Origin of the sequence: Mariniphaga anaerophila, from assembly GCF_900129025.1 — a bacterium.
Classification (GTDB): Bacteria; Bacteroidota; Bacteroidia; order Bacteroidales; family Prolixibacteraceae; genus Mariniphaga; species Mariniphaga anaerophila.
This window is the reverse complement of record NZ_FQUM01000003.1, coordinates 1-115,343: the sequence shown is the minus strand read 5'-3', so window position 1 is coordinate 115,343 and position 115,343 is coordinate 1. Positions and strand designations below refer to the sequence as shown.

Genomic DNA, 115,343 nt, shown 5'->3' with positions numbered 1-115,343 from the left:
TTCGGCTGCTTCGTACCAACCCATGTATTCGAGCATCATTACCCCGGAAAGGATAAGAGAACTCGGATTGGCTTTTCCTGAGCCGGCAATGTCGGGGGCAGTTCCGTGTGTGGCTTCAAAAATGGCATAACCACTCAGGTAATTGATGTTCGCTCCGGGAGAGATTCCAATGCCGCCAACCATTGCGGCAAGCTGATCTGAAATGTAATCCCCATTCAAATTCATTGTTGCAATTACCGAATGGTTATAAGGTTTTAATAACGATTCCTGCAAAAATGCGTCGGTGATTACATCTTTAATAATCACTTTCCCTGACTTTTTAGCTTCTTCCAGAGCAGCTTCAGCATCAAGACGACCTTTTTCGTTTTTGATTTTTTCGAATTGCCGCCAGGTAAATGTATTGTTGCCAAATTCATTTTCAGCTAAATCGTAGCCCCAAATTTTGAAAGCGCCTTCGGTAAATTTCATGATGTTCCCTTTGTGGACAAGAGTTACAGAAGGCAGCCCGCGTTGAATGGCGTACCGGATTGCTGCACGGATTAACCGTTCCGAACCTTCTTTTGAAACAGGTTTAATTCCGAATGAGGAAGACTCAGGGAACCGGATTTTGTCCACTCCCATTTCTTTGAGAAGAAAATCGCGCAGTTTGTGTGCGTCAACGCCACCGGCCATGTATTCGATACCTGCATAAATGTCTTCGGTGTTTTCACGAAAAATGTGCATGTCGACCAGCGACGGGTATCTGATTGGTGACGGAACACCTTTGAACCAACGTATAGGCCTGAGACAAACGAATAAGTCGAGCGACTGGCGCAACGCTACATTTAGCGAACGGATTCCTTCTCCAACCGGCGTTTGCAAAGGCCCTTTAATGCCAACCAGGTAATTTCTGAACGCCTCCAGCGTTTCTTCGGGCAGGTAATTGCCGGTTTCGCGAAAGGCCTTTTCTCCTGCCAGTACTTCTTTCCAAACTATTTTACGCGCACCGTTGTATGCTTTTTCAACTGCCGCGTCAATTACTCTTTGCGAAGGGCCGGAGATGTCTTTCCCGATTCCGTCTCCTTCAATGTAAGGGATAACAGGCTCGTTGGGGACTACCAGCTTCCCGTTTTTAATTTCAATTTTATTCATTTTTTATAGCTGCCAACTTTCAAAAAAAACAGTCTGTTTACTCCTTAAAATCGTATAATATCAAATTGCCTGCTGCATTAAATCGTTCGTTTACCCGTTTGTGCCGATTCGTTTTAGGCGCTGAGTTTTTTCTGCAGGTTTTCGTCAAGTGCTTCAAGAAATCCCTGGGTAGTTAAATAATGTTCTTCTTTCAGGTCTTTCCCGTGGATAATCAGAGCAAGGTCTTTCGTCATTTTCCCGGATTCTACGGTTTCAACGCACACTTGTTCCAATGCATTGGCGAAGTTTATCAACTCCTTGTTGTCGTCCAGTTTTCCTCTGAATGCCAGTCCTCTGGTCCATGCAAAAATTGAGGCAATGGGGTTGGTTGACGTCGGATTTCCTTTTTGGTGTTGCCTGAAATGGCGGGTTACTGTTCCGTGTGCGGCTTCAGCTTCCATGGTTTTTCCGTCGGGAGTAACCAGAGTAGAGGTCATGAGTCCGAGTGATCCGAATCCTTGTGCCACGGTGTCGCTTTGTACATCGCCATCGTAATTTTTGCAGGCCCAAACAAAACCGCCTTCCCATTTCATGGCAGCGGCCACCATGTCGTCAATTAACCGATGTTCGTAAGTTATTCCTGCTTCCTCGAATTTCTCTTTGTATTCAGTTTCGAAAACTTCCTGGAAGATGTCTTTAAAACGACCGTCGTATTTTTTAAGGATCGTATTTTTTGTGGACATGTAGAGCGGCCATTTTTTCATAACAGCCTGGTTCATACACGAGCGTGCAAATCCGCGGATGGATTCGTCGACGTTGTACATGGCCATTGCTACGCCGTCGCCGTCGTAATGATAAACTTCATGTGAAATGGGAGCACTTCCATCGTCGGGAGTAAAAGTAATGGTGAGTTTCCCTTTCCCTTTGGTAACAAAGTCGGTTGCTTTGTATTGGTCGCCAAATGCATGACGTCCGATGCAAATCGGTTTTTTCCATCCCGGTACCAGTCGTGGAATATTTCTGATGAGAATCGGTTCGCGAAAGACCGTGCCTCCAAGAATATTACGAATGGTGCCGTTGGGCGATTTCCACATTTGTTTCAGCCCAAATTCTTCAACCCGTGCCTCATCGGGAGTGATGGTAGCACATTTTACGCCTACTCCGTATTTCTGAATGGCGTGAGCTGCGTCAATTGTAATTTGATCGTCAGTTGCATCGCGGCTTTCCATTCCCAAATCGTAATATTTCAAATCAATATCCAGGTAGGGCAAAATCAGTTTTTCTTTGATGAAATTCCAGATTACCCGGGTCATTTCATCGCCATCGAGCTCTACAACAGGATTTTGAACTTTTATCTTTTGCATGTGTAACTATTTTGTTTTTTATTTTTTTGTGTTTATGCGCAACTATTTTTGCCGAAAAAGAGCAAGGAAATTACCGGCTGAAAGAAGAAATCAGCCGGTTATTATCGCAATACTAATTTTTCTTTTTAATGAGGTTCAACGCCGAACCTGCTTTAAACCATTCAGTTTGTTGCTCGTTGTAAGTATGGTTTAATTTGATGGAGTCTTTTGTGCCGTCTGCATGAACGATTTCTACAGTGAGGTGTTTGCCGGGAGCAAACACATCCAAATCAACAAAGTTGAAAACATCGTCTTCACGAATGAGATCGTAATCGTTTTCATTTGCAAAAGTTAGCCCGAGCATCCCCTGTTTTTTCAGGTTGGTTTCGTGAATACGTGCAAATGATTTTACAATAACTGCTCTGACTCCCAAGTGGCGTGGTTCCATTGCCGCATGCTCGCGCGATGAACCTTCGCCGTAATTATGATCCCCGATTATAACAGTGGGGATGCCGGCGGCTTTGTATGCACGCTGCACGTTCGGAACTTCTCCGTATTCTCCGGTAAGTTGGTTTTTTACTTTGTTTGACTCGTTGTTGAATGCGTTAATTGCGCCAATCAACAGGTTGTTCGAAATATTATCGAGGTGCCCGCGGAAGCGCAGCCACGGACCAGCCATTGAAATGTGGTCGGTGGTGCATTTGCCCAATGCTTTTATGAGCAGTTTAGCTCCTGTAATGTTTTTCCCGTCCCATGGTTTAAAAGGCTCCAATAATTGAAGTCTGTTTGAATCTGGCGCCACGCTAACCGTAATGTTTGAACCATCTTTAGCCGGAGCCTGGTATCCCGAATCTTTTACATCGAATCCTTTTGTGGGAAGTTCGTATCCGGTTGGCGGGTCAAGTTTTACTTTTTCTCCTTTTTCGTTAATAAGGGTATCGGTTACAGGATTAAAATCGAGCCTGCCCGAAATAGCCAGTGCTGTTACTAGTTCTGGAGAAGTAACAAAAGCGTGTGTGTTCGGATTTCCGTCGTTTCTTTTGGAAAAGTTCCGGTTGAACGAATGCACAATTGTATTTTTTTCATTTTTGTCAGCACCCGGTCTTGCCCATTGTCCGATGCACGGGCCACATGCATTTGCAAACACTTTTCCGCCCATTTGTTCGAACGTGTTGATGTAGCCGTCCCTTTCGATGGTGAAACGTACCTGTTCCGAACCCGGAGTAATGGTGAAATCAGCTTTGGAATTCAGCCCTTTTTCTACCGCTTGTTTTGCAATTGACGCAGCGCGTGAAATGTCTTCGTACGAAGAGTTGGTGCAACTTCCGATTAACCCGACAGAAACTTCCAGCGGCCAGCCATTTTTTTCTGCGGTTTCTTTCATTTTTGAAACCGGCGTTGCCAAATCCGGAGTAAAAGGCCCGTTGATGTAGGGTTCAAGTTCCGAAAGGTTAATTTCAATTACCTGGTCGTAATATTTTTCAGGGTTTTCATAAACTTCGGGGTCAGGAGAAAGAACATCTTTTATCCCACTGGCCATTTCAGCAACTTCTGATCTTCCGGTTGCTTTCAGGTAGCGCTCCATGCTTTCGTCGTATGCAAACAAGCTGGTTGTTGCGCCAATTTCTGCTCCCATATTACAAATGGTGCCTTTCCCGGTTGCCGATAACGACTCGGCTCCTTCGCCAAAATATTCTACAATAGCACCTGTTCCGCCTTTAACAGTCAGGAGCCCTGCTACTTTCAATATGATATCTTTAGGGGCACTCCAGCCATTTAATTTTCCTGTAAGTTTTATCCCTATGAGTTTTGGCATTTTTAATTCCCATGCCATGCCGGCCATTACGTCTACGGCATCTGCTCCACCAACACCAATGGCAACCATTCCAAGGCCACCTGCATTTGGCGTGTGGGAATCAGTACCAATCATCATTCCGCCCGGGAAGGCATAATTTTCTAATACAACCTGGTGAATGATGCCGGCTCCGGGTTTCCAAAATCCAATTCCATATTTGTTGGAAACCGATTCGAGAAAATCGAATACTTCTTTGTTGGCATTAAAAGACACTCCCAAATCTGTTTTCCCATCAACCTGCGCCTGTATAAGGTGATCGCAATGAACTGTAGATGGCACTGCCGTAGTGGTTTTCCCGGAGTTCATAAATTGCAGAAGTGCCATTTGTGCAGTGGCATCCTGCATGGCTACCCGGTCCGGAGCAAAATCAACGTAGTCTTTACCTCGTTCAAATACTTCCAGCGGCTGGGTGTCAAAAAGGTGTGCGTAAAGAATTTTTTCGGCATAAGTAAGCGGGCGGTTCAGCTTATTTTTTGCTTTATTCACCCTATTGGGCAAATGCTCATAAACTTTTTTGATCAAGTCTGCGTCAAACATGCTTATATTTTTTAATTGATGTTAAATTTTTTTCAGAAATGTCACAAAGACTAACAATAAAAACAGGCAAAAGTTTTCACATTTTATTTGGTTGTTTTTTTACTGGTATCCAAATATAGGAAAAAATGGTTCATCTCGGTTTTCGAATCCCGGGGAACTAAGTAATTGTAGCAAATGAATGGGTTTTGCCTGTGTTTGCAAGAGAATGAAGGAGTTAAACTTTTGCTTTTGAGTTGTATGCGTTTTGAAATATCATTTCGTTAATTCAGATATACAGTTTCATTAAAAACAAATGCTGGATCAGAAAAAAGAAATGGTATTGGGTTCGAACAATCAGGGGTGTTGGTAAAGATAATTTGGAATAATGAAAATGTTAATTTGTGCTGTTTGAATAAAGTCGGAAAATGAAATTTGAGAGGACTATTGGTGTGTGATTTTACAAAGGTTTATAAAAAGAAGAAGGATGGGCTCAACAACCCATCCTTTTCTCATTAAACTAACTAACCTAACTAAACCTAAACTTATGAAAATAAACGTACCACAAAGATAAGGGCAGAATTGGGTTTTTGCAACCCAAGAACTGTTAAATCATGTTAAATGGTTGGTGTTATTGGTGCTTGAAGCAGTTATTGGGCAACAAAAGTGTAGTGAATTGTTCCTTTTTGAGGGTTGGGAGCACTGGCGTCGGCATTGAAGATGGTACGCGACGCTGCGGCTTTTGCATAAAGGAAAATCTGATCGTCGCGAATGGAAGCGTTTTTCCGAGGGGTGGCCTCAATGACTTTTCCGTCGCGGGTTACTGCAATGTCTACTACCACTGTGCCTCCACTTTGAGCAAGGTAAACCGGAATGGGTAAACTTACATGATATCGGTTTTCGAGATAATATACAATATTGCTTTCTCCGGTGTACACAACGTTGTCGATAGAGTCAGGATTCATTCCTTCTGTTGTTTTTACCGGCATTTTTATGTCTTCGAGATTAACCGCTTCTTTCGAAAGCTGATTGTTAACGTCAGAAACCAGCTGTTTGGCTGCTTCTACTTCGCGCATATAATCTTCATCGAAAAACTCGTCGGTTTTGGCCAGTTTGTTTGAGGCGATGTTGGTTCGGTTGCTTCGTGTTTCCGACAGGGGAGAGGATGCTTCGTTGGCAGTCGGTTCAGATTCCTGCGTTTCTTTGGTTTCCTCAACGGCCTCAGGTTCGGGTATCAACTCAGGAAACTCTATCAATAATTCTTCTTCGTAGGCCGTGCCTTTCATATCGACATCAGCCAAAAGAAAAACGGAAACGAGGAGAATGTGAAATATGAGGGTTCCCATTACTCCGTAAACGTTTCGTTTGTATATTTTATAAAGTTTTCCCACAAGGCAAAAGTATAAATTAACTCTTAAATTTTTGGTGAGTAAAACAACGAAAGAATCAGAGGTGTTATTTTGTGTGGAGCGAATGATTCGATTTTATGTTTTGCCTTTAACGAAAATTAACAGCTGTTATTCCTGTTTTAAGTTTTTTATTTCATTATTTTTCTGGTTGAATTTCAACTGGTCTTCAAATATGCCAAAAATAGAAAGCGGGCGGAATGTGGATTCGTTTATATAAATATAAAATCCAGCTATTTTTTGTATTGATTATCTCTGTTTCAGCCTTTAAAACAGCAGCACAGTCCAATGAACCAAATGAACTTGTTCCGGGGAAAAGCAATGCTAAAAAGTATGAGCAGTTTTATGACAGCTTGGAATATAAAGCCAAACAAAAAAAACTGACACGGATTATTTACGATTTTTTGGTATCGCCACCCAGAGCTTTTGTTGATAAAGAAGCCGTATCTCTCGAGTACTACAGCCAGTTGGAAGGCAAAATTATTTCGGAAATATCAATTAAACCGTTGGATGTGTTTGGCCCGACTTTCGAGGATACAACGCGAACGGCAAAGTCGTGGCTCGAACGAACCGCCAATAAAGTTCATACCAAATCAAATCTGAATACGATTGAAAAAATGCTTCTGTTTAAGGTCGGAGATTTTGTAGATGCGGATTTGATGTATGAAAATGAGCGAATTATCAGGTCCTTGCCATACATTCAGGATGTGAAGATTGTTTTGGAACAGGACTCCGTTTATAAGGGGTTGGTGAAAGTGTCAGTTCTCACGAAAGATCGTTTTTCTGTTGGTGTGTCAGGAGGTGTGGATGGAGGCCAGTCGGCAGCGCTGGAGGTATATAACCAGAATATTTTTGGGATTGGCCATGAAATTTCTTTTCGTTTTGTTGGGCATTTAAATAAGCAGCCTTACACGGGGCTCGAAACGTTTTATAAAATCAAAAACTTCAAGGGGAAATTTGTAGATATTTCTGCGGGGTACACGAATACTTACCTGAGAGAAGGTTTTAGTTTTAATCTGGATAAACCATTTATTATTCCTTCCATTAAGTGGGGTTTTGGAGGGTCTGCTCAGCGCATGTTCAGAACCGACCGGGTTTTGGATAATGACCCGATAAAAACGCAGGAGTCTATGGATTTGGCGTTTTTGAGCGCCTGGGGAGGCAGAAGCTTTCAGTTGAAACCCGGGCATTTTCAGAATTCTCAGATGGTGTTGTCGGCCGGCATTTATAACCGAACGTATTTTCACAGGCCTTCGCCGGCAACAGATGGGTTGCAATATTTTTCGAACAGCACTTTTTATCTGGCGGGACTCACCTTCTCGCAACGAAGATACATGCAAGACCAATTGGTGTATAGTTATGGCATAACCGAAGATATTCCCGAGGGGTTTAAAAACGAGCTGGTTTTTGGTTACGATGCCAATGAGTTTGGCGACCGGTATTATGCTCATCTCTATTTTTCAAACGGCAATCTGCTGGTAAAAAGGCAGGGGTATCTTTTTTTATCGGGAGGAGTTGGGGGCTATTTTAAAGACAATCGGTATGAGCAGGGGCAGGTGCAGGCTGGGCTGAATTTTATTTCGCGGCAAATACCGGCTGGTAGAAAACGCTTCCGGCTTTTTGCACGCGCTAATTATATGCTGGGTATTCGTCGTTTTGAAATTGAAAACCTCACGTTAAACAGGAATGACCATATTCGTGGTTTTTCGAGCAGAGAGGCGGCCGGGAAACAGCGTTTGAGTCTCGATTTGGAATATGTACTGTTCCTTCGTAAGCAGTTTTATAAGTTTAATATGGCGGCTTATGGTTTTGCCGATGTTGGTATAATCGGGTCAAATAAAAACCTCATTTTTACGGAACACTATTACAGCGGCCTCGGACTGGGTATTCGTATTCATAACGAAAACCTTGTTTTTAAAACGTTTCATCTGCGACTTGGATTTTACCCGTTCCCTCCATCTGATATGAGTTTTGTGGGGGTTATTTTGGAAGAGCAGCTCAAAAAGGACTTTTACAGTTTTACTCCCACCGCCCCGCAACCATTGAGGTTTGAATAATATTTCAGGATCTGTATAAAAGCACAAATGGGAACTACTCTGTTACGAATAGCTCCCATTCACTGGGTTTACCGAAGTAGACCCGAGCGCCAGGCTACAGTTATTATGGCCGGCTTTTGTTCAGTTTTTCAACTGAATTTTTTGCCCTGTACTTTCCGGTTTTGCTTTCTACGGCAAAACGTTTAAGTAGTCCGTTCGGCTTTCCGGATTGCCTTCCCGGACGAAGTGTCTTTCAGTGCTTTCATCTGTTCTCCGAAGAAAACAGTTTTCGGCAATTTGCATTTTGCGGGAAACCCGCTTTGTGCTATGCAGTATGGCTTTTTCAAGAAACCGGAGTTTTTTGTTGCCTTCCTTTCGGTTGGCGGCCTCCTGCCTGAAGACTCAATCTTTGAAAGAACGTCTGGTTCTCTTCCTGATGATTGAATGAACCGTTGGTTTCCAGACAACCCGGTTCAAACTTCGGCTCTTCTGATGTGCCTTCCCGGAGGAAGGAGAGAATCGGTTCCAGTTTCAGCTAAGAAGCTTTTGCCTTTTCCACATTTTCGGAGCTGCCTTTTATCGCTCACCTGGTATTATCAAAATTAGGATAAAAGACTACTACAAAGCAACTTTTTTGGGCTGATTGTATTCACCATGTTTCAACCTGTGTTATTAACAATTGTTGAAAACTCATGAATGCATTGTGTCGATTGGCTATTTTATCCAGATCCATTGGAACTGAACTTTTTCTTTCCCCGGCGTTGCTTCAAGTTCAATTTCATAGAAGCCTTTTTTTGGGAAAAGTATTTCGCCTATCCTGAATGATTTAAAGTTGTCGATTATCCAGTCGGATTTTGGTTCGCCAACTGTTTTTCCTGTCGGCTCAACTTTATGGGTTAAAGTGGTTCCGGCTCCTTTTATTGTTATTCCTGCTTCGCTTCCCTTTCCTTGGAAACTATAGGAAACATCAATGCTTTTCTTTCCCGGTACGTCGATGTAGATTTTCCATTTGAGTTTTTCGGGCGCACTGATACCCGCATGTTCCGGAATGGTGCCGCGCCTGTTTTTTTGTATTATTTGCAACGTATCTCCCGTTACAAGCCTGTTTCTGGGTGTAAGAGAAAAACCATTGTCTGTTGTTTTTGCTACAAGTTGTTGCACCGTTTCGGGTTGCTGGTTGTATTCGACAACTACTACCGAAACAAATGGATCAGGTTCGAGAACCGGCAGTTCTATTTGCGTAAAAATGCCTGTGTGTTTGTGTTGTAGCGGCTTTTGTTGTTTGTCGGCCAACAGATAAATTTTGTCAGGCTTTGTTGAAACTCCGGTGAAATTCAGTTGCCGGCTTATTGGCCAGTTGAACACATTCAGGTAAAGTTTCGTTTTGTTTCCTTCTTTTTTACAGGTAATTCTTCCCCAGTCGTGCAGGTCTTTATCCAGATCAAAAGCCTCGGCATCATATATGGCTTCTCCGTTTACATTGAGCCAACGGCCCATTTCAAGCATTCGTTGCGTTATTTCAAAAGGTACGCTCCCGTCTGCCCGCGGGCCAATATTTAACATGAAATTGCCGTTGAGACTGACATTGTTAATTAGCGATTTCAGTAATGTTGAGGTGGATTTCCATTCTGTGTCGAGTGCATGAAATCCCCAGGAGTGGGCAACGGTTGCCGGAGATTGCCATGGGAAGTTCTCTTTTTTGCTGCCCAGCTGATTGTCTCCGAGTGTTTTGAAATCAACGTCCGGATCTTCCTCAACTGAAAGTCCGAGTCTGGAATTTACAATGCAATCGGGCTGTAATTCCCTGATGAGGCTTTTTAATTGCAAAAGCTGTTCTTTGGTAACAACAGTGTGAGCATGGTGAATCCACATGTCGAACCAAAACATGCCAATTTCACCGTAATTGGTAAGTAATTCGCGCACTTGCGGAATGACTTTCTCCTGCCAGTACTGGTCGTATTTTTCAGCCGAAATTCCTGTGACTTCTTTGGTGTGGTCCCAGCCGTACTGATGTTCCCAATCAACCCAGTGCGAATAATAAAGGCCGAGTTTTAGTCCGTGTTTTTTGCACGCTTCGGCCAGCTCTTTTACAATATCGCGTTTCGGATTGGTGTAATTGCCCAAGTCGTAATCGCCTACCTTGCTGTCCCAAAGGGCGAATCCGTCGTGGTGCTTAGCGGTGAAAGTCACATATTTCATTCCCGATTTTTTGGCCAGAATCACCCACTCCTCCGGATTAATTTCATTCCAGTTAAAACGATCGAGTAGCGTAAGATACTCTTCTCTGTCGATGCGGTTGCGGTACATGAGCCATTCTGCATAATCGTTGTCGTTACGCAGTTTTTCGCCTTTCCAGATTCCTTCGGCGCCGCTGTAAACTCCCCAGTGGATAAACATGCCAAAACGTGCATTGGTAAACCAACGGGCTCGTTCGTTGGTTTGGCTTTGGGAAAAAGCGGACAGTGAAAATACGATAAAAGTGAAGCAGACAACTAGTTTTTTCATTGGTAGGTTCATGTTGATGATTTTGTTTTTTTTAATGATGCTTTCTGAAATAAACAGAAAATAGTCGAAGAAAACAAAAGCTAAGTAAGTAAGACTGCTTTCTGTGCCACTGTCCTTATTTTTTTACGAAAGCCTCCCTTTAAAATCGTTGTAATGAAATTTTCGTACAATTTTTAGTTCGTTGTCTTCGGTCCAGATGGCAATGGCAGGGTGATTTACTCCGTTAAACATGGTTGTTTTTACCATGGTGTAATGAATCATGTCTTTAAAGATAATTTGATCGCCGGGTTTTAACTCCTTCCCAAAATCGTAGGCTTCCATAAAATCGCCGGCCAGGCAACTAACTCCGCCAAGCCGGTAAAGGTGCTTGCTGTTTGTTGTTGGTTCTGCCGCCCCTGCAATTTTAGGACGATAGGGCATCTCCAGCGTATCGGGCATGTGAGCCGTAAATGATACATCGAGAATTGCTGTTTTGATGCCGCGGTGCTCTACCACGTCCTGCACTGTTGAAACCAGCACGCCGGTATCCCAGGCAATGGCGCTGCCCGGCTCCAGAATTACCTGCACGTTATATTTTTGTTTGAATTTTTGGAGAAGCTGAATCAGATGATTATGGTCGTAGCCTTCCCGTGTCATCAGGTGGCCGCCGCCCATGTTTATCCACTTCACCTGGTGCAGGTGCTTGCCAAACTTCTCTTCCAGATTTTGCAAAACTTTTTCCAGACTGTAGGAATCTGATTCGCAAAGAACATGGAAATGGAGGCCTTCAACACCTTCGGGTAATGTTTCCGGGAATTCCCTGCTGCCTATTCCCAGTCGCGAACCTGCTGCGCTGGGGTTGTACAAATCGGTTTCCACATCCGAAAACTCAGGGTTAACCCGCAGCCCGCAGCTGATTTTATGATCCGCCTTTTGTGTCCGTTCAAAATATTTTTCAAACTGATTAACCGAATTGAAAACGATGTGGTTTGTGTATTGCAACAGTTCGTCAAATTCATTTTCGAAATAAACGGGGGAATAAACGTGCGCCCGGGTTTTCATTTCTTCGAAACAGAGGCGGGCTTCGTAGAGTGAGCTGGCCGTGGCTCCGCGCAGGTACTTGCGCACCAACGGAAAAGTGCTCCACATGGCAAATCCTTTAAATGCCAGAATAATTTCAATGCCTGCTTCTGTCTGAACCCTGTTAATTAGTTCCAGATTTTTGCGAAGTAACTTTTCATCGAGTACAAATGCCGGGGAGGGAATTTTTGAGTAATCCAAAACAAGAAGAATTAAAGTGGGTCTTTAAAAATAGACGCCGGCAGTTTATTGGCGCTGCCAGCGTCCGTAATTTAATTTTTGAATAGCGCTGCAGCAACAAAATGCTGCAATGCTTTTATTGAAACAGCTTTCAAATAACCTTTCCGGTTAATGAAAATTACAGCTCCAAATCAACGTTTGCAGCTTCCTGCCACGGTAAACCGAATTCGCCAATTTTTTCCATAAACGGATCAGGGTCGAATTCTTCTACATTAAACACTCCTTTTCCGTTCCATTTTTTTGTGAGCACCATCATTGCGCCCAGCATTGCCGGAACCCCGGTTGTGTATGAAACGGCCTGTGTGCCGGTTTCTTTGTACGCCTTTTGGTGGCTGCAGTTGTTCCAAACGTAGTAGGTTTTTTCTTTCCCGTCTTTAATGCCTTTAATTCGGCATCCGATGGATGTTTCGCCAACGTAGTGTTCTCCCAGTTTTCCCGGGTCAGGCAATACGTATTTCAGAAATTCCAGCGGAATAACGTCCACGCCTTTGTATTTGACAGGGTCGATACGGGCCATGCCAATGTTTTGAATAACCCGCAAATGGGTAAGGTATTCCTGCCCAAAAGTCATCCAGAACCGAGCCCGTTTCAGCGTCGGGTAATTTTTTACCAGCGATTCCAGTTCTTCGTGGAAAATCAGGTAAGAATCCCGTGTTCCGATTTCGGGGTAATTCAATTCTTTTTTTATTTCGTGCGGTTCGGTTTCAATCCATTTTCCGTTTTCCCAGTATTTCCCTTTTTGGGTAATTTCGCGGATGTTGATTTCCGGGTTGAAATTGGTGGCAAAAGCTTTTCCGTGGTCGCCGCCATTGCAATCAACAATGTCGAGGTAATGCAACTCATCGAAATGGTGTTTTGCTGCATAAGCAGTGTAAATGCTGGTCACCCCCGGGTCGAATCCGCATCCTAAAACCGCCATAATTCCTTTTTCCTTGAATTTATCGTGATAAGCCCATTGCCATTTGTATTCAAATTTAGCTTCGTCTTTGGGTTCATAATTGGCAGTGTCGAGGTAATTCACCCCGGTTTCGAGGCATGCATCCATAATAGGAAGATCCTGATAGGGGAGGGCAACGTTAATCACCAGTTCTGGTTTGAACCGGTTAATGAGTTCCACCACTTCTGGCACATTGTCGGCGTTTACTTGCGCGGTTTGTATCCGTCCTTTGCCTACTTCCCGGGCAATGGTTTGGCATTTCGACAAAGTGCGGCTTGCCAGCATTATTTCAGAAAAAACTTCGGGGTTGTCGGCACATTTACTGGCCACTACGCGGCCAACACCACCCGCTCCGATAATTAATACTTTACTCATTTCTTTGTTTGTTTAAATTAACTTGCAAAAATTCACTGTTCTTTAAATGAATGGTGATATTTTAGCACGCAAGACCATTTGTTTTTGGTGAGACAAAATAAACAATTTTTCATGAACAGTGTAGAACAAAAAAATGAATTTAATCCCAGCGGAGTAGGACTAAAAAATGGGAATTTTATAGGGCTTCCGTTTACCTTAAATTCTGCCCGGCTGGTTCTTTTGCCGGTTCCCTGGGATGTTACGGTTTCTTACGGTGAAGGCACTGCTTTGGGGCCGCAGGCCATTCTCGATGCTTCGGCACAACTCGACTTGTTAGACCCCGACGTGGAGGACGCGTGGAAACTGGGGATTTTTATGCAGCCGTTTGCAAAGGAAATTCTGAACAAAAGGAACGTATTGCGCAGTAAGGCAACTTCGTATATCGATTTTTTGGAGCAGGGAGGCAACGCCGGCGAAGATGAAGAGATGGAGAAAACGCTGAGTGAGATTAATTTTGAATGCAACAATATGGTCGATTACGTGTTTAAGCATTCGAAAATGTTGATGGATGCCGGGAAACTGGTCGGAGTTGTTGGAGGAGATCACAGTGTGCCGTTGGGGTATTTAAGAGCGCTTTCCGAAAAATACAATTCTTTTGGTATTCTGCAATTTGATGCACACCTCGACCTGCGAAAAGGTTACGAGGGGTTCGATTTTTCGCATGCTTCAATTTTTAACAATGCATTGCAGGAAAAATCGGTTTCGAAACTTGTGCAGGTGGGAATACGCGACTACTGTGATGAGGAGATGGAGCTGGTGAAAATCAACGAGGAACGCATTGTCGTATTTTTTGATCAGAAACTGAAGGAGAACAAATTTGACGGGAAAGCATGGAATGCGCAGTGCGAAGAAATTGTTAATCAGTTGCCTGAGCTGGTTTACATCAGTTTTGATATTGACGGGCTTGACCCGAAACTTTGTCCGAATACCGGAACGCCGGTTCCGGGTGGCCTCGAATTTTCAGAAGCGATTTTTTTGCTGAAAAAGGTAGTGGAAAGCGGCAGGAAAATTATCGGGTTTGATGTGTGTGAAACCGGAAATAACGAATGGGACGCCAACGTGGCTGCCCGTATTATTTATAAACTTTGTAATTTGACCGGAAGGTCAAACGGATTAATTTAAAAATATGAATATCGACGAAATTATAAAAAACAGGCGGGCAACGCCTCCCCGCTTTCTTGCAAAAAAAGAGGTGGATAAAGCATTTATTTTAAAACTTCTGGAAAACGCAAACTGGGCGCCTAATCATAAGAGTACGGAGCCGTGGCGGTTTCAGATTTTTCAGGGCGAAAGCAAAGCAAACCTTGCTGCATCTGTTTTTTCTACGTTGGAAGAAATCCACAGCCGGGGGAAAGAAATTAATATGCAAAAGGCCTCCAAATTCAGAGATAACCTGTTGCATGTTCCTGTGGCAATTGCAGTGGTTATGGAGCGCGATGCAGCAGAGCGAATTCCCGAATGGGAAGAGGTAGCTGCCGTTTCAATGGCAGTGCAAAATATGTGGTTAACCGCTACTGCTATGGATTTTGGTGCGTTTTGGGCAACTCCGCCGTTTTTGCCGTTTTTGCATCAAACTCTCGGATTAACGCCGGGGCAAAAATTGTTGGGATTCTTTTTTGTCGGGCACATTGCCATGGACTATCCCTCGCCCGGAAGAGGAGATGTTGCTGCAAAGGTTGAGTGGAAATAACTTAATTCGTTTTTAAACTAAAAATTGGGATGCATTTTTTTGCAGGCAGAAGAGTGAAAAAACTACCTGTAAATAGCCGCAGATTTTAAAAGTATGATGGTACAAAAAGAGAAGAAGTCACAGGGAATATTTGAACGATTGTTGAACTGGACCGAGCGGGCGGGAAATGCATTGCCACACCCGGCTACACTATTTGCGCTGTTTGCGTTGGGGGCACTGGTGTTTTCCCTGGTTGGCCATCTGCTGGGCTGGGAGGTTATTCATCCCGGAACGAAGGAAATTGTGCGGCCGGTAAATCTGTTGTCAAAAGAAGGTATTCACCGTATTTTGCTGGAGATGGTGGATAACTATACCGGGTTTGCGCCACTTGGTATTGTGATGGTGGCTATGCTGGGAATCGGTATTGCCGAGAAGAGCGGGCTGGTGCACACCGTAATTCGGTTGCTGGTTTTAAACTCGCCGCGTCATTTACTCACATTTGTAATTGTATTTACCGGAATCCTCTCCAATGTAGCTTCTGATATCGGATATGTTTTGCTGATTCCGATGGCGGGCGTTATTTTTCTGGCTGTGGGACGACATCCCATTGCCGGAATGGCAGCTGCCTTTGCCGGTGTGTCGGGCGGTTTTAGTGCCAACCTGGTGTTGGGAACCATAGACCCACTGCTGGCCGGGTTGTCGGAAGAGGCAGCCCGGATTCTCGATCCGTCGTACCATGTAAATCCTACTGCCAACTACTATTTTATGGTGGTTTCAACGGTTGTGATTGCCTTTGCCGGAACATTTGTCACCGAAAAACTGGTGGAACCCCGACTGGGAAAATATACCGGTGAGACCGAAGAAGCCGAAATGTCTTTTAACCGATTATCAAAAAACGAGAAGAAGGGATTGCTGATGGCAGGCCTGGCGTTTCTGGTTATTCTGGCGGTTACATTAATCGGTATAATTCCTGAAAACGGTTTTTTTAGAGGCGTTGACGGCGGACTGATGAGCTCGCCGCTTATTAAAGGCGTGGTTGCCATGTTGTTTATTACAGCCGGAGCCATGGGACTTGCCTACGGTTTTGCTACCGGAGAGTTTAAAAACGATGTCGATGTAATGAAAGGGTTGGCCGGTTCCATGAAAACACTGGCCACATATCTTGTTTTGGTGTTTTTTGCTGCCCAGTTTGTGGCCTATTTTAAGTGGAGTAACTTGGGGATAATAATGGCCGTAAAGGGAGCTGATTTTCTGATGTCGGCAAATATCGGTCTTATTCCGCTAATGATTTTGTTTATTCTGCTTTCTGCGTCCATTAATATGCTCATGGGAAGCGCTTCGGCAAAATGGGCAATTCTGGCGCCTATTTTCATCCCGATGTTTATGATTATGGGCTACTCGCCGGAGTTGTCGCAGGTGGTTTTCCGCATTGGCGATAGTGTTACGAACGTAATTTCGCCGATGATGAGTTTTTTCGCGCTAATTATTGCATTCTTTCAAAAGTATGAGCCCAAAACCGGAATTGGTACTATTGTAGCAGCGATGTTGCCCTACTCAATAGTTTTTCTGGTTATTTGGATTGTTCTGCTGATTGTGTGGTTGCTGCTTGGAATTCCTCTCGGGCCGGGCGCCGGAATTCATTATAACATTCCTGCCTGAATCGGGATTTTTGCGCACCGTTTCAGTTGGTTTTTTTAGTCTTTATCTCTGAACAGGTGGAAAAATCCGCGAGCCCTTCTGGTTTCGTCGTCGCGGCCCGTGCCAACTGCTACATAATAATAAACTCCCGGACTGGCATAGCGTCCTCCCAGTTTTCCATCCCAAACAGTGGCTGTGTAGGTGTTTCCAAAACCACGCACATCGCCGCTTTCGTAGAAATGGACGCGTTTGCCCCATCGGTTGAATATGGATATTTTAATGCTTTTCATTGATTGGAATTTCACCGCGTAAACGTCGTTTACCCCGTCGCCATTGGGCGTAAAAACATTGGGCGCTTCAATAAACGATGGTTGAATGGTTATGTAGTTTTCCAAATAAAATGTATCTACACATGTATGAAACTCCGATGCTTTTTTCGATACCAGCTTAACCATGTAGGTTCCGGTTTCTTCGTATGTATAAGTCGGGTTTACATCGTAGGCAACAATCATAATACTGTCGATTGGTTGTTGCGTATTTTCCGATTCTCTTTTGATGTCGTCCAAATCTTTAAAAAAGAACCATTCGTACAACCCTGGATCTCCGTTTTCAGACTCATTGGTAAAGTTTACGGTTAAAGGCGCTTCCAATTCGTTTTCATCTTTGCCTTGCTGGTCGCCAAAATCAATGCTGAATTGCGCTTTTGTAACAATGGATTCGTAGGTGACACTAGCTTTGGTTTCACAGCCGAAACGGTCGTAAACCCTCAGTGTATAATCTGTGTTTTTTGCCGGCGGATCAAATACCTGCGGGCTAATTACCGCGGCAACTTTTGCTTCTCCTGCTTTCCATTCAACGTGGATGTCTTTTAAAACTTCCAACTCGGAGTTGTCTGCCAAATCGAAATAAACCATTGGCGACGAATTGAACGAACCGTTCAGCCTGAATGACTCGCAATTTGATTCAATAACCTCGGCAGTTGCTGAAATGGAATTATTGAATACCCAGCCCCGGCGGATGATTGTTGTTCCTCCCTGTGTAACAGTTGCACGGAAACATCCGTTTTCGAGCGAAGAAATTTGGGATTCCTGCGCTTCAGTGCTTTCCGAAAAATAGAAATCGAATGCTGCCGTGGCCGGATTGTATTTTTCCCACAGAAAAGTTTTTGTCCCTTCCAGTTCGGTTTGCATTAGCAACGAACCGTTATTCATTCCTTCTGATTCGGCACAAAAAACAAAAATATCGTCCGTTTCCGGAAACACCGGATACTCGGTTGTTGCTGTACCTGTTGCTCCCGGCGCCGTCAATTGCGTTTGCGCCATAGCAAGGTTGAAAACGAAAAAAAATAGTACAAATAAGGTGATATGGCCTTTGTTTCTCATAAAATTGAACGATTCTTATAAGCTACAATATTAACGTATAATTTTTATTTAATTGCCCTGCCTGCTCCAAAAATCGGAGCTTTTGGTAGCAAAAAACCTTTCCTTATAATTGGTTGTTGAAAAATGTATGGCGAAAAAACGGGTATTCCTTTTAACAACGCCTATTTTTGTGTTTTCATTTTGAAATTGATTCTGAATGGTTTTAGATTACCTTAAAGATTTAAATAAAGCCCAGCACGAGGCGGTTGTTTCAACAGAAGGCCCGGCACTTATTATTGCAGGGGCAGGGTCGGGAAAAACGCGGGTGTTGACCTATCGCATTGCCCATTTGCTTAATCAGGGGGCACGCCCGTCAACAATTCTTGCTTTAACATTTACCAACAAAGCCGCGCGCGAAATGAAAGAGCGGATTGCTTCGGTGGTGGGAGAAAAAACAGCCAGGTACTTGTGGATGGGGACTTTCCACTCCATTTTTTCACGTATCCTGCGGGCAGAGCACGAAGTGATTGGCTTCCCGTCCAGTTTCACCATTTTTGATGCAGCCGACAGTAAAAGCCTTATAAAAACTATTATTAAGGGCTTTCAGCTCGACGATAAAGTGTACAAGCCCGGAACAGTTGCTGCGCGTATTTCAATGGCGAAAAGTAACCTGATTACACCGGAAGCATATTCTCAAAATGCGGAATTCAGGTTAACCGACAAAGGCATGAGAATGCCTGCCATTTCTGAAATATACAAAGAGTACGTTAAGCGTTGCAAGCTTTCGGGTTCCATGGATTTTGACGATTTGCTGCTGAAAACCAATTTGCTTTTTCGCGATCATCCTGACACACTGGAAAAGTACCAGCAGCGGTTCGATTATGTATTGGTGGACGAGTACCAGGATACCAACTTTGCCCAGTATCTGATTGTGAAAAAGCTTGCCGCATTGCATAAAAATATTTGCGTGGTAGGCGACGATGCCCAGAGTATTTATTCGTTCAGAGGGGCACGTATCGAAAATATTCTCAGCTTTCAGTCTGATTACCCTAACCATAAAATTTTTAAGCTGGAACAGAATTACCGGTCCACACAAACCATTGTAAATGCTGCCAACAGTATTATTTCGAAAAATAAAAGGCAGATTCCGAAAAACGTTTTTTCTGAAAACGATTCAGGGAAGAGCATTAAAGTAATTTCTGCATTAACCGATAACGAAGAAGGATTTTTGGTGGCTCAGGAAATTGCCGAAACACAGTTGCGCGACCATTATAAAAATTCTGATTATGCCATTTTGTACCGTACAAATGCCCAGTCGCGAATTTTTGAAGAGGCGCTTCGTAAACGCAATATCCCCTACAAAATTTACGGCGGACTCAGTTTTTATCAGCGGAAGGAAATTAAAGATTTGCTCTCCTATTTCAGGCTGGTGATTAACCCGTGGGACAACGAAGCGCTGAAAAGAATTATAAATTATCCGGCGCGGGGAATCGGGCAAACCACCTTGTCGAGGATTGAAGCTGCAGCCGTTTCTCACGAAACTTCAATCTGGAAAATACTAACCGGGCTCCCCGATAATAACCCGGGCAATTTGAACAAGGGAACCATTGCGAAACTGCTGAAATTTGTTGTGCTGATTCAGGAATTTTCCAAAGCTGTGGCAGAAAACGACGCTTGGGAAGCGGCTCGACTTATTGCCGAGAAAACAGGTATTCTGAAAGATCTGCACAGCGATAAATCGACCGAAGGGCTGAGCCGCCACGAAAATATTCAGGAATTGTTGAATGGTATTCAGGAATTTAGTATAAGTGCGCTGGAAGAAGGCCGTCCCTCAAAACTGGAAAATTACCTGGAAGATGTGGCATTGCTAACCGATCAGGACTCGGATAAAGAAGAAGATCGCGATAAAGTAACTTTGATGACGGTGCATTCAGCAAAAGGGCTGGAATTTAAAAATGTGTTTGTGGTTGGAATGGAAGAGAACCTTTTCCCTTCGTCCCGCGCCGAAGAGAAGAAATCGCCGGAAGCGCTGGAAGAAGAACGCCGCCTGTTTTATGTTGCTCTGACCCGCGCCGAAGAAAATGCCTGGTTTAGTTATGCCAACCAGCGTTACAAGTGGGGAAATCTTGAGTTTTGTTCGGTGAGCCGTTTCCTTCTGGAAATGGATGAAAAGTACCTCGACAGCCCGGTTGAAAACGCCCGCATGAGACCGGCAACGCGGTCTGCTTCTCCGGAGGAAAGTGTGTCTGTAGGATACCGTGCCCGCAACAAAGCAAAACAACAACCCGAAAAAACGGTGCAGAAACCCTGGCGGCAGGATGCGTTTAGACGAAAAATAGAAAGTCAGATACCGGGAGCAACCCGCGATAATCAGTTTGTAGGAGACGACCCCGAGAAAATTTTGCAGGGGATGATGGTAGAACATCAGCGTTTTGGAATTGGGAAAGTGATACAAATTGAAGGGACACCTCCCAATAAAAAAGCTACCGTGTTTTTTCAGAATGCAGGCCGCAAACAGTTACTGCTGAAATTTGCCAAGCTGAAAATCAAAGGTTAAGAGGCAGATATCAAACTGCCAATAATTGTGTATTGCAAAGAAATCATTAGTTTTGCATCTGGAAAATAGTAAAACCCTCAATTTTTCTGGTAGTAAAATAGTTGTAAATAATTTAATCAATTCATGGATTACAATACGAAAAGACAAAAACTCCCCATGCCAGAGTATGGCAGGAACATTCAAAATATGGTAAACCACCTGTTAACCATCGAAGACCGGGACAAGCGCAACAAATCTGCGCAGGCGGTAATTGATGTAATGGGAAATCTTTATCCCTATTTGCGCGACGTTGCAGAATACAAACATAAATTGTGGGATCATCTGGCCATTATGACCGATTTTAAACTTGATATTGATTATCCTTATCAACCGCCGTCACCAGACATTCTTACCGAAAGGCCAAACAGAGTTCCGTATTGCCAGAATGATATAAAATTGAAACACTACGGGTTAATCATTCAGAAAATGATTGACGTTGCAATCGGCATGGAAGGAGAAGAACAGCGGATACTAACTATTCAGATTGCCAACCAAATGAAGAAGTTGTATCTGTCGTGGAATAAAGATTCGGTTGAAGATGATAAGATATTTCTTGATCTGGAAGAGCTTTCTGCCAATAAACTGAAAGCACCCCGGGATGTTCAACTTGCTGACATAAAAATTCCGACTCCGCAGCCGCAGCCAAAAAAGAAGAAAAAGAAAAACAGATAATCAAATAACCTCAAATGGCAACTTTTTTAGTTGAAGGTGGAAATTCGCTGAAAGGCTCACTTACACCACAGGGAGCTAAAAACGAAGCGCTTCAGGTAATTTGTGCAGTGCTGCTGACGCAGGAGGATGTAACAATTGAAAACATTCCCGAAATCAGCGACGTACTTCAGCTTATCGAAATTCTGAAAGGGCTGGGCGTGCAGGCCGAACGAATTCAAAAAGGCACTTACCGGTTTAATGCTGCAAATGTCAATATCGATTTTCTTAAAACCGAAACGTATGCGAAACAGGCAGCCAGCCTGCGTGGTTCAGTAATGATTATAGGGCCGCTGCTTGCCCGTTTTGGCCGGGGATTTATTCCTCAGCCCGGCGGAGATAAAATCGGCCGCAGAAGAGTGGATACTCATTTTACCGGATTGCAAAAGTTAGGTGCAAAATTTACGTTTGATGCCCAGCACAAATGGTATTCTATTGAAGCTAAAAAACTGAAAGGAGCATACATGCTGCTCGATGAGGCTTCGGTAACCGGTACCGCAAATATTGTGATGGCTGCCGTTTTGGCCGACGGAACCACTACCGTTTACAATGCCGCCTGCGAACCATATGTTCAGCAGCTTTGTAAAATGCTGGTTTCAATGGGTGCGCAAATTTCCGGCATCGGTTCCAATCTTCTTACCGTAACCGGAGTGGGTGCGCTGAAAGGATGTTCCCATCGTATTTTGCCGGATATGATTGAAGTTGGCAGTTTTATCGGGCTTGCTGCAATGACTGCGTCTGATATTACAATCAAAAATGTTGGGGCAGAGCATTTGGGAATTATTCCGGCTTCGTTTCGCCGGTTGGGAATTAAAGTTGAACAACATAACGACGACCTTGTCGTAAAAGATACGCAGCACTATGAAATCGAAAATTATATAGATGGTTCTATTATGTCGATTTCTGATGCTCCCTGGCCTGGATTGACTCCTGACCTGTTGAGCGTTTTTCTTGTGGTAGCTACCCAGGCCAAAGGAAGTGTGCTCATTCACCAGAAAATGTTTGAAAGCCGTCTTTTCTTTGTGGACAAGCTGATTGATATGGGGGCACAGATTATTCTTTGTGACCCGCACCGGGCAACGGTTATCGGACTGAATCGCGAGAACAGTCTGCGCGGTACAAAAATGACTTCCCCGGATATCAGGGCCGGAATTGCCTTGCTTATTGCCGCCTTGTCAGCAAAAGGGAAAAGTTCTATCGATAACATCGAACAAATCGATCGTGGTTACGAGAACATCGAAGGCCGGCTTCAGCAAATCGGAGCAAAAATTACCCGTAAATAGAACCTTGGGAGCACGCAAATGTTATTGTTTTGAAAAGAGTTTAATTTTACGCATTCAATAAAACAATTAGTTTATGAAGAAATTGGTTTTTATATCAGCCATATTGTGCCTGGCGGCAGTAACTGCATTTTCCCAACAAAAGTTGGGAATTAATATTGGCAACAAAGCACCTGAATTAATAGGAAAGTCAGTCGATGGCAAAACAATAAAATTGTCAGACACCGCCGGAAAGCTGGTGTTGCTTGACTTCTGGGCTTCGTGGTGTGGGCCGTGCCGGCGCGAAAATCCAACCGTGGTAAGAGCGTATCAAAAATACAAAGACAAAAATTTTGAGGGAGCAAAAGGGTTCACCGTATTCAGCGTATCGCTGGATCGTACCGACGCTGCCTGGAAAAAAGGAATTGCCGACGATAAACTTGAATGGCCCTATCATATCAGCGATTTAAAAGGATGGTATTCGAAACACGCAGCAATTTATGGCGTGCGCAGTATCCCGTCCAATTTTCTGATCGACGGAAATGGCGTAATTGTGGCGCGGCAACTTAAAGGCCCGGCGCTGGAAGCTACTTTGGAAAAACTGGCCAAATAGTTTCTGAAAAACATAAAAAGAACGAATTGTCATAAATTGGCATCCTACGTGAGTTTGGGGTGTCAATTTGTCTTTTGTAGGGGCATGGCAGATTTTTTGATTAATAGTGTTGCATTTAACAAGGAAGAATTATGTCAGACAATAAAATGAACAAGAATAACGAAACCCAAAAGGAAAAAGACGCAGCCGGAGCACAAACCCCGGATAATAACGAAGAAACGAAAATGAGCGAAAAGGCAGCTTCGAAAGAAAAAGAAGAGAAAAAGAAAAAATCCAAAATGGATAAAAAGGAAGTCAAAATTGCAGAACTGGAAGAAAAACTGAAAGACCTTTCGGATAAGCATCTGCGGTTGCAGGCTGAGTTTGATAATTTCAGAAAGCGTACATTGCGCGAAAAAACCGATTTAATAAAATCAGGAGGTGAATCTGTTTTAACAGGGATTCTGCCTGTAGTAGATGACTTTGAAAGGGCAATTCAGGCTCTTAGTAATCTACCGGAAGAAGATGCAGGAAAACAGGGAACTATGCTTATTTACAGTAAGTTTAAAGACTTTTTGAAACAAAATAATGTAAATGAAATAGCCGCCCTGCATCAGGATTTTGATGTAGATCATCACGAAGCAATCACCAAAATACCTGCACCAGAGGAAAAGCTTAAAGGCAAAGTGGTGGACGTTATTCAAAAAGGATATACACTTAACGACAAAGTTATTCGCTATGCCAAAGTTGTAGTTGGAGAATAAAATTTGAAGGAAACATGGCAAAAAGAGATTATTACGAAGTACTTGAAATTAGCAAAAACGCCTCGGCTGAAGAGATAAAAAAAGCCTACCGTAAAAAGGCTATTCAGTACCACCCCGATAAAAACCCGGGGAATAAAGAAGCAGAGGAAAAATTTAAAGAAGCAGCCGAGGCTTACGAAGTGCTTCAGGATCCAAATAAAAAACAGCGTTACGACCAGTTTGGCCATGCAGGAGTAGGTGGTGCTGCCGGAGGAGGATCCGGATTTGGCGGTTTCTCTGATATCGAAGATATATTTTCGTCTTTCGGCGATATTTTTGGAGGACATTTCGGCGGGTTTGGCGGATTTGGCGGAGGTCGTTCGCACAGTGGCGGACGCCACGTTTCCCGCGGGTCAGACCTTCGGGTTAAGGTGAAACTCAACCTGAGCGAAGTGTTGAATGGCGCAGAGAAAAAAATAAAAGTAAAAAAATACGTTCAGTGTCAGCATTGTAACGGTACCGGAGCAAAAAATGCTTCGGCATTTACAAATTGTTCCACTTGCCACGGCTCCGGGAGGGTAACGCGGGTAACCAACACGTTACTCGGGCAAATGCAGACAACCTCGGCTTGCCCAACCTGCCATGGAGAAGGTAAAATTATTACTGACAAATGCAGCCACTGTGCAGGAGAAGGCGTTATTCGCGATGAGGAAGTAATCACCATTAAAATTCCGGCTGGAGTTGGTGAAGGAATGCAAATGACTGTTACCGGGAAAGGCAACGCAGCCCGGAGGGGAGGAGTAAATGGCGATTTGCTTGTGGTAATTACCGAAGAAGAGCATCCTGAATTGGTTCGCGACGGCAACAATCTTATTTACAACCTGTTTTTGTCGTTCCCGGAAATTACGTTGGGAACCACTGCCGAAATTCCTACGGTTGACAGCAAGGTAAAAGTAAAAATCGACGCGGGTACTCAACCCGAAAAAATATTGCGGCTTCGTGGTAAGGGGCTGCCCGATGTAAACGGATACGGTCGTGGTGACCTGCTGGTGCGCATTCATGTCTGGATTCCTAAAAAACTGAATTCAGATGAACGTAAAATGCTCGAAAAATTGATGGGTTCCCCGGGATTTAATGAAGGGCCGTCCTCTTCGGAAAAAAGCTTTTTTCAGCGAATGAAGCACATGTTTTAATCTGAAACCCCCTGGACCATGGACGATGTAATAAAACTATACAATTTTCTTGAAAAGGATCTTCTTGATGAAATAGTCAGCAAGGGCGTTCGGAAAAAGTTTGCAGCCAATAAACCTCTAATGCGTGAAGGACAGTTCATTTCTAGTTTTCCTTTAATTATAAGGGGAATGATTCGGATTACCCGAACCAGCAACGATGGAAATGAACTGTTGCTTTATTATTTGCAGGAGAATGAAGTTTGTGCCATGTCGTTAACATGCTGCATGGCACACCAGAAAAGCAATGTAATGGCCGTGGCCGAAGAGGAAACCGAAGCGTTGATGCTTCCTGTTTCGTTGCTCGACAAATGGATGTGCGAGTACCCGTCGTGGCGGCAATTTGTGATGCAGACTTTTCAGTCCCGTTTTAGGGAGTTGATCGAAACTATTGATTCCATTGCCTTTTTAAGGCTCGATGAGCGTTTGGTGAAATTCTTTACCGATCGTTATCAGAAGTTGGGAAATCCTACGTTCTTTGGTACTCACCAGGAACTTGCCATTCAGTTAAATACTTCGCGCGAGGTTGTTTCAAGGTTATTGAAAAAGCTCGAAAAAGATGGTAAAATTGAACTATCGAGGAATTTTATCGATTTTTCCGGTCTTGTGTGACTTTTGTTACAGACCGGCTGCATTCTTTCCTCTTTATTTGTTGTGCATAACAAAGTTAAAGAGTTCATAACTATTGCTTCATAATTTTTTGGGTTATAAAATCGGTTAGTAGTTGAAGGTTGATAAACCGGGTTCAAGGGAATCCGGTTTTTTTGTGCCTTGTTGTTTTTTTTCGCTAAATTGGTAAAGTGTTTTGCTTGTTTTTTTAGTTGTTTAACTAATTGTAAATAAATGAGTATTGACCTGAGAAGCCTTGAGCGGCAGTTTCATTCCGACGGCTATCGGCTGGGGATGGAAGTTGTTGATGCAGCAGACAAAGAAGAAGCACTTTTGGCAGGAGTTAAAGTTCTGCTCGGGACGGTTGATGAATTGGTGGATTCCTTTTCGGAATTTGCAGCGCGTGAGAACCAAAAGCCTGAATGTAAAAAGGGCTGTTTCTGGTGTTGCCACCAACCTGTTTTTGCGCTAAACTACGAATTGGTTTATTTGAAGGATTTTATTTCCCGCAGTTTTGATGCTGAAACACAGAAACGCATTGCTGTCCGTGCTGGAGAAAAGAAAAGGAAGCTGGAACGTTTATCGGGCGAGTCGCTTCTTAACTCAAAATTTCCCTGTCCGTTGCTTGAGGATGGTTCTTGCATTGCTTATGCAGCCCGGCCGGTTGCATGCAGAATTTACCTTTCTACAAAGCTTCAGTCGTGCCTGAAGTTTTATTCAGAACCGGAGAACGAAGATTCAATTCCGGAATTGTTGCAACTTCCCATGCGGTTGGGGCGCATGCTGAACGAAGGCTTTAAATCTGCATTGAAAGCCGGTGGAATAGATGTGACGGAGTTTCGTGTTGAGGAAAAATTGGCCGGCTAATCTTCTTCCGGTACAATCCCTGATTTCAGAAACTGTTCTTCCAGAAAATCCGGGGAAACAGGCCGCCCGTTTCGTGTGAGAACCGTTGTTATTCGTGCGTCAACCATTAATTTTTCGTCAGCTTTTCGAATTACCTGTTGTTTGAAAATAATGCGCAATCGACCGTGTTTTGCCATTTTTAATCGAACAAAGAAGGAATCTTCCGGGCGCAAAGGAAACTTGTAATCCAGTTCTGCCCGGATAACAACTGCGTCAATGCCGTCGTTATGCAGATCTGCAAAGCTCACTCCTACTTTGTTAAGAAATTTATGACGGCAGTATTCCAGGTAATTTTGGTACACCGCGTTGTTTACTATACCCTGAATGTCGCATTCGTAATCGCGCACTTCCAGCTCTATTTCAAAATGGTAATCCTGTCCCTGTTTCATTTTTAATGTTCAAATAGCTGTTTTTAAAGTTCTGGTAATAGGCGGGAAGTTTTTTTATCTCTGGCAACGAGGTGATTCGTTCTGTCGAAAAACGAGTCGATTTAATTACTCTTTTTTTTCGGGTAGCCGCCAAAAAATTTAACCAGAAACCGGTGGAAATGGTGCACCCCTTTTACGGGCTCCGCAAACATGTAGATGCATTTTTTGTAGATGAACGGGATTCCCGATTTTTTCAACGCAGCCAGAGCTTCCGGTGTATCCGACATCTGTTGAACCCACACCATTTTCATGCCTTTCTGTACAGCCTGGTTAATAATTTCCTGTGTTTTTTCTTTTGGCGTTACAACCAGTAAATGTTTTACATCGCCGGGTAAGTCGGCTACTGTTTTGTACGATTTTAATCCCTGAACTTCTTCTGCATTCGGATTTACAGGAAACATGTCGAATCCTTTTTCTTTAAAATCTTTTATTACCATGCCGCCAAATTTTTTGGGATTGCGGGATGCTCCTGCAACAGCGATTTTTTGCTCAGAAAAAAACTGTTGGATTTCGTTTAGTGTAATCTCTGTTTTTGTTGTCATCGCAAAAGATTTTAAAGTTGTTGTTATCCGATGTTCTATTTCACCATAAAGTCGAGTAATTTATTGTTGTTCAGGTATCCTTCCAACTGGTCGCCGATTTTTACAGGCCCGACTCCCGCCGGTGTTCCTGTGTAAATCAGGTCTCCTATTTTTAATGTTATATATTTTGAAATATGCGAAATAATGCTGTCAAAGTCGAAGAGCATTGAACCGGAATTTCCTTTCTGAACAGTTTGTTGGTTAATGTCCAGCCCGAAATTAATGTTTTGAAGATCGGTAAACTCTTCAACCGGAAAAAAAGTGTTGCTGATAACTGCCGCCTGGTCGAAAGCTTTTGCTTTTTCCCAGGGAAGGCCTTTTTGTTTCAGCTCATTTTGTACATCGCGTGCAGTGAAATCCACTCCCAGGCCGATGTGGTCGTAATAGCGGTGAGCAAATCGTTTTTCAATGTTTTTCCCAATGCGGCAAACCTTCAGAACCAGTTCAATTTCATGATGAACTTCGTTGGTCCAGTCAGGAATGTAAAATGGATCGTTGTTCCGAAGTATTGCCGAATCGGGTTTCAGAAAAAATACCGGTTCGTCGGGAACTTTATTGTTCAGCTCGCGTGCATGATCTGCATAGTTTCGTCCGATACAAATTATTTTCATCTGCCTGTCTCTTTTTTGCTGGGTCTATTTTTCCATCATCCGCAGTTTTATCTGCGTAAGTACTTTTTTGGTGTACAACGGAAAATCTCCATTCATAATCCATCCGAAATACCCGGGCTGTTCTTCCAGTACCTTAGTAACCGGAACGCCTTTGTTCTTCCCAAAATTGAATACTTCCACGCCTTTGTCGTTGTAAACTATTCTTCCCAGAAAATCTACATTGCGGTCGTAGGCCGAAAATTCGCTTAGCTTTTCCATGTCGTTTACAACGGGCGTTGACACTTTGCCGCGGTTGTCTTCGTATTCTACTCCCTGGTATTTGTCGAGTTGAGCCTTTAAAACATTGTAAGTGGCTTTTGTATCTGCCATGGCACTGTGGGCATCAATCAGGTCTTTGTCGCAGTAAAACTTGTAGGCAGCTGCCAGTGTGCGTTTTTCCATTTTGTGGAAAATGGCCTGTACATCTATGAATTTTCGTTTTTTGAGGTCGATGTCAACGTCAGCACGTATAAACTCTTCGGCAAGCAGGGGAATGTCGAAGCGGTTGGAATTGAATCCTCCAAGGTCGCATCCTTCAATAAATTTTGCCAGCCTTTTTGCTACCTCTTTAAAAGTAGGCTCGTTGGCCACGTCTTCATTTGTTATTCCGTGTACCCGGGTTGCCTCTTCCGATATGGGAATTTCCGGATTTATGCGTTGTAGCACTTCTTCTTCTGAGCCGTCCAGTTGCACTTTTAACAGCGCGATTTCAACAATTCGGTCTTTGGCAATGTCAATTCCTGTTGTTTCAAGGTCGAAAAATACGACCGGGTTTTTTAAATTTAACTGCATGGTTTTATTTTAAAAAGAAGGTGTCCGAAAATCAGTCCCCGAAACTAACCGGGATAAACTGCCTTTTGGGACACCTGGCCTGTTTCTGTGTCCACTAAATTTCACAGAACAGAACTTTTGTTTACTTGTAAATATTTTATGCGTTTATCATCATTGGCATTAAAAGCATCAGTACATCTTCTGCATCTTCGTCGGTTTCTGCCGGTAACAGAAGTCCTGCGCGCGATGGGTCGCTCATTTCCATTTTTACATCGCTGGCAGAGATGTTGGAAAGAATTTCGAGCAGGAATGTGGATTTGAATCCGATTTCAATTTCTTCTCCGTCGTACTCGCAACTCAGGCGTTCAACAGCAGAAATGGAAAAGTCGATGTCCTGGGCCGAAACCACAAGCTGGTTGTCGTTAATATTCAGCTTAATGAGGTTACTGGCCTGGTTTGAAAATACCGAAACCCTTTTTACGGTGTTGTAAAACGCCAGCCTGTCAATAATCATTTTGTTGGGATTATTTTGAGGAATAACCGAATTGTAACTCGGGTAGTTTCCTTCTACCAGGCGGCAGATGAGTTTGTAGTTGGTGAGTGTAAACTGAGCATTTTTATTGTCAAATTCCAGCTTAACATCAAATTCTTCTTTTGGCAGCAGGTTACGTAGTAAGCTTGCAGGTTTTTTCGGGAGAATAAATGATGATTCGAACTCTGATGCTGCATCTGATCTGCGGTAGCGTACCAGTTTGTGGGCATCGGAAGCAACAAACCCCATACTGTCGGGAGAAAGTTCCACGAAAATACCATTCATTACCGGGCGCAACTCATCGTCAGCAGTGGCAAATAAAGTTTTTTCAATGCCTTTTAGCAGAATCTTAGGAGCTACAGTAACCGCAGTGGAATCATCTTCTGAAATTTCAGGAAGATCCGGGAAATCTTCGCCACTTTGTCCGACAATGCTATATTTTCCGTTATCGGAAAAAATCTCAACGCCGTAGTTTTCTGCATTAATTTGAAATGTAAGCGGTTGTTCCGGAAATTCTTTTAACGTATCAATTAACAGTTTGGCAGGCACTGCAATGGCGCCTTCTCCTTCGGTGTTGTCCAACTCCATTTGCGTAATAAGAGTTGACTCGAGATCCGAAGCCGTAATAGTCAGGTTGGCATCGGTTAACTGAAACAGAAAATTGTCCAGAATAGGCATTGTGCTTTTGCTGCTGATAACCTTGCTGATAGCTGAAAGGTGGCTCAGTAAATCGGTACTTGAAACAACAAACTTCATAGTAAATATTTTATTTCATTTTTTTCATTAGAACAGGTTGATATCCTGGTTTTGATATTGCCTGCTTTTCGTTTGATTCAGCCCATATAAGAAGGAAAAATCAATTAACGAATATACAAACTTTAATCTTTTTTTATGTATTGAGTACTTCGAATTTTTCAGGTATTTATGAACGGCTGTATCTTCTGTTTCGCATGAAGTTGTATGCGATTCCCCAAAGTGCGATAACGGCAAGTGGTAACAGTACGTTTAGCCATTGCCATAAGGGTTTTTCCTCGCGCAACCTCACTTTATCGAGCAGCCGAAGTTTTTGATTGCGGTTGCGCAGTTGCATAATTCCGCGATTGTCGTTCAAATAGTAAACAGTGTTCAGAAGAAACTCTTTGTTTCCAAATGTTTGGCCGGAAACACGGTCAAACCCCATTTCATGAAAACGCGGCGGATTGCCTGAGTAATCAACCTGGTTTGTTATAATTCCGCCATCTGCAATTACAACCATTTTTGTTGGCTGGCTTTCAGGAATGATTTCTGTGTCCGGAATTCCCAGTGCTTCCAGCATTCTGTTTTTAAACACCGAAGTAAAAGTTCCTTCCAGCAGAGCACCAACCGGAATAAATGATTGGTTGAAAAGCTCACGTGCCGGCGGATTGTCAATGTTTTTGAGACTAACGGTGGACGGCGATTTTACCCGTCTTGCGTAGGGCGAAGAGGAAAGAATAATTTCCTTCTGGACCTGCGGGTTTCCGGTGATGGTATCTATGGACGAAACAAATTCGGTAAATACGCGATTCAGATTTCGGCTGAGCGGATGGTTATCTGACGGAACCAGCAAGGGAGAATAGTACCACGGATGCAAAGTAAACTGCGGCGGAGTGCCCGGCGGAGCAGTATTTACACGTAAACGGGCACATTCAACATCTTGCAAAAGTTCGTAATTAAGCCGAACTCCGTAACGAAAAAGCTGGTCGCCCAGGTTCAGGTTGCGCGGAAATGCCAAAGTCTGATATCCCGTCGAAAGGCTGTCGAGGCTCACTTGCACCGGGTCAACGAGCCAGAGTGTTTTCCCGCCTTTCATAATAAACTGGTCAATGTAAAATTTGTCTTTTTCAGAAAACGGCTCCGTTGGGTTCGCAATTATCAGAACATCAATTTTGTCTGATTTTTCTGCCAGCGAATCAGTGGAAATTTGTGTAACCCTGAAGTCTTCTGCCAGCGCCGATGCAAAATCATAAACCTGGTAGCGGTCTGCTTCTCCTTGCCCTTCGAGAAAGGCAACCGTTGAGTGCCGGGTGCGCATTAACTTCTGAAATGCATTTGCCAATTCAAATTCAACACTTTCGGCGGAATGATTAAAGTTGGCTTCGTGGGAGAAATCGGGATTGTATTTCAAAAAATTTACCGCTGTTTCTTTCCCGTTGTAACGAACTACTGCCCCCGGAAAAATAAGTTTGGAACTCACGCCCTGGTTGGTTTGTTGTCTGAAACTGGTAGGCTGAATTCCTTTTTTAATCAGATCGTTTGTAAATTTTTCGCGCTTTTCGGGGTTTGAAATGGCGTATGGATCTGTAATTCGGAGTCTTATTTTTTTTGGCGCATAAACATTTAAAACAGCAATTTTTTCGAACACTTCCTGCTGTAATTTACGTAACCCCGGCTCCAGTTTTCCGGCCAGGTAAAATTCTATTTCTACGGGGTGATCCAGTTCTGTTGCCAGCTCTGCGCTAATGTTCGAAAGCGAGTAACGTTTATCTGAAGTCAGATCAAAACGGTAGAGTACATTTCCTGAAATCAGAAAAACAATCAGAAGAATGAAAACAACAAATGATGAACTTATTCTGAAACTATTTTGTCGCCAGGTTCCTTTGCGCAAAAAACAACGGGTGAACCACAAAAACAGAAAAGTCATTCCCGTAAAATAGATCAGGTCGCGCAAATCGATCACCCCGCGCGAAGCAGAAAGGTAATGGTTGCTGATGCTTAACCATCCGAAAATTTGTTCCAGAATATACGGAATCCCGGAAGTGGCAATAAAATCGAACCCGAGGTAAAAAACAAAGGAGAGCGCCATGGCAAGGATGAACGAAACAATCTGGTTGTCGGTCAGCGACGAGGCGAAAATTCCGATTGCCAGGTAAATGGCCGCCAGAAAAAACAACCCGAAAAACGAGCCCCAGGTTGCCCCGGTATCGATGCTGCCGATTGGATTTCCCAGGAGGTAGACCGATAAAAAGTAGAGCAGGGTGGGCAGAAGTGAGAAAATTACCAACACCATTCCGGCCATAAATTTGGCAAAAATGAGTTGCAAATCAGAAAGTGGCCTGGTGAGTAGAATTTCGAGTGTGCCGGTACGTTTTTCTTCAGCAAAAAAACGCATGGTAATTGCCGGAATCAGAAAAAGGTACAACCACGGAGCGAGCGAAAAAAATCCTTCCAGCGTGGCATAGCCGTTGTCCGGAATGTTGTATGCGCCGGGAAATACCCAAAGAAACATTCCGGTAACTAACAGGAAAACCAAAATAGCGAGGTATCCAATCAGTGACCCGAAAAATGTTTTTATCTCTTTTTTGAATAAGCTGTACATTTCGATTAATGTTGGCCGTTCAAAATTTAAAACTCCAATTTGTCGACGTCAAATTTAAACGGTTTTTATCAATTCTATCATTTTTGTTGCAGCACGCTGCGAGGTGCCGGGTGCGCCCATTAATTCATTTAAACGATTGTAATCGGCCATTATTTTGTCCCGGTAATCCTGTTCATACAGCAGTCGGTGCAACTCGTCTTTTACATTTTTAAAGGTGAGGTCAGCCTGCAAATATTCTTTAAGCGCCTCTTTATTTAGAATGAGGTTGGGAAGCGAAGCCCATTTTACTTTCAAAAAGAAATTTTTCATGATGAAATGAAGCAGCCATCCTCCTTCAACACGATATAATACCGTTTGGGGAATTCCGAACAGCGCTGTTTCAAGTGTTGCTGTTCCCGATGCCACAAGCGCAGCATACGAGTTATTCAGTAAATCGTAGGTCTGGTTATAAATAACCGGAATGGGAAAGCCGTTTAATATGCTTTTGTAGAGTTTAGAATCGACAGTATTAACGCCTGCTACCACAAACTGGAATTCGGGATAACAAGCCGCTGCTTTTTTCATAACCGGAAGCGTATTTTTTACTTCCTGCCTTCGGCTGCCCGAAAGCAATGCAACAATTGGCCTGTCGTCCAGATTATTGTTATCTAAGAATTCTTGTTTTGAAAGCGATTTTTTGCGGAATGCCGTTACTGAATCCATCAGCGGATTACCAACGTAATTTACGTCTACGCCATGTTTTTTAAAGAAATTTGTTTCGAAGGGCAAAATTGTAAAAAGCTCATCCACAAATTGTTTTATTTTTTTTACCCGGAACTCTTTCCATGCCCATACTTTGGGCGAAATGTAGTAATATACTTTAATGCCGTTTTTCTTTGCAAACTCGGCCATGCGCAGGTTAAACCCGGGATAATCGATCAAAACAAGCACGTCTGGCTTAAAGCTGAGAATATCTTCCCGGCAGAATTTCATGTTTCTGCCAATGGTTTTCAGGTTTAAAATAACGTTCAGAAATCCCATGAACGCCATTTCGCGGTAGTGCTTAACAAGGGTTCCTCCCTGGTTTTTCATTAAATCACCACCAAAAAAACGAAACCGGGCTTCCGGATCTTTTCTTTTTAGTTCGCGCATCAGGTTAGACCCGTGCAAATCGCCCGATGCTTCACCGGCTATCAGGTAATATTTCATTTCACAATTTTAGAATGCTCTTGATATTAGTACTGCCAAAGCGTATATAATGGTTGCGCCCAACACGCCGCGGGCTGCCTGATCGTATTTCAGACGAATAAATGCCATGAAAACCACAAGATTGGCAAAAACGCACAAGCTTCCGAGTTTTACCAGCGCGTGCAAATGCCAGAGGTTTTTTACGTAGTTCTCAAAGGAAATGTCACTTTCGCCAAACCAGTAAACTGCAAAAAATACCACTACCGGTAAGAAAAATCCGGCAAAGAAACCCACGGCAGGCGCATCGAGCGGTTTTCTGTTTTTGCGTGACATTAAAATGTCCAGTTTTTAAGTTGTTCCAGGGTTTTGTAACAGGTCATGTCAACAGAAACCGGAACAATTGCCGCATAGTTATTTTGCAGGGCATCTATGTCGGTTTCAGGAGAACCTTCTTCAAAATTTTTAAAGTAGCCCGAGAGCCAATGGTATTCCCGCCCATGCGGATCAAGCCTTTTTTCAAATTCTTCCACCCATTTTCCGTGAGTCTGTCGGCATACTTTTACGCCTTTGGGCTTTCCTTTTGGTACGTTCACATTAAGACAGGTAAAAGGAGGCAGGCCATTGTCGAGCACGCTTTGGAAAACTTTGGCCACAATAATTTTGGCTTTCGAAAAATCGGCATCCGGCCTGAAATCATCAAGCGAAAAACCCAGCGATGGCACACCATGCAAGCTTCCTTCGATGGCAGCGCCCATGGTTCCGCTGTAGATTACACTAATGGATGAGTTGGCTCCGTGATTAATTCCGGAAACCACGTAATCGGGTGTCCTGTCGAACAGGTTGTTAAAACTCAGTTTTACACTGTCAACCGGCGTGCCGTTGCTTTTCCAGGTTGGCACACCGTGAATTTTTTCAACAGGAATAGCACGCAGCGGCTGATCCACCGTAATGCCACACCCTTTTCCGGACATGGAAACTTCGGAGGAAATTACTACTACTTCGCCAAAAAATTGCATTACTTCAACCAGCTCCCGGAGGCCTTTTGCGTGAATGCCGTCGTCGTTGGTAACTAATATTAAAGGTTTTTCTGTCATAGTATTTTTCAACAAAAAACAAAGATAACCCAAAATATGAAAGAAAAGAATTATTTCAAGGTTGCGTCAGGTCAATAAAATTGGCAGGATATCCGCTGTTTTGTTATCTTTCGTATTCTTTTTTTTAACTGAATGACAACCAGAGGTGAACATACCGGAACAAACCACTCGGCCGTAATTCGTAAGGTGAACTTGCGTTTTTACGAAGAGCTGAACGACCATCTGCCAAAAGCCTGGCGAAAAAGGAAGTTTGTGTATGAATTTAAAGGCCGCCCGGCCATCAGAAATGTTATTCAGGCGCTGGACATTCCGCACGGAGAAGTGGATTTAATTTTGGTAAACGGCAGATCGGTAGGGTTTGATTATCATCTGGCAGGAGGCGAAGAAATTTCTGTTTATCCCCGGTTCGAATCGTTTGATATCTCTCCGGTTGTGCGACTCAGGGCGGAGCCGCTGCGCGAATCGCGGTTTGTGGTGGATGTAAATTTGGGAAAACTTGCCCGTAAACTGCGTTTGCTGGGGTTTGATACTTTGTTTCGAAACGATTTTGAAGATGACGAAATTATCGCCATTTCGTTAAAAGAAACCCGGATTATTCTTACGCGCGACCGTGGAATTTTAAAGCAAAATGTTGTTACTCACGGTTACTGGATTCGGAATGATGATCCCAAAAAACAATTGCGAGAAGTGATTGAACGGCTGCAGCTACAGTACTCGTTTCGGCCGTTTTCGCGTTGCTCTAACTGCAACGGTGAGTTGGAAGCGGCTGAAAAGGAAAACCTCGGAAATGTTTTGTCGGAAGATACAATGCATTACTATCAGAAGTTTTGGAAATGTGTCGGATGCGGAAAAATATACTGGGAGGGTTCTCATTTGGAGCATATTGCCAGGTGGGTTGCCAAGTTGGAAAAAGGATAGGTTTATGAATTGGTTTTAAATGAAAAATATGGCACGTTGGTTTATTGTTGGAGGGATTATTTTAATTGTAATCGGGGTGTTGCTTTACATAGCCCCCTGGCTTCTTTCCTGGTTTGGAAAATTGCCCGGGGATATCCGCATTGAAAAGGAAAACAGCAAAGTATTCTTCCCGATTACTTCAATGATAATCATAAGTATAATCCTGACAATCGTAGTTAACGTTGCCAGGTATCTGAAAAAATAAACCTGTAATTTGAATTAGATGAGAGATTACCGGACTATCTCAACTTTTACAGCGACCGGACCTTTCTGACCTTTTTCGACCTCGAAACTCACCAGGTTACCCTCGCGGATATCTTCCAGTGTGTTATTTACATGCACAAATATGCTTTCGCGGGTTTCCTGATCTGTAATAAAACCGAACCCTTTTGACGGGTTAAAATAAGTAACGGTTCCTTTGCGTACAGGATCCATTTCAACAAGCGGTCCGCGGGGAACACTTATCTGGATATCTTCTACATTGATTTCTTCTTTTTGATCGGGATCCGGGGGTGTGTCGGTAATGTTGCCATTTGCGTCAACATAGGCAATCATATCGTCAAGACTGCTGCCCTTATTTTCTTTGCGGGCAAGCCGTTTTTTTTCTTTTTCTTTCCGTTTTTTTTCTTTCTTATTACGTACTTCTTTTTTGTTAAATGACTCTTGAGATCTTCCCATTTACTTTTTTCCTGTTAAATAATTTGATTGTTAAGCAAACAAAATTTGCGATTTCTACAAATGTAACTTTTTTTTCGGGAAGTAGAAGTTTTTGAGATGCTTTTAAGAAACAACATTTTAGAGAACCAACCTGGTTCCCCTGCCGTTAGCCATATTTTCGGGGTTGGTAATAAGTACCTCCTTAACGCCAATGCGTTTTGCCCTGAACCCGTTGTCAAGCTTGGGAATCATGCCTGCATTAATAACTCCGTTTTGCTGGTATTCCCGGTACAATGCAGTGTCCAGTTCATGAATAATGCTGTTGTCATCGTTTTGATCCCGGAGTACTCCTTTTTTTTCGAAACAGTAAAAAAGATAAACATTAAAATAATCTGCCAGCTCGGCCGCCAGTTCGGCTGCAATGGTGTCGGCATTGGTGTTTAAAAGCTGTCCTCTTTCGTCGTGCGTGAGCGGAGCCACAACCGGAACTACATTTTCTTCAATCAGCATTCGCAATTCACGACTGTTAACGTCAACAATATCGCCAACAAAACCGTAGTCGATTTCTTTTACCGGCCTTTTTTTTGCACTAATAAGGTTCAGGTCTGCCCCTGAAAGCCCAATGGCGTTGCATCCTCTGGCCTGTAATCCGGCTACAATTTTTTTATTTACAAGACCGCCGTAAACCATAGTTACAACATCGAGCATCGATTCTCCTGTAATTCTGCGCCCATCCACCATCTCTGTTTCAATGCCCAGTTTCCCGGCTATGTCAGTGGCTGTTCTGCCGCCGCCGTGCACCAGTATTTTGTTTCCTGAGATGCGTACAAATTGATCGAGAAGAGCGTTTAGCGAGTCCTGGTTTTCAACTACCTTGCCGCCGACTTTGATGAGCGTTAATCTATTCATGATCTGCTTTAACGTTTAAATTTTCAAAAAGTTTTCTAAAATTAGTGCGCCTATTTCTCCGCTTTTTTCCGGATGGAATTGCGTGGCGTAAAAATTGTCTTTTTGCAGTGCCGCGCTAAAAGGAGTAATGTAATTGCAGGTTGCCGCCGTGTGGTCACCCAATCCTGCATAAAACGAATGAACAAAGTAGACATACTGTTTCTCCATTTCATTTGAAAACAGTTCGCCTTTAAGTTCAGAAATTGCATTCCATCCCATGTGCGGAACTTTCGTAATAAACTCTTCTCCATCCCGGGGAACAAAGCGTTTTACTTTTTCGTCGAAAATACCAAGGCATTCTGTGTCGCCTTCTTCCGAGTGTGAGCACATGAGCTGCAGCCCAAGACAAATGCCCAGTACCGGCTGTTTAAGCGAAATAATTAACTCGTCGAGTTTGTGTTTTCGCAGGTAGTTCATGGTAGTGCTTGCTTCGCCCACCCCCGGGAAAATTACTTTATCTGCATTTCTGATTTTGTCAGGCTCGGCAGTAATTTCGGCATTTACCCCCAACCGGTTCAGTGCATTGTTTACCGATTCGATGTTTCCTGCGTTATACTTTATAATGACGATGTTCATTTTTCGTTACTCGTTTTTTTTCTGATGTGTGTAATTTTTGTTGCTGTCGTTGCCTGGTTTTTTCGGAGCCTGACTCTAGTCTTGAAGCAACAAATCAATTACCTTTTTCATTTCGTTAAACTCTTCCATTTTAAAAAGGCGCGTCATGTAAACAATTTCACCTGAGCGGTTGATGATTACATTTCGTGTCACTCCGGCTCCTTTGGCGGCAAAAGTGTAAAAGATTTCACCTTTTGGATCCAATGCCAGCGGGTAGGTGATTTTTGTATCGGCAGCAAACTTTTTTACGGTTGCCAGCGGCTCGTCCATATCGATTCCGATGAGGACGAAATTATTGTTGTTTTTGTGCTTTTGCCAGATTTCTTTTTCGATATGAGGCATTTCGCGCCGGCATACTCCACACCAGCTCGCTGTGAACTGAAGCATCACAACTTTTCCTTTAAGGCTTTCTGTAGTGACAGTTGTGCCGTCGGCTAACGTCATTTTAACATTCGGCATTTTCTGTCCGATTTTTACGATGTACCCGTAGTCGGTCGGAATTTCCTTTGTTTGCGAAAACGCGGCGGAAATAATTCCGGCAAAAAAAAGCATCGAAAGAATAAGTTTTTGCTTCATGTTTTGCTTGTTAGTTGAAAACTACCGTTCTGTTGTGGTAAACAAGAATTTTTCGTTGCAAATGTTTAAAAACTGCCTGGGAAAGTACTATTTTTTCCAGATCACGTCCTTTTCGTGTGAGCTTTTCTACGGTGTCTACGTGGCTGCAACGGGTAACATTTTGCTCAATAATAGGCCCTGCATCCAGCTGTGAGGTAACATAGTGGCTGGTTGCACCAATTATTTTTACGCCCCTTTCGTGCGCTGCATGATACGGTTTTGCTCCGGCAAAAGCAGGCAAAAATGAGTGGTGAATATTTATGATTTTGTTGGGGTACAATTCCACAAATTCCTTCGAAAGGATTTGCATGTACCTGGCCAGCACTACAAAATCGACTTTCAGCTTTTTCATCAGTTCAATCTCTTTTTTCTCCTGTTCGTCTTTATTTGCTTTGGTAATCGGGAAATAGAAGAAGTCGATTCCGAAACGCTCTGCCACCGGTTTTAAATATTCGTGGTTACTGATGATGCATGGTATTTCCACGTTCCACTCGCCGGCAGTGTAACGAGCCAGAATATCGAACAAACAGTGTGACATTTTCGAAACGAAAAGTGCCATTCGCGGAATTTCGTCTGAAAAGTAGAGGCGCCAGTACATGGAGAGCGGCGCGCCGATGAGTGTATTAAAGTATTCGCCGATTTTTTCGCGGGGAATGGAAAAGTTGTCTAATTCCCATTCAACACGCATGTAGAAAATTTTTTCCTGCCGATCCACATGCTGGTCAAGATACAGGATGTTGCCCTTGTTTTTATTCAGAAATTCGGTTACAGTGGCCAGAATTCCCTGTTTGTCGGGGCAGTGGATCAGCAGAATTGCTGTATTCCTTTTTTCGTGAAGAGGTCTTATTGTTTCCATGTTATAATGTTCCTTTCGTAGATGGTAGTTCAAAATTAAATAAATCTCTTTTAACAGCCATTTTAATGGCTTTTGCCAGCGCTTTAAAAATGGCTTCGATTTTATGGTGCTCGTTGGTTCCCATTGCTTTTATGTTGAGGTTGCAATGTGCAGCATCCGAAAAAGATTTAAAAAAGTGCATGAACATTTCTGTGGGCATGTCGCCAACTTTTTCGCGGTTAAACTCGGCATCCCAAACCAGCCACGGGCGACCGCCAAAGTCAATGGCAACCTGCGCTATACAGTCATCCATTGGCAGGCAGAAACCGTATCGTTCCATCCCTCTTTTGTTTCCCACAGCCAACAGAAAAGCTTCTCCCAGGGCCAGCCCGGTATCTTCTATGGTGTGGTGCTCGTCCACTTCCAGGTCTCCTTTTACCAAAATTTCCAGATCGACACCACCATGCCTGCCAATTTGGTTGAGCATATGGTCGAAAAAATTTAACCCTGTAGAAACATTGCAGACTCCGGAACCATCGAGATTGAGTTTCACGAGGACATCAGTTTCTTTAGTTGTGCGTTTTACCGTTGCGGTTCTTTCAGGTGCGGCAACGCAGGCGTAAATATCGTCCCAGTCGTTTGAAACCAGCGCACAATATTCTGCCAGTCCGCTTTCTTCCAGCTTTTCCGACAAGCTGCCATCATTCAGTAAAATGCCTTTTGCTCCGAGGTTTTTTGCCAGCTCAACATCTGTAAGCCGGTCGCCAATTACAAAACTGTTGGCCAAATCGTAATCCCCGGTCAGGTATTTTCCCAAAAGCCCGGTTCCGGGTTTCCGTGTGGAGAGGTTGTCGGCAGGAAAGCTTTTGTCGATGAGGATATCATCGAAAACAACGCCTTCGTTTTCAAAAGCGCTGAGCATTTTATTATGCGCAGGCCAAAAAGTATCTTCAGGGAATGAGGCAGTGCCCAATCCATCCTGGTTTGAAATAATAACCAGTTCGTAATCGAGTTTTTCCCTGATATTAAATAAGTTTCGGAAAACGCCGGGAATAAAATCCAGCTTTTCCAGCGAGTCGATTTGCTCGTCTTCCGGCTCTGCTATTAATGTCCCGTCACGGTCGATAAACAATACGCGTTTCATCTCTTTTAATTTTTTTGTTTTGAATGTCTTTTGAATAGATATTCAATAATTTACATGATTCTTAATCGTTGTCATTTCTGATGTTACAATGAAAAAACATGCTTGTTTTATATTAATTCTTTTAATGCATTTATTAATTGTTCGTTTTCGTCTGGCGAGCCAATAGTAATTCTGAGGCTTCCTTCGCAAAGGTGAACTTTGGAACGATCCCTTACGATAATTCCTTTTTCCTGCAAGAATTCGTAAATGCCCCGTGCATCGTGCATTTTTACGAGAACGAAGTTGGCGTCGGAAGAGAAAATTCGTATAACAAACGGAAATTCGCTCAGCAACTGCCTCATTTTTTCGCGCTCCGCAATCAGCAGGTTCACCCATTCCTCAACCTGCTCCCGTTTTTCAACAAGTTCCAGCGCTTTTTGTTGGGTCAGAATATTCAGGTTGTAAGGGTACTTTATTTTATTCAGTATTGAAATTATCTCGGGCGATGCAAAGGCCATCCCAAGTCGGATGCCCGCCATTCCCCATGCTTTTGAAAAAGTTTGAAGAATAACAAGATTTGGAAATTCATGAAGCGAAGGCAAAAACGATTTGCCGGGAGCGAAATCGATGTACGCTTCATCGAGCACCACAATTCCCCGAAAGTTTTTCACTACTTCTAAAACTGCTTCTTTGTCAAGGCAATTGCCGGTTGGGTTATTGGGCGAACAGAGAAAAATCAGTTTAGTGTTTTCGTCACCCTCTTTCAGTAATTCTGCGGCGTCAAGTTCAAACTCATTGGTGAGCGACACTTCTTTTATTGCCACGTTGTTGATGGCCGCAGCAACCTGGTACATGCCGTAAGTAGGAGAGATGCTAACGGCGTTGTCTTTGCCCGGTTCGCAAAACGCCCGAATTAGTAAATCGATGGGCTCGTCGCTCCCGTTACCCAGAAAGATTTGTTCCGGGGCTACACTTTTCAACGGGGCAATTTTCTCCTTCAGCTTTTTCTGAAGTGGATCCGGATATCGGTTGTACGGCTGGTTAAACGGGTTTTCGTTGGCATCCAGAAAAACCATGGCTTCGCCGGAATATTCGTCCCTTGCTGAAGAGTAAGGAAGTAAGTTTTTTATGTTTTTTCGAAGAAGGTTGTTTAAGTCCATTGTTTATAAGTCTTTTAATCTTATTGTTACTGCATTTTTATGCGCATCCAACTGTTCTGCATGTGCCATTGTTTCGATGGCCGGACCAATAGATTTTAGCCCTTCACCTGTTATCTCCTGAAAAGTGATTTTTTTGATGAAACTATCGAGGTTTACTCCACTGTAGGTACGTGCCCACCCGTTTGTGGGTAGCGTGTGGTTGGTTCCCGAGGCATAGTCGCCGGCACTTTCAGGAGTGAAATTTCCCAGAAAAACTGAACCTGCATTCACTACTTCATCTGCCAGTTTATTGTAATTTTTTGTAGCTAAAATAAGGTGTTCTGGCGCGTACTGATTAATAAAGTCTGCAGTTTCCTCTTCGTTCTCCAATACTACAAAAACACTGTTATTAAGCGATTTCTTTGCAAATTCCTGTCGGGGAAGCCTTTTTAGCTGAGCATCTATTTCTGCTTTAATTTCCCCGATTAACTCCTCACTGTTTGCCACAAGTACTACCTGGCTGTCTACGCCGTGCTCGGCCTGAGATAACAGGTCGGACGCCACAAATGCCGGGTCAGCCGATTCATCCGCAACCACCATTACTTCTGATGGCCCCGCCGGCATATCAATCGCCACATCGCTCATGCTCACCAATTGCTTGGCAGCTGTAACATACTGGTTTCCGGGTCCGAAAATTTTATTCACTTTGGGAACAGACTCCGTTCCGTAAGCCATAGCGCCAATTGCCTGCACCCCGCCCAGTTTGAAAACTTTTTTTACCCCGGCATGTTTTGCCGCAAAAAGAATGGCAGGGTTTATTTTTCCGTTTTTTCCCGGAGGCGAACACAAAACTATTTCTTTGCATCCGGCAATGCGGGCAGGAATGGCAAGCATTAGCACTGTTGAAAACAAAGGTGCGGTTCCTCCCGGAATATACAACCCTACTTTTTCGACGGCTACTGCCTTTAGCCAGCAGGTAACACCGGGTGTGGTTTCTACTTTACGTATTTCTGTTTTTTGGGCTGCATGAAATTTCTCGATATTTGCCGAAGCCAGTTCAATGGCCTTTTTTAAGTCAGGAGCGACCTCTTTTTCGGCAGCGGCCCACTCTTCATCAGAAACGATAAAATTGTCGAGGCGAACACCGTCGAATTTTTCGGTGTATTTTTTTAGGGAACTGTCGCCGTTTTGCCTGATATCGTTTAGTACCTCCCGCACTGTATCGCGCAACCCCGAAACATCCATCAACGGACGTTGAAGAATTTGCTGCCAGCTATTTTTATCGGGATCGATAAAAGTTTTCATTCGTTTTAATTGTTTATTTAATGTTTACTCATGGAACGCGCACGCTCGTTGTACTTTTCTGTACTGTCGATTTTCCTTGCTCGTTTCGTTTGCAAATAGTTTTTTAATCGATGTACTTCGTAGTTATCTGATCAGATTAGAAAATCATTTTTTCAATCGGGATAACCAGTATTCCTTCTGCGCCGGCTTTTTTCAGTTTCCCGATAACTTCCCAGAAATCGTCTTCGGCAATTACCGAATGCATGGAACTCCAGCCTTCCTCTGCCAGGGGCACCACGGTTGGACTTTTCATTCCGGGAAGAAGACTTGCTACTTCCTGAATTTTTTCGTTGGGCGTATTCAGTAATATGTATTTTTTGCCTTCTGATCGTTGTACTGATTCCATCCTGAAAATCAGTTCGTCGAGAATTTCCTGTTTTTCGGCCGACAAGCCGGGTTTTGCTATCAGAACCGCTTCGGAGTAAATAACAACTTCCACCTCTTTGAGGCGGTTACTTACCAGCGTGGAGCCGGAGCTGACAATGTCGAAAATTGCATCGGCCAGGCCAATCCCTGGAGCAATTTCAACCGAGCCGCTAATTACGTGAATTTCGGCACTGATGTTATTTTTATCCAGATAGTTTTGAAGGATTTTGGGATAGGAAGTGGCGATTTTTTTACCGTTGAAAAACTGTGGGCCGGGGTAGTCCATTGATTTTGGAATGGCAAGCGATAACCTGCATTTGCTGAAGCCCAGCCGTTTTGCAATAACGACGTCTTTTCCTTTTTCCAGCATCTCGTTTTCACCAACAATTCCCACGTCGGCAACACCGTCTGCCACGGTTTGGGGAATGTCATCATCGCGAAGGAACAGCGCTTCCATCGGAAAGTTCCCGGCCTCTGAAACCAATTTCCGTCTTCCGATGGTTAAATCAATGCCCGATTCCTGAATCAGCTTCATCGAGTCTTCATTTAACCTTCCCTTGGTCTGAATAGCAATTTTTAAATTTTTCATATTCGTTTTTATATTAATTTCTGTATCCGAATGATTCGTTAAAACTTATTAGAACTTTCGTTTTGTATTTAATTTCGTCGGTAAAAAACCGGTTAGCCGTCAGAACTACAGATGTTGGTGTTGCAGCCCCAACAAAAAAAGGCCTGCCGTCCTGGCAAGCCTTTGGTTCAATATCTTTTAAAACTACGACAAAACAACCCCCTGACCTACCAATTACTAGGTTTAAAATGATGGCCGTGATGTCCTAATCTGTAATTCATTTATTTTTTATTTTCGACGTACAATTATAACTATTAATTGCAACCCCTGCAATAAGTAACGATTTTTAAGTAAAATGTTAAAATAAATTTCATATTTTCTTTTTGAAATTTGCAATCGATTGCATATTATTGTGTTGAATTATAAATTAAACATTTACAATGAAAAGACTAATTGCTGTAATCTTGTCGGTTTGGGTTCTTATTGGAACAACAGCCGCACAACAAACCGAAACCGAAAAGTATTTTGATGGCTGTTACATTAAAAAGACCATGCAGAATGCGCTCGACTGGCAGTTGCACCATCCCAGCCACAAATTGTGGGACTGGACGAACGGCGCGTTTTATGCCGGTGTTTTTGCTGCTTACGAAACATTGGAGAGTGAAAACATATACAAAGCTATTTACGCTATGGGCGAATCAACTAAATGGAAACCGGGCCCGCGATTGCATCATGCTGACGACCATGCAATTTGTCAGACTTACATAGACATGTACCGGGTTGCGGGAGAGAAAAAAATGATTCAGCCATTTATTGAAACCATGGATGAGTTTATGGTTACTCCCTACCAAACTGCGGAAATTCGGAAAATAACCTGGTGGTGGTGCGATGCCCTGTTTATGGCGCCTCCTGCCCTGGTTAAGTTGGGGGTAACACTGGATGATAACAAGTATTTGGAGCTAAATGATAAGTTGTTTAAAGAATGCTACGATTTGCTTTATGACAAAGAAGAAGATTTGTACGCCCGCGATATTCGTTACAAATGGGACGAACCCGGCATTGAAACAACAAAAGAAGCTAACGGGAAAAAGATTTTTTGGTCGAGAGGAAACGGTTGGGTAATGGGCGGATTGGTTCGCGTATTGAAAGAACTTCCGGAGAACTGGCCTACCCGCGATTTCTATTTGCAGAATTTTAAAGAGATGGCCGCAAAAGTTGTGGAGCTTCAACAGGCTGACGGCCTTTGGCGTGCCAGTTTGCTCGACCCCGATTCGTATCCTGGGGGAGAGGGCAGCGGTTCTGGCTTTTTTACATATGCACTTGCGTGGGGTGTGAATAACGGTATTCTTGATAAAGATGAATATTTACCCGCAGTTGAAAAAGCGTGGGTGGGATTAAGTTCCCTGATTCAGCCCGATGGCCGGGTTGGATGGGTACAACCGATTGGTGCAGATCCCCGCAAAAACTTTTCTGCTGAAAGTTGGGAAGTGTACGGTACCGGAGCATTTTTGTTAGCCGGAAGCGAAATAATTAAGCTGGAAAGGTAAAAGCCTTTAACGAAAACAGGGAAGAACTTATAACACTCTTCCCTGTTTTTGTTTTTAGCCCTCGCTATTTCTACATAGCCTGTCAAGCAGCGCAAACATTTTTTTGTTGTTGGCTTCAATGTGTTCGTTTTGAGAAACGATTTCCTGTTGCGTTTGCACAAACGGCCCCTTCGGAAGCGGTTCTTCTTCGCCCGTAAACATTTCAGCAATTCCCTGTTGTGTCATTTCAAAATGAAACTGTAACCCAACAATTTTATTTCCAATTAAGAATCCCTGGTTTTGGCAGGCTTTTGAACGAAAAAGAGGAATGACGCCAGGCGGCAAATCAAAAGTATCACCGTGCCAATGAAAAACCTTCAGCTTTCGGCCGAACCCTTTTAGCAAATCGGTCTGGTAGCTTTCTTCTGTACGGGTAACATCGAACCAGCCAATTTCAACTTGTGGATTTTTATACACTTTTGCTCCCAAAACATCAGCGATCAGTTGTGATCCAAGGCAAATTCCGATTACCGTTTTGTTGGCTTCAATGGCATTTTTGATAAATGCTTTTTCTGCTTTTAACCACGGATGTTTTTGCTCTTCGAAAATGTTCATGGGGCCGCCCATTACAATAAGCCAGTCAATTTCGTCCAGTCTTGGAAAACGCTGGCTTTTGTACAACAGGGTAGAGGACAACCGGTGTCCTCTTTCTTTTGCCCAGTTGCCAATGCACCCAACGCCTTCGCAAGGAGCATGCTCGAATGCATGAATCGACAGGTTATTTTTCATGTGGCATATTTAAAATTCTATTTTTGAAAAATTGAAAGCCGGAAACAGAAAAGATGTTGAATGCTGCCAGATTTTTTTTACTGTTTTTCTACTTTTTTTGCTTCAAAAGGTAGCTTCCCGTCGGGGCTGTTGGCAGTGCCTTTCATCATGTTGCCTTCGATGGTTGCTTTTACCAGAACATAGTTGTATTCCACGTTTATTCCAAATTTCAAAACTCCTTCTTCCAGTAAAATGTCTTTCAATTCAACCTTTGTTCCATCACTGAACTTAATTTCTCCGGCCAGCGCACCGTCTTTTTCCTTAATAATAATTGCCCCGCTGTTGTAGCCATAAGGAGCGTTGGGGCTTTCAAATTTCCATTCTCCCAAAACGTCATCGTGAGAAGATGCATTGTTTGCGTAAGAAATGGTTGTGGCCATAAATGCCAACATCATAAAAAGCAGCAGTTTTTTCATTTTATATAAATTTAAGTTTAATCAAAACAAATTTCAAACACGAAATTGAATTTTCCAAACGTTTCTGCAATAAATTCATCCTTCCTTCTTTACAAGCAAAAATTTATTGTTCTCCAGCGCTGAAAATCCCTGGTCGTAACAAAAATAGTAGACCCGTCCATTTCGGGTTTTGTAAATATGAGTGAAATAGTTGAAGTTGAATCCCTGCTTTGCCAGAACCCCTTTAAAAGTGGTTGTTTTTTCGTCGGGATTGAGTTCTATTAAAATCGAATGGTTTTTTTTCAGAATGCGGTTGATTTTTCGCATGTAGTTAGTTGTGTCGCCCATTTTTTTATTGTTGAAAGCATTTCTGCAAGCATCGCTGCAAAATTTCTGGTCGGCTCTCCCTCTCAGCTGTTCTCCGCACTCCATGCATTTTCGCTCTTCCATTTGTTTTCGCTGTTTGGATTTAATGTGTTAATATACAAAAAAATATCCGTTTGTAAACGGTTAAAATCGTTTATAAGCGGTTATAAATATTTATAAACCGGCTTCCGGTTACGGCAGAATTACCTTTGAACTGCAATTTCGTTTTAACTAATAATTTAAAAATTTGAATCATGAATGTATTAAGAAACAGTGTCCGGCTTATCGGTAACCTGGGCGATGTCCCGAAGGTAAGAAAGCTCGACAGCGGGAAAAAGGTTGCTAATTTTTCTATAGCAACAAGCGAAGTTTATTACGACCAGAGCGGGAAGAAAGTATCTGAAACCACCTGGCATCGTTTGGTGGCGTGGGGAAAGCAGGCCGACATTGCCGAAAATTATTTGCGAAAAGGCTCTGAGGTAGCCGTCGAAGGTAAACTTACAAATCGCTCTTACGATAACAAAAACGGAGACAAAAGTTACATAACCGAAGTGGTTGTTGGCTCTATGCTGTTGCTCGGTAAAAGAACTGACAAAGAATAAAAAACAACCGGAGTGTTCCGGGTAATACAGAAAAGAGGCTCGGATTTCCAGCCTCTTTTTTAATTGTTTGTTGCTATTTCTTACACAGGCATTGGCAGCGTGTTTTATACAAACAACCAAAAAAAGACAACGAGGTGCGTTTTTTTCGTTTCGTTGTTAAATCCTTGCAGGTTATTGTTTAAAAGCAGGAGGTTGTTGAAATAAATAACTGCATGCCAAAACGTTACTTACATTTGAGTAGAAGAAAACAATAAACAATTAATGCTATGAAAACAAGAATGTATTTTTTAGGAATTTTTTTGTTGGCTCTGGTCATGGGGGTGTCTGCAAGAGTTAAATTAAATGAGGCTATTACGGGTAATTCTCTTACCGATTTTGGCAAATACACTATCACAAAATCAGAAACACCCATGGTTGTGAATGAGCTGGCCGTGACAACTTATGAACTGAAGTATGAAAATACCGCTAACCCTGTTCGAATTGGTGTGGTAAAAGAGAAAAAATGCACAACCTTTCTGGTAAAATCAGAACAGTTTGAAGTGCAGTATTCGTGCAATAAAGGAAGTTTTGGTGTACAAAAGATGGACAAAAAATATCGCGAGCTGCCAGCTGTTGCCTGTGACTCGAAATTTAATAAAACAAGTTTTTACGCGCAACGGGTTATTTGTCAGAGCCTGAAAACTGAAGAAGAACTGTTGGGGCTTATTGCATGTTACTTTCCTAACCTGGTGGAAGAACAATACCACGCTCAGTTTTAGATGCGAAACAGTAACTTTTTGAAAACGACATTATAGTTAAACAGCGCAATTTTTTTCATGGAAATGAAAAATAAGCCTCTGCCAGAGGGTAGGGGCTTTGTTTTTTCAATGAACAGCAGGATTTTGACAGTCAACAACAGCCTGTGCCTTTTGAACTGCGCGCTTTTATCTGTTCAATGTTTGAAATACAGGTAATTGTGATTTTTTGGTTCCAGTTTGTTCGCGTATCTTACCGGGTATTAACAGGAGAAAAATTGGTGAAAATCTCACAAAAAAACCGGCGCATTCTAACCCACGTTGCTTTTTGGGCTTTTTATATACTGTTTTTTGGCTCGGTGTACGGAAAATATGGGCACGATTTTCAATGGTATTTTCTGGAATCGCTTTGTATGTTGCCTTTTGTAATGGCAGCAACTTACATAACAGTTTATGGCATTTTACCTTTTTACCTGCGCACGCGAAAATTGGCAATAACAGTTTTACTTATGGTAACAGTTTTATTGCTTGTGACCCTCGGCGAACGCATTTTTCTGAGGCTGATAAATGGACTTCCAGTCACTTCTGACTCTCTTTTGGGTGTTACATTTCTTTATCTTTTTTTGGAAACTAATTTTATGGTAGCCATTGCTTTTGCCATAAAAATTGTGAAAAAATGGTTTGAGCAACAGACCGAAAAGCATGAAATGGAAAAGCAAAACCTGAAAAAAGAACTGCAAGTGCTGAAGGCCCAGTTACAGCCTCACTTTTTGTTTAATACCATGAATAACCTCTACTCATTGTCGCTTGCCGAGTCGGCAAAAACTTCTGAAGGAATTGCGCAGATGGCCGCTTTGTTGCAGTCTGTTCTGTACGAATGCAACGACTCTGAAATCTCGCTGGAGAAAGAGGTGAAACTAATTGAAAACTATATCGAGTTGGAACGTTTAAGATACGGCTCTAATCTGGCGCTGACGTTCGAAACATCGGGACTGACTGAGAAGAGGAAGATTGCTCCCATGCTGTTGTTTACTTTTGTCGAAAACTGTTTTAAACACGGTGGCATTCAAAAAGACGGGAAGTTACATATTCATATTTCAGTTGCGGTTTCTCAGGAAAGACTATTGTTTCAGGCTGAAAACAGTTTGCCGCCCGAGAAAAGAGTAACCGGACAGAAGACCGGAGGGGTTGGAATGGCCAATGCAAAAAAGCGGCTTGAAATTTTGTACAAGGGACGTTACAAACTGACAATAAAAGAGAACGAAGTTACATGGAAAGTTTCACTGAAACTGGACAAAAAATGAACAGGTTTATATTCGATACCAGGGCAAAGTATAGAATAATCCGTCATGTTGTATTATTTCTGTTTGTGGTTTTTGCTTTTACCATGGTTTTGTTTTTGCGGGGCAACGGCAAAAACCTGGGTAAAGCGTTGGAAGTTACATCGGTAAATTCAGTTTTTTTTCTCGGATATGCCTACATCACGCTGTTTCTGCTCATTCCCGAATTTCTTCTGAAAGGAAAAGTTGTGTGGTTTATTTTGCTTTTCCTGCTGATTGGTACAGCGTTGTCGGCCTTGAAATTTGTGGTGTCAGACGAGGTTTTTTATGCGTCTGTTGCTCCGGAAAACTTTCTTCCGGGAAGCATGAAAAGTTTACGTTTTATGCTGATCAACACAAAAGACATGACATTTATTGTTGCGTTGTTTTGTGTGGCCAAATTCACTAAAGACTTTATTTATACCGAAAAGCAGCGAAAAAAACTGGAGGTTCAGAACAGCGAAGCGAGGCAACGATTGTTGCAGTCGCAACTGAATCCGCATTTTTTGTTCAATACCATTAACAACCTGTACGCATTGTCGTTGTTGCAGCCACAACGCACGTCGGAGATTGTGGAGCGGGTGCAGTGGATTTTGCGGTATATTGTGGAGCAGAGTCGTCACGATTTTGTGTCTCTCGCAGATGAGGTGGCACTGATTGAAAACTATATTTCGCTGGAAAAACTTCGTTACGGCAAACGCCTTAAAGCATCCATTATAAAAAAAGGGAATATTGCCGGGTGGAAAATTCCTCCCATGGTTTTGTTTTTTCTGGCCGAAAATTGCATAAAACACGGGAGCAGTGCCGATTTGGGCGTTTCGTGGCTATCCGTGCTTATTGAGTCGTTTCCCAATGTGTTAAATATTCAGGTGGCCAACAGTAAGCCTGCTGACACTGGAAAATCCGGTGCAGAAAACGGCAGTGGAAACGGGCTGCAAAACCTTAAAAACAGGCTTGATATTCTCTATCCGGAGAACGGGTATTCGTTTCAAATTGAAGAAAATAAAGAAAAATTTATCATCCGGCTTCAATTAAAAAAGAGCATTAATGAGATGGGAGCAAAAACATATCGATAAACAACGGATCATTCTCCACGTTGGATTTTGGCTCGCCTGGGTAGTTTCCTTTACAACCCTGCAAAGCCTGGGCGGTGGCAGCGGTTCGTTTTACCTGTGGTTCAGGTATTATATTGTAACGTTGCCGGTTTTTGTAACTCATACCTACTTAATTGCATACTGGCTGGTGCCGCGCACTTTTTACAAAAATCATTACGGATTGCTGGCTTTAGGAATTATTGTTTTGTTGCTGGTATTTTCTTTAATTGAGTTGGTGGTGGCCAACGAGTTTGTTTTTAAAGCTTTTGGAAAAGGGTGCGGCTTTTGCCCGGGTGGCCTCACACTGGAAAATATTGTGATAAGCGGAATTGGAAATCACTACATTATACTTGTGTTTTTTGCAATAAAAGTGGGTCAGGCATGGTACAAGGCGCAATCCAAAACAAAAGAAGAGCAGCGGTGGAATGAAGAAGCCAAACTCGAAATTTATCATTACCAGTTGCAACCCCGGTTAATGTATCATTTAATGGGAATTCTGCGGGAAACCATCGCGCGGAACCCTTCACAGGCGCCGGATTTAATCATTCAGATATCTAATTTTTTCAGCCTGTTTTTGAAAGACAACAGCACCGACTGGCGGCCCCTTTCGTATGAAACCGATTTGGTGGAGCGGTTTCTGAAAATTCATACACTCGGGTTAGGGAATCAAATACAGGTTGTTTTGAAATTTGAGGGGAACCTGAAACCTTTTGTTATTCCCCCGTTTTTGTTCCTGCCGGTGTTAGGTTTTATGGTTAAAACCGGAATGGCTTGTAACGAATCGTTCCAGTGCATCGTCTTTGTTAAAGGAGAAAGCAGAAAGCTGGATTTTATGGTGGAATTGCGCAGCGAAAAAGAACTTGAACTGACCGAAAATATCGATTCGGAAATGCTGAGTTTGAGGCTGCAACACAGTTTCCCCGATAAATTCAAACTGGAGGAGACAACAGGGCACAATTACCTGAGGATGCAAATGGAGATTTTCCCCTGAAAAATGTAACATAAAAAAGAAAACAGATACTTACTTCTTGAAAACAACGAAAACAAATCACTTATTGCCATGAAAACAAACTGTCTCATTGTTGACGATGAGCCTCTCGCTCGGGAACTAATGCGAAATCACATTCAAAAACTGGATAATTTTAATATTGCCGGCGAATGTGGAGACGCAATGAAAGCGCTTGAAGTGCTTCGAAATCAAAAGGTCGACCTAATGTTTATGGATATTCAGATGCCTCAGATTACCGGAATTGAATTTCTGAAAACCCTGAAACAGCCTCCGCACGTGATTATTACCACTGCCTACCGCGAGTATGCGCTGGAAGGTTTTGAACTGGATGTGGTAGATTATTTGCTGAAACCCATCACTTTTGAACGGTTTTTGAAAGCGGTGAACAAATTTTACCAGGTTTCTGCCGATAATCATATGTCTGCAGAAAATTACGCACAGCCAAACGGAGCCGATGATGCTTTTATTTACGTGAAAGAAAACAAAAAAGTCCTCAAATTGCACCTGGCTGATATTTTATACATTGAAGGGTTAAGCGAGTACGTGAAAATTCATACTGCCGACAAGCGAATTGTGACTAAAGCCAGCATGACAAACATGGAGGAAAAGCTGCCGGACAGCGATTTTATGCGCATTCACAAATCCTACATTGTGTCGCTACGGAAGATTGAAGCTTTTACCTCCACCAGTATCGAAATTGAAGGAAAGGAACTGCCCATTGGCAGGAGTTTTAAAAACCGGGTTGCTGCTGTGTTACATGCGGGCAATTCTGTTGTGGCAAGTTGAACACGACTAAAAAACTGTGCTTTTCTTAAACGTTTATTGGTGCTAATTTGTGTGCTTTTTCCTCCGCTCCGGTTGTCCTTTTGTGGCCTTATAATTTTTTGCTGAGGTTGGTAATTTTATTTTAGTCGAAACACCTTTTTGTAGGTCGCCCTTTTATTGTCTGTTGGGAAAAATATTCCATACATTTGCCTGAAAATTTAGAAAGATGGAATACACTCCGCTTCATCGTTATTTTATTTTTAACGGGGAAATAGAATCAAACAAGAATTTCAGGGTGTTTGAAAAAAAAGGAGGAGTTTACGAAGTTCTCCGTGTAGTGGCCGGAGTTCCGCTATTTTTGGAAGATCACCTGGAACGGTTTTTTATCTCGGCATCAATTGCCCAAAAATCAATTCGGTTTTCAAAAGTACAGATTTCCGCATTTTTATACCGGCTGATTGAGCAAAATAAGGTGGATGAAGGAAACATTTTGCTGGCTTGTAAAACAAACTTGGTGGCGTTTTTTATTCCGCATAAATACCCCGAAAAACAACTTTACGAAACCGGAATAACGTGCGATGTGTTAAAAGCAGAACGCGAAAATCCCAATGCAAAAGTTTTTCAGACAACTGTAAGGCAGCAGGCTAACGAATTGATTGAGCAGCGCGGATTGTACGAAGTGTTGCTGGTAGATCACCAGAATTGCATAACCGAAGGCAGCCGGAGCAATGTTTTTTTTGTGAAGGGAAATTGTTTGATTACTCCTCCCGGAAACGGCGTGTTGCTTGGCATTACCCGCCAAAAGACCATCGCACTTGCAAAAAACGAACACATTCCGTTTTATGAACAGGATATCCGGCGGGATGATTTGCCTGAATTTCAGGCGGCATTTATTACCGGCACCTCACCGAATATCCTGCCCATTGCACAAGTTGGCGACCGGAAGTTTGATTTGCAGAACCCAATCGTCCTGCAACTTCGCAATAGTTACGACAAACTTGTTTTGGAATACATTTCGAAGAAGAAAAAACTCCCGGAATAGCTGAATCGTTTTACAACCTGTCCGTTAATATTTCTTCTACCTGGTTGTAGTCGATGTCTGCATTTTCTCCCAGTTTACTTCCCCGGGTTTTAAACCGTTCTTTAATTTTCTGAATGGTTTCAGCGGGCACGTCGTATTCCGGCAAAGTACACGGAACGCCGAGCGATTTGAAAAACGCTACTGTTTTATCGATGGTTTTGTCAATGCGCTCATCGTCGGTTCCCTGGTTAATTCCCCAAATCCGTTCGCCATATTGCAGTATTTTATCTTTTTTGTTATGGCGTTTAATATTCATCATTCCCGGCAAAACAATGGCCAGAGTTCTAGCGTGGTCAATTCCGTGAAAAGCGGTAAGCTCGTGCCCAATCATGTGCGTTGCCCAGTCGGAAGGCACGCCAAGCGCAATCAACCCGTTTAGTGCCATGGTGGCGCTCCACATAAAGTTAGCCGCCGAATCGTAATCATTTCGGTTTGCAAGTACTTTCGGTCCTTCTTCAATCAGTGTGTGAAGAATTCCTTCAGCAAATCGATCCTGCAACGGCGAGTTTACCGGGTAAGTAAGGTATTGTTCCATAACATGAACAAATGCATCAACAACACCGTTGGCAACCTGCCTGTCCGGTAACGAGAACACACATTCGGGGTCGAGTACCGAAAATTGCGGCATTACCAGCGGAGAGCCAAATGCCAGTTTTTCCTGTGTTGAAACACGGGAAACAACAGAGTTCCAGTTCATTTCCGAACCGGTGGCCGGCAGCGTAAGAACAGCGCCCAGTGGAATTGCGGCTTTTGGTTCAATCACAAATCGCTGGGTGAAAAAATCCCACGGATCTTCTCCTTCGTACAAAGCGCCTGCAGCAATAAATTTAGTGGCATCAATTACTGAACCGCCACCCACCGAAAGCAGAAAGTCGATGTTGTTCGCTTTTACCACTTCCATTGCTTTTATGCAGGTTTCGTAATGCGGGTTGGCTTCAATTCCACCAAATTCGAATAACTCAAAATTTTTCAGCGCATTTTTAACCTGGTCGTAAACACCGTTTCTTTTAATGCTTCCTCCGCCGTAAATCATTAAAACCCGCGAGTTTTCAGGGATTTCGCCGGCAACTTTTGGGATGGTGCCTTTCCCGAATATAATTTTAACCGGATTTTTGTATTCAAAATTTTTCATGCTATCATTTTTTTAATGGTTTTGATTCCAGCAAAAAGACAAATTTCCTTTTATTTTGTTTGAAATTGTAAATGTATTTTAAAATGCTTTTAAAGTCAAATTCGACAGAACAAAAGACCGACTTTGCAGAAACAATGGCGGAGTTGAGCGACGGGCAATTGATTGATGTGTTGAAAAAGCGAAATCATTACCAGGAGGTTGCCGCAAATCAGGCCATTTCCGAAGCCATAAAAAGGGGAATTATTCATTCTGAAGAGGATTTGCTTGCTCCCGAATACAGGGAAACGAAATTAAAGCGCCAGCTTTTTCCGGTGATCGAAAACGAGAAAGTCAGGAATAAAATCAGAAAAAGCATTGCGCGCGGTTTTTTCCTGGCCGGTTCCATTCCGGGTGTTTTGGGGGCAGTGCGTTTAGGCAGGGGAAATCTGGAAGAGGGAATTCCGCTTGTGGCTTTTGCCGTTGTCTGGATGGCAGTTTCGGTGTGGATGTTCAGGGGATTTTCGCGCGTTGCACATGCAATTTTGACGGGCATGTCGGTTCTGGCGTTTGTTTTCGCCATAAAAATGCTGCTTGTTTTACCCGGTTATTCACTAATGGACAAGTTTGTTGTTGTGGTTTTATTTGTGCTGATTGCATACGGTCTGATGTATGCAAGAAAGTTAAATCGTTAGTGTTTCCCTGTTTTTATCCTGAATAATGGGCCATTTATCGAATTTCTACTCAGGTTTTGGCAATAACTCCATAAATTTGTTCTGAAATGATTTTCAGTTAAAAACTCAGAAAAGATGAAACAAAAAACGCTAAAAGTATCCGGCCTTTCTTTAATGCTTGTGTTAATGTTCTGCTGTTTCTTCCCGGGAAAAACGGTGGCACAAAGCAGTAATTCCTATTCCAGAACATACGATATTGATGAGTTTTCGGAACTATTTCTGGAGGGCGCTTTTGGGGTTGAGCTTATTCAGGGTAAAAAAAGTGCTTTGGAAGTTAAAACTTCCGATGAGCGCGCTTTTGATTATCTGACAGTAACTAACCGTGGCGATTTGCTTCATTTGCATGTAGATCGTCGTTTTTTCGATTTTAGCAAGGTAACTCTTTTTGTAACATTCGAGGATCTTTCGAGGTTGCGTATTTTGGGAGGAATAAGGCTCGAAACACGTGGATTTCTTGATTTGGATGATTTGGACATGTTGCTTGAAGGCGGTGCAAAAGTGAAGCTGAAATTAAAGGGAGATCACATTAGTGTTGACAACAGGGGAGGAGTGCTGTGCGAAATCAGCGGAGTGGCCAAATCGTTGAATGTGAGGCTGGCTGGTGCCGGGCACGTAAATGCGGGCGATCTGCAGGCGCGCGACGTAACTTTCAGAATTGAAGGAGTTGGAACCGGCCTGGTTCATGCTACCAAAACACTTGACGCGACGATTAAGGGTGCAGGGAAAATCAGATTCCGAGGAACCCCGGCAGTGACCCAAAGTATTGAAGGCCTGGGCTCGGTTGAGCGTCAATAAAATATAGGATGTTTCAAACAAAAAGAGGCCGTCCCTTTTGAGACAGCCTCTTTTTGTTTGAATTAGCCAGCGAACTCCTGTGTTTACTGAAATCGCTGTTTTGTAATATTTTCCATTTCCGGGTTATCCAAAAGCAATATCCGTTTGTTGTTGTCAAATTTGGAAAAGCCGCGATCGAAAATTTTAAAATTGTCAGGGATACGTGCTTTTTTCTTAGCCAGAATTTGTGTTCCCGTAATATCTTCAATGGCTGTTTTTAGAAGAACCTCGTTTTTGTCACCCAGCGGAATTCCATCCGTGAGGTTGTCGTCAACAAGAATGTCGGGCGCAAAACCATCTTTAAAATCGGTTACTCCCTCTGCGTTGGCAAAGCGCAAAATAATTGGCTGGATTCCCCAGTTGTCAAAATCTTCGTAATCGGCAGTGGTGTCATAATAGCCGTTCCCGTTGTCGTCCTTCAGAAAATATTCAGGTTTGAATGTGTTTGAAGCTGCATATTTCCCGTAAGTAGTGTCTCCAACCGTGGTAATTTCCATGTAAGGTTTCAGCCCTGTAATGGTAAGCTCCGAAGCCGAAGCCGTTCCCGGTCCGGTAAGTATGTGCATTTTATCCAGTCCCAGTTTTACACTGGCTGATTTTGTGAAGTTTACTTCCAACTGGTCGGTAATTTTTTTATACTCCCAGTAACTCTGGTATTTATCGTTCCACTGAAAAGTAACCAGCGTCTCTTCGTTGCTAACCGTGTTTGCCGGAGCAACCGAACTGCATAAATACTGTGCAGCATCTATTCCGCCACCGGGATTATAACGCAGGTCGATTACCAGATCGGTTATTTGTTGGTCTTTAAAGTATTGAAACGCGTTGTCGAGGCTTCCGTTAAAATTGGAAATGTATTGTGCGTAAAGTAAATATCCGATTTTGTGCCCGTCCTGCTCAATAACGTTAGTAATAATAACCGGATCCAGATTTAATGTTCTTGCGGTCATACTTACCGGAGTAGGATTAACCGAAATTTCTTCTCCCGACTCAGAAAGAGTGCCTTTATGAACAGAAAGAGAGCTGGCATAAATTAAATCGGTGTAATTGTCGTCGGTAATGTTTTCTTCGTTTAATAAAACGATAAAATCGCCGCGTTGAAACCCGGCTTCAGATGCGGGAGTGTTGGGATATACAAATTCTACCACCGCAAAAATATCTTTCGTGTCCGAAAACCGCCCGAAAGCCAGCGAGTAGCCAAATGTGGTTTCTACTCCCTCAAAACTGTTTTCCAGCGCCACAATGTCGTCGGTAATAAACGACCATTTGTCGTCTTTGTACAACAGTTTATCGAAGTACTCTTTGGAATCGGTTTCGTAACGAATGTCAATGTCGGGCAGCTCGGCGTACCAGAGGTAAATATCTTCCATTACAAATTGTATAAAGTCATTTACTTTCTGGGTCAGCTCCGAAGCCTCTTCTTTGTCGGGATTCGGGGTTGGCAGTGGCGCATCTTTACAACTTCCCAATGTAATAAGCACTGCAACCAGCGCTCCCAAAATGTGTTTAAAAATGGATGTCTTCATTAATTTAATGTGATTAAAATTGTTAGTTTTCTTTTGTATCACATGGAAGTCGCACCTAAATCATGTCCTTTTGTGCGAGATTTTTCCATGCGACTTTCATCTGTATAAAATTTTTTGATCTCTGAATGTTCAAAAAATTTGAAGACATCCAGGAACTCACATAAATTTCAATCATTTTTTTTGTGAATTTTGAATGAAGAAAATTCATGCTCGTTTCATAATTTTAAAAACGCAAAATTAATTTTTTCGTTGTTCCGGCACTTCCTTCTCTTTCGGATATGCAATTCGAACGTGATAAATATTAATTAATTTATCTAATAACGTTTTTTTTATGATTGTAATATCCCGGAATGTTAAATCTGATTGATCCAATTGTTTATCCCTGATTTTTTTGTCAATCATGGTTTCAATAAGTTCCTTCAGATTTTCCATTGTTTTTTCTTTCAGACTACGCGATGCTGCTTCTATTCCGTCGATAATCATTACCGTGGCAGCTTCTTTTGTGTGGGGAAGCGGGCCGGGGTAAATAAACGGTTGTGCATCTATTTTTTCGTTGGGATTTTCTTCCTGGTGTTTCAGGTAAAAATATTGTGCCTTGGTTGTTCCGTGGTGAGTGGCAATAAACTCTACCAGCGATTCGGGCAGTTTGTGCTTGTGCGCCATTTTAACACCATTCTTTACATGGTCAATAATTATTTCGGCGCTTTTCAGGTAATTCAGCCTGTCGTGCGGATTGATTCCCATAGCCTGGTTTTCGATGAAAAATTCGGGCCGGGCCACCTTGCCAATGTCGTGGTAAAGCGCGCCTGCACGCACTAAAAACGGATTGCCACCAATTTTCAGAATAACCTCTTCAGCCAGGTTTGCTATTTGCATCGAATGCTGAAACGTACCGGGAGCCTCTTCTGCCAGTTTTCGCAGCAGCGGCTGGTTGGTGTCAGACAGTTCAATAAGGGTAACATCGGAAACAAATCCGAATATTTTTTCGAAAACATAAACCAGCGGGTAAACCAGTAAAATGAGCATGCTGCTCAATGCAAACCAGCGCATGGTTTTGTAGTCGATGTAGAGAAGCGAACCTTCATAAATCAACTCAAGTGCAATGTAAACTACCGAGTAGGTCAGCAATACCCAGATTGCCGCCATAATCAGGTGTCCGCGGCGGTGCATTTTGTTCAGACTGAAAACCGCAACCACACCTGCTGTTACCTGTAGCAGAACAAATTCGTAACTGTTTGGCGCATAAAATCCGGTGAGAATGGTAGCAATAATAAGCGTGAAAATTGCGGTGCGCGAATCGAAAAATGTGCGCACGGCAATGGGAAAAATAACAAAAGGTACCAGGTATATGTGCAGGTTGGGAAATGAGTTAATTAAAAGAGTGAGGGAAACCATCGTTACCAAAAACAACAGCAAAAACGAAAGTTTTCGGAACTGGTTTAGAATATCGAAACGGTAGAAAAATAAAAAAGTAAACAGCAGTACCATGAGCACGATTATGAGGATGCCTTTGCCGAAGGAAACCATGTAACGGTTAATTCCTTTGCCCCGTTCCGATTCATAGCTGGCTTTCAACGATTCCAAAATCTGAAACTTTTCGCTGTTTACAATTTCGCCCTGCAGAATTATTCTTTCTCCGGTTTGAACCATGCCTTGTGTTGGAGAGATGTTGCGGGTAATTTCCTCCCGTTCTTTTTGTGTTGTGGCTCCGTCGTATTCCAGGTTGGAAACAATGTATTTTTCAGGTTGAAGCCCCGAGAGAAATTTTGCCTGTTGCGGATGTTTTCGAATCAGCTCATTTATTTTGTTATGTAAAGCATTGTAAGCCGATTTTTCAGCATACACATTTTCGATCCGGGTTTTTGCAACCAGGTTTCCGGTACGTTTTTTCAGTTCCGCTTTCCCCGAAAGCTCTTTGTAGGAGTCAGCCGAGCGGAGAAGAATTCCTGCCGTGTAAATATTGCGGAGCTCAAGTTCCAGCTCCGTCAGCGTTGCATCGTGGCGGGAAGAGTCGGCCATTAAATACCAGTCGGCCTGCAGTTGTTGTACTTTTGTCCGGGCCAGGGTGGTGTCAAACGTAAAGTACGGGATAACAGTCCCCAGCAATTCCGCTTTTTCCTGCTCCATTTCTCCTGTCGATTTCAGAATGGCAAAATCGAACGGTGCCACCAGGTTTTCATGATTCCACGGAAATCCTTTCTGGTATTCGTATTGAAATTTTTGTTCTCCCGGCATAATCAGAAAAAGCAGTACTGCTGTTCCCAAAAAAGCAAAAATCCAGTAAAACGTACGGGAATATTTTTTAAGGTTGGTAAAAAACTTATTCATTGTTTTTCGTTTTATATTTGTCCGGTAATTTTTTCTAACCGGAGATCGTTTACAAAAATCAGAAATAAAAATTTATCCTCTTCAACACGCACTGTTTTTTTTATAGATTTGTGTTGAATCGCACAGTTGGTGCGAAATATATATTTTTTCGAAATAAAATTAAGTAATTTATTGAATGGACTACGGTATTTCCGGCTTAAGCCTTATTCCCGTTAGGAAAGAACCTTCCGAAAAAAGCGAAATGGTAACCCAGGTGCTTTTTGGGGAGCATTTCGAAATTTTTGAGGAAATGGTGGGGTGGAGCCATGTGAGAATGGCCTGGGACGGCTACGAAGGCTGGATTGACAGCAAAATGATTACTCCGTTGAATGCACGTGCATTTAACCGGATTGAAAAAAGGCCTTTTGCCGTTACGGGCGACATAATTAGTTTGATTCCCGTAAACGAAGAACAGAATCTCACGCTGGTAGCCGGAAGCACGTTGCCGGTCTGGCGCCCATACCTGAAAGAGTTTTCTATTGAAAAAGAAAAATACAAAGCCGGTGGCGAAGTTTTTTACGGAGACCGGAAAGATCCCCGGAAAGTGGTGATTACACAAGCCTTAAAATATTTTAATGCTCCGTATTTGTGGGGAGGACGTTCTCCTTTCGGTATCGATTGCAGCGGCTTTTCGCAGGTAATTTATAAAATGATTGGAATGCCTATTCCCAGGGATGCCAGCGAACAGGTGAAACTGGGAACAGCACTGAGCTTTGTAGATGAGGCAGAACCGGGTGATTTGGCTTTTTTCGACGACGAAGAAGGAAACATTGTTCATGTGGGGATCATCTGGAAACGGAACAAAATAATTCATGCTTCGGGGAAAGTACGCATCGACAATGTCGATCAATTTGGAATTTTTAGCGTGGATTTGAAACGTTATACCCACAAAATGCGTGTAATGAAGAAAATAATCGGAGTAAATGAAACAAGTTGAATTGCTCATATATATTCTCATTCTCGTGGCTGTAGTTTTCCTGATTGTAAAACACTGGAAAACCGGGCGTAAAAATTGAATTCCGGTTTTGCATTTATAATTAATGTTTTATGTATAGTTACAAATATCCGCGGCCGGCATTAACGGTAGATGCTTTGGTTTATGTTAAAGAAGAAAGTGACATTTTTGTTCTACTTATTCAGCGTGGAATTGAACCATTTAAAGGAATGTGGGCACTGCCCGGCGGATTTGTAAATATGGACGAACTGTTGGAAACGGCCTGCAAAAGGGAACTGGAAGAAGAAACCGGCCTGCAGGTGAAAAAAATGGATCAGTTTAAAGCGTTCGATGCCATTAACCGCGACCCGCGGCACCGCACCATTTCAGTGGTGTTTTCGGTGCAGCTACCCGAAAAAACGGACGTGAAAGGCGGCGACGATGCAGCCAGCGCAAAATGGTTTTCTGTAAATAATCTGCCGGAGATGGCTTTCGACCACCGGAAAATTTTGGAGGAATATTTTTAAGCCAAAAATGGTTTTTATAATTTGCGTAGTGCCAAGGAAAGGTTTATGCGTTGTATTACGTGCTGTAGGTGCGTAATTCTACGCTTTTTTTGTATATATTGCCGCCGTAAATAAAAAACGAGAAATACAACCCCTTTTTTACCGGAAACCCATGCGCACAGCACCCTGAGAAACCATATTGTTTTAGAATTAGCTGAATAGCTTTAATGCTATCAATTTTATTAACTCTTCAACTAAAAAATCAAAATTTTAAAAAATGAAAAATCAGAAAAAGTACTTTTTAATTGCCTGCTTGTGTATTATTCTTTTGTTTCTTCAACACCCCTATTTAAAGGCACAGGAAATTGATTTAAAGAACGACAAATTAAAATATGAAATAGCAATTGATTTGCAAAATTTCTTCTCCGAGGGCTATCCTGAAAAGGTGTTGTTCAAAATTAATAACATTAAAGAAAACCAAATTAAAGGCGCTTACCGTTTGGGAATTGGTGCGTCGTATTGGATTGATAAATATAAAATTACCCAGGATAATGAAAATTATAATTTAACAGCGAAAAAACAACAAACCAATTTTTCGCTGTCATTCGGGTACGAATTTCAAAATCAGCTTGATAGGGCCGTTTTTTATTATGGCGCTGATTTAGGTGCATTCGTTGGAATTACAGATGACATGGATTATCCACATGTTGCCGAATATTACAACCTGTTTTTTGTCCCTTTCGCCGGGGTAAAGATTTTTATTACCAATAGTTTATCGGTTGCTTTTGAAGCTGGGATAAAAAATTTTTACTGGTGGAATAAAGAAGAGGGTGGTGATGTAAATCCTGACAATCGCCAATATCATAGCTATTATATATCTAAACTCGAATTACCTTATAGTTTAACCTTTAATTTTAATTTCTAATGAAAACACAAATTGTCATTACAATTCTTATTGTATTTTCGTTTCTTCAACAATCTCGATCATATGCACAAGAAAGTGTTAATCCAGGTAAAAATTATAATTTCGAAGTAGCACTTGATATTATGCCGTTTTTTAAAGAGTCTGCTGTTTGGGATGCAAATTTCAAATACTTTAACTATAAAAACAATCAATTAAAAGGAGCGTATCGTTTGGGTGTTAATTTTAGTTATCTGACTGTTCCTGAAACTGAGGGAATTAATAAGAGCTACCACTCCAGCAACGGTTTAACCCTGGGGTACGAACATTATGTGAATGTAAAAGAATCTAAATTTTATGTTGGGGTGGATCTGTCCGGTTATTTGACCAATCAAAAACACAAGCCCATCGATGTTAATGATCGTAGAATAGCAAATTATATGATAACTCCTTTTGTAGGCATTAGAAAGCAAATAATAGACTGCCTTGCCATTTCTTTTGAAGCAGGGTGGAATAACTCATTTATGTTTGACAAGCTTTGGAAAACAGGAAAACCAAGCTATGAAGCAACTGAGTCTTTTTCTTATCAATCATCTATTGATATTCCATATTCATTAACAATAAATTACAGGTTTTAAAAATCGAAAAAATGAAAAACCAGAAAAAGTACTTTTTAATTGCATGCTTGTGTATTGTGCTTCTATTTGGTTTTCGCCCTATTTTAAAGACGCAGGTAATAGATTAAAGAAACCACAACCCGAAATATTAGATACTCAGGATGATTGACCCGGGGGTGAAAAAATTTTACCGGTGAAATAAATAAGAGGGTGGTGAGGTAAAACCTGAAAATCGTCAATGTTGTGACTATTACATATCTACGTTCGGTTTAATTTTGAAAAAAGATTGCAGGATAAACAATTATGGTTATTTTTGATAGTATCATATGATAGTATCAAAAAGATCGGGCATGAAACCACCATACGAAATAACAGGTAAAGTTTTAAGCTTAATTGCTTCTGTTTCAGAAAAAATAGGAGAAGTAAATGCTGTTCATTTAAATAAACCACCGACAGAATTAAGAAAAAGAAATCGGATTAAAACAATTCAGTCGTCACTGGAAATTGAAGGAAATACCTTGACGGTGGAGCAAATTACAGACTTGCTTGAGAACAAAAGAATTCTTGCTCCCAAGAAAGACATCCTGGAAGTTAAAAATGCAATTAAGGTTTATAATCAACTTGATAAATTTAAAGTCTACGAACTAAAGTCGTTGTGCAAGGCGCATGAAATTTTAATGGCGGATTTGATAGAAAATCCGGGAAAACTTCGAACCGGATCGGTTGGAATTGTAAAGGGCAGTAACATTGCTCACATTGCACCGCCCGGAGAGATGGTTTATTCGTTAATGACTGATTTGTTTGAATACCTTAAAAACGACGATGATTTGGTTCTATTAAAAAGTTGTGTCTTCCATTACGAATTTGAGTTTATTCATCCGTTCATTGACGGAAATGGTAGAATGGGACGACTTTGGCAAACTATGATTTTAAAAGAATACTCTCCTGTTTTCGAATTTCTTCCAATTGAAAGTTTGGTGAAATCCAGGCAACAAGAGTATTATAACGTTCTGGGAAAATCAGACGAACAAGGGAGTTCGACTCTATTTGTAGAATTTATGCTTGACATAATAAAAGATGCGCTGGAAGATTTATTAAGAGTTCAGAATATTAATCTGACCAGCAACGACAGGATTATGAATTTTAAACAAATCATTGGGATAAAAGAGTTTTCCAGACAAGACTATTTGCGAGCATTTAAAAACATATCACAGGCTACCGCAAGCAGAGACTTAAAAGTTGCCGTCGACAATGATATTATCGAAAAGTATGGAGATAAACGAACAGCAAAATATAAATACAAATGAAAAAACGAACAGAACAAGACATCACAGGCGTTGGTTTTTGCGGTGTGTCTGTTTTGCTCAGAATCCCGGCCGACAGAATGAAGATGACCGCTTGGATTACCTTATAGTTTAACCTTCAACTTTAGTTTCTAATGAAAACACGAAAGATGCCATCGTTTTCCGCAAAAAAGGATGGCATCCTTTTTTTATAAATTCATTGATCTTGAGCGTCTAAAATATTCAGGCAGTTCGGTCCTTCGTTAAATAGTAAATCGAGGATGCTGAGGTTGGGCACAAAACCAAACTTTTCGCTAAACACCTGGGTGTAGGGTTGCGGCACAAATTGCGGGTCGGGTTCTGATTTGTGCTTTTTGGGCGAAATTGCATCGCGTAGGTTTGTGGTATTGTCGGGCACCTGCTCAAAATTTTCGGTTAAATGCAGGTTGGGTGTAAACTCCAGAGCCTCGCAAAGTGTTTCCAGAATTTCCTGGTTGAAGTCGAACAGAAAATTCCACGGCTTTTCAAAAAACGGATAAATGTCGTCTTTGTAATATTCAAAAAACGGCGAAGAGTTGTACGCCGAAAAAATGGTTCGCCAGTGGTTGCGTTGCCATTCTGTGTCGTAGGAAATGCGCAGATCTCTGATTTTTATTTTCCTGCCACGCCCTTTTACCACGGGCACAACAAGCGAAATAATTCCGTTGGCCCCAAGTATCTCGTAACGGTTGCGGTAGGTTTGTTTGATGAAATTCTCACATTGTTCCAGGTAAATGTTTTCAAACTGAACCAATTTGGAAAAATACTGAGCCGACGGGAAACACGCCGTGCTGAGCAGAACTGTTTTACTTGAAGGCATTTTTATTCTTTAAAAAATCCGGATTCGTCTGTGTCATTTATTTCCAACTCAATTCCTTCAGGTCCCGGTTTTTTTTGTTCTTCCTGCGCACCAAGCTTTTCTTCCAGTTTCTTTTCTGATTTTACCACCTGTTTATAATCGCGTTTTAGTTTCCATACTCGCGGATAAAAATATACAGTGGCAACAATGTATCCCAGCAGCACGCAACAAAGTATAAGCAATACCAGCGGAACATTGGGAATTTCCCAGAAAAAGAAACTGATACTTATTTCAAACGAATTTTGTAACGTAAAAATGACCAGTAAAATGGCAAGTATTAAGAGAATGATGATTCCTGCGCTCATATTATTCAATTTTATTCGAAGATAAAAAAAGGACAACAGAAAACTGTCATCCTTTTCTGAAAAAGTTTTTATGTGTTACCGGATAAACTGGAACATTCTTCTGAACCTGATTTTTCCCGGCAGCGATCTGTCTTTGTCAAGCGACAACCAAATGAAACTGGCTTTCCCAACAACGTGGTCTTCCGGAACAAATCCCCACATCCGCGAGTCGGCTGAATTGTGGCGGTTATCTCCCATCATCCAGTAATAATTCATTTTAAAGGTGTAGCTGGTAGCAACCTCGCCATTTATGTAAATGGTATTGTCTTTTACTTCGAGGGTGTTGTTTTCGTAAACGTGGATAATTCGTTTGTAAAGCGGCAGGTTGTTAACCGTTATTTCTACTGTTTTTCCTTTGGCGGGAATGGTCAGCGGTCCGAAATTGTCAACGTTCCAGGGGAAGTTTTTGTCACTCGGAAAAACCATTGAATCCCATTCTCCGGGTTCTTCTTCAATTTTTTCGACCGAAACCACATTGGCAAATTCTTTCAGCTTTTCTGCACTGGTATCGGTAAGCGGAAACATGTACTGCCCGCTGGAAAATACGGTGCGGTCGTCTTCTGCAATATGCAACCTGTCTAAAGCCTTCGGATTAATTGATGTACCGTTGGTTTTAACCACATAATTGTGCTGCATTCCTTCAAAATGATATTGCGGTTTTTCGTTTACAAAAACCTGCCCTCTTTTAATTTCTATTACGTCTCCCGGAATGCCGATGCATCGTTTGATGTAGTTTTCGCGTTTATCCACAGGGCGGGCAACAATTTTGCCAAAATTACGCGGATCTTCCCAAACGCGATCGCGTCCGTAGCTTCTTACAAGCTGGTAGTAGCTCTGGTTTTGCAACGAAAGCGCTACGGTATCTCCCTCCGGAAAATGGAAAACCACAACATCGTTGTTTTTTATTTTGCCAAACCCTTTTAATCGTTTGTAAGGATTTTTAATCCACTCTACATACGATTTGGTAGTGCGGGTAAGTGGCATGGTGTTGTGAACAAACGGGAACGAAAGCGGTGTGTTAGGCGTTTTTGGCCCGTATGCCACTTTACTTACAAACAGATAGTCGCCCACCAGCAACGATTTTTCCATTGAAGAAGTAGGAATAGTGTACGCTTCAATAAAAAACATCCGGATAAACGTGGCTGCAATCACCGCAAAGATGATGGCATCCACCCATTCCACAAACTTGGTTTGTTGTCCGCCCTTAGGGTTTTTCTTTTTCCAAAAAGCCCAGTGTACTTTTTCTGTAATGTAAATATCGAAAATAACTGCCAGCCCGATTAGCCACCAGAAGTTACCCAGCCAGATTACCCAAAGGGTGTAAAGTGCACCAACTGTGATGAATTTGAACCACTTGTTGGTAAGAATTTCTTTTATCATTCGTTGGTATAATTAAATTTTTAACATGTCTTTCATGGTAAGGATTCCTTTTTTGCCCAGGCTGTACTCGGCAGCCAGAACTGCGCCCAGAGCAAATCCTTTTCGGCTTTTGGCGCTGTGTGTAATTTCGATGTAATCTACGTCCGAGTCGTATTTTATGGTGTGAATGCCGGGTACTTCGCCTTCGCGAATCGACTTAATCGGAAGTTGTTTTTCGGTTGCTTCGCCGGCGTGTGCCCATCCGGTAACCGGAGGCAAAATGTCAATTAAATCTTCTGCAAGGCTTATTGCTGTACCACTTGGTGCATCGAGCTTGTGGGTGTGGTGCACCTCGGTCATTTCAGCTTTGTATTCGGGGTGCGATGCCATTATGTCGGCCAGTTTTCTGTTCAATTCGAAAAACAGGTTAACGCCCACTGAAAAATTGCTGCCGTAAAAAAAAGTACCGTTTGTTTCTTTACATTTTTGGTGAACTTCCTCCTGGCGCGACAGCCAGCCGGTGGTTCCGCTAACAACCGGAATTCCGGCTTCGAAACACATCATGTAGTGCTCCACTGCGGTGCCCGGAATGGTGAACTCAATGGCAACATCACATTTTTTGAGGTTTTCAGAAGTTAAATCATTCTGGTTATTTATATCGATGATAAGTTCAATTTTGTGGCCGCGGGAAACTGCTATTTTTTCAATTTCTTTTCCCATCTTCCCGTAACCTATCAGTGCTAACTTCATGCTAATTTTTCTTTTCAATTAAAAAATAAGTGACAAAGATAATAGATTAGACAAATGTAAGCGGTCTGTAGATAAACTTAAAACAATTTCGGTAAACGATTAAACTTTGAGGATGAAACAGAAGTTGGGGCAGAGATGTGAATCCAGTTGCAAATGCCGGGCTGGTTTTTTGCTCCGGTTGCTTGCATTTTTTGCTTGGTTTTAATCGGTTTTTTGTTTTGCATTTGAGTGAAAAACCGGCTAAAAAGTCGGGAAAAGTTGATCGAATATCTATTCTGCTATTACCTTTGTTCAGAATAATTTTGTTTTCGAATTAGCGGAAGAATCATTTAATAGAAAAGATTATGGCAAACGACTGGAAAGACAGGCTGGGCATGGTGTATTCCACTAATCCTGATTTTAAGTTTGAAGCAGATGGAGAAGAGGAGGCGGAAACACTTTCTCCACAACAGCAAAAATTGATTGTAACCCTCGACCGAAAAAAAAGAAAAGGGAAAAGTGTAACTTTGGTTTCGGGTTATGTTGGGGCAGAAAACGATCTGAAAGAATTGGGTAAAATGCTGAAAAGCAAATGTGGAGTAGGAGGGAGTGTGAAAGATGGTGAGATTTTAATTCAGGGCGATTTTTGTGCGCGGGTAATGGATATTCTGAAACAGGAAGGTTACAAAGTGAAACGTTCGGGAGGATGATGCTTTTTGTGATGTCAGTAAAAAGTAAATAGAATGAAAAAGTTTTTTTTGATGGCAGGTGTTTTTTTGTTTTTGTTGGCCGGGTGCGGTCAGCAGGAAAAAGAAGTTTACCTGTTTTCGTTTTTCCAGGGCAATGGAGAAGATGGCCTGCACCTGGCTTATAGTTACGATGGATTGACATGGGAGGCGCTCAATAACAACCAGTCGTTTTTAACGCCACAAGTGGGTGGGGACAAGCTCATGCGCGACCCCTGTGTGATTTTGGGGCCTGATAAAAACTTTCATATGGTTTGGACGGTGAGCTGGAACGAAAAGGGGATTGGTTACGCCACGTCGCCCGATTTGATAAACTGGTCGGAACAAAAGTATATTCCGGTTATGAAGCACGAACCTGATGCTCGTAACTGTTGGGCGCCCGAGGTATTTTACGACGACAGCTCCTCGCAGTATATTATTTTTTGGTCAACTACCATTCCCGGGCGCTTCCCCGAAACAGAAAGTTCAGGCGACAACGGGTACAATCATCGCATGTATTACACAACTACCACTGATTTTGTGACGTTTAGTGAAACCAGTCTTTTGTATGATCGCGGATTTAACGTGATAGACGGAACACTGGCGAAGGAAAACGGGAAATACATTCTTTTTCTGAAAGATGAAACCCGTAATCCGCCAAAGAAAAATATTCGGATAGCCACCAGTACAGAACTGGCCGCAAATTACAGCAACCCGTCTGAACCCATTACCGGCAATTATTGGGCGGAGGGGCCCACTGCCGTTAAAATTGATGATTCGTGGGTGGTCTATTTCGATAAATACACAGAACACCGAATGGGAGCCGTTCGTTCTGCCGATTTGGTGAATTGGAACGATATTTCAGAAACAATACATTTTCCCGAAGGAACAAGGCACGGAACGGTTTTTAAAGCGCCAGAAAGCGTGTTGAAAAAATTAAAAGCAGTACAACTAAAATAAAAAAACATTGGCAGAAATAGGAAAAATAAATACCCTGAACCTGGTTCGCGAGACTGAAAACGGGGTGTATCTTGATGGCGAGAATTACGGGGAAATACTAATGCCCCGTAAATTTGTGACCGACGAGGTAAAAGAAGAAGGCCGGGCAACCGTTTTTGTTTATACCGATTCGGAAGACCGGTTGGTTGCAACAACAGAAGAGCCTCTGGCTAAAGTGGGTGAGTTTGCTTTTTTGAATGTAGCAGAAACAAATCGGTTCGGTGCCTTCCTCGACTGGGGGCTTCCTAAGGATTTGCTTGTGCCGTTGAGCGAGCAAAAAGCAAAAATGGTGGAAGGGAAACAGTACCTTGTTCATGTGTTTCTGGACGTTTTATCCAACCGTGTTGCCGCGTCGGCCAAAATAGACAAGTATTTGGATAATATTCCTCCCGAATATGAAATCGGAGAAGAAGTTGACCTGCTGGTTGCCGAGGAGACAGAAATCGGTTACAAAGCAATTGTGAACAACCAGCATTGGGGAATTCTATACAAGAATCAGGTTTTTCGACCGGTTGTTGTGGGCGAAAGAATAAGTGGCTACATCAGCAAAGTTCGTGAAGATGATAAGATCGATTTGCTGATGGAAAAACCGGGTTACGGGAAAATCGATGCTATTTCGCAAAAGCTGTTGGAAACGCTTCGGGAAAACCATGGATTTTTAGCCCTTTCCGATAAATCTTCACCAGAAGTTATTCAGGGACTTTTGGGCATCAGTAAAAAGAATTTTAAAAAAGCAGTAGGAAATCTCTATAAAAGACGGCTTATTGACTTTAAATCAGATGGAATAAAGCTAAAGTAGGTACTAGTGGAAGGTAAAACTTTTTTAACAAATGAATTTTTTTTTGAAAAAAGTGTATCTGGATTTGCCTGAAAAAAAATAAGTATTACTTTTGCACCCGCCTTTGAGAAACAAAGGTACCACAAGGATGACTCAGTAGCTCAGTTGGTAGAGCACATCCCTTTTAAGGATGGGGTCCTGGGTTCGAACCCCAGCTGAGTCACCAAACGAAAGCGCCGAGAATCATAGATTCAGAGCGCTTTTTGTTTTATATGCTTTTCTTTTAAAAAATTTGCAACCTCTGGGGGCTCACCTTAAAAAGCAGGTGGATTTAGTTTTTTAAGCAAAATTTTAGCTAGGGACAGTTTATTATTCGGGTTGTTTTTCATTCTAAGCTTATTTTATCATAAAATCATCGTCGTGGCCGGGCAATATTTTAAATTTCAAAGTACGCTTTTCAGATTTCCCAGTTGGTGCAATGAGTAATTTTCCTGCATTTGATTTATCAAAATATTCAAATACAATTTGTTCTCCAACCGGACTAATATCCACTTCATATTCAGTGAGGTTTTGCAAATTGGGTACATAAATAACTGTTGGTTCAGAACTTTCTGTTGATTCGTTCCATACACAGTAAAAGTCACCAGTTTCAAAATTATAATTGTAGGTAACCAAATCGCCCGAAATAAGCATTGGGAATGGCCTCACCACAGCCAATAAGAAATAAGGATCGTTTTCAATATTATTGTAATAGCACCAGTAGGTATTGCTAAAATTATGGCCTTCGAAGAGATTTACAACATGTTGTGCAGTTTCAATCAATTTAGGTGATTTTCCGTGAAAGGCTCCCCATTCGCCTACTAAAACAGGTATATTTAACCGTTTACCGGTTTTATTTATGCGGTCAAAAATAAACTCAACACGCTCATAACTTGGACTGTCAACATTTTTTGTGTCAACAACCAAATCGTATCCGTGTGCAGCATAGGCTACTAAAGGATCACGATTTCCATCGGGGAGTTTTGTTGGTTCAATTGCACTAGAGACACCCGTATTTGCGAAATAGCTGTGGTTTAAAAACAGAATGTGGCTTGTATCCACTTCGCGAATGGCATTGGCTACTTTTTGATACATATTTTGCAATTCGTTTTTTTCAAATGCTGCATTCACATCGTAAACTGCATCGACTACTTTCGAGAATCGCTCTTTGGTCGATATAAAATCGAGGGCTTCCATTCTTGATTCTTCTTCGCCCCACATTGCACTCAATTTTTCTGCTGATGGGGGTATTTGCCCGGTTTCTTCGGCAAAAAGCTTTGCGTAGGCTCCCAGCATCAGAGGCATAATCTGATTGGCCGAAGTTCCCATGAAAGGCTCATTCATAATGTCGTATCCAATTACTGTAGTATTGTTGGCATATCTTTTCGCCACGTGTTTCCACAAATTTGCGTAATGATCCTGCACCCCAACACCATCGGAAACGGGAGTGTTTTCCCAGAAATTATCGAATGCAGTTTGCACTGCCGGACTAATTAAGTATGAGTCGCTCCACACGGATCCGGTGTAATGCGGCTGGCCTTCATCAAGCGTGACCCAGTCTGGTGCTCCATCCGAATATTTGGAGCTGTATAAGTCCTGATGCATGTCCAGGAAAACATAGATTCCGTTGTTTGCGGCCCATTGAATGCGTTTATCAATTTCTTTCAAGTAATCTTCATTGTAAACTCCTGGTTCAGGTTCCAGTCCGTCCCAAATAATTCCCAGGCGAATACAGTTGAATCCCCATGTTTTAAACTGTTCAAAAATTTCTTCATTGTGCTGCGGCATGTAATTTTCCTCCGGATCTTTACTGATATAATTTGTACCGCTAAAAATAATTTCACGTCCGTTTGAATCAATAAATTTTTGACCTTCAATTTTAACAAAATCTTTCTCGGAGTGGTTGCTGTTTTCATTTTTGTTACAGGAAAAAAACAACAGCACAATTAATAGAGCAAGCGAATATTTTATAACCATGTTTGAAAATACATTTAAACTATTTTAATTATCAAATTACACAGGCATAAAACCGATACTTATCAAAAAAAACTAAAATGCATTGACGGCTTATTTTGAATAGCACGCAGTCTTATACTGAAATTTGAGTTTACAATGAAAACAACCGCCGGAAACTGAATCACGGCGGATTTTATATTTCATTTTTACCAATTATTATTTTGCATCGAAAGAAAGGGTAATCAGGTTCGATGGTTTGGATGGCGAATCGAGCACGCTGTGCAGGTAAATGGATACGACCATCCGGTCTTTGGTAATGTCGCGAATAATTGCGTTTGTGGCAAAGTCTTGAATTCCGATGTACCCACCATTTGTGAAGGTTAGAAAATCGGCACCGCTAAAGGTTACGGTTTTCGGTATGCCAGCAGCATTTTCGTCTTCATCAACTGCCTCAACAACTAAATCGGTATCTTCGGTTAAACTCCATGTTGCATTTGCCGGCACGGTAGTTTTTACCGAGAATATTCCGACAGGAGTAGTGATTACAATATTTCCTTCTCCTATAACTCCCGCACTATAAACCCAACCCGCAAGGTTGTTTCCGTCTACATTGTTTATTTTATAACTTCCGTCATGATAAAAAGTAAACTCGTTATCGTACTCGCTACCCAACCCAACCATGTCTAAAATATTGTCGGTTCCGGGCATAATATCGGTAGGAAAATTGCTGCTGAATGCTCCGGCTCCATCAATGCCGGGAGTTGCGGTACGACTTAAAATCCATGTTTTTCCCTTATCAGCAGCAGGTCCTCCCGAGAGCATTTCGGCCATTGATGCGGCTATGCTTACTTCTTTTGTGGCCATTGCAGTTCCGCCTTCGCCGGTTACCGTTACTTTTACGGAATAATCACCCGACTGTTTGTATGTGTGTACGGGATTTGCAACAGTGCTGTTTTCCCCGTCTCCAAAATCCCATAAATAGCTTGTTACATTTTGGTCGGTAGTCGTAAAATTAACGGTGTACTGGTCGTTTTCATCCACTTCAAAAAATATTTCTACGATTGGTGGATCCGCGTCTTCGGAACAAGAAAATATTGTTGCGGCAATGACTACCATTGCAAAAAAGGAATAAAATTTTGTTTTCATAATACTGGTTTTAAGAATTAAACAATTATTTATAATCTATTTTTGTTATCTCTGAACATCCCACCAAATTGGGGTTGAAATATTATCAGCGCCTTGTTCTGCAACGGCTTTCAGGTAGTTCTGGTTGTTTATATTTATTTCCGATGTAGGATATTTTAACCGGGTAGGAAGTAAACCATTTGTATCTCCAAGGGAGAACTCGGGGGCGGTACGTTTTTGTATTCGAGGGTAACCGGTGCGGCGAATGTTCGACCAGGCTTCCACCGGATTAGACATAAAGCTAATCCACATTTGAGTGCTAATTTGTTCCAGCATTTCTTCCTGCGATCCTTTTAGCGTTGCATTTTCTGCTTCAGTTAAATAGGCAACAATCTGATTGGGGGGCACTCCCCACTGTTCAAACGATTTTCGGATTCCCGTTTTGTAAAGTTCGTCGGCATCGCCCGGCACGAGATTAAACAGAGCAGCTTCGGCACGCAGGAACCAAATTTCGGCCGCAGCCATGAGATAGGTTGGAGCAGCTTTCCCCACCAACAGATCTGTGGGAGCCGAAATGTTGTCTGAGTTCCAGTTCAATAGATATTCATCACTCAATCCGTTAGGCAACCCAACAAATTCTCCATTGCTGTTGGGTTTTACAAAAAGTGGCAGTCTGGGGTCGTTGTTCGATTTCAAAAAATTAACCAAAAGTTCGCTCATGTTCCATTTCCAATATCCGTAATGAGAATATACAGGATTGCTAAACTCTTCAATATCGCTGTCTTGATTTTTATTTACCGCATTTTGGTCATTGTCTTCGATAAGATCATGCGCCAGACACTCGGTGATTACCTTTTTTGTGTAATCCGGATCGGCAAAACGCGCCCTTGTGGCTAAACGCAGGCGGAACGAATTTGCAAAACGCGCCCACTTTTTCATGTCATTATTGTAAAGCGGGTCAGCTCCGGGATAGCCAAGGGTTGGGTCGGCAGTATTCAGCAAAGCTGTAATCTCTTTTAACCGATCCATCATGTCTTTATAAATTGATTCAACGCTGTCGTATTCCGGATAAAGCACACCGGTTTGCCCAACGCCACCTTGTTTGTATGGAATGCTTCCAAATGAATCGGCCAATCGCGCATAATTAATCATTGATACAACTTGCGCCATCGCAAAACGAACTTCGTTTTCGGCTTCTCCACCGGGCTGGGTTACTCGCAGCACTTCTTCTACCAAACGAATTGACCCGTAAAAAAATCCTTCGAATACGTATTTGTACTCTACGCTTTCAAAATAATCGAAATATCGGTCGACAAACAGAGCGTTGTTTCCACCTGTGTAGATGTGGGCATATTGCGAGCCAAAAGGATATTGCAAAAACTTTTGACCATCTCCGCGGAAAGTTTCCAACACCGAATTGGCAAATAAATATTCATTGTCGATACTGGTTACGGAATTGGGATTGGTATTGATTTCTTCGAATTTATCGTCGCAATTTGTTGTAAAAAAAAGCATTAGAATTAATAGAAACCAACTATTCTTTGTGTTCATAATCATTTTCATTTTGGTTTAGAAATTAATTTTTAAGTTAACTCCATAACTCGATGTTGAAGGCAGCGACAGGTGTTCGATTCCGTTTCCGGTGCTTCCGCTGCTGTACCCTGATTCGGGGTCGATATCGCCCATTGCATTGTAAAGAAAAAACAGGTTGCGCCCTACCAGCGAGAAGTTTACATCGCTTACCGGTGCATTTTTAAGTAGTTTTGCAGGAACCGAATAGCCCAGAACTACTTCGCGCATGCGAATATTTGAAGCATCTAACAGCCACTCGGTGCCAATTTGTTTGTTGTATAAATTGTACCATCGGTTGGTAGGTCCAATAGCCACATCATTGGGCTTTCCGTTAGTTTCTTTTATTCCACTTTCTACAAATCCTCCAGTTCCGGCGGCCCATTCTTCTCGTCCTTCCAGGGTTTCGGTACTGGTGCCAAACAACGCGCGATACGATTTTCCCCAGGAGTAAATATCTCCACCTTTTTGCACATCAATTAAAAAGCCTAAACTAAAATTTTTGTAGGTTAAGCGATTAGTGATTCCTCCTATCCAGTCGGGGTTAATGTCGCCCATTGCTTTTCGTTCGCCTGCTTGTGCATATCCGTTTTTATCAATTAGTTTATTCCCAAAACTATCGCGTTTGTAATCGATAATGTATATTTGTCCGTAGGGTTGGTCGACGTGGGCTTCCATAGTCATGTGAAACTCCTCGGCAAGTAGCAAAAACTTCATGTTGCCGTACAATTCGCGCACAATTGAATTGTTTTTCGACCAGGTAAGTATTACATCCCAGTTAAAACCGTTTTTTGCAGAGACTAAATTTCCGTCCAATTTTAATTCTATGCCGGAATTTTCAATTTTCCCGGCATTCATTTTTTTGTTTTCATAGCCGGTTGATGGAGTTAAATCGACATTCATAATTTGGTTATCGGAAATGCTGTAATAATAGGTAGCATCTATCATGAACCGGTTGTTGAACAAGCTTAAATTTGTCCCCACTTCCCATGAGTATGTTTCTTCGGGTTTCAAATCGAAGTGAGGCAACTGGCCGCTTATGGTTGCCAGCGGAAATTCGGTTTGCGTTTGGGAGATATTGTAATACTGGTCGATTTGATAAGCTCCGGTATCGTTGCCTACCTTGGCATACGATGCCCTTAATTTTCCCATGTTGAGGATGTTGTTTTTAATTCCGAAAGCTTCGGTAAACAGGAAACTCAAATTCTCAGAATGGTAGAAGTAAGAATTGTTTTCTAAAGGAAGGGTTGATGACCAATCATTACGCGCGGTTATATCAAGGTAGAGAAATTTTTCAAATGATATTGACCCCAACACATAAGCCGAATACACGGCTTTTTGCGAATACCACTCGCTTGTTCCAAAATTTTTGTAATTCGAAATATTATAAAATTCAGGTACACGCTCTACGTTTCCCCATTGCGAAATGCTGTTTCCTTTATTGTACCGATAGTTTCCTCCGGCACTTAAATGAAAGCCAACATTATCAATATTGTTACTGTAAGTCAATAAAACATCTGAATTCCATTCAATGCCATTTCCTATATTTTGCGAAATGCGCCCCCGTCCGGTATTTAAGTCAGGTCTGCCGGCAGCTTCATGGCTTTTACTGTTCGAGTTAGAATAGTCAAAACCCGAACGTACCATAAAATCGAGGTTGGTTGCTAAATTCCAGTTCATTGAAAACATGGCTTGTAAACGGTTTTTTTCGTAGCTGTTTTTCATGTTTTCCAGAATCCAGTATGGATTGCTGAAAGTGTTGTCCACCGTCCATTTTTTTTCGTTACCGTATTCGTCAACAGTATTGTTTTGCAACGACTCCAAAGAAATTGAGCGAGGCAATATATTTAGTGCCTGCACAATATTTGCCCCGTCTTCAGAAAGATGGGGGCGATTTTCTACATTCGATCGGATATAAGTTATTTTTCCATCGAAACTAATTTTCTCTCCCATTTTTGAAGAGCCACGAAAATTTACGGTTTGCCTGTCCAAACCGTTGTTGGGCATAATTCCTTTTGAAACCTGGTTGGTAATTGACGCCCGAAACGAAGTCGTTTTGTTGCCACCATTAAAAGCTACCGAGTTGGTAAAAGTAGAGCCTGTTCTAAAAAACTCGTCATAAGGATTACCTTGTTGAACCAAAGTTGTTTCGTTGCCCATCCAATCTTTGACTTGCTGTCCCTCAATTTTTGGCCCGTAACTCCAAATCCAAGGATGGTCGAGCCGCGATCCATTCATGGCCGGATATTGTGTGAAAGCTCCCTGCGCGTAAGCGTATTGAAATTCTGGCGTAATCATCGGCGTTTCAACTGTATATCCCGATGAAACGGAAATGCCTATTCCTTTGCGGATTTTCCCTTTTTTCGTGGTTACCAAAATAACTCCGTTTGCCCCGCGCGAACCATAAGCTGCCGCTGCTCCCGCACCTTTCAATACGCTCATCGATTCAATATCTTCGGGGTTCAAATCAGAAAGTGCATCGCCACTATCGACTCCGCCCCACCTGCCTCCTCCACCGTAACCGGCATCCATCGGAATACCATCGATAACAAATAGTGGACGGTTGTTACCAAGCAGCGAGGCTACACCACGCAATATAACCCGCGATGAGCCATCTACACCGGTTGGTGCTTTTGTGATTTGCAACCCGGCAACTTTTCCGGCCAGCGAATTTATCGGGTTATTTTCCTTTGCCTGATTAATTTCATCTGCACTCACCTGGGTAATTGAATATCCCAACGAATTTTTGTCTCGTTCAATTGCCAGGGCCGTTACCACAATTTCGTCGATAGACTGAATGTCTTCAGTTAAAACCACATTTATTGTACGTTGCCCGTTTACCGAAAATTCTTGTGTGTTGAACCCTATAAATGAATATTGTAAAACCACATTTTCATTAGGTATTTCAATTGAATAATTCCCGCTAGCATCGGTAATAACTCCTTTAGAAGTTCCCTTGATAATTACGTTAACGCCGGGTAATCCTTCCTGTTCATCAGCAGAAGTGACCCTTCCTGAAACAATCCCGGGATGTTGTTCTTCGTTTGCTGGAACTACAACAATCAGTTTGTCTTCCATTTTCCTGAATGAAAGGTTGGTTTTAGATTCCAAAGCACCGATGATCTCGTCAATGGTGAAATTGCTTCCTTCCAAATTCATTTTCTTATCGAGGTCAACTAAATCATCACTGTAAAAAAAACGATAGCCACTTTCGTTTTGAATGACTTTAAACGTTTCTTTTAAAGTTGAATTTTGAATATTAATATTGAACTTTCCTTGTTGAGCGATAACCGGACCTGCTGTAAAAAAACAACATACCAGAAGCAGTAGTTTTACTTTCATAAGTTTTACCTTTCTAAAAATGTTCTGATTTTAAGCTATTTGTTCGTTTTTATTCCTTTAAACAGGATGTTTCTGTCATTAATTTCATAATCGATCTGCGCTGCAATACTAATGGCTTCAATTGCTTGTTCTACAGTCTCGTTTTGTAACGGACCCGAAAATTTAATTTTTTTGAGGGCTTCATTTTTAAATTGAATTTTTACATCGTATTTCCGTTCCAGTTTAATGGCTAAATTGGCCAGTGTTTCGCTCGAAATTAGTAGCGTACCTTCTTTCCACGAAGTAAAAGGAGATGGGTCAATGCCTTTGGAAATCATATAAGTAGGCTGCTTGTTTTCTTTTTTGGAGTTAGCCGTAATCATTTCATTTTCTATGTCTTCCTTTTCTGGTGCTGCAACGTTTGCCGAGGTTTTGTAATATACTACCCGTTGATTGGGTTCCAGCATTATTTCGTTTGATTTGTCCTTTTTTAACCCTGCTTTTTTTACGCCAATCCTACCTTCAACTAAAGTTGTTTCTACCGTGTTTTCTTCGGGATAAGACTTTACGTTAAATGAAGTACCATAGGCTTTTATGCTCAAATCGGATGCCTGTACAACAAACATTTTTTCTTTGTTTTTAGCCACTTCGAAGAAGGCTTCACCTGTTAGGAATATTTCGCGCTGTTTCTTGCCAAACTGATTTGAATAGCGGAGACGGCTTTCGGCATTTAACCATACGGTTGAACCATCGGGCAGTGCAATTTTTGATTGTGCGCCAGCCGGGGTGTTTATTTCCTGATATACTACATTACTGTTTTCGGTATTAAATACAGCATAAGCAATTGCTGCCGAAATAATCATTCCAAGTAAAAAAGTTGCTGCCATACGGGGCAGCCAATACATTAGGTTATTTTGCGGTCTAATTTGAGCTGACTTCTCTTTTTCAACCATTTGTGAAAACAGATTCCATTCTTTTTCAACGAGAATATTGTTGATTTTTCCGGAAGTGTTTGCAAGGCTCCACAACCTGCGAATTTCATTGAATTCCTTTACGTAGTCCGGGTTTCTTTTTAGCCATAGAATCAGATATTCTTCATCTGGTTTTGAAATATTTTTTTCTAAATATGAAAGATACAGCGATTTTATTTTTTCATTCATTACCTTGGGCTTTTAGATAGGGAAATCAAAAAAGATAAATCACTTACAAGGGAGCGGATTTTTTTTTATTTTTTTTATCGAGAAGTGAAGATGAAATAGTTGGACTCCCTTATCTGTCGTTTAAGTAGTGGCTCAGCTTGCTTCGCAGGAAAATAAGCGAACGATAAATTTGGGTTTCCACTGTTTTTGGTGAAATGTTTAGTTCCTCGGCGATTTCTTTATGTTTCATTTGCTGGAAGCGGCTCATGCGAAAAATAGCCTGACGTTGTTCCGGCATTTTACCAATCGCTTCTTCCAGGTCAGCCTGGAGGTCTTCATAAGAAATAGCTGAAATAATATCGTTGTTATCTGAAAAATCAACAATCACATTTTGCGAATCAAACAGTTCATCTAACCTCGATTTTCGTTTTTCGCGTTTGTTGTAATTCAATGCCCGGTTTTTTACTGCTTTGTACAAATAGGGTTTAACAAGGCTTTTATTTTTAAGTTTTTCGCTATTAGTCCAAAAATCGGCAAAAACATCATGCACTAAATCTTTTGAGGTATCGAAATCGCCTACAAACTTGGTAGCATATAAACATAATTCAGGGAAAAGTTCCTGAAATATTCCCCTAAATTCTTCAATTGTGACAGGCTTGTCTGTATTATTTCCATAAAGTCTTGAAAACCACATAGAAATATGCTTTTTGTTGGTTCGGCTGTAACTAACACCAAAAGAACTACTCTTCAATAGTAATTCATTTATTTTGGCAAGACAACAAAACCTTCAAAAAAATGCACTATCATGTCCTAAAACACGACGCTCATAAACACGCCAGACTAAACAATTTATGGCAACGGTGTAAGTTATGCAGAGCGCACTTTGCCTTGATTCATAAAGTAGTTTTGTCAGAACTTTTTTTCTATTTTTGTCCTATTATGCGTGGCAGTATTGGACTTACCCGGAAAGAAGAGCACAACGACGATTATTCCCTTTGGAAAAAATTAACCGAAGGAGATGACCTGGCTTTTTTTGCCGTTTACGATCAATATTATGATGCGCTGTATAATTATGGAATACGCTTTTCCCGTGACACGGACATGATAAAAGATTGTATTCATGATCTCTTTCTGGATTTGTACAAATACAGGTTTCGCCTCTCGCCAACAGACAACATCCGTTTTTACCTTTTTCGCTCGTTAAGACGGCTGATTCACAAACAGCATGGTAAAATAATTTCGGTTGTTGAAGATGAAAATCTTTTATTACAGAAGGATATTTCGGTATTGGCTTTTGAGGATGTGGTTATTGCCTCTGAAACAAAAGATGAAAACCAGAAAATACTGGATGAAGCAATGGCGGAGTTGTCGGATAAGCAGCGGGAAAGTCTGTCGTTAAAATTCGAGCAGAATTTTTCTTACAAAGAAATTGCAGATATTTTGGGAATATCTGTTGAATCAGCCCGCACTTCTGTCTACCGTGCCCTGAAAGACCTTCGGAAGGCGCTTAAAAAGAAAGGAATTTCGTCTTTTGTGCTGTTTCTTCTGCTTCGCAATAAAAACGGATAAATCCTGAAGTGGATGTGTGTTACCTCTTTATTTAGCTTTTTCCCGTGTGTGTGAAAGCAATCAAATTATTTTTGGAAAAAGAGTCACTTTTTTTGTCTATGTTTTTGCTCTTTTGCTCTTTCTTTAAGTAACAGGGCAAAATAAATGGATAAAAAGAAGAAAATAAAAGCATACGATATCTTATCCGAAGATAATTTCAGGATGGAGTCATTGTCGGATACGACGGAAAAGGCTGATAAAGAAGAAATCCAATTTGCCCGAATTATTTATTCCTACTTGTCAATTCGAAAAAGTGCATCACAAAAAGATGATAAAGAACAAATACGCAGTAGAATTCAGACTTCTTTAGGAAAAATACAGCATCGTAAAAGAAATTTGGTTGCAAAGTGGGCTGTAGCCGCTTCATTCTTTCTAGCGGTATTTTCTGCCTGGTTTCTTTATCATGAAAGTTCTAAAGGACGGATTGAAACCGCCGAGTTCGCACAAGCTTTGGAGCTTCTGGAACCCGACAGCGTGACAAGTCTCGTTCTTCACGGTGGAAAAAAAGTTTTGATACCTGAAACGGAGTCGCACATAGCGTACGATAAAAAAGGAGAGCGGATTGTTATTGATACAACCCGGGAAATTTCTCAGCAAGTTGCCCCCAAAGAAGAAGCCTACAACACGCTGGTTGTGCCATACGGAAAACGAACACGGCTAACATTATCTGACGGAACACAAGTGTGGTTAAATTCAGGAACGAAAATGGTTTATCCGGCAAATCTCACTCAAAAAAGGAAGGTCTATATTGAAGGAGAAGCAGTATTTGAAGTTACACATTCAGAAAATCATCCTTTCTATGTCGCTACCAAAGATTTTGAGATTAAAGTTTTGGGGACGGTTTTCAATGTAAGCGCATATGCTGATGATAAAGCTTCCAGTGCAATTTTGGAAAGAGGGAAAATAGAACTTACCGCAGATAAAGAGTCCTTCTTAAAAAAGGGAAAATTAACAATCTCTCCCGGAACCATGGCAGTTTTTGATACGGCGAAACGAGTTTTTTCTCAGCAGCAGGTCGATGCAGCGGATTATATGTCGTGGCGAGATGGATACTTTATATTGAAAAACGAGCCATTGGCAAATATTGTAAAACGACTGGAACGATATTATAATGTTGAAATCGTGATTGAAAGTGCAGAATTAATGGGAGAGTCATTTTCCGGAAACTTGAACTTTAGGAACACTCCGGAAGAGGTTCTTAGAATTATATCAGTAACTACACCATTTAAAATACGACACGAAGAAGAGAAGCTAATTATTAACCTAAACTAATCCTGCCTATGTAAAAAATCAAGTTATGCTATCTAAAAATAGCTTGCAGATGTTGGTACCATCTGCAAGCTTGAACATTAATTAACATCGCCCATAGGCGATATTTATTAAATTAAAATCAAACAAATTTATGAAAAAAAGTAAAACGGGATACCTTGTTTTTCTTAAACGATTAACAGGTATACATTTTTTTAAAGTTATGAGGGTGACAGTTTTTCTCATACTATTAGGGGTAAGTAATGTTTTTGCAAGTTCAACTTATTCACAAAGTACGAAATTTACCTTTCATTTAAAAAATATTTCCTTAGATCAACTTTTTGAGGAAATTCAAAATAACAGTGAGTTTAATATTTTTTACAAAAATAGCCAGGTAGATAAAAACCTAAGGGTTGATATTGCTGCGAGTGAAGCCTCAGTTGAAAGTATTTTAACCCAAGCATTTGAAGAAATAAATCTTGACTTCAAAATTCTTGATCGCCAGATAGTTATTTTTTCAAAACAAAACTCACCAGAAGAAATAGAAGCAGAAGAACTGAACCAAGTCCAACCCCAACAAAAAACAGTTTCTGGGAAAGTAACAGACTCAAATGGGCAGACGCTGCCTGGCGTTACAATTATTGTTGCCGGCACAACTGTTGGGACAGTAACCGATCCTGATGGACAATTCAGTCTTTCTGTGCCAGATGATGCTCGTACACTCAAATTTTCGTTTGTTGGTATGAAGGCGAAGGAGATCGAAGTTGGAAATCAAACAATTTTCAATGTGGTAATGAATGAAGAAGCCATAGGATTGGAAGAGGTTGTAGCAATTGGGTACGGAGTGCAGAGCAAACGCGAAATTGTTGGGTCGATATCAAAGGTCGGATCCGAAGATATTGCAGGGAAACAGATCGTATCGTTTGAACAGGCTCTACAAGGACAAGCTGCCGGTGTTAATGTTACACAAGGAACCGGAATGGCTGGTTCGGGCTCAGTGGTTCGCATCCGTGGGATTGCCTCTATTAATGCATCTGGCGATCCTTTGTATGTTGTCGACGGAATTCCAATTTCGCAGGATATGTTTAGCTTGAATGCTACTACCTGGGGAATGAATCCTAATCCTTTATCATCAATCAACCCAAACGATATCGAATCAATTGAAGTGCTAAAAGATGCCGCAGCTTGTGGAATTTACGGATCGCGAGGATCGAACGGGGTTATTATAATTACTACAAAAAAAGCCAAGGGCTCGAAGTTAGAAATTAATTTCAGTACCAAACATGGTTTGAGTACTCCGACAAAAGATCCAAATGTTGTAGGAACCGAAGATTGGATGCAAATGTACCAGGAAGCCTGGGAAAACGACGGAAATACCGGGGTGCCCCAAAACTTACCGGGAAATCTCACCTGGGAGCAGGCGAAACAAAACAACACCGATTGGTGGAAAGAAATTACTCATGTTGGATACAAAAAGGAATATAACCTGTCTGCAAGTTTCGGTATAAGTAATAAGTTAAAAGCATACGTTAGCGGCTCTTATAATAATAACGAGTCGTACATAAAACACAATGCATTTGAACGTTACACCGGAAAGATTAATCTCAGTTACAATCCGTCGCCGAAACTTAATCTTGCAGTATCAACTATGTTGGCCAACACAAAAACCGATTTGGTAGGTGATCCATGGTCGGGAGGTACCGGTGCTGCCATGGGGACTGCACTACCAATTTATCCTATCTACAATGAAGATGAAACTTATTTTAAGGGTGCAGGAAATGATGCAAATCCTTTGATGGTTAGCGAATTAATGGATGTTTATAACGATGAAACAAGAACTATAAATAGCCTGTCTCTGAATTATGCTCCATTCAAAAAATTGAGTTTTTCCTTTAATGGTGCTGTTGATTACCTGAAATTCTTAAACAATGGATTTGAGAATAAATACCTGAGAAGCGTGAATGGGGATTATACCTGGAATTCCAGAACAAATATTCTCAACTACAACTACAATATAATCGCAAACTACAATACTACCATTGGTGAAAACGAATTTGTTTTCATGCTTGGAAACGAAATGCAATATTCGAAAACCACTGGTGAAAGAAACGAATATGATTATGATCCGGAGAGTTCAAACCCGGAAAACATAATTGATTACGGAATCCAGGAATGGCGTTTCTTAAGCTGCTTTGGTCGTATAAATTACAAATATAAAGACAGGTATATTGCACAGGCATCCTTAAGGTTCGACGGCTCTTCGCGCTTTGGTGCCAACAATAAATTCGGAACCTTTCCTACGCTTGCTTTGGGATGGATTGCAAGTGAAGAAGAATTTGTTAAAAATATTATCAGTGAGGATATTCTGAGCTTTTTAAAATTTAAGGCCAGCTATGGATACACAGGGAACTCTGATATTCCAAATTATGAACACATTGGAACTTACGTTACACCAACAAGCAATAGCTCGTATTACAATGATATGGCCGTTCGCTATCCCAGCAAATACTCGAATCCTGATTTAAAATGGGAGATCACCAAAAATCTTGATCTGGCAATAGAAACCCAATTATGGGGAGGAAGAGTGGCAGCTGAAGTCGCCTATTTCCTGAAAAACTCGGAAGATGTCTTTATCAATGTAAGTGTTTCTCAAACCACAGGATATCGGGAACAGTGGAAGAATATTGCCAAAATAAGGAACGAAGGATTGGAATTCAACATTACTACCAGAAATATAGTAGGGAATTCACCGGGTGATTTTAGATGGACTACCAAATTCAATATTGCTACAATTGACAACGAAGTTGCCGATTTGGGAGGACTCACTTCCCAGGAAATTGGTGGCGGTGCAAACGATACACGAATTATGTTGGGTTATCCGATAGGAACGATGCGGATGGTACGCTTCTCAAGAATTGATTCCGAAGATGGACGTCCCATTTATCTGGATAGAGAAGGAAACGAAACCAAAACCTACATCTTTGCGGGTGAGAATGGCTACGCAATGCCAGCAGGAAAACTGATTCCTGATTTTACCGGAGGTGTTACAAACACTTTCGAATACAAAGGTTTTTCGTTGAGCGCATTGTTTACATTTAGTTATGGTGCACAACTGTACGATGCAGCTGCAAAACGACAAATGACATTGATGTCGAACTGGAATTTCAGAACTGATGGATTTGACCGTTGGCAAAACCCGGGAGATGATGCAAAGTACCCAAGATTAACGCTTGATGGAAACAATTGGGGAGCATCAGAACAATGGTTTAATACCAGCATGTGGATATATGATGCATCTTATATCAGATTGAAGAATTTGCGTTTTGCTTACGATCTCCCTTCTAGGTTTCTGAATAAATTACACCTTTCTTCAGGACAAATCTCAATTACAGGAACAAACCTTCTTACGTTTACAAACTTTCCGGGAATCGATCCTGAAGTAGCCAGGGATTTTAATGATGCCCGGGATAGGAATATGAGTCCGAATGCTACTTATCTGACTGTTCCGCAAGAAAAAATATATTCACTGGGACTTAACATTTCATTTTAAAACGATCAAACATGAAAAATAATAAATTCATATTTATACTTATCGTCATCGGACTCTTGCTTACAGCCTGTGAAAGTCTGTTAGAAATAGATCCTACAAGCAGTGAAGAAATACTTGCCACCGATGCACTACAAACTGAAAGTGATATTGAAGAACTTTTAAATTCGGCATACGATGCACTTTCTGGTATTTACGGAGGAACTTTCCAGCGCTCGGGAGATTTGCTTGGCGACGACTTAACCTTTAAACCAGGGGTAACCAGCAACTTGGTGAATATTTACAATCGCTTCTCTACCGTATACTTTACCGATCATGATACCTATTCAAACTCGTATATAAGTATTATGAGAGCAAATACTGTTCTTGAAAATATAGATGACATTCCAATGTCAGAAGACACAAGGAAGGAGCTAAAAGCAGAGTGTTACTTTATCCGGGCAATATGTCACTTTGCTCTTGTCCGCCTCTATTCGCAGCCATACGGTTATAAAATAGATAATTCGCACAAAGGAATTGTGTTAAAAACAAATACGAAAATCGAATTATTGGCAAGAAATACAGTAGAAGAAGTTTATACTCTTATCGAAAGTGACTTGAAAACTGCTGAAAGTGATTTACCTGCTTCTAACTCTGATTTTGCAAGAGCAACAACATGGGCTGCAAAGGCGTTCTTAGCGCAGTTGTACTTTCAAAAACACGACTATGACAAGGCTTTTTCGATGGCAAATGATGTGGTAACCAATTCTGGCTTACAGCCTGATCCCTCACATCTTCAGCGCTTTTTATCGACAAGCGAAACAGTCGGCTCTGAAGTTTATGAGCCTTCGTCGGAAGTACTCTTTAAACTGGTATCAAGCCCGGGAAGAAACAAAGCTGTAGGTGGATATTTCGATGAATATAGGGCTGATGCAACAAATATTCCGAACATTCGAATTGATCCTGACGTGTATTATGATATAATTTCAGCAAACAGTCAGGACAAAAGGGTTGCTCTATGGTACGAAATTTTTAATGCCAATCAGGACAATGAATATGTCGCATGTACTAAATACAACAAGTCGTTTAAGAATATTCCCTTGGCTTTTATTACCGAGCAGAAATTTATCAGGGCCGAATCGGCTTTGCTCAAACCTGTTGTCAATAAGGCAATTGCAATAGAGGATCTTGACGATATCAGGGAAAGAGCCTTCGGTGATAACAGTCGTAATGTCAACTCTGATATTTCTGAAGAAAACCTGCTCATCGCTATTCAAAAAGAAAAAAGGCTTGAGCTAATGTGTGAAGGGTTTCGCACGCAAGATCTTAAAAGAAGAGGTTCGGGTGGAGAAGATGGCCTTATGGTAAGAGGTGTATCATGGGATTATCCCGGGATGGTATTACAAATTACTGCATCAGAGGCAAACGAGTTGTTCGAATTGAATGAAGAACCTCAATAATTGTCCAATTCTATATTAATTCAGAAATAAAGAAAAAAGACTTATGAAAAAGTTAATTATATATATTCCCATATTGCTTTTTATCCTTTCATGCGCCGATGACATTCCTGAAATAGGAGAGAGAGTAAACCGTAAAGAACAGATTGTTGGTACCTGGCAATTGGAGAAATTTATTCAAACCGACTTGAAAGCCAAAGCCAACGCTTATCCTGATTTTGCAACACAGAAAGACCTTACATATATTTTTGAGAATAGTCCTTACACCGACTTCTCAATCACGTTCAATGCTGACGGAACATTCTCAACTGATACCGGAAATTCTTTTGTCGATATGATCGAAGATGGTAACTGGTCTTTTAACAGCGAAGAAGCACCAAGCGAAATCCTCTTAAGTAATGGTTCCGAAAACCAAATAATTGTTATCGGAAGTTTTGCGAATATCATATACGATAAGATCGAGTTTAAGGTTGTTAAAGCTGATGCGATCTCTCAAAAGGAAAAAATAAACTACACCTACTACTTAAGCAAAATATAATATTATGAAAAAAATAGTAACAATTATATGGATACTATGCCTTTATCTTAGCGCATATTCGCAGAAACCTACTTTGAAAACTGTCCCGGCCGATGTTGATGCATTGACTGAAAATGTAACGCTGCTTTTTGATGTTACGGGTACTAGCCTTGAAGGGTTGACAGACCTTTACATATGGTCATGGTGTAACGATATTAAATCGGGGCCTACTGAAATGAAACTTTGTTACAACGGAAACTCTGCTGATTGGTCAAATGTTTCCGAAAATGCGAAACTGAATCATGTTGAGGCAAATATTTTTGAGATACAGTTGCCAATTACCGTTACTCGAGACGAAGGACAAGTAACATATTCGACAATAGCCGATTTGTTTGGGTTCACCGAAAATCCAGGAGGAATTAAGGCTTTTGGATTTCTGATCCGTGATAAAGCCGGTAATACCCAAGCTTCGGGTGACGATTTCTCCCTCACTCCATTGGTTTTTGAGGAGAGCTTGTTCCGGACTTTTCCCACCTCTGTTTCAAATACTGATGTAATTACAGTATTCTACAATATGAATCTATCTACCGACTACAAAATGTTAAGTGCCAAAGATATTAGCGCAACTATCGTTTTGATGGATGATAATAGCAATATTCTGATTAAGGTAGAAAACATTATGTGTGTTGAAGAAAGAGATAATGAGTTTTCCTGTACCTTCCTTGCTCAAAAGCTAGGTGATCTTTCGGCTGGGAAATCAATAGAAGACGTGGTTGAGATGGTTGTCACTTTTACTGGAATCATAGAAACAAATGGAATTCAGGATAGGATCGAAAGTGAAGCTTTCTCAAAAAGTTTCTCTGTTTTTGAATAGTAACCAAGATACATTCTTAAAACTAAGTTTATGAAAAATTTAAATCAATATATACTGATGATGTTCATCGTTTTATTCACGGCTTGTGCAAAAGACCTTGATTTTTTTGATGTCAATGGCGAAAAAATGCTAAATTTCCAGCTAATAAGCCCTGCTACAAACGATTCTCTAATTTTAAACTTGGGAACTCCAAACGAATCGATTGATTTCGACTGGGAAGCGACAACTTCAGGATTAGGAAGTGCGATCACTTATACTATACTTTTTGACAATGTTGACGGTGATTTTTCCAATCCAGTATTTTCAAAAGAATCGAATAGCAATGGAAGTACAAACGTAGCTTCGCTAACACACCAGGAGTTACACGATCTTGCCACATCAATAAGTTCGAACGATGGATTTGCTGCAGCAGCCTGGACTGTTTTTGCAAATAATGGTTCGCCAAATATCGTAAGTGCTCGGGTCAAGCACACAATCCTGATCTCGACCAGTTCAAATGGCGTTTCTAAAAATGAGTTGATCTTTCCTGTCGATAACAGCTATATGCTTATTGATGGCAACAACGCCACTGAAGAATATATTTTCAGTTGGGAGAAGGCCAGCGCGACCAACGAAAATGAGGACGTAAAATACCAGGTGCTAATCGATGAAGTTACCGGTGATTTTTCGAAGCCAGTAATCTCGATTCTGTCTAATAATTCGGGACTCGATAACAAAGTCACTAAAACCCATGAAGAATGGTACCAACTTTTCGACAAAGAAGAGTACAGCTATGGTTCTTTTAAGTGGACGGTGCGAGCTTTTACCAATAGTATTTCAGTTGAATATCCGAGCAATGTTTTTTGTTTTGAAACCAGTAATTGGATCTTACCTCTTTACATTGTGGGCGATGCCATTGCGGATATCGAAGGAAGCAGCGGCTGGTTAATCGACCAGGCAATTTTGTTAAATGGATTATCGGCAAAAGTAAATGCCGGGGTTGTTAATTTTAGGAATGACAGAAACAACGCCGAGTTCAAATTCTTTCCGAATATCGGCAGTTGGGACAATGGAATTGCAGCTACCGAGGATCTGAAATATATTGGCAACTGCAGTCAGGGGGACGGCGGTAATTTCAATTACACGGGCGATAATGCGACAAATGTTGTGTATGTCAACCTCAATGGGAAAATGGTAACAGTTACCGATGAGATTTATTTGATAGGTGGGTCGACGGTTGCCGATGGCGACATGGACAAAGCAATACCTTTCACTTATATTGGCGACAACACTTATCAGGTATTTTCTTATATCACCACTGACAGTTGGGGCTACAAGTTTTTACCAACCCGCAGTTGGGATGGTGGTTGGGGATTAACCGAAGGGACTTCGGATAAAATTACTCAGAACAATGCCCAAGACCTTAAGGTTAATGAAGACGGTTTTTACCGGGTTGCCATCAATTTCTCAGACGGTACAACGCAAACCGAAAAAACAGACTGGGGCCTAATTGGTTCGGCAACTGCTGGTGGCTGGGATACCGACCAAAACATGACACTTCTTCCGCTGAGTGGTGATCAATATAAAGGAACCTACACCTGGGAGATCACAACCGATCTCACTGAAGGCTTAATTAAGTTTCGTGCCAACGATGATTGGGCAGTGAATTTTGGAGATACGAATGCCGACGGTTCTCTTGAACTTGGTGGTTCTGATATTAATGTTTCTGAGGCTGGAAATTATACCATTCGTTTGCTGCTTGCCCCGGTCGGATACACTTATTCAATGACCAAGAATTAAATGATAAACCGATGATAAATTTTTTATTGCAAGAACATTTTATTTCACTGAAATATCCAATAAACCAACAAAATCAATGAAGTAATGTATCCGGGAATTATCCCGGATACTTACCCCTGTTCGAATCTTATACTTCTTGACCATGAAGGTAAAATAATTTAAGTCAGAATATTAGGTGTCTAACACACAATCTTTTTATTATCAATATTTACAATCAAATTTATGAAACAATTAATTTTATTTTTTCTGACGTTCTTATTCTGCTTTTCTTTTCAATTGCATGCCCAAGATAGTGGTGAATGGCCGCCCGAGAGTACAGAGTGGTATTATCCGGCACCTCAAAAAGTGAAGCCCGGAATAAATGGCAGTGCCCCTTCCGACGCAATTGTATTATTCGATGGAAGCGATTTCTCGAAATGGACATCTGAAAACGGTGCCCCAGTTGAGTGGAAAATTGTTGATGGAACACTACAGGTAGAACCTGGAACAGGTGGCATTATTACTAAGGAATTCTTTGGCGATTGCCAATTACATATTGAGTTCAGATCGCCCGATCCGGAAAATTATCACGGACAAAACAGGGGAAATAGCGGCATCATGCTTCAACGTCGCTACGAAGTTCAGGTGCTGGATGGCGATAACAACGAAACCTATGTAAACGGCATGGTCGGGAGTATTTACAAACAAAGTGCCCCGGCAGTTAATGCTTATACGAAAAACGGAGAATGGCAAGTTTATGACATCTATTACAAAGCTCCTCGGTTTGGCACAAACGATCAGTTTGAATCTCCGGCTATGATTACTGTTGTTTTGAATGGAATTCTGATTCAGAATAATTTCATTCTTAAAGGACATACACCTTATGTAGGCTTACCAAAATACGAGCCACATGGTCGTTTGCCTCTTTTCCTTCAAGACCATGGAACAAAAGTAGCTTATAGAAACATTTGGATCAGAAACTTATAGGAAATTCTGTCTTAATTTAAAATTCAATATCATGAATACCAATAGAAGAGAGTTCTTAAAAAAGACTTCTGCGTTAACAGCTGGAATAGGATTGTCGTCTGTCATTCCGGCAAAAGCAGTACAAAGTGTTGCTCAAAATTCTTCAAATCAAAAAATTAATCTCGGAGTTATTGGAGTAGGGATGGGATGCCGCGACTTGCAGGGAGCGCTTACGGATAATCCGTTGGTTCATTGTTTGGGGCTGTGCGACGTCAACCAGCTCCGACTTGAAGAGCAGGCTGCGCGTTTAAAAAAAGATTACCCGGAGCAAACATCACAAATGCAGTTATATTCAGACTTCAGAAAACTGCTGAATAACAAAGATATTCATGGAGTAATTATTGCCACTCCCGATCATTGGCATACATATATTTTTGCAGAAGCCTTAAAAGCAGGGAAAGCAATTTACATTGAAAAACCTGTAGCAAACTCAATTGAGGAATGCAATTTACTGATTGATTTGCAGAATAAATACAACGGAATAGTAACTACCGGTTTATGGCAAACCAGCCAACGTTATTTCCAGAAAGCAAACGAAATATTAAAAACCGGTGTTCTTGGCGATGTTTACAAAGTTCAACTGTGGATAAACGAACCAACCGATCCAGTTGCAAAAGTACAGGATACGCAGGTTCCTGATTATATTGATTACGAGATGTGGTTAGGCCCGGCACCCAAACGACCATTTAATAATCATCGTTACTGGAGTTGGCGTACATTTTGGGACTATGGTGGTGGCCAGCAAACCGACTGGGGAGTTCACTGGATTGATTCTGCATTTGACGGATTAGAAGCCTTGGGAATGAATAACAGAACTTATCCTGAATCTGTTTTTTCTTCGGCATATAAACATCCGGAAAGTTTTAATGAAACGCCAAGTTGCCAGACAACTATTTTTAAGTACGATAACTTTCATATCGAATGGACCCAGCAAGTTGCTAAATTGTATAATCGAAACCAGGGTGTGGCCTGGATTGGAAGTAAAGCAACTCTAGTCTGCAACCGCGAAGGGTATGAACTGATTCCTGAGTTAAATCAGGAAAGGGATCCATTGGCAGAGGCCATTCTTTTCAAAGGGAAATTTGAAGATGGAGGTATCGAAGCACATGCGAGCAATTGGTGTCAGTGTATTCGGGAGCAATCAAAAAATACGAACAGTCCTGTTGAAAAAGGGGCGTTTGCCACAATTTTGGCCCACTTGGGGAATATCTCATATCGGTTCGGTTCTTGTGTGTCATATAATCCAACAACAAGAGAAATAATGGATAATTCCAAAGCTAGTAAATACTTACAAACAAAATACAGGGATCCTTGGAAGGTTCCGGTAGTCTGAATTTTAAAAATAAAAAAGCTAGTTTAGATGAGTTAAACGCTTAAAGAGTTATTCAAATAACACTCGGTGTTCCTATGTTTAGTTAGTAAATTGTTTAGTAAAGCTCACTTATGGATGGTATTTCTCCTGACATAGTGGGCTTTTGTTATAATAAAACAAATCTCGAGGTCTATAATAAGTCTTATGTATTAATTTGGACTGTTTTTGCTTTTAAAATGTATCTATCCTACTACGTAGGTCTAAGGTAAAAAAATCGATTTGATTTGTGCCAGTGTTTCCTGATGGCACATTGTATAATTATCCCCAAAAATTAGACAACAAGCATAATTAGAAAATTAATAAACTTGTTGTTATGAAAAGAAGAAAAACTTACACCTCAGGATTTAAAACGAAAGTAGTTCTTGAAGCCTTACAAGAACGAGAGACGATTCAAGAAATCGGGAAAAAGTATGAGCTTCACCCGAATCAGATTTCGACAAGGAAAAGTCAATTTTTAGCTAATGCCAATAGCGTTTTTGAAAAAGGCGTTACCAAAGGCGATGATGAAAAAGAAAAAGATGCCCTTTTTAAAAAAGTTGGTCAGCCTCAAATAGAGAATGATTTCTTAAAAAAAGTATTGGGGAAATAGCTGGTTCCGAGCTCACAAAAAAAGAGACTGTCTCTTTTGAGACGGCCTCTTTTTTTATTGTCGGGGTGAGAAGACTCGAACTTCCGACCCCTTGCACCCCATGCAAGTGCGCTAGCCAACTGCGCCACACCCCGAAAAAATCGACTGCAAAAGTAATAGTTGAAATCTGTTCTGCAAAACTTTTTTGATGAAATTAAAGAATAAAGTTATTAACCTATTATAGTTTTGTTCTATCCATGCTTCATTTTTATTGATTGATTTTGTTGTGTATCAATCCGGATGTTTTATACTTTTGCACATCAAAAAAATACACTGATATGTTTAAACCACTTGATATTAACGAAAAAAATGAAAGCAACTCAACAAATCCCGTTGATGTTGAGCGCGTAAAATGTTTGATAATAGGGTCAGGACCTGCCGGATACACTGCTGCAATTTATGCAGCCCGGGCAAATCTCAGCCCCGTAATGTACGAAGGCCTTCAGCCCGGAGGACAGCTAACCACTACTACTGAGGTAGAAAACTTCCCGGGCTATCCCGAAGGAATTACCGGGCCGGTGATGATGGAAGATTTGAAAAAGCAAGCCGAACGGTTTGGTACTGATATCCGTTGGGGACTGGCAACCAAAGTTGATTTCTCAGGCGATGTTCACAAAGTATGGGTTGACGACAAAAAACTGATTGAAGCAGAATCAGTGATTATTGCAACCGGGGCTACTGCAAAATATCTGGGACTGGAAGACGAAACGAAATATGCCGGAGGTGGCGTTTCAGCATGTGCTACATGCGACGGTTTCTTCTATCGCGGAAAAGATGTTGCAGTTGTTGGAGGTGGAGACACCGCTGCCGAAGAGGCCATTTATCTTGCCGGTTTGTGTAATAAAGTTTACATGATTGTGCGGCGCGATGAGCTTCGTGCTTCCAAAGTGATGGCAGAACGAGTAGCCAAAACACCAAATATTGAAGTGCTGTGGAAACATCAGACCAAAGGACTTGTGGGTGAGAATGGTGTTGTTGAAGGAGCTGTGTTGACTAAAAATAAAGGGGAAGAAGGCGAAGAAGAAGTGAAAATTAAAATTGATGGCTTTTTCCTGGCTATTGGGCACAAACCCAATTCCGACATTTTCAAAGATTATCTTGATACTGACAGCGTGGGTTACATCAAAACGATTCCGGGAACGTCGAAAACAAACATTCCGGGCGTTTTTGCCTGTGGCGATGTGCAGGATTCAATTTACCGGCAGGCTGTTACTGCTGCTGGATCGGGGTGCATGGCGGCTATCGATACAGAACGTTATCTTTCTGAAAAGAATTCATAACAAAATATTGACGCAAATAAAAAAGAGGCTTTTTGAGGCCTCTTTTTTTATGCTTTTTGAAAAATAGAATTGACTACATGTCAACTTCTACTTTTGCAAATTCGGTTTTCGAGTATTTTCCTGATTCCAGTTTTTTGCGTACTTCGTTAAAAGCATGCAAAGTAACTTTTACGTCTTCCAGTGTGTGTACGGCTGTTGGAATGAGTCGCAAAATAAGCTCGCCTTTCGGAATTACCGGGTAAACAACAATGGAACAAAATACGCTGTAATTTTCGCGTAGGTCGTAAACCAGGTTTGTTGCTTCTGCCGGGCCTCCTTTCATGTAAACAGGTGTTACCGGAGAAGTGGTTTTTCCGAGGTCAAATCCTTCTGCTTTTAATCCGGATTGCAATGCATCAACCACAGTCCATAATTTTTCTCTCAGTTCCGGCATGGAGCGCAGCATGTCCAGGCGTTTCAGCGCACCTAAAACCATTGGCATTGGCAATGATTTGGCAAAGGTCTGCGAACGCATATTGTACCTCAGGTAAAAACAAATGTCGGTTTCGCATGCAACAAAGCCACCGATTCCTGCCATTGATTTTGCAAAGGTTCCGAAATGAAGATCTACTTTATCTTCAACCCCAAAATGTTCGGGAGTTCCGGCTCCTGTTTTTCCCATGGTTCCGAAACCGTGAGCATCGTCAACCAGTAGTCTGAATTCGAATTCGTCTTTCAGCTTCACAATTTCGTCCAACTTGCCAAGGTCTCCGGCCATTCCGAAAACACCTTCGGTAATTACCAGAATGCCGCCTTTTTGTTTTTCCGCCAATCTGGTTGCCCTTTCGAGCTGTTTACGAAGATTTTCCATGTTGTTGTGAGGGTAAACAAAACGTTTCCCCATGTGCAGACGAACACCGTCAAGAATGCAGGCGTGTGCTTCCGAGTCATAAACAATTACATCGTTTCGGCCGCAAATGGCATCAATAATAGAAACCATTCCCTGGTAACCATAGTTAAGCAGAAACGCGTCCGGCTTTCCAACAAAAGCCGCCAGTTCCCGTTCCAGCTGCTCGTGTTTCGATGTCTGTCCCGACATCATCCGAGCCCCCATCGGGTAAGCCATCCCATACTGGGCAGCAGCCTCAGCGTCTGCTTTTCTAACCTCCGGGTGGTTTGCCAGCCCCAGGTAATTGTTTAAACTCCAGGTAAGTACTTCCTTGCCTCTGAACTTCATGTGCGCACTTATCTCACCTTCCAGTTTCGGGAAAGCAAAATAGCCGTGTATTTTACTCATATGCTGACCAATGTCTCCCTGGTTAGCTCTGAATTTTTGAAATATATCCACGTCTCGAAAGTTTAAAGATTTAAGATTGCAAATGTAAACTTTTTTAAAACTTTGGCAAATGTGTTAAATTCATCTAATTGACTACATGTGTATTTAAAAAAAGGTTATTTTTGCGCCATGTTTATGAAAAAGAGATTTTTTGTTATAGGATTAATTGTCACGCTGATCGTTTCGGCTTGTGGTGATTACAATAAAATTCTGAAAAGCACCGACTACGAATTCAAATTGAAAAAAGCAGTTGAGTACTACGAAGAAGGCGAATTCGTTAGGGCAGGGAGTCTTTTTCAGGAGCTGGTAAATATCTACCGCGGAACCAGCCGTGCCGACCAGATATATTACTATTATGCTAAGAGTATGATGGGGCAGCGTGATTATTTAATGGCAACCCACTACTTTAAATCTTTGTTGAAAGAGTTTCCCGGAAGCCAGTATTCCGAAGAAGCGCAGTTTATGGTTGGCTATTGCAGTTACCTGCTGTCGCCCAAGCCGCGTCTCGACCAAACGGTTACCAGGGAGGCTATTGAATCTCTTCAGTTATATATAAACCTTTATCCGTATAGCGACAGGGTTGATGAAGCCAACAGGCTGATTGACGAATTGACGGACAAGCTGGTTTACAAATCTTATTTGAATGCCAGGTTGTATTTCGATTTTGAAAATTACAAAGCCGCTGTTGTTGCGCTAAATAACAGCTTGAAAGAATATCCCGACAGCCAGTATCGTGAAGAACTGATGTACATGTTGCTGAAATCAAAATACCTGCTCGCTATAAATAGTGTGGAAGATAAAAAGCAGGAAAGGCTTTCGAGCGCTCTCGATGAATATTTTTCTTTTGTGGACGAGTATCCCGAAAGTAAATACAAAAGGGAAGTGGACAAATTTTACGGCACAGTGGCCGATTTATTGAATTACGACGAACAACAAGAAACAAATATCAATTAGAAAATGGATTATAAAAAGACAAAAGCAGCCCAGTCGACAATACCTCGTAACCTTGACGTTTTGTCGAATGAGACCGGAAATATTTACGAAACAGTGATGATTTTGGCAAAAAGAGCCAATCAGATTTCTTCTGAACTGAAAGAGGAGTTGAACCAGAAGCTGCAGGAATTTGCATCATACACTGATAACCTGGAAGAAATTTTTGAAAACAGGGAACAGATTGAAATTTCCAAGTTTTACGAACGTCTCCCAAAACCTACTCTGATTGCTTTTGAAGAGTTGGAAGAAGGACAGATTTACCACAGAAATCCGGCGCGCGAAAGCAAACAAAACTAGCAGTAAAATACACCCATGAAACTTCAGGGTAAAAAAATAATACTGGGAATTACCGGAAGCATTGCTGCCTACAAGGCAGCTTTTCTTTTAAGGTTACTGGTGAAAGAAGGTGCAGAAGTGCAGGTAGTAATTACTCCTGCCGGCAAAGAATTTATTACACCGGTAACGCTTTCGGCTTTGTCGGGAAAACCGGTAATAAGCGAGTTTTTTGGCGCCAACGACGGCACATGGCACAGTCATGTGGATTTAGGCCTTTGGGCCGACGCCATGCTTGTTGCCCCCGCTACTGCAGCAACTCTGGGGAAAATGGCAAATGGCATTGCAGATAACATGCTGGTAACAACTTACCTTTCGGCCAAGTGCCCGGTTTTTGTTGCCCCTGCAATGGATCTGGATATGTTTCTGCATCCTTCTACCCAGCGAAACATTTCCATTTTAAAAGAGTACGGGAACCGGATTATTGAACCTGCCGTTGGCGAACTGGCCAGCGGGCTGGAAGGAAAAGGGCGAATGCAGGAGCCTGAACATATTTTAAATACGTTGGTTGAGTTCTTCAGCCAAAAAAAAAACTGCTAAATAAGAAATACCTTGTAACAGCGGGGCCAACATTCGAGAAGATCGATCCCGTTCGGTTTATCGGAAATTACTCTTCCGGTAAAATGGGCTATGCCATTGCCGAAGAGCTGGCTGACCATGGAGCAGAGGTAATTCTTGTGTCGGGGCCGGTTACGGTTTCTACGCAGAAAAGCGGCATAAAAGTAATTCCGGTGGAGTCTGCAAAAGAGATGTACGATGTGTGCGTGGCTAATTTCCCTACATGCGACGGAGCCGTAATGTCGGCAGCAGTTGCCGATTTTACCCCGGCAAAACCAGAGGTGCAGAAAACAAAAAGGGGGAAAGAGAACTGGAAGATTGAGTTGACACCTACCATGGATATTGCCGCAGCACTGGGGCAAATGAAAAAGGGCAACCAGATTTTGGTGGGTTTTGCCCTGGAAACCACAAACGAAAAAGCCAACGCCCAAAGCAAGCTCGAAAAGAAAAACCTTGATTTTATTGTGCTGAACTCGCTGAATGACGCCGGGGCCGGTTTTGGGGTAGACACCAACAAGATTACCATCATTAGCAAGGGCAATAAAACAGTCCCTTTTGAGTTAAAATCTAAGAAGGAAGTGGCTGCCGACATTGTAAAAATGATGGGTTCAATTCCCGGATAGCATGCCAGCCATTCCCGCTAAATTTATTACTTTTACCTTTTCAGTGGAGGGGTTTTTATGAAGAAAGTATTTGTATTAATAATAGCATTGTTGTCAGGGGTTGCCGCGTTTGCACAGGAATTTCGCTGCAACGTAACGGTTTCTCACCAGAAAATTCAGGGAGCCAACCGGCAGATGTTCCGAACCATGCAGGCCGATATTTACGAGTTTATGAACAACCGCAAATGGACGGAGCATGTTTATACCTACGACGAAAAAATCAGGTGCAATATTCTTATTCGTCTCGATGAGCAGATTTCGTCCGACGAGTTTCGGGGATCTATCCAGGTGCAGTTAACACGGCCGGTATTTGGCTCGAGTTACGAAACAACGGTGCTCAATATTAAAGACAACGATTTTCGCTGCAAGTACGTTGAGTTCCAGCCACTGGAATTTAACGAAACCTCAAACCGGGACAACCTTACCAATATTCTCGCATTTTACGCCTACATTGTTTTAGGTTTTGATTACGACACTTTCTCGCCGGAAGGCGGAACTCCTTTCTTTGAAAAAGCACAGTCGATTGTGAATAATTCTCAGAATGCAAGTGAAAAAGGATGGAAGGCTTTTGAAAGCGAGCGTAACCGCTACTGGCTGATTGAAAATGTGCTGAATAAATCCTATTCTGATTTCAGAAAATGTATGTATTCCTACCACCGGCAGGGGCTCGATGTAATGGCACAGAAACCCGAAGAAGGCCGTTCAACCATTGCTACTTCGCTTCGCGATATTCAGTCGGTTTTTCGTCGCCGCCCTTCGCTGTACATTCTTCAAATGTTTTTCGATGCCAAGTCTGACGAGATTGTAAACATCTTTTCCAAGTCGTTTCCCGATGAACGAAATCGTGTAGTGGCCATTCTGAATGAGGTTGACCCGTCGAACGGGAGCAAATACAAAAAAATTACAGAAAGCGAAGATTTATAACTGAGTTATGCTGACCAAACTGGCTGTTTCCAATTATGCGCTGATTAGCAATCTGGAGGTGGAATTTCATTCCGGTTTAAATTCGGTTACCGGTGAAACCGGAGCCGGGAAATCCATTATTTTGGGTGCACTCGGACTAATTCTCGGGAACCGTGCCGATTTGTCGGTACTTAAAAAACAGGATGAAAAATGCATTGTCGAAGGGGTTTTTGATGTGAAAAATTACCCGTTGAAACCTTTTTTCGAAGAAAATGATCTCGACTACGACAAGCAGACAATTCTCCGCCGCGAGATTACTCCTGCAGGAAAGTCGCGGGCATTTATTAATGACACCCCGGTAAATCTAAAAACTCTTCGCAGCCTGGGGCTTCAGCTCATCGATATCCATTCGCAGCATCAAAACCTGGAACTGGGCAACCGTCAGTTTCAGCTTAATTTGGTAGATACCGTGGCCGGTTCAGAAAAAGTTCTGGCTGAATACCAAGAAGTCTACCGGATGTATATTTCCCAACAAAAGAAATTGACAGAGCTCGAAGAGAAAAGTGAAAAAGAACGGGCAGATTTGGATTACTGGCAATTTCAGTTTAATCAACTGGATGAAGCTGCGTTGCAAAAAGGAGAGCAGCAAGAGCTGGAAACTGAACTGGAGCAGTTGAACCATGCAGAAGAGATAAAAAGTGTTTTTTCGGAGGTGCAGCAATTGCTCGACGACGAACAGCTTTCGGTGATAAACAATCTGAAAAGCGGGCATAAAAGGCTCGAAAGCATTCAAAATTATATTTCTGAAGTTCCTGCTTTGGCTCAGCGGCTGGAGAGTTGCTTGCTCGAACTGAAGGATATTTTGGATGAGACCGAACAGTTGTCTGAAAATACAGAACACGATCCGGCCCGGATTGAAATTGTTAACGACCGCCTGAACCTGATTTTTAGTCTTCAGCAAAAACACCACGTTGCTTCGGTTGAAGAACTGATTGAGCTGAAAGATTCTTTCGATCGCAAAATTGGTGAGGTGACCGGATACGACGACGAAATAGTTCGCCTGAAAAAAGAACTGGAAAAGCAGCTGGTTGAGCTGAAAAGCAAAGCGAAAGAATTGTCTGCACAGCGTAAAAAAGCGTTTCCTCAAATTGAAAAAGCAGTGCTCAAAGACTTGCATCAATTGGGAATGCCCAAATCACGGCTGGAAGTTGAACACGAAACTTTGCCCGAATTTACGCCGGGCGGTAAAGATGGCGTTTCGTTTTTGTTTAGTGCCAATGTGGATACACCGCCATCTGAAATTTCGAAAGTTGCGTCGGGAGGCGAAATGTCGCGATTGATGCTCGCTATCAAAAATGTTTTGCGTACTTCAAAGGCACTGCCAACAGTGGTTTTCGACGAAATAGATACTGGTATTTCCGGTGAAACTGCCGTTAAAATGGGAAACATTTTGAAGCAGTTTTCTACATCAACCCAGATTATAAATATTACGCACCTGCCACAAATTGCTGCCAAAGGAGATGCGCATTTTATGGTTTATAAGTACGAGAACGAAGGGAAAACATTTACTTCGATTAAACGGCTTAGCGACAGCGAAAGAATTGAGGAACTGGCAAAAATGGTTGGCGGGGAAAAGCTGACAGATGTTACACTGAAAGCTGCGCAGGAGCTGCTGAAAGGATAAAAAAAAGGCCTTCGAAAAGAAGGCCCATTGTATGCAATTGTCTGTTTTTTAAAATCTTTTTTCCTTGATACGGGCTTTTTTCCCGGTACGGCTACGCAGGTAAAACAGCCTTTTGCGGCGAACCTTACCTCTTTTGTTTACTTCAATACCTTCGATAAAAGGTGAAAACATCGGGAAAATTCTTTCCACACCAATATTACCCGACATTTTGCGAACTGTAAATGTTTTAGTATTTCCTTTCCCGTTAATCTGAAGTACAACACCGCGAAAGTTCTGGATACGTTCCTTGTTACCTTCCCGAATCATGTAGCTTACGGTAATGGTATCGCCGGCAGAGAAATCTGGATGTTCTTTTTCTACCTTAAATTCGTTTTCTACTAATTTTATTAAATCCATTTCTGAAATTATTTAATTAAAGTTGGCAATGTATTTCGCTCGTTCGCGAAAAAGAGATTGCATAAAAATCGGCGCAAAAATAACACTTTTTTTCACAAGGCAAATGAAAGGCACTTCATTTATAGCCAAATAATCAAAAAATTACTCAATTACTTTAAAATGATCGCCGGTTTGTTCAACAATTACTTTGTACCACCACTCCGGATATTCCGGGAAGATAGGGTAGGGAGGCATTCCTGTTTCCGTGCGCTCGAACTTTCCGTCTTTTTCCTTTTTTATGTTTCCGTCCAGATACTTAATTAACAGGTATTGCCATAAATTTTCCCAACTGGCAGTAACATTGGTGGCTTCATTTACCGAGAACCGGGTTAAGAAATTTCGTGTTTTTTCTTCTCCTTCTGATTTGTAAAGACCTTCTGCCGCTTTGTCAATTAGCGGAACAAGTATTTCAAAATTATCTTCCAGATTTTTTTGAACTTTTTGCACATCTTTAATCATGTCGCTGTAACGCAAGTATGCAAAATTCGATACCTTGTTGAATGTCCAGAATGCGGAAGTTGCGCTGTAAGTAAGCATGTCGCCGTTTCCTTCTGCAAAACACTCCGGAATTTCGTTAATGCCGCAGTACATGGGTACATAGCAGGTGGCGTAGGTGTCGTCAACGCCAAACCACAGAATTCCTCCAACTGAATTGGGCAGCCAGTTGCGGCTTTGGCTTACAAATGAAAATCCGGTTTGACGCGTAGAAATGGGCCTTTCGTTGCAATACTCCACTGAATCTACCTGCCAGGTAAGTTTTCCAAACCGGTAGGGCATTGCAAACGGACCGGCACCCACATCTTCTGTCATGTCCAGGTCGGTTCCTTCGTAATGGTCGCGCATCATGTTTTGCACATCGCGCAAACTTAATTTTTGGTCTGGTTTTACCCACAAAGGCATTCTATTCGTGGCGTAGTTGGTAGATTTGTCGTGTTTAATAAATCCTTTGGCATAATCTGCATATTTGTCCATCCCACTGGCTACTTTGTTGAAGCCGGCCCAAACACGGGCTTCGCAAAAGCGGGCGCCGCCAAAATCAACCGGGGCGTACACATCTGAAAAACTGAATTCGGCATCGGTACCTTCGTACCAGCCTTTTTCGCGGGCAAAAGAAATTACATCGAGTGAATACATGCAGTTTTCAGAATCGTTTTTTGGGAAAGTAGTAATGCGCGCCTGGTTGGCATGCCCGCTGATGTAACCGTCGGGAATTCTCATAGCAACCCACACTGCGCCCTTTTCTCCTTCTCCTTTTCCAATCAGTTCCATAACCCAAACTTCGTTGGGATCGGCAATGGAGAACGATTCGCCTGAACTGTAATATCCGTATTTTTCAACCAGGTCTGCCATTATTTGAATGGCTTGGCGGGCTGTTTTTGCGCGTTGCAGCGTTACGTAAATCAGGCTGCCGTAATCCATTATGGCGCCGTCCTGACTTCCGAGTTCCTTTCTGCCGCCGTATGTGGTTTCGCCAATAGCCAGCTGAAATTCGTTCATGTTGCCAATTACGCTGTATGTGTGTTTTGGCTGAGGTATTTTGCCGAGGTATTTTCCTGTGTCCCACTCGTAAATGTCGCGCATGGCACCTTCGGGGTGATCCTGCGCCGGCTGGTAATAGAGTTCGCCGTACAAGCTGTGAGAGTCGGCAGCATAAGTGATCATTGTAGAGCCGTCAACCGACGCGCCCCGGGTAACCAAAAAGTTGGTACATCCGTTTGAAACCCGGTAATTTGTTAAAAGGAATACCAGAATTAGTATCCCTGAAACGAAAGGTATTTTTTTCATTTTTTGCACTTTTTTATCGAAAAGGCAAATATAATTATTTCAAAATATCAGATGCTGATTTTTGTTCCCTTTTGGTGTTGCCAGTTGAAACAGTCTGTTGTTTCAATCCGTTTCGCGCATAAGAAAAGGCACCATTATTTTTCTATAAGCAGTTCTCTATTTTTTTCAGAATCTCTTCTATGTTGTTGTCCAAACCAACGGAGAATCTCACCAGTCCGTCTGAGAGTCCCATCTGTTTTTGGACTTCCTGTGGAACTTCGGAAGAAGTACTGTGCCCCGAACAACTGAACAGCGTTTTGAAATAGCCCAGACTTACCGCCAGGTAGCCCACTCCGGCATCCTGCATTTTTCTCATAAAAGCGTTGGCTTTTTTATGCGTTTTTAAATCGATGGCAAGTAAGCCGCCAAACCCGAATTCTTTATTCATTAGCTTTTTGTGCAGCTCGTGTTGCGGGTGTGTTTTTAATCCCGGATAAATCAGTTTTAGTCCTGAATTATTTAGTTTTTCAGCAAGAAAAAGGGCGTTGTAACTGTGCTGTTTCATGCGCAAATGCAATGTGTGCAGATTCTTCAGAATACTAGACGACCGCATCGAGTCGAGTACTGGCCCCAGTAACATGGCCGTTCCGTCGTTTACATTCGACAGTTGGTTGACGAATTCATTGGAAGCACAGATTGCTCCGGCCACGCAGTCGTTTTTTCCGTTTATAAATTTAGTCATGCTGTACACAACAATGTCGGCTCCGTTTCGTGCGGGAGTCATTATCATGGGGGTAAACGTATTGTCCACCATCAGTTTTGCACCGTGTTTGTGGGCAATGTTTGCCAGTTCCGGAATGTCTGAAACCTGCAATAACGGATTGGTTACGCTTTCTGTATAAATTACTTTGGTGTTTGGGCGCATGGCTTTTTCCACCTGTTCGGGGTTGGTAATGTCAACAAATGTAACTTCAATGTTGTACCGCGGCAACCAGTTTTTTAAGAAGGCAAATGTTCCGCCGTAAGTGGTTACGCTGGTTACAATGTGGTCGCCCGAACTGCACAACTGCAACAGAGCGCAGGTAATTGCCGCCATTCCCGATGCAGTTACCCACGCCGATTCTGTGTTTTCCAGAGCAGCCAGTGCGTCGGCCAGGTACTTGTTGCTGGGATTCCAGTGGCGCGAGTACAAAAAGCATCCTTCGGCTTGCCCCAGAAATGTGTCTTCCATGGTTTCTCCCTTAAGAAATGTGAACGTGGAAGAGTCGGTTACAGATGGGTTTACACCGCCGAATTCACCAAATTGTTTTAGCTCGAAAATTTTTGTTGCCGGATTGAAGTTCATTTTCTTTCGTTTTAGTTTGGAGTGAAAATAAACGTATTTGGCAAAATGAAATATGATATTAATTGGGGTTTACCGGAAGGAGATTTTTTTTCATGCCGGGAAAATCACTCCGGAACTGCTGTCTCGTTTTGCACCGGTTACCGAAGCGTAACAATTAATTTCGTTTCGAAAGCGAAGCAAACCCAGAAAAGCAAAAACCAGCGCCTCTTTGTAATTGATAATTTCTGCGGTTGGAATTACAATTTCTGATTTCAGATGTTTTCGGAACTTTTCGATTAAAAATGTATTGAAAGCGCCACCGCCGGTAATTAGCGTTTTCCCTTTTGTCGGCATTGCCCGGGCAATTTGTACAGCAATGTGTTCACATACCGTAGCTAGTTTATCGTGAACAGATAAATCGCAACTGCTTACTATGGGCATGAAATATTCATCCGTCCATTCTCGTCCAAGTGATTTTGGTGGCGATTGTCGATAGAAATTCAATCCATTCAACTTTTCAAGTAATTGGTCGTTGACTGTTCCTGTTCGAGCCAGATCACCATTTTTATCGAAAGGCTTTCCCAGTTTCTGAGCCAAATCATTCAGAATAAAATTTACCGGGCAAATGTCGAATGCAATTCTTTTTCTGTTCTGTTCAAAAGAGATGTTGGCAAAACCGCCAAGATTCAGGCACGATTCGTATTCGGCGAAGAGTAGCCGGTCGCCAACGGGGACAAGCGGAGCGCCCTGCCCGCCCAGTGCCACATCGCCGGTGCGGAAATCTGCCGCTGTGGTAATTCCGGTCTCCACAGCAATGTTTGCCCCATTTCCTGCCTGAAAAGTGAACCCTTTTTCCGGTTGATGAAAAATGGTGTGCCCGTGCGAGGCAATCAAATCCGGCGAAAGTTGGTGCTTTCTTACGAAACGGTTGATCTGTCTTCCCGTGAACTGGCCGTATAAATTATGCAATTCGATCAGTTTTTCTCCGGAGAACACAGGAGCTGTTCGCAATTTTTCCTCCCATTCTTCGGAGTAATTAACGGTTTCTGCTGCTACAACATTGAATTTCCAGCAGTTTTCGGTGCGACGAAATTCAATCGCAGCCAAATCCAGTCCGTCGAGCGAGGTGCCCGACATGGTGCCGATTACCAGCCATTTATTTCCAGAATGAGGCTTCATACGTGCTTTTATTTCCTTTGTAGTCGGTTACTTTTAATTTAAATTGGTGTCGTTTTTCTAGTTCAAAGCGTTCGGCGTCAAAGTAGTGCGTAATTAAACTGGTTTTGGCATCGTATTCAAACAGTGCCCATTTTCCGTCAAGTGTTCCTTCAATTTTGTTTATCCCCGATAAATCGTCGGAAATGCGAAACCGGATGCGCGAACTTTCCGTGATTGCCGCGTTGTTTTTTATGCTGAGCGGAACAATTCGGGGGGGAACCGTGTCCAATGCCACTGCATAATTACCGAACGAACGTATGTCTCCTGAAACCCAGCCATCGTCGTAGTTTCCGCCGGCAGCCGAAATTTTGCCTGAAATTGTATCCACTCTAACAAGTAACGCTTTATCCGAGTATTTCTTCTCCAGCTTTCCTGTTTCTATTGAAAGTGTTGCACTGCTGTGCAGCGGAGTGGTATTTTGGTGAACCACGTGTATTGCCGATAACAATCCCTGTTGCGCCGGCTTTTTGTTCCAGCTAAACTTCACATCGGTATAAAAAGAATTTTCCGGGAAATCAATGCGAATACCTTCTGTCCGAAACCGGTTTGACTCGTTGTATTTTAGAAGTTGGTCAAAAGGAGTTTCTGCAAGGGAGGGCTGCTGCCATTTGCTTTCTGCTTTAAAATCAAGGATCGATGTATTTCCTTGCAAATCTTTCAGCTCAAGCCGCACCTGGTGGATATTCCCGTCAGTAACCCTTAATTGTCCGTTGTTGCGGACATAATCGTAAATGCGAAGTTGGTTGCCGGGGTCAATCCATGTTTTCTGAAAGCGTCGTTTCGAAGTAATATACTCTTCGTAATCAATGTGGCTGTTAATGTACCGGCTCTCCGAAAAGGAGAAACGATCCATTTTGTATGAGTAATACAATTCTCCGTCCCAAAACATGCGGATGGAATACACGCCGCAGCGGTTGTTGGAACCGTCGAAAAAGTCGTTGGACTGAATGCCAAATCCAATTAGTCCGTAAACCGGAATTACCGGATTGTTTTGTATCTGGTATTTCCCATCGACAAAAACCACAGGAAACGTTTTCTTTTGCTCCCGGTAATCCACATGCCCGTATTCGTTCAGAGGTTCAATCATCAGAGCGTATATACGCGGCGGAGTGCTGTCTTTTATCGGGAAAGGATAATGCAGCGGATTCATCGGCTCTTCTGTTTCGGAATCCCTGATTTCAAAATGAAGGTGGGGGCCACCGGAACTGCCGGTGTTTCCGCTGAGCGCAATCATTTCCCCCTTTTTTACGCTGAACATATCTTTCGGAATTTGCAAATCAACCCTAAAAGATTCTCGGTCGTACTGACTGTTTTTTACGTAATTGGCAATGTCATCCCGAAAACTTTTTAAATGCCCGTAAACCGATGTGGTTCCGTTTGCGTGTCTGATGTATAACGCATGCCCGAAACCGCTTGGCGACACTGCAATTCGGGCAATATATCCGGCGTCAACAGCGTAAATCGGTATTCCTGTTACGCCCTGGGTTTTTATGTCGATTCCCGAATGAAAATGATTGCTGCGTAACTCTGCAAAACTTCCGCTTAAAAACATCGGAATTTTTACGGGATTTGCGTATTCATGCGTTTGTCCCAGGGCTGATAATGATAAAAACAAAAGAAAAAATATTGTTATTTGCTTCATGTGAATCTTTCTAAAGCAGGCAAAATTAAGAAATTCCGAACCATCCTTCAAATAAGGCCTGTGCATTATTTTTCGCATAATTTTACAAACGCTTTCCCAAAAGGTTAAAAATATTAACTTTGTCCGTGAATTGCAGCAAAAATGACCCAAGAAGATCGTTTGCTTTTGAATGAGTTGAGAGCCAATGTGCAACGGCTGTTTCAGGAATATGAAAAACTGAAAACTGAAAACGAAATGCTACAGGGGAATAATTCTGTTTTAACACAGGAGATTGCCCGGCTTGAGCAAGACAGAGCAGATTTGAAACGGGAAATTGATAAGATGAAAATTGCCAACCGCATTCTTGCCGGAAACGATGAGGGCGGAGAAGCAAAAAAGAGAATAAATACATTAATACGGGAAATTGATAAATGTATCGCATTACTCAATAAGTAATGAACGGTGAATAAAGAACAATTAAAAATAAATATCCGAATAGAAGGACGGGCTTACCCGCTGACTATTAAAAGAAGTGATGAGGAGAGGCACCGGATAGCTGCAAAGAAGGTGAACGATACGGTAAAAAAATACCGTGAGTTTTTTCGCGATAAAGATGCGCAGGATATATTGGCAATGGCCGCTTTTGAAATAGCGCTAAACCATACAGAGCTGATGCAGCGTGAAAATAAGTCTCTTTTTATGGACGGATTGAAGGATTTGAACGACGATATTTCAGATTTTCTGAAAGAAAGTATTGGGAAATAAAGGAATTAGAGAGTTATATATTTATCAAGAAACCCGTATTGAATTGCTTTGGTTAAACAAAGTGGTTTTATACGGGTTTTTTATAGTCAATAATTAAAATAAATGTAATGGATTGGATACAAATACTGATAGGGTTCGCTGCCGGATTTTTAGGAGGCGGAACCGTGGCATATTATATCTGGGACAAGGCTTTAAAGAAAAAGAGCCGGAAAATTGTTAGTGAAGCCAAAAGTGAAGGCGAAGTAATTAAAAAGGATAAAATTCTTCAGGCAAAAGAAAAGTTTTTGCAGCTAAAAGGCGAACATGAAAAATTTATCCAGGAAAAGAACAACAAAATCAACCAACTGGAAAACAAGCTGAATCAGCGTGAATCCAGTATTAATCAGAGACGCGACGAACTTCAGAAAAATGTTCGCGAATTTGAGGCCACAAAAAAAGAGACAGAAGCCATCCGCGAAAACCTGAATATGCAGTTGCAGCGTGTGGAACATAAAAGTGAAGAACTGGACAAACTGCATCGTCAGAACCTTGAAAAACTGGAGCAACTTTCCGGTTTGTCAGCAGAAGAAGCTAAAGCACAGTTGGTCGAATCGTTAAAAGACGAAGCTAAATCTGAGGCTGTCGCTTACGTTAACGAAATTATGGAAGAAGCCCGTCAGACGGCCAATAAAGAGGCCAAGAAGATTGTGGTGAAATCTATTCAGCGCGTGGCTACCGAAACGGCTGTTGAAAACGCAGTTACCATTTTCCATATTGAGAGCGACGAAATTAAAGGACGGATTATCGGTCGTGAAGGACGAAATATTCGTGCTTTGGAAGCTGCAACCGGTGTGGAAATTGTAGTGGACGATACTCCCGAAGCCATTGTGCTTTCGGCATTTGACCCGGTACGCAGGGAAATTGCACGCTTGGCATTGCACCAGTTGGTAACCGACGGACGTATTCACCCTGCCCGTATCGAAGAAGTGGTCGGAAAAGTTAAAAAGCAGGTAGAAGAAGAGGTGATAGAAACAGGGAAACGTACTGCTATTGATTTGGGAATTCATGGCCTGCATCCGGAGCTAATTCGGTTGATTGGTAAAATGAAGTACCGCTCGTCCTACGGACAGAATTTGTTGCAGCACTCAAGGGAAGTAGCCAATCTTTCTGCTATTATGGCATCGGAACTGGGGCTGAACCCAAAACGGGCAAAACGTGCCGGGTTGTTGCATGATATTGGTAAAGTGCCCGACGATGAGCCGGAATTGCCGCACGCCGTTTACGGGATGAAACTGGCAGAAAAGTACAAGGAAAAGCCGGATATTTGCAATGCAATTGGCGCTCACCACGATGAAGTAGAGATGGAAACATTGCTCGCACCTATTGTTCAGGTTTGTGATGCTATTTCCGGTGCCCGTCCGGGTGCCCGTCGCGAAGTGGTTGAATCGTATATCAAAAGGTTGAAAGACCTGGAAGATTTGGCTCTGTCGTATCCCGGAGTTACAAAAACTTACGCTATTCAGGCAGGACGTGAGCTTCGTGTAATTGTTGGTTCTGATAAAATGAGCGATCAGGAAGCAGAACAACTTTCTTACGACATTTCAAAACGAATTCAGGACGAAATGACTTACCCTGGGCAGATAAAAATTACGGTTATCCGCGAAACCCGTGTGGTGAGCTACGCTAAGTAAAAAACTGAATATTTAGAAAAGATATTAAGCCTTCCGGAAACGGAAGGCTTTTTTGTTGGAGATAATCCGTCACCTGTATTTTTAGTTGGAAAAGAAATATTGTAAGCTTTCAGAAATTAGAATTACTTTTACCTGAATAATAAAAAAAAAGATGAAACTACTTGGGAACATTATCTGGCTGATTTTTGGAGGCTTTGCCATTTTTCTGGAGTACGTCCTCGCAGGGCTGGCGCTTTGTATTACTATCGTCGGCATTCCTTTCGGCATTCAATCAATAAAACTGGGTATATTGGCACTGTGGCCATTCGGAAAGAAGATTGAGTACATGGATTATGCCCCGGGGTGTTTGTCAACCGTCATGAATATTTTATGGCTGATTATCGGGGGAATATGGATTGCACTGACTCACCTGTTTTTTGGGGTGTTGCTTTTTATTACAATCATCGGAATTCCGTGGGGAAAACAGCATTTTAAGATGGTTTCGCTGGCATTTACCCCGTTTGGCAGAAGAATAGTTTGAGCTGCATTTGGTCCGTTGCGCGAAGTCCGGGATATTTGCAACGACAGAGTTTTATGTTTTGGTTCATTCTAAAACAAGGCACCTCTGGAATTTTGAAGCAAATGAAGAAAAAAAAGAGGGCTGCTCGACATGGAACAGCCCTCTTTAATTCTATAACCTGTTGATTACAGGGTGCTTTTTGCATAGCCTGTTATCTTTTTGTTCTCTTTCGTGTTTTACGAAATAATATCATTCTTTCAATCAACTTTGCACTTCTGCTGCTTTTATTATGGCAGCGTATAAACCAGTGCACCTTTTGTATATTATAAATGATTTGGTGTTAAGGTTTTTTGTTTTCCAGCCTTGATAAATAGCGTTCTTTGGCCTCTTCAGGATCTTCTCCTGCTTCCACATAGATACGTGTTCTGGAGTTGATTACTATTTCCTGCATGGCTTTCAGATCCGGAGATTTAAAACTGCTGTGCTTCTTTTCAAACATGTCTCATCCTTTCATTTAATATTAAAAAATTACAGGCATTGGTTTCAATGCCGTTTATTGTTTATTAAGAGATAGATTTGTTGTCAGATTGAGGGGGTAAATAATCCCTGGTTCCACAAATATACATTAAATATTTGAAAAAGAGGAATTACCGGAGTGAATACTTCCGGAATCAGGGGCTATTTAATATTGAACAGTTGCCTGTTTGGTCTGCGTTATTCTTTTACACGTCCGGGGTCTCGACGGTTTTTCCCTGCAAATCCGGTAATGTCGTCGCCCAGGTCATTCCTGGCTTCTTGAGCTATTTTTTCCAGCTTTTCTACAATTTCCGGATGCTCTTCAATCAGGTTGTACCTTTCTCCCGGATCCCGTCTGAGATCGTACAGGCCTGCTTCGTGGGGAAAGTTTTCGTTGACTTTCCCAGGCTGCCCGTCTGCTCCCGGAGTGTATTCCAGGTATGTTCTTCCCGGATGAGGGAAAACCAGTTTCCATTGACCGTCCTGAACAGCTTCCAGACTATTTCTACGGTAATAATACCAGAAGTTTTTGCGTGGCGGCTCATTCGTTTCGCCTTTGATTAACGAAAGTATGCTCACGCCGTCAATTTTTTTCTTTGGCAGGGGAGCAGCCGCAATTTCTGCAACGGTAGGAAGAATATCAATTCCGGAAACCAGGTTGTTGTTAACGGTGCCCGGCGCAATTGTCTCTTTCCAGTACATCAGGCACGGTACGCGTTGTCCTCCTTCAAAAGAAGTACCTTTGCCTTCCCTGAGTCCGCCGGTGCTCCCTGCGTGGTTGCCATAGTTTATCCACGGTCCGTTGTCAGACGTGAAAATGACCAGTGTATTTTCTTCCAGCCCGGTTTCTTTTAAAGTTTGAATAACTTGCCCTACGCTCCAGTCGATTTCCATCATTACATCGCCGTAAAGGCCCTGTTCCGATTTTCCTTCGAATTTATCTGAAACAAATAGCGGAACATGTGGCATGGGGTGTGCGAGGTAAATGAAAAAAGGATTTTGCGTGTTGTTTTTAATGAAAGAAACCGTGCGCTCGGTAAATTCAGTTGTGAATTTTTTTTGGTCGTCCGGAGTTACTGCCGGATTAACAATGGTTTCGTTTTCGAACAACGGAAGGTCTGGAAATGCGCCCGGTCCTAGCGGATGAAAAGGCCACATGTCGTTGGAATACGGAATCCCGTAAAATTCATCAAACCCATGACGCGTAGGCAAAAATTGTTCCTGCACGCCCAGGTGCCATTTGCCAAAAATTGCTGTTTTGTATCCTTTTGCTTTCAATACCTCGGCAAGTGTTTCTTCTTTTTCTGAGATTCCTGTTTTAGAAGCATGACTGAGTGCTCCGGCAAATCCAATCCGGTTGGGATAACATCCTGTTAAAAGACCGGCGCGTGAGGCACTACACACCGCTTGTGGTGCATAGTAATGTGAGAAAAATATGCCTTGTGCTGCCATTTGATCCAGGTTTGGAGTCTGATAACCGATGGCTCCTGTCTGGGTTAAATCTCCGTATCCCATGTCGTCGATGTAAATAACCACAAAGTTTGTCGGCTTTGACTGGCTCTCCGACGATTTGTTGGAGCATGATGTGGCGAGAATTAACAGAGAAATGAATAACCCAAATCCGGCAGATTTGAATTGGATACAGGAAAGATTGCTCATAGTAATAGTATTATTCGATATGAAACGTCAGTTGATTTAAATACAGCTTAGAAAATAATTTCGTATAAAACTATGAACAAATCTGTATGAATCAAACAAAAAGCAACTTACTTTTTCTGATAAATTTTGTTTCGGTAGTTTTGGGAAGATGGCGAGTTGGATTCTTGGTTTTTTGTAGAGAAAAAAATGGCTGATATCATGTTTTCATGCACTTGATATCAGCCACTCGTTTTTTGTTGGATGTGTTTGTTATTTAGTGGCAGCAATAACTCCCCTGAAATAACCAATTGATTCGGCAATTCCCATAAACGGGTTGTCCATATTTTTTTCGTGTTCGAGACTGCAAACGCCAGTGTATTTTACTTTGCGTAGCATTTTTACAAATGCAGGAATGTCAATAATTCCCCGGCCTATTTCAACCGAGTATCCCAACTTTGTATCTCCTGTTACATCTTTAATATGAATGTCGAAAACCCGGGTGTGGTACTTCTTCAGGTCAGCAACCGGGTCTTTCCCGTTGCGGGTATCGTGGCCAATGTCAAGACACATGCCAATACGCGGGTCAAGGTCTTTTACGCTTTTCCATACATTTTCTGCATCGGGAAAAAGTTCGATGTCGGGGCCGTGAAGATGAATTGCATAATTGAAATCGTACTCTTTAACTTTTTTGTCGACATAGGGTAGAAGTTCATAGGTCGGGACTCCAACAATAAGTTTTACGCCAACCCTTTTTGCATAGTCAAATGCGCGGTCAATTTCTTCCTCTGTTTTCATGTAAATTGGACCAACAGCGTAACCTTTAATGTTTTTAGCTTTTAGTTTTGCATGAAAATCAGCAATCTCTTTGTCGGTGCTGGTGAATGGAAGGTGAAAATCCTTTATGCACAGGTAATGCACATCAGCCTTTTGGAGTGTTTCAAGTGTTTTGTCCAAGTCAAATTTCACAAAGGTATACCCTGCAACACCAAGTTTAAACAATTCGTTTGTCTCAGGAGGCAGTTGTTCTCCCGGACGTTCCTGGCTCTGCACTGTTGCCGAAAATAACAGCAGGAGCGCAGAGATAATAATGGATAGGTTTTTCATGTTTTTTATTTTGAAAATCGATTTAAAAATTTGAATGTGCAAGATATTCTAAATAGCAGAAAAATCAACATAAACTATTTGAAAATCTTAATGAATTCCCTGTCTTGCGTGGCGTGTAAAAGTTTTGTCAGAAGCATTTTTTTGCTCACAACAGTAAAGGCCGCATGGCCCAGTTTGCCTTTTTTTGTTGTGTTTCTGTTAAAGTAAGTAATAGAAGTAGTGTTTCGGGATAAAGTTTTAGTTGATGTCTGTTTCTTAATTTTTTGCTAATTTTTTATTATTATTTATTTCTTTTTATATATGTTTGTTGTGTTTTAAGAAGATAAAAAGAAAGAAAAAGAAATGTTAGTAAGATATTTCTTTCGTTTTAAAGATAATTTAAGGGAATAGGGATTTATGAAAAGAGAAGGTCTTTCGGGTGAGATAGGTTCGGGCAACTACGCGAGTGATATATTGGTAATCGGGGGCGGCGCCACCGGCCTGGGAGTGGCAGTAGATGCTGCCTCTCGGGGGTACCGGGTGGTGTTGCTAGAGCAGGACGATTTTGCAAAAGGGACATCCAGTCGGAGTACCAAGTTGGTTCACGGCGGAGTTCGTTACCTGGCGCAGGGCGATGTTCGTTTAGTGGTAGAAGCACTGCGCGAACGTGGGCGTATGCGCCGCAATGCTCCGCATTTGGTTCGCGATATGCGTTTTATCATCGGGAACTACAAATGGTGGGAACGCCCGTTTTACACCATTGGGCTGACGTGCTACGATTTGCTGGCCGGCAAACTTGGGCTGGGCCGCTCATTGCCACTCTCCGGCAAACGGGTGAGAAGTGAAATCCCCGGGTTGAAACAAGATGGTTTGATGGGAGGAGTAGTATACCACGACGGGCAGTTTGATGATTCCCGGATGGCGATAACCCTGGCACAGACCGCTTTTGATTACGGAGGCATTTGCATGAACTATGTTCGGGTAGAAGGGCTGGAAAAAGACAAAGGTGGACGTATTTGTGGCGTGCATGCAGTGGATAAACTGAGTGGCGAGAAATTTACGGTGCATAGCCGGGTGGTGGTCAATGCCACCGGCGTATTTATCGA

General features: G+C 42.0%; 105 protein-coding genes and 2 tRNA genes (1 of these 107 running past the window's edge). 55 read left to right on the top strand and 52 right to left on the bottom strand.

Annotated features, from left to right (window positions below):
- The 4 genes from icd to BUB08_RS06580 form a co-directional block, all read right to left on the bottom strand.
- Nucleotides 1-1,131, bottom strand: the 5' portion of a protein-coding gene (gene icd, locus BUB08_RS06595) for an NADP-dependent isocitrate dehydrogenase (protein ID WP_073000103.1). It extends 132 nt beyond the left edge of the window; 1,131 of the gene's 1,263 nt are visible here — the first part of the coding sequence; it begins with the start codon at nucleotides 1,129-1,131; its stop codon lies beyond the left edge, outside the window.
- Between the two features lie 113 nt (nucleotides 1,132-1,244).
- Nucleotides 1,245-2,474 carry an NADP-dependent isocitrate dehydrogenase gene (locus BUB08_RS06590; protein WP_073000101.1) on the bottom strand — a complete coding sequence of 410 codons (1,230 nt, stop codon included), beginning with the start codon at nucleotides 2,472-2,474 and terminating at the stop codon, nucleotides 1,245-1,247.
- Nucleotides 2,475-2,586: 112 nt separating this feature from the next.
- A complete protein-coding gene (locus BUB08_RS06585; RefSeq protein ID WP_073000099.1) occupies nucleotides 2,587-4,845 on the bottom strand; it encodes an aconitate hydratase in 2,259 nt (752 codons plus the stop codon).
- A 626-nt stretch (nucleotides 4,846-5,471) separates the two neighbouring features.
- Entirely contained in the window at nucleotides 5,472-6,212 is a 741-nt protein-coding gene (locus BUB08_RS06580) for a hypothetical protein (RefSeq protein WP_073000097.1), read from the bottom strand.
- A gap of 215 nt (nucleotides 6,213-6,427) precedes the next feature.
- Between BUB08_RS06580 and BUB08_RS06575 the strand changes: the two genes are divergently transcribed.
- Nucleotides 6,428-8,284 carry a BamA/TamA family outer membrane protein gene (locus BUB08_RS06575; protein ID WP_139249635.1) on the top strand — a complete coding sequence of 619 codons (1,857 nt, stop codon included), beginning with the start codon at nucleotides 6,428-6,430 and terminating at the stop codon, nucleotides 8,282-8,284.
- A gap of 693 nt (nucleotides 8,285-8,977) precedes the next feature.
- Here BUB08_RS06575 and BUB08_RS06565 read toward each other — a convergent pair.
- From BUB08_RS06565 to BUB08_RS06555, 3 genes are all read right to left on the bottom strand, one after another.
- A complete protein-coding gene (locus BUB08_RS06565; protein WP_073000829.1) occupies nucleotides 8,978-10,768 on the bottom strand; it encodes an alpha-L-fucosidase in 1,791 nt (596 codons plus the stop codon).
- Between the two features lie 123 nt (nucleotides 10,769-10,891).
- Complete coding sequence (gene nspC, locus BUB08_RS06560; RefSeq protein ID WP_083570622.1) at nucleotides 10,892-12,028, bottom strand: carboxynorspermidine decarboxylase; 1,137 nt, start codon at nucleotides 12,026-12,028, stop codon at nucleotides 10,892-10,894.
- 157 nt (nucleotides 12,029-12,185) lie between these two features.
- Complete coding sequence (locus BUB08_RS06555; protein ID WP_073000089.1) at nucleotides 12,186-13,379, bottom strand: saccharopine dehydrogenase family protein; 1,194 nt, start codon at nucleotides 13,377-13,379, stop codon at nucleotides 12,186-12,188.
- A gap of 111 nt (nucleotides 13,380-13,490) precedes the next feature.
- Here BUB08_RS06555 and BUB08_RS06550 point away from each other — a divergent pair, with 111 nt between their 5' ends.
- The 3 genes from BUB08_RS06550 (at nucleotide 13,491) to BUB08_RS06540 (ending at nucleotide 16,746) form a co-directional block, all read left to right on the top strand.
- Entirely contained in the window at nucleotides 13,491-14,540 is a 1,050-nt protein-coding gene (locus BUB08_RS06550; RefSeq protein WP_073000087.1) for an agmatinase family protein, read from the top strand.
- Between the two features lie 4 nt (nucleotides 14,541-14,544).
- Complete coding sequence (locus BUB08_RS06545; RefSeq protein ID WP_073000086.1) at nucleotides 14,545-15,108, top strand: nitroreductase family protein; 564 nt, start codon at nucleotides 14,545-14,547, stop codon at nucleotides 15,106-15,108.
- 93 nt (nucleotides 15,109-15,201) lie between these two features.
- Nucleotides 15,202-16,746: an AbgT family transporter gene (locus BUB08_RS06540; RefSeq protein ID WP_245820177.1), complete on the top strand. Its 1,545-nt coding sequence runs from the start codon at nucleotides 15,202-15,204 to the stop codon at nucleotides 16,744-16,746.
- 35 nt (nucleotides 16,747-16,781) lie between these two features.
- Here BUB08_RS06540 and BUB08_RS06535 read toward each other — a convergent pair whose 3' ends face one another.
- Nucleotides 16,782-18,107 carry a T9SS type B sorting domain-containing protein gene (locus BUB08_RS06535; RefSeq protein WP_083570621.1) on the bottom strand — a complete coding sequence of 442 codons (1,326 nt, stop codon included), beginning with the start codon at nucleotides 18,105-18,107 and terminating at the stop codon, nucleotides 16,782-16,784.
- 196 nt (nucleotides 18,108-18,303) lie between these two features.
- On the opposite strand from BUB08_RS06535, the gene BUB08_RS06530 reads away from it, so the two are divergent.
- The 8 genes from BUB08_RS06530 (at nucleotide 18,304) to BUB08_RS06495 (ending at nucleotide 26,689) form a co-directional block, all read left to right on the top strand.
- Nucleotides 18,304-20,643 carry an ATP-dependent helicase gene (locus BUB08_RS06530; protein ID WP_073000082.1) on the top strand — a complete coding sequence of 780 codons (2,340 nt, stop codon included), beginning with the start codon at nucleotides 18,304-18,306 and terminating at the stop codon, nucleotides 20,641-20,643.
- A gap of 123 nt (nucleotides 20,644-20,766) precedes the next feature.
- Nucleotides 20,767-21,354: a DUF4290 domain-containing protein gene (locus tag BUB08_RS06525; RefSeq protein ID WP_073000080.1), complete on the top strand. Its 588-nt coding sequence runs from the start codon at nucleotides 20,767-20,769 to the stop codon at nucleotides 21,352-21,354.
- 14 nt (nucleotides 21,355-21,368) lie between these two features.
- Nucleotides 21,369-22,673: a UDP-N-acetylglucosamine 1-carboxyvinyltransferase gene (murA, locus tag BUB08_RS06520; RefSeq protein WP_073000078.1), complete on the top strand. Its 1,305-nt coding sequence runs from the start codon at nucleotides 21,369-21,371 to the stop codon at nucleotides 22,671-22,673.
- A 73-nt stretch (nucleotides 22,674-22,746) separates the two neighbouring features.
- Nucleotides 22,747-23,262 (top strand): TlpA family protein disulfide reductase, encoded by a 516-nt coding sequence (locus BUB08_RS06515; RefSeq protein WP_073000076.1) that lies wholly within the window; start codon nucleotides 22,747-22,749, stop codon nucleotides 23,260-23,262.
- 131 nt (nucleotides 23,263-23,393) lie between these two features.
- Entirely contained in the window at nucleotides 23,394-24,005 is a 612-nt protein-coding gene (locus tag BUB08_RS06510; RefSeq protein ID WP_139249633.1) for a nucleotide exchange factor GrpE, read from the top strand.
- Nucleotides 24,006-24,019: 14 nt separating this feature from the next.
- Nucleotides 24,020-25,177: a molecular chaperone DnaJ gene (dnaJ, locus tag BUB08_RS06505; RefSeq protein WP_073000074.1), complete on the top strand. Its 1,158-nt coding sequence runs from the start codon at nucleotides 24,020-24,022 to the stop codon at nucleotides 25,175-25,177.
- 18 nt (nucleotides 25,178-25,195) lie between these two features.
- Complete coding sequence (locus tag BUB08_RS06500) at nucleotides 25,196-25,825, top strand: Crp/Fnr family transcriptional regulator (protein WP_073000072.1); 630 nt, start codon at nucleotides 25,196-25,198, stop codon at nucleotides 25,823-25,825.
- Nucleotides 25,826-26,056: 231 nt separating this feature from the next.
- Nucleotides 26,057-26,689 (top strand): hypothetical protein, encoded by a 633-nt coding sequence (locus tag BUB08_RS06495; RefSeq protein ID WP_073000071.1) that lies wholly within the window; start codon nucleotides 26,057-26,059, stop codon nucleotides 26,687-26,689.
- Here the strand turns inward: BUB08_RS06495 and BUB08_RS06490 are convergent.
- From BUB08_RS06490 to surE, 9 genes are all read right to left on the bottom strand, one after another.
- The gene (locus BUB08_RS06490; protein ID WP_073000069.1) at nucleotides 26,686-27,117 is read right to left on the bottom strand and encodes an acyl-CoA thioesterase; all 432 of its coding nucleotides are present in this window, start codon (nucleotides 27,115-27,117) and stop codon (nucleotides 26,686-26,688) included. The two genes, BUB08_RS06495 and BUB08_RS06490, sit on opposite strands and share 4 nt — an antisense overlap.
- A 101-nt stretch (nucleotides 27,118-27,218) precedes the next feature.
- The gene (locus BUB08_RS06485) at nucleotides 27,219-27,698 is read right to left on the bottom strand and encodes a CoA-binding protein (protein ID WP_073000067.1); all 480 of its coding nucleotides are present in this window, start codon (nucleotides 27,696-27,698) and stop codon (nucleotides 27,219-27,221) included.
- A gap of 35 nt (nucleotides 27,699-27,733) precedes the next feature.
- On the bottom strand, nucleotides 27,734-28,348 hold the full coding sequence (locus BUB08_RS06480; protein WP_073000065.1) for a fumarylacetoacetate hydrolase family protein: 615 nt from the start codon (nucleotides 28,346-28,348) through the stop codon (nucleotides 27,734-27,736).
- A 24-nt stretch (nucleotides 28,349-28,372) separates the two neighbouring features.
- Entirely contained in the window at nucleotides 28,373-29,179 is an 807-nt protein-coding gene (locus BUB08_RS06475) for a 3'-5' exonuclease (RefSeq protein WP_073000064.1), read from the bottom strand.
- 136 nt (nucleotides 29,180-29,315) lie between these two features.
- Nucleotides 29,316-30,446: a DNA polymerase III subunit beta gene (gene dnaN / locus BUB08_RS06470; RefSeq protein WP_073000062.1), complete on the bottom strand. Its 1,131-nt coding sequence runs from the start codon at nucleotides 30,444-30,446 to the stop codon at nucleotides 29,316-29,318.
- Between the two features lie 166 nt (nucleotides 30,447-30,612).
- Nucleotides 30,613-33,027 carry a gliding motility-associated ABC transporter substrate-binding protein GldG gene (gldG, locus tag BUB08_RS06465; protein ID WP_073000061.1) on the bottom strand — a complete coding sequence of 805 codons (2,415 nt, stop codon included), beginning with the start codon at nucleotides 33,025-33,027 and terminating at the stop codon, nucleotides 30,613-30,615.
- 54 nt (nucleotides 33,028-33,081) lie between these two features.
- Entirely contained in the window at nucleotides 33,082-34,215 is a 1,134-nt protein-coding gene (lpxB, locus tag BUB08_RS06460) for a lipid-A-disaccharide synthase (protein ID WP_073000059.1), read from the bottom strand.
- 9 nt (nucleotides 34,216-34,224) lie between these two features.
- The gene (locus tag BUB08_RS06455) at nucleotides 34,225-34,527 is read right to left on the bottom strand and encodes a hypothetical protein (protein WP_073000058.1); all 303 of its coding nucleotides are present in this window, start codon (nucleotides 34,525-34,527) and stop codon (nucleotides 34,225-34,227) included.
- Nucleotides 34,527-35,288 (bottom strand): 5'/3'-nucleotidase SurE, encoded by a 762-nt coding sequence (gene surE / locus BUB08_RS06450; protein ID WP_073000056.1) that lies wholly within the window; start codon nucleotides 35,286-35,288, stop codon nucleotides 34,527-34,529. The genes BUB08_RS06455 and surE overlap by 1 nt, the downstream gene beginning before the upstream one ends.
- 132 nt (nucleotides 35,289-35,420) lie before the next feature.
- On the opposite strand from surE, the gene BUB08_RS06445 reads away from it, so the two are divergent.
- Nucleotides 35,421-36,206: a Mut7-C RNAse domain-containing protein gene (locus tag BUB08_RS06445; protein ID WP_073000052.1), complete on the top strand. Its 786-nt coding sequence runs from the start codon at nucleotides 35,421-35,423 to the stop codon at nucleotides 36,204-36,206.
- A 19-nt stretch (nucleotides 36,207-36,225) separates the two neighbouring features.
- Entirely contained in the window at nucleotides 36,226-36,450 is a 225-nt protein-coding gene (locus tag BUB08_RS06440) for a DUF2905 domain-containing protein (protein WP_217651569.1), read from the top strand.
- Nucleotides 36,451-36,476: 26 nt separating this feature from the next.
- Here the strand turns inward: BUB08_RS06440 and BUB08_RS06435 are convergent, their stop codons facing one another.
- The 9 genes from BUB08_RS06435 to hisG all read right to left on the bottom strand — a co-directional run bounded on the left by BUB08_RS06435 (nucleotide 36,477) and on the right by hisG (nucleotide 44,476).
- Complete coding sequence (locus BUB08_RS06435) at nucleotides 36,477-36,923, bottom strand: cold-shock protein (RefSeq protein ID WP_073000050.1); 447 nt, start codon at nucleotides 36,921-36,923, stop codon at nucleotides 36,477-36,479.
- A gap of 117 nt (nucleotides 36,924-37,040) precedes the next feature.
- A complete protein-coding gene (gene argB, locus BUB08_RS06430) occupies nucleotides 37,041-37,811 on the bottom strand; it encodes an acetylglutamate kinase (protein ID WP_073000049.1) in 771 nt (256 codons plus the stop codon).
- Nucleotides 37,812-37,826: 15 nt separating this feature from the next.
- Nucleotides 37,827-38,426, bottom strand: a complete 600-nt coding sequence (gene hisH, locus BUB08_RS06425; RefSeq protein WP_073000047.1) for an imidazole glycerol phosphate synthase subunit HisH — start codon at nucleotides 38,424-38,426, stop codon at nucleotides 37,827-37,829.
- A gap of 75 nt (nucleotides 38,427-38,501) precedes the next feature.
- Nucleotides 38,502-39,041, bottom strand: coding sequence for a TlpA family protein disulfide reductase (locus BUB08_RS06420; RefSeq protein WP_073000045.1), 540 nt, complete (start codon nucleotides 39,039-39,041; stop codon nucleotides 38,502-38,504).
- 10 nt (nucleotides 39,042-39,051) lie between these two features.
- Complete coding sequence (gene purU, locus BUB08_RS06415; protein WP_073000043.1) at nucleotides 39,052-39,936, bottom strand: formyltetrahydrofolate deformylase; 885 nt, start codon at nucleotides 39,934-39,936, stop codon at nucleotides 39,052-39,054.
- A gap of 1 nt (nucleotide 39,937) precedes the next feature.
- The gene (hisB, locus tag BUB08_RS06410) at nucleotides 39,938-41,059 is read right to left on the bottom strand and encodes a bifunctional histidinol-phosphatase/imidazoleglycerol-phosphate dehydratase HisB (protein WP_073000041.1); all 1,122 of its coding nucleotides are present in this window, start codon (nucleotides 41,057-41,059) and stop codon (nucleotides 39,938-39,940) included.
- A gap of 107 nt (nucleotides 41,060-41,166) precedes the next feature.
- On the bottom strand, nucleotides 41,167-42,198 hold the full coding sequence (gene hisC, locus BUB08_RS06405; protein WP_073000039.1) for a histidinol-phosphate transaminase: 1,032 nt from the start codon (nucleotides 42,196-42,198) through the stop codon (nucleotides 41,167-41,169).
- Nucleotides 42,199-42,201: 3 nt separating this feature from the next.
- Nucleotides 42,202-43,482: a histidinol dehydrogenase gene (gene hisD / locus BUB08_RS06400; RefSeq protein ID WP_073000037.1), complete on the bottom strand. Its 1,281-nt coding sequence runs from the start codon at nucleotides 43,480-43,482 to the stop codon at nucleotides 42,202-42,204.
- A gap of 136 nt (nucleotides 43,483-43,618) precedes the next feature.
- Entirely contained in the window at nucleotides 43,619-44,476 is an 858-nt protein-coding gene (gene hisG / locus BUB08_RS06395) for an ATP phosphoribosyltransferase (protein ID WP_073000035.1), read from the bottom strand.
- Nucleotides 44,477-44,895: 419 nt separating this feature from the next.
- Between hisG and BUB08_RS06390 the strand changes: the two genes are divergently transcribed.
- Nucleotides 44,896-46,002, top strand: a complete 1,107-nt coding sequence (locus BUB08_RS06390; RefSeq protein ID WP_073000034.1) for a glycoside hydrolase family 88/105 protein — start codon at nucleotides 44,896-44,898, stop codon at nucleotides 46,000-46,002.
- Nucleotides 46,003-46,056: 54 nt separating this feature from the next.
- Here BUB08_RS06390 and BUB08_RS06385 read toward each other — a convergent pair whose 3' ends face one another.
- From BUB08_RS06385 to BUB08_RS06375, 3 genes are all read right to left on the bottom strand, one after another.
- Nucleotides 46,057-46,770, bottom strand: a complete 714-nt coding sequence (locus tag BUB08_RS06385) for a type 1 glutamine amidotransferase (protein WP_083570620.1) — start codon at nucleotides 46,768-46,770, stop codon at nucleotides 46,057-46,059.
- A 77-nt stretch (nucleotides 46,771-46,847) separates the two neighbouring features.
- Nucleotides 46,848-47,225, bottom strand: coding sequence for a hypothetical protein (locus BUB08_RS06380; RefSeq protein WP_073000032.1), 378 nt, complete (start codon nucleotides 47,223-47,225; stop codon nucleotides 46,848-46,850).
- A gap of 75 nt (nucleotides 47,226-47,300) precedes the next feature.
- The gene (locus BUB08_RS06375; protein WP_073000030.1) at nucleotides 47,301-47,654 is read right to left on the bottom strand and encodes a hypothetical protein; all 354 of its coding nucleotides are present in this window, start codon (nucleotides 47,652-47,654) and stop codon (nucleotides 47,301-47,303) included.
- 170 nt (nucleotides 47,655-47,824) lie between these two features.
- Between BUB08_RS06375 and BUB08_RS06370 the strand changes: the two genes are divergently transcribed.
- From BUB08_RS06370 to BUB08_RS06340, 7 genes are all read left to right on the top strand, one after another.
- On the top strand, nucleotides 47,825-48,172 hold the full coding sequence (locus BUB08_RS06370; RefSeq protein WP_073000029.1) for a single-stranded DNA-binding protein: 348 nt from the start codon (nucleotides 47,825-47,827) through the stop codon (nucleotides 48,170-48,172).
- A 266-nt stretch (nucleotides 48,173-48,438) separates the two neighbouring features.
- Nucleotides 48,439-48,930, top strand: coding sequence for a hypothetical protein (locus tag BUB08_RS06365; protein ID WP_073000027.1), 492 nt, complete (start codon nucleotides 48,439-48,441; stop codon nucleotides 48,928-48,930).
- 197 nt (nucleotides 48,931-49,127) lie between these two features.
- Complete coding sequence (locus tag BUB08_RS06360) at nucleotides 49,128-50,210, top strand: sensor histidine kinase (RefSeq protein ID WP_175549965.1); 1,083 nt, start codon at nucleotides 49,128-49,130, stop codon at nucleotides 50,208-50,210.
- Nucleotides 50,207-51,301, top strand: coding sequence for a sensor histidine kinase (locus BUB08_RS06355; protein ID WP_175549964.1), 1,095 nt, complete (start codon nucleotides 50,207-50,209; stop codon nucleotides 51,299-51,301). The genes BUB08_RS06360 and BUB08_RS06355 overlap by 4 nt, the downstream gene beginning before the upstream one ends.
- On the top strand, nucleotides 51,273-52,310 hold the full coding sequence (locus tag BUB08_RS06350) for a histidine kinase (protein ID WP_073000022.1): 1,038 nt from the start codon (nucleotides 51,273-51,275) through the stop codon (nucleotides 52,308-52,310). The genes BUB08_RS06355 and BUB08_RS06350 overlap by 29 nt, the downstream gene beginning before the upstream one ends.
- A 69-nt stretch (nucleotides 52,311-52,379) precedes the next feature.
- Entirely contained in the window at nucleotides 52,380-53,114 is a 735-nt protein-coding gene (locus BUB08_RS06345) for a LytR/AlgR family response regulator transcription factor (protein WP_073000020.1), read from the top strand.
- A 205-nt stretch (nucleotides 53,115-53,319) separates the two neighbouring features.
- Nucleotides 53,320-54,135, top strand: a complete 816-nt coding sequence (locus tag BUB08_RS06340; protein ID WP_083570619.1) for an aminotransferase class IV — start codon at nucleotides 53,320-53,322, stop codon at nucleotides 54,133-54,135.
- A 10-nt stretch (nucleotides 54,136-54,145) separates the two neighbouring features.
- On the opposite strand, the gene BUB08_RS06335 is transcribed toward BUB08_RS06340, so the two are convergent.
- Nucleotides 54,146-55,306 (bottom strand): iron-containing alcohol dehydrogenase, encoded by a 1,161-nt coding sequence (locus BUB08_RS06335; protein WP_073000018.1) that lies wholly within the window; start codon nucleotides 55,304-55,306, stop codon nucleotides 54,146-54,148.
- 83 nt (nucleotides 55,307-55,389) lie between these two features.
- On the opposite strand from BUB08_RS06335, the gene BUB08_RS06330 reads away from it, so the two are divergent.
- Both BUB08_RS06330 and BUB08_RS06325 read left to right on the top strand, forming a co-directional pair.
- Nucleotides 55,390-55,977 (top strand): hypothetical protein, encoded by a 588-nt coding sequence (locus tag BUB08_RS06330; protein ID WP_139249631.1) that lies wholly within the window; start codon nucleotides 55,390-55,392, stop codon nucleotides 55,975-55,977.
- 114 nt (nucleotides 55,978-56,091) lie between these two features.
- Nucleotides 56,092-56,811: a head GIN domain-containing protein gene (locus BUB08_RS06325; RefSeq protein WP_073000014.1), complete on the top strand. Its 720-nt coding sequence runs from the start codon at nucleotides 56,092-56,094 to the stop codon at nucleotides 56,809-56,811.
- 83 nt (nucleotides 56,812-56,894) lie between these two features.
- Here the strand turns inward: BUB08_RS06325 and BUB08_RS06320 are convergent, their stop codons facing one another.
- Together BUB08_RS06320 and BUB08_RS06315 are read right to left on the bottom strand one after the other, a co-directional pair.
- Nucleotides 56,895-58,373: a S41 family peptidase gene (locus BUB08_RS06320; protein WP_073000012.1), complete on the bottom strand. Its 1,479-nt coding sequence runs from the start codon at nucleotides 58,371-58,373 to the stop codon at nucleotides 56,895-56,897.
- A 237-nt stretch (nucleotides 58,374-58,610) separates the two neighbouring features.
- Nucleotides 58,611-60,701 (bottom strand): HD family phosphohydrolase, encoded by a 2,091-nt coding sequence (locus BUB08_RS06315; RefSeq protein WP_073000010.1) that lies wholly within the window; start codon nucleotides 60,699-60,701, stop codon nucleotides 58,611-58,613.
- 175 nt (nucleotides 60,702-60,876) lie between these two features.
- Here BUB08_RS06315 and BUB08_RS20720 point away from each other — a divergent pair, with 175 nt between their 5' ends.
- The 5 genes from BUB08_RS20720 (at nucleotide 60,877) to BUB08_RS06290 (ending at nucleotide 65,005) form a co-directional block, all read left to right on the top strand.
- Nucleotides 60,877-61,677, top strand: a complete 801-nt coding sequence (locus BUB08_RS20720) for a C40 family peptidase (protein WP_073000008.1) — start codon at nucleotides 60,877-60,879, stop codon at nucleotides 61,675-61,677.
- 110 nt (nucleotides 61,678-61,787) lie between these two features.
- Nucleotides 61,788-62,201 carry an NUDIX domain-containing protein gene (locus tag BUB08_RS06305; protein WP_073000006.1) on the top strand — a complete coding sequence of 138 codons (414 nt, stop codon included), beginning with the start codon at nucleotides 61,788-61,790 and terminating at the stop codon, nucleotides 62,199-62,201.
- 256 nt (nucleotides 62,202-62,457) lie between these two features.
- Nucleotides 62,458-63,105, top strand: coding sequence for a hypothetical protein (locus BUB08_RS06300; protein ID WP_073000004.1), 648 nt, complete (start codon nucleotides 62,458-62,460; stop codon nucleotides 63,103-63,105).
- Entirely contained in the window at nucleotides 63,105-63,719 is a 615-nt protein-coding gene (locus tag BUB08_RS06295) for a hypothetical protein (RefSeq protein WP_073000003.1), read from the top strand. The genes BUB08_RS06300 and BUB08_RS06295 overlap by 1 nt, the downstream gene beginning before the upstream one ends.
- A gap of 329 nt (nucleotides 63,720-64,048) precedes the next feature.
- Nucleotides 64,049-65,005 carry a Fic family protein gene (locus tag BUB08_RS06290; protein WP_175549963.1) on the top strand — a complete coding sequence of 319 codons (957 nt, stop codon included), beginning with the start codon at nucleotides 64,049-64,051 and terminating at the stop codon, nucleotides 65,003-65,005.
- Between the two features lie 193 nt (nucleotides 65,006-65,198).
- Here BUB08_RS06290 and BUB08_RS06285 read toward each other — a convergent pair whose 3' ends face one another.
- The 4 genes from BUB08_RS06285 to dapB form a co-directional block, all read right to left on the bottom strand.
- Nucleotides 65,199-65,840: a WbqC family protein gene (locus BUB08_RS06285; protein WP_072999999.1), complete on the bottom strand. Its 642-nt coding sequence runs from the start codon at nucleotides 65,838-65,840 to the stop codon at nucleotides 65,199-65,201.
- A 2-nt stretch (nucleotides 65,841-65,842) separates the two neighbouring features.
- Nucleotides 65,843-66,184, bottom strand: a complete 342-nt coding sequence (locus BUB08_RS06280; RefSeq protein WP_072999997.1) for a lipopolysaccharide assembly protein LapA domain-containing protein — start codon at nucleotides 66,182-66,184, stop codon at nucleotides 65,843-65,845.
- A gap of 75 nt (nucleotides 66,185-66,259) precedes the next feature.
- A complete protein-coding gene (gene lepB, locus BUB08_RS06275) occupies nucleotides 66,260-67,603 on the bottom strand; it encodes a signal peptidase I (RefSeq protein WP_072999995.1) in 1,344 nt (447 codons plus the stop codon).
- A gap of 12 nt (nucleotides 67,604-67,615) precedes the next feature.
- Nucleotides 67,616-68,332 (bottom strand): 4-hydroxy-tetrahydrodipicolinate reductase, encoded by a 717-nt coding sequence (dapB, locus tag BUB08_RS06270; protein WP_072999993.1) that lies wholly within the window; start codon nucleotides 68,330-68,332, stop codon nucleotides 67,616-67,618.
- A 344-nt stretch (nucleotides 68,333-68,676) separates the two neighbouring features.
- Between dapB and BUB08_RS06265 the strand changes: the two genes are divergently transcribed.
- From BUB08_RS06265 to BUB08_RS06250, 4 genes are all read left to right on the top strand, one after another.
- A complete protein-coding gene (locus BUB08_RS06265) occupies nucleotides 68,677-69,021 on the top strand; it encodes a translation initiation factor (RefSeq protein ID WP_072999991.1) in 345 nt (114 codons plus the stop codon).
- Nucleotides 69,022-69,054: 33 nt separating this feature from the next.
- Entirely contained in the window at nucleotides 69,055-69,996 is a 942-nt protein-coding gene (locus tag BUB08_RS06260; protein ID WP_072999989.1) for a glycoside hydrolase family 43 protein, read from the top strand.
- Nucleotides 69,997-70,003: 7 nt separating this feature from the next.
- Nucleotides 70,004-70,834: a CvfB family protein gene (locus BUB08_RS06255; protein ID WP_072999988.1), complete on the top strand. Its 831-nt coding sequence runs from the start codon at nucleotides 70,004-70,006 to the stop codon at nucleotides 70,832-70,834.
- Nucleotides 70,835-70,963: 129 nt separating this feature from the next.
- Nucleotides 70,964-71,039, top strand: a tRNA-Lys gene (locus tag BUB08_RS06250).
- 170 nt (nucleotides 71,040-71,209) lie between these two features.
- On the opposite strand, the gene BUB08_RS06245 is transcribed toward BUB08_RS06250, so the two are convergent.
- The 6 genes from BUB08_RS06245 to BUB08_RS06220 all read right to left on the bottom strand — a co-directional run bounded on the left by BUB08_RS06245 (nucleotide 71,210) and on the right by BUB08_RS06220 (nucleotide 80,656).
- Nucleotides 71,210-72,829, bottom strand: a complete 1,620-nt coding sequence (locus BUB08_RS06245) for a cellulase family glycosylhydrolase (RefSeq protein WP_072999986.1) — start codon at nucleotides 72,827-72,829, stop codon at nucleotides 71,210-71,212.
- 195 nt (nucleotides 72,830-73,024) lie between these two features.
- Nucleotides 73,025-73,954, bottom strand: a complete 930-nt coding sequence (locus BUB08_RS06240) for a PKD domain-containing protein (protein ID WP_072999985.1) — start codon at nucleotides 73,952-73,954, stop codon at nucleotides 73,025-73,027.
- A 45-nt stretch (nucleotides 73,955-73,999) separates the two neighbouring features.
- Nucleotides 74,000-75,484, bottom strand: a complete 1,485-nt coding sequence (locus tag BUB08_RS06235; protein ID WP_175549962.1) for a SusD/RagB family nutrient-binding outer membrane lipoprotein — start codon at nucleotides 75,482-75,484, stop codon at nucleotides 74,000-74,002.
- A gap of 18 nt (nucleotides 75,485-75,502) precedes the next feature.
- A complete protein-coding gene (locus tag BUB08_RS06230) occupies nucleotides 75,503-78,844 on the bottom strand; it encodes a SusC/RagA family TonB-linked outer membrane protein (protein WP_072999981.1) in 3,342 nt (1,113 codons plus the stop codon).
- A gap of 35 nt (nucleotides 78,845-78,879) precedes the next feature.
- Complete coding sequence (locus BUB08_RS06225) at nucleotides 78,880-79,983, bottom strand: FecR family protein (RefSeq protein WP_072999979.1); 1,104 nt, start codon at nucleotides 79,981-79,983, stop codon at nucleotides 78,880-78,882.
- A 109-nt stretch (nucleotides 79,984-80,092) separates the two neighbouring features.
- On the bottom strand, nucleotides 80,093-80,656 hold the full coding sequence (locus tag BUB08_RS06220; protein ID WP_072999977.1) for an RNA polymerase sigma-70 factor: 564 nt from the start codon (nucleotides 80,654-80,656) through the stop codon (nucleotides 80,093-80,095).
- Between the two features lie 245 nt (nucleotides 80,657-80,901).
- Between BUB08_RS06220 and BUB08_RS06215 the strand changes: the two genes are divergently transcribed.
- The 10 genes from BUB08_RS06215 (at nucleotide 80,902) to BUB08_RS06170 (ending at nucleotide 93,937) form a co-directional block, all read left to right on the top strand.
- Nucleotides 80,902-81,531, top strand: coding sequence for an RNA polymerase sigma factor (locus tag BUB08_RS06215; RefSeq protein WP_072999975.1), 630 nt, complete (start codon nucleotides 80,902-80,904; stop codon nucleotides 81,529-81,531).
- 144 nt (nucleotides 81,532-81,675) lie between these two features.
- A complete protein-coding gene (locus tag BUB08_RS06210) occupies nucleotides 81,676-82,842 on the top strand; it encodes a FecR family protein (protein WP_072999973.1) in 1,167 nt (388 codons plus the stop codon).
- A gap of 130 nt (nucleotides 82,843-82,972) precedes the next feature.
- A complete protein-coding gene (locus BUB08_RS06205; protein ID WP_072999972.1) occupies nucleotides 82,973-86,368 on the top strand; it encodes a SusC/RagA family TonB-linked outer membrane protein in 3,396 nt (1,131 codons plus the stop codon).
- 11 nt (nucleotides 86,369-86,379) lie between these two features.
- Nucleotides 86,380-87,804, top strand: coding sequence for a RagB/SusD family nutrient uptake outer membrane protein (locus BUB08_RS06200; RefSeq protein ID WP_072999970.1), 1,425 nt, complete (start codon nucleotides 86,380-86,382; stop codon nucleotides 87,802-87,804).
- A gap of 43 nt (nucleotides 87,805-87,847) precedes the next feature.
- Entirely contained in the window at nucleotides 87,848-88,339 is a 492-nt protein-coding gene (locus BUB08_RS06195) for a DUF5004 domain-containing protein (RefSeq protein ID WP_072999968.1), read from the top strand.
- Between the two features lie 4 nt (nucleotides 88,340-88,343).
- Entirely contained in the window at nucleotides 88,344-89,192 is an 849-nt protein-coding gene (locus BUB08_RS06190) for a hypothetical protein (protein ID WP_139249630.1), read from the top strand.
- Nucleotides 89,193-89,222: 30 nt separating this feature from the next.
- A complete protein-coding gene (locus BUB08_RS06185; RefSeq protein WP_072999965.1) occupies nucleotides 89,223-90,971 on the top strand; it encodes a SusE domain-containing protein in 1,749 nt (582 codons plus the stop codon).
- 222 nt (nucleotides 90,972-91,193) lie between these two features.
- Nucleotides 91,194-91,937, top strand: coding sequence for a 3-keto-disaccharide hydrolase (locus tag BUB08_RS06180; protein ID WP_072999964.1), 744 nt, complete (start codon nucleotides 91,194-91,196; stop codon nucleotides 91,935-91,937).
- Between the two features lie 31 nt (nucleotides 91,938-91,968).
- On the top strand, nucleotides 91,969-93,309 hold the full coding sequence (locus BUB08_RS06175; protein ID WP_072999962.1) for a Gfo/Idh/MocA family protein: 1,341 nt from the start codon (nucleotides 91,969-91,971) through the stop codon (nucleotides 93,307-93,309).
- A gap of 352 nt (nucleotides 93,310-93,661) precedes the next feature.
- Nucleotides 93,662-93,937 carry a transposase gene (locus BUB08_RS06170; protein WP_072999960.1) on the top strand — a complete coding sequence of 92 codons (276 nt, stop codon included), beginning with the start codon at nucleotides 93,662-93,664 and terminating at the stop codon, nucleotides 93,935-93,937.
- A 60-nt stretch (nucleotides 93,938-93,997) separates the two neighbouring features.
- On the opposite strand, the gene BUB08_RS06165 is transcribed toward BUB08_RS06170, so the two are convergent.
- A tRNA-Pro gene (locus tag BUB08_RS06165) sits at nucleotides 93,998-94,071 on the bottom strand.
- A 183-nt stretch (nucleotides 94,072-94,254) separates the two neighbouring features.
- Between BUB08_RS06165 and trxB the strand changes: the two genes are divergently transcribed.
- Nucleotides 94,255-95,256: a thioredoxin-disulfide reductase gene (gene trxB / locus BUB08_RS06160; RefSeq protein ID WP_083570617.1), complete on the top strand. Its 1,002-nt coding sequence runs from the start codon at nucleotides 94,255-94,257 to the stop codon at nucleotides 95,254-95,256.
- 73 nt (nucleotides 95,257-95,329) lie between these two features.
- Here trxB and BUB08_RS06155 read toward each other — a convergent pair whose 3' ends face one another.
- Complete coding sequence (locus BUB08_RS06155) at nucleotides 95,330-96,583, bottom strand: aminotransferase class I/II-fold pyridoxal phosphate-dependent enzyme (protein ID WP_072999958.1); 1,254 nt, start codon at nucleotides 96,581-96,583, stop codon at nucleotides 95,330-95,332.
- A 123-nt stretch (nucleotides 96,584-96,706) separates the two neighbouring features.
- On the opposite strand from BUB08_RS06155, the gene BUB08_RS06150 reads away from it, so the two are divergent.
- The 6 genes from BUB08_RS06150 to recN are packed head-to-tail and all read left to right on the top strand — an operon-like array spanning nucleotide 96,707 to nucleotide 101,704.
- Nucleotides 96,707-97,525, top strand: coding sequence for an outer membrane protein assembly factor BamD (locus BUB08_RS06150; protein WP_073000814.1), 819 nt, complete (start codon nucleotides 96,707-96,709; stop codon nucleotides 97,523-97,525).
- Nucleotides 97,526-97,528: 3 nt separating this feature from the next.
- Complete coding sequence (locus tag BUB08_RS06145) at nucleotides 97,529-97,861, top strand: DNA-directed RNA polymerase subunit omega (RefSeq protein WP_072999957.1); 333 nt, start codon at nucleotides 97,529-97,531, stop codon at nucleotides 97,859-97,861.
- A 15-nt stretch (nucleotides 97,862-97,876) separates the two neighbouring features.
- Nucleotides 97,877-98,437, top strand: a complete 561-nt coding sequence (locus BUB08_RS20600; protein WP_245820176.1) for a flavoprotein — start codon at nucleotides 97,877-97,879, stop codon at nucleotides 98,435-98,437.
- Nucleotides 98,431-99,078, top strand: a complete 648-nt coding sequence (locus tag BUB08_RS20595) for a phosphopantothenoylcysteine decarboxylase (protein ID WP_317041212.1) — start codon at nucleotides 98,431-98,433, stop codon at nucleotides 99,076-99,078. Before BUB08_RS20600 ends, BUB08_RS20595 begins: the two co-directional genes overlap by 7 nt.
- Nucleotides 99,079-99,135: 57 nt before the next feature.
- Nucleotides 99,136-100,041, top strand: coding sequence for a type IX secretion system protein PorD (gene porD / locus BUB08_RS06135; RefSeq protein ID WP_072999955.1), 906 nt, complete (start codon nucleotides 99,136-99,138; stop codon nucleotides 100,039-100,041).
- 7 nt (nucleotides 100,042-100,048) lie between these two features.
- A complete protein-coding gene (gene recN, locus BUB08_RS06130) occupies nucleotides 100,049-101,704 on the top strand; it encodes a DNA repair protein RecN (protein ID WP_072999953.1) in 1,656 nt (551 codons plus the stop codon).
- A 48-nt stretch (nucleotides 101,705-101,752) separates the two neighbouring features.
- Here the strand turns inward: recN and rplS are convergent, their stop codons facing one another.
- From rplS to BUB08_RS06105, 5 genes are all read right to left on the bottom strand, one after another.
- On the bottom strand, nucleotides 101,753-102,100 hold the full coding sequence (gene rplS / locus BUB08_RS06125; RefSeq protein ID WP_072999951.1) for a 50S ribosomal protein L19: 348 nt from the start codon (nucleotides 102,098-102,100) through the stop codon (nucleotides 101,753-101,755).
- A 141-nt stretch (nucleotides 102,101-102,241) separates the two neighbouring features.
- Complete coding sequence (locus tag BUB08_RS06120; RefSeq protein ID WP_072999949.1) at nucleotides 102,242-103,924, bottom strand: dipeptidase; 1,683 nt, start codon at nucleotides 103,922-103,924, stop codon at nucleotides 102,242-102,244.
- Between the two features lie 142 nt (nucleotides 103,925-104,066).
- A complete protein-coding gene (locus BUB08_RS06115) occupies nucleotides 104,067-105,248 on the bottom strand; it encodes an aminotransferase class V-fold PLP-dependent enzyme (protein WP_072999947.1) in 1,182 nt (393 codons plus the stop codon).
- A gap of 90 nt (nucleotides 105,249-105,338) precedes the next feature.
- Nucleotides 105,339-106,406, bottom strand: a complete 1,068-nt coding sequence (locus tag BUB08_RS06110) for an anhydro-N-acetylmuramic acid kinase (RefSeq protein ID WP_072999945.1) — start codon at nucleotides 106,404-106,406, stop codon at nucleotides 105,339-105,341.
- Nucleotides 106,384-108,087, bottom strand: coding sequence for a M23 family metallopeptidase (locus tag BUB08_RS06105; protein WP_175549961.1), 1,704 nt, complete (start codon nucleotides 108,085-108,087; stop codon nucleotides 106,384-106,386). The genes BUB08_RS06110 and BUB08_RS06105 overlap by 23 nt, the downstream gene beginning before the upstream one ends.
- 141 nt (nucleotides 108,088-108,228) lie before the next feature.
- Here BUB08_RS06105 and BUB08_RS06100 point away from each other — a divergent pair, with 141 nt between their 5' ends.
- The 4 genes from BUB08_RS06100 to BUB08_RS06085 all read left to right on the top strand — a co-directional run bounded on the left by BUB08_RS06100 (nucleotide 108,229) and on the right by BUB08_RS06085 (nucleotide 111,021).
- A complete protein-coding gene (locus BUB08_RS06100) occupies nucleotides 108,229-108,522 on the top strand; it encodes a hypothetical protein (protein ID WP_072999943.1) in 294 nt (97 codons plus the stop codon).
- Between the two features lie 6 nt (nucleotides 108,523-108,528).
- A complete protein-coding gene (locus BUB08_RS06095; protein ID WP_072999941.1) occupies nucleotides 108,529-108,831 on the top strand; it encodes a cell division protein ZapA in 303 nt (100 codons plus the stop codon).
- A 107-nt stretch (nucleotides 108,832-108,938) separates the two neighbouring features.
- Entirely contained in the window at nucleotides 108,939-110,501 is a 1,563-nt protein-coding gene (gene rny / locus BUB08_RS06090) for a ribonuclease Y (RefSeq protein ID WP_072999940.1), read from the top strand.
- Nucleotides 110,502-110,652: 151 nt separating this feature from the next.
- On the top strand, nucleotides 110,653-111,021 hold the full coding sequence (locus BUB08_RS06085) for a YccF domain-containing protein (protein WP_072999938.1): 369 nt from the start codon (nucleotides 110,653-110,655) through the stop codon (nucleotides 111,019-111,021).
- Nucleotides 111,022-111,340: 319 nt separating this feature from the next.
- On the opposite strand, the gene BUB08_RS20335 is transcribed toward BUB08_RS06085, so the two are convergent.
- The 3 genes from BUB08_RS20335 to BUB08_RS06075 all read right to left on the bottom strand — a co-directional run bounded on the left by BUB08_RS20335 (nucleotide 111,341) and on the right by BUB08_RS06075 (nucleotide 114,258).
- The gene (locus BUB08_RS20335) at nucleotides 111,341-111,499 is read right to left on the bottom strand and encodes a hypothetical protein (RefSeq protein ID WP_175549960.1); all 159 of its coding nucleotides are present in this window, start codon (nucleotides 111,497-111,499) and stop codon (nucleotides 111,341-111,343) included.
- Nucleotides 111,500-111,714: 215 nt separating this feature from the next.
- Complete coding sequence (locus BUB08_RS06080) at nucleotides 111,715-113,175, bottom strand: sulfatase family protein (protein WP_072999936.1); 1,461 nt, start codon at nucleotides 113,173-113,175, stop codon at nucleotides 111,715-111,717.
- Between the two features lie 249 nt (nucleotides 113,176-113,424).
- On the bottom strand, nucleotides 113,425-114,258 hold the full coding sequence (locus BUB08_RS06075) for a sugar phosphate isomerase/epimerase family protein (protein ID WP_073000810.1): 834 nt from the start codon (nucleotides 114,256-114,258) through the stop codon (nucleotides 113,425-113,427).
- Between the two features lie 396 nt (nucleotides 114,259-114,654).
- Here BUB08_RS06075 and BUB08_RS06070 point away from each other — a divergent pair.
- Nucleotides 114,655-115,343: glycerol-3-phosphate dehydrogenase/oxidase (locus tag BUB08_RS06070; protein WP_139249629.1), on the top strand; the 689-nt coding region annotated here is incomplete at its 3' end.

Bases quoted from the DNA above. Each gene is read 5' to 3' on its own strand.
- BUB08_RS06575 (WP_139249635.1), top strand. From the start codon at position 6,428: ATGTGGATTCGTTTATATAAATATAAAATCCAGCTATTTTTTGTATTG.
- BUB08_RS06530 (WP_073000082.1), top strand. From the start codon at position 18,304: ATGGTTTTAGATTACCTTAAAGATTTAAATAAAGCCCAGCACGAGGCG.
- BUB08_RS06195 (WP_072999968.1), top strand. From the start codon at position 87,848: ATGAAAAAGTTAATTATATATATTCCCATATTGCTTTTTATCCTTTCA.
- BUB08_RS06080 (WP_072999936.1), bottom strand. From the start codon at position 113,175: ATGAGCAATCTTTCCTGTATCCAATTCAAATCTGCCGGATTTGGGTTA.
- BUB08_RS06105 (WP_175549961.1), bottom strand. From the start codon at position 108,087: ATGAAGCAAATAACAATATTTTTTCTTTTGTTTTTATCATTATCAGCC.
- BUB08_RS06100 (WP_072999943.1), top strand. From the start codon at position 108,229: ATGACCCAAGAAGATCGTTTGCTTTTGAATGAGTTGAGAGCCAATGTG.
- BUB08_RS06340 (WP_083570619.1), top strand. From the start codon at position 53,320: ATGGAATACACTCCGCTTCATCGTTATTTTATTTTTAACGGGGAAATA.
- BUB08_RS06500 (WP_073000072.1), top strand. From the start codon at position 25,196: ATGGACGATGTAATAAAACTATACAATTTTCTTGAAAAGGATCTTCTT.
- BUB08_RS06390 (WP_073000034.1), top strand. From the start codon at position 44,896: ATGAAAAGACTAATTGCTGTAATCTTGTCGGTTTGGGTTCTTATTGGA.
- trxB (WP_083570617.1), top strand. From the start codon at position 94,255: ATGTTTAAACCACTTGATATTAACGAAAAAAATGAAAGCAACTCAACA.
- BUB08_RS06550 (WP_073000087.1), top strand. From the start codon at position 13,491: ATGAACAGTGTAGAACAAAAAAATGAATTTAATCCCAGCGGAGTAGGA.
- BUB08_RS06205 (WP_072999972.1), top strand. From the start codon at position 82,973: ATGAAAAAAAGTAAAACGGGATACCTTGTTTTTCTTAAACGATTAACA.
- dnaN (WP_073000062.1), bottom strand. From the start codon at position 30,446: ATGAAGTTTGTTGTTTCAAGTACCGATTTACTGAGCCACCTTTCAGCT.
- BUB08_RS06295 (WP_073000003.1), top strand. From the start codon at position 63,105: ATGAAAACACAAATTGTCATTACAATTCTTATTGTATTTTCGTTTCTT.
- BUB08_RS06335 (WP_073000018.1), bottom strand. From the start codon at position 55,306: ATGAAAAATTTTGAATACAAAAATCCGGTTAAAATTATATTCGGGAAA.
- dnaJ (WP_073000074.1), top strand. From the start codon at position 24,020: ATGGCAAAAAGAGATTATTACGAAGTACTTGAAATTAGCAAAAACGCC.
- BUB08_RS06420 (WP_073000045.1), bottom strand. From the start codon at position 39,041: ATGAAGCAAAAACTTATTCTTTCGATGCTTTTTTTTGCCGGAATTATT.
- BUB08_RS06280 (WP_072999997.1), bottom strand. From the start codon at position 66,184: ATGAGCGCAGGAATCATCATTCTCTTAATACTTGCCATTTTACTGGTC.
- BUB08_RS06145 (WP_072999957.1), top strand. From the start codon at position 97,529: ATGGATTATAAAAAGACAAAAGCAGCCCAGTCGACAATACCTCGTAAC.
- BUB08_RS06480 (WP_073000065.1), bottom strand. From the start codon at position 28,348: ATGAAAATAATTTGTATCGGACGAAACTATGCAGATCATGCACGCGAG.
- BUB08_RS06540 (WP_245820177.1), top strand. From the start codon at position 15,202: ATGATGGTACAAAAAGAGAAGAAGTCACAGGGAATATTTGAACGATTG.
- BUB08_RS06515 (WP_073000076.1), top strand. From the start codon at position 22,747: ATGAAGAAATTGGTTTTTATATCAGCCATATTGTGCCTGGCGGCAGTA.
- BUB08_RS06375 (WP_073000030.1), bottom strand. From the start codon at position 47,654: ATGGAAGAGCGAAAATGCATGGAGTGCGGAGAACAGCTGAGAGGGAGA.
- hisB (WP_073000041.1), bottom strand. From the start codon at position 41,059: ATGAAACGCGTATTGTTTATCGACCGTGACGGGACATTAATAGCAGAG.
- BUB08_RS06200 (WP_072999970.1), top strand. From the start codon at position 86,380: ATGAAAAATAATAAATTCATATTTATACTTATCGTCATCGGACTCTTG.
- BUB08_RS06585 (WP_073000099.1), bottom strand. From the start codon at position 4,845: ATGTTTGACGCAGACTTGATCAAAAAAGTTTATGAGCATTTGCCCAAT.
- BUB08_RS06075 (WP_073000810.1), bottom strand. From the start codon at position 114,258: ATGAAAAACCTATCCATTATTATCTCTGCGCTCCTGCTGTTATTTTCG.
- BUB08_RS06235 (WP_175549962.1), bottom strand. From the start codon at position 75,484: ATGAACACAAAGAATAGTTGGTTTCTATTAATTCTAATGCTTTTTTTT.
- BUB08_RS06385 (WP_083570620.1), bottom strand. From the start codon at position 46,770: ATGAAAAATAACCTGTCGATTCATGCATTCGAGCATGCTCCTTGCGAA.
- BUB08_RS20600 (WP_245820176.1), top strand. From the start codon at position 97,877: ATGAAACTTCAGGGTAAAAAAATAATACTGGGAATTACCGGAAGCATT.
- BUB08_RS06225 (WP_072999979.1), bottom strand. From the start codon at position 79,983: ATGAATGAAAAAATAAAATCGCTGTATCTTTCATATTTAGAAAAAAAT.
- BUB08_RS06215 (WP_072999975.1), top strand. From the start codon at position 80,902: ATGCGTGGCAGTATTGGACTTACCCGGAAAGAAGAGCACAACGACGAT.
- BUB08_RS06455 (WP_073000058.1), bottom strand. From the start codon at position 34,527: ATGTCACGCAAAAACAGAAAACCGCTCGATGCGCCTGCCGTGGGTTTC.
- BUB08_RS06220 (WP_072999977.1), bottom strand. From the start codon at position 80,656: ATGTGGTTTTCAAGACTTTATGGAAATAATACAGACAAGCCTGTCACA.
- BUB08_RS06345 (WP_073000020.1), top strand. From the start codon at position 52,380: ATGAAAACAAACTGTCTCATTGTTGACGATGAGCCTCTCGCTCGGGAA.
- murA (WP_073000078.1), top strand. From the start codon at position 21,369: ATGGCAACTTTTTTAGTTGAAGGTGGAAATTCGCTGAAAGGCTCACTT.
- rplS (WP_072999951.1), bottom strand. From the start codon at position 102,100: ATGGATTTAATAAAATTAGTAGAAAACGAATTTAAGGTAGAAAAAGAA.
- hisH (WP_073000047.1), bottom strand. From the start codon at position 38,426: ATGAACATCGTCATTATAAAGTATAACGCAGGAAACATCGAATCGGTA.
- BUB08_RS06115 (WP_072999947.1), bottom strand. From the start codon at position 105,248: ATGAACTTCAATCCGGCAACAAAAATTTTCGAGCTAAAACAATTTGGT.
- dapB (WP_072999993.1), bottom strand. From the start codon at position 68,332: ATGAAGTTAGCACTGATAGGTTACGGGAAGATGGGAAAAGAAATTGAA.
- BUB08_RS06190 (WP_139249630.1), top strand. From the start codon at position 88,344: ATGAAAAAAATAGTAACAATTATATGGATACTATGCCTTTATCTTAGC.
- BUB08_RS06315 (WP_073000010.1), bottom strand. From the start codon at position 60,701: ATGAATAAGTTTTTTACCAACCTTAAAAAATATTCCCGTACGTTTTAC.
- BUB08_RS06305 (WP_073000006.1), top strand. From the start codon at position 61,788: ATGTATAGTTACAAATATCCGCGGCCGGCATTAACGGTAGATGCTTTG.
- BUB08_RS06290 (WP_175549963.1), top strand. From the start codon at position 64,049: ATGAAACCACCATACGAAATAACAGGTAAAGTTTTAAGCTTAATTGCT.
- BUB08_RS06495 (WP_073000071.1), top strand. From the start codon at position 26,057: ATGAGTATTGACCTGAGAAGCCTTGAGCGGCAGTTTCATTCCGACGGC.
- BUB08_RS06545 (WP_073000086.1), top strand. From the start codon at position 14,545: ATGAATATCGACGAAATTATAAAAAACAGGCGGGCAACGCCTCCCCGC.
- hisG (WP_073000035.1), bottom strand. From the start codon at position 44,476: ATGAAAAATTTAAAAATTGCTATTCAGACCAAGGGAAGGTTAAATGAA.
- BUB08_RS06475 (WP_073000064.1), bottom strand. From the start codon at position 29,179: ATGCAGTTAAATTTAAAAAACCCGGTCGTATTTTTCGACCTTGAAACA.
- BUB08_RS06590 (WP_073000101.1), bottom strand. From the start codon at position 2,474: ATGCAAAAGATAAAAGTTCAAAATCCTGTTGTAGAGCTCGATGGCGAT.
- hisD (WP_073000037.1), bottom strand. From the start codon at position 43,482: ATGAAAACTTTTATCGATCCCGATAAAAATAGCTGGCAGCAAATTCTT.
- BUB08_RS06330 (WP_139249631.1), top strand. From the start codon at position 55,390: ATGCTTTTAAAGTCAAATTCGACAGAACAAAAGACCGACTTTGCAGAA.
- BUB08_RS06565 (WP_073000829.1), bottom strand. From the start codon at position 10,768: ATGAAAAAACTAGTTGTCTGCTTCACTTTTATCGTATTTTCACTGTCC.
- BUB08_RS06120 (WP_072999949.1), bottom strand. From the start codon at position 103,924: ATGAAAAAAATACCTTTCGTTTCAGGGATACTAATTCTGGTATTCCTT.
- BUB08_RS06110 (WP_072999945.1), bottom strand. From the start codon at position 106,406: ATGAAGCCTCATTCTGGAAATAAATGGCTGGTAATCGGCACCATGTCG.
- BUB08_RS06350 (WP_073000022.1), top strand. From the start codon at position 51,273: ATGAGATGGGAGCAAAAACATATCGATAAACAACGGATCATTCTCCAC.
- BUB08_RS06245 (WP_072999986.1), bottom strand. From the start codon at position 72,829: ATGGTTATAAAATATTCGCTTGCTCTATTAATTGTGCTGTTGTTTTTT.
- BUB08_RS06170 (WP_072999960.1), top strand. From the start codon at position 93,662: ATGAAAAGAAGAAAAACTTACACCTCAGGATTTAAAACGAAAGTAGTT.
- BUB08_RS06380 (WP_073000032.1), bottom strand. From the start codon at position 47,225: ATGAAAAAACTGCTGCTTTTTATGATGTTGGCATTTATGGCCACAACC.
- BUB08_RS06240 (WP_072999985.1), bottom strand. From the start codon at position 73,954: ATGAAAACAAAATTTTATTCCTTTTTTGCAATGGTAGTCATTGCCGCA.
- BUB08_RS06485 (WP_073000067.1), bottom strand. From the start codon at position 27,698: ATGACAACAAAAACAGAGATTACACTAAACGAAATCCAACAGTTTTTT.
- BUB08_RS06435 (WP_073000050.1), bottom strand. From the start codon at position 36,923: ATGGGAAGATCTCAAGAGTCATTTAACAAAAAAGAAGTACGTAATAAG.
- rny (WP_072999940.1), top strand. From the start codon at position 108,939: ATGGATTGGATACAAATACTGATAGGGTTCGCTGCCGGATTTTTAGGA.
- BUB08_RS06555 (WP_073000089.1), bottom strand. From the start codon at position 13,379: ATGAGTAAAGTATTAATTATCGGAGCGGGTGGTGTTGGCCGCGTAGTG.
- BUB08_RS06445 (WP_073000052.1), top strand. From the start codon at position 35,421: ATGACAACCAGAGGTGAACATACCGGAACAAACCACTCGGCCGTAATT.
- BUB08_RS06300 (WP_073000004.1), top strand. From the start codon at position 62,458: ATGAAAAATCAGAAAAAGTACTTTTTAATTGCCTGCTTGTGTATTATT.
- BUB08_RS06510 (WP_139249633.1), top strand. From the start codon at position 23,394: ATGTCAGACAATAAAATGAACAAGAATAACGAAACCCAAAAGGAAAAA.
- surE (WP_073000056.1), bottom strand. From the start codon at position 35,288: ATGACAGAAAAACCTTTAATATTAGTTACCAACGACGACGGCATTCAC.
- BUB08_RS06185 (WP_072999965.1), top strand. From the start codon at position 89,223: ATGAAAAATTTAAATCAATATATACTGATGATGTTCATCGTTTTATTC.
- BUB08_RS06490 (WP_073000069.1), bottom strand. From the start codon at position 27,117: ATGAAACAGGGACAGGATTACCATTTTGAAATAGAGCTGGAAGTGCGC.
- BUB08_RS06320 (WP_073000012.1), bottom strand. From the start codon at position 58,373: ATGAAGACATCCATTTTTAAACACATTTTGGGAGCGCTGGTTGCAGTG.
- BUB08_RS06085 (WP_072999938.1), top strand. From the start codon at position 110,653: ATGAAACTACTTGGGAACATTATCTGGCTGATTTTTGGAGGCTTTGCC.
- lpxB (WP_073000059.1), bottom strand. From the start codon at position 34,215: ATGAAATATTACCTGATAGCCGGTGAAGCATCGGGCGATTTGCACGGG.
- lepB (WP_072999995.1), bottom strand. From the start codon at position 67,603: ATGATAAAAGAAATTCTTACCAACAAGTGGTTCAAATTCATCACAGTT.
- BUB08_RS06535 (WP_083570621.1), bottom strand. From the start codon at position 18,107: ATGAGAAACAAAGGCCATATCACCTTATTTGTACTATTTTTTTTCGTT.
- BUB08_RS06150 (WP_073000814.1), top strand. From the start codon at position 96,707: ATGAAAAAGAGATTTTTTGTTATAGGATTAATTGTCACGCTGATCGTT.
- BUB08_RS06210 (WP_072999973.1), top strand. From the start codon at position 81,676: ATGGATAAAAAGAAGAAAATAAAAGCATACGATATCTTATCCGAAGAT.
- BUB08_RS06440 (WP_217651569.1), top strand. From the start codon at position 36,226: ATGAAAAATATGGCACGTTGGTTTATTGTTGGAGGGATTATTTTAATT.
- BUB08_RS20335 (WP_175549960.1), bottom strand. From the start codon at position 111,499: ATGTTTGAAAAGAAGCACAGCAGTTTTAAATCTCCGGATCTGAAAGCC.
- BUB08_RS06180 (WP_072999964.1), top strand. From the start codon at position 91,194: ATGAAACAATTAATTTTATTTTTTCTGACGTTCTTATTCTGCTTTTCT.
- recN (WP_072999953.1), top strand. From the start codon at position 100,049: ATGCTGACCAAACTGGCTGTTTCCAATTATGCGCTGATTAGCAATCTG.
- gldG (WP_073000061.1), bottom strand. From the start codon at position 33,027: ATGTACAGCTTATTCAAAAAAGAGATAAAAACATTTTTCGGGTCACTG.
- BUB08_RS06365 (WP_073000027.1), top strand. From the start codon at position 48,439: ATGAAAACAAGAATGTATTTTTTAGGAATTTTTTTGTTGGCTCTGGTC.
- BUB08_RS06265 (WP_072999991.1), top strand. From the start codon at position 68,677: ATGGCAAACGACTGGAAAGACAGGCTGGGCATGGTGTATTCCACTAAT.
- BUB08_RS06260 (WP_072999989.1), top strand. From the start codon at position 69,055: ATGAAAAAGTTTTTTTTGATGGCAGGTGTTTTTTTGTTTTTGTTGGCC.
- BUB08_RS06370 (WP_073000029.1), top strand. From the start codon at position 47,825: ATGAATGTATTAAGAAACAGTGTCCGGCTTATCGGTAACCTGGGCGAT.
- BUB08_RS06325 (WP_073000014.1), top strand. From the start codon at position 56,092: ATGAAACAAAAAACGCTAAAAGTATCCGGCCTTTCTTTAATGCTTGTG.
- BUB08_RS06525 (WP_073000080.1), top strand. From the start codon at position 20,767: ATGGATTACAATACGAAAAGACAAAAACTCCCCATGCCAGAGTATGGC.
- porD (WP_072999955.1), top strand. From the start codon at position 99,136: ATGAAGAAAGTATTTGTATTAATAATAGCATTGTTGTCAGGGGTTGCC.
- argB (WP_073000049.1), bottom strand. From the start codon at position 37,811: ATGAATAGATTAACGCTCATCAAAGTCGGCGGCAAGGTAGTTGAAAAC.
- BUB08_RS06285 (WP_072999999.1), bottom strand. From the start codon at position 65,840: ATGCCTTCAAGTAAAACAGTTCTGCTCAGCACGGCGTGTTTCCCGTCG.
- BUB08_RS06355 (WP_175549964.1), top strand. From the start codon at position 50,207: ATGAACAGGTTTATATTCGATACCAGGGCAAAGTATAGAATAATCCGT.
- purU (WP_073000043.1), bottom strand. From the start codon at position 39,936: ATGGAAACAATAAGACCTCTTCACGAAAAAAGGAATACAGCAATTCTG.
- hisC (WP_073000039.1), bottom strand. From the start codon at position 42,198: ATGGACTTAAACAACCTTCTTCGAAAAAACATAAAAAACTTACTTCCT.
- BUB08_RS06230 (WP_072999981.1), bottom strand. From the start codon at position 78,844: ATGAAAGTAAAACTACTGCTTCTGGTATGTTGTTTTTTTACAGCAGGT.
- BUB08_RS06175 (WP_072999962.1), top strand. From the start codon at position 91,969: ATGAATACCAATAGAAGAGAGTTCTTAAAAAAGACTTCTGCGTTAACA.
- BUB08_RS20720 (WP_073000008.1), top strand. From the start codon at position 60,877: ATGGACTACGGTATTTCCGGCTTAAGCCTTATTCCCGTTAGGAAAGAA.